Source organism: Collinsella sp. AF11-11 (genome assembly GCF_003465485.1).
In the GTDB taxonomy this organism is placed as follows: domain Bacteria; phylum Actinomycetota; class Coriobacteriia; order Coriobacteriales; family Coriobacteriaceae; genus Collinsella.
Genome location: NZ_QSAS01000002.1, coordinates 115343 through 230685 on the forward strand (window position 1 = coordinate 115343; position 115343 = coordinate 230685).

General features: G+C 59.3%; 100 protein-coding genes and 1 riboswitch (2 of these 101 running past the window's edge). Of the genes, 51 read left to right on the top strand and 49 right to left on the bottom strand.

What is annotated here, in order from left to right; genetic code table 11:
- Positions 1–137, top strand: partial view of a TetR/AcrR family transcriptional regulator gene (locus DWV58_RS01975; RefSeq protein ID WP_117636933.1) — the end only. 424 nt of this gene lie to the left of the window's left edge; the window shows 137 of its 561 coding nt (coding positions 425–561); its start codon lies off the left edge, out of view; the stop codon is at positions 135–137.
- Positions 138–220: 83 nt separating this feature from the next.
- Here the strand turns inward: DWV58_RS01975 and DWV58_RS01980 are convergent, their stop codons facing one another.
- The 3 genes from DWV58_RS01980 to DWV58_RS01990 are packed head-to-tail and all read right to left on the bottom strand — an operon-like array spanning position 221 to position 2724.
- Positions 221–1069 carry an NAD-dependent protein deacetylase, SIR2 family gene (locus DWV58_RS01980; protein WP_117775998.1) on the bottom strand — a complete coding sequence of 283 codons (849 nt, stop codon included), beginning with the start codon at positions 1067–1069 and terminating at the stop codon, positions 221–223.
- Positions 1057–1755 carry a hypothetical protein gene (locus DWV58_RS01985; RefSeq protein WP_117775999.1) on the bottom strand — a complete coding sequence of 233 codons (699 nt, stop codon included), beginning with the start codon at positions 1753–1755 and terminating at the stop codon, positions 1057–1059. The genes DWV58_RS01980 and DWV58_RS01985 overlap by 13 nt, the downstream gene beginning before the upstream one ends.
- Before the next feature lie 3 nt (positions 1756–1758).
- Positions 1759–2724 (bottom strand): hypothetical protein, encoded by a 966-nt coding sequence (locus DWV58_RS01990; protein ID WP_199585961.1) that lies wholly within the window; start codon positions 2722–2724, stop codon positions 1759–1761.
- A gap of 143 nt (positions 2725–2867) precedes the next feature.
- On the opposite strand from DWV58_RS01990, the gene DWV58_RS01995 reads away from it, so the two are divergent.
- A complete protein-coding gene (locus tag DWV58_RS01995) occupies positions 2868–3428 on the top strand; it encodes a TetR/AcrR family transcriptional regulator (protein WP_117776000.1) in 561 nt (186 codons plus the stop codon).
- 225 nt (positions 3429–3653) lie between these two features.
- Here the strand turns inward: DWV58_RS01995 and DWV58_RS02000 are convergent, their stop codons facing one another.
- Positions 3654–3998 carry a DUF6508 domain-containing protein gene (locus tag DWV58_RS02000; RefSeq protein ID WP_117776001.1) on the bottom strand — a complete coding sequence of 115 codons (345 nt, stop codon included), beginning with the start codon at positions 3996–3998 and terminating at the stop codon, positions 3654–3656.
- A gap of 9 nt (positions 3999–4007) precedes the next feature.
- Complete coding sequence (locus DWV58_RS02005) at positions 4008–5741, bottom strand: DUF262 domain-containing protein (RefSeq protein WP_117776002.1); 1734 nt, start codon at positions 5739–5741, stop codon at positions 4008–4010.
- A 289-nt stretch (positions 5742–6030) separates the two neighbouring features.
- Here DWV58_RS02005 and DWV58_RS02010 point away from each other — a divergent pair, with 289 nt between their 5' ends.
- Both DWV58_RS02010 and DWV58_RS02015 read left to right on the top strand, forming a co-directional pair.
- Complete coding sequence (locus DWV58_RS02010) at positions 6031–6561, top strand: flavodoxin family protein (protein ID WP_055252412.1); 531 nt, start codon at positions 6031–6033, stop codon at positions 6559–6561.
- Positions 6562–6741: 180 nt separating this feature from the next.
- Complete coding sequence (locus DWV58_RS02015; RefSeq protein ID WP_117776003.1) at positions 6742–8031, top strand: ATP-binding protein; 1290 nt, start codon at positions 6742–6744, stop codon at positions 8029–8031.
- Positions 8032–8130: 99 nt separating this feature from the next.
- On the opposite strand, the gene DWV58_RS02020 is transcribed toward DWV58_RS02015, so the two are convergent.
- Both DWV58_RS02020 and DWV58_RS02025 read right to left on the bottom strand, forming a co-directional pair.
- A complete protein-coding gene (locus DWV58_RS02020; protein WP_117776004.1) occupies positions 8131–10371 on the bottom strand; it encodes a DNA gyrase subunit A in 2241 nt (746 codons plus the stop codon).
- A gap of 45 nt (positions 10372–10416) precedes the next feature.
- The gene (locus DWV58_RS02025; protein WP_117776005.1) at positions 10417–12414 is read right to left on the bottom strand and encodes a type IIA DNA topoisomerase subunit B; all 1998 of its coding nucleotides are present in this window, start codon (positions 12412–12414) and stop codon (positions 10417–10419) included.
- A 451-nt stretch (positions 12415–12865) separates the two neighbouring features.
- Between DWV58_RS02025 and DWV58_RS02030 the strand changes: the two genes are divergently transcribed.
- Positions 12866–13096, top strand: coding sequence for a helix-turn-helix transcriptional regulator (locus DWV58_RS02030; RefSeq protein ID WP_117776006.1), 231 nt, complete (start codon positions 12866–12868; stop codon positions 13094–13096).
- Between the two features lie 9 nt (positions 13097–13105).
- The gene (locus DWV58_RS02035; RefSeq protein ID WP_117776007.1) at positions 13106–13690 is read left to right on the top strand and encodes a hypothetical protein; all 585 of its coding nucleotides are present in this window, start codon (positions 13106–13108) and stop codon (positions 13688–13690) included.
- A gap of 83 nt (positions 13691–13773) precedes the next feature.
- Here DWV58_RS02035 and DWV58_RS02040 read toward each other — a convergent pair whose 3' ends face one another.
- The 3 genes from DWV58_RS02040 to DWV58_RS09920 form a co-directional block, all read right to left on the bottom strand.
- The gene (locus DWV58_RS02040; protein WP_117776008.1) at positions 13774–14583 is read right to left on the bottom strand and encodes a hypothetical protein; all 810 of its coding nucleotides are present in this window, start codon (positions 14581–14583) and stop codon (positions 13774–13776) included.
- Positions 14547–18167 carry a hypothetical protein gene (locus tag DWV58_RS02045; RefSeq protein ID WP_117776009.1) on the bottom strand — a complete coding sequence of 1207 codons (3621 nt, stop codon included), beginning with the start codon at positions 18165–18167 and terminating at the stop codon, positions 14547–14549. Before DWV58_RS02045 ends, DWV58_RS02040 begins: the two co-directional genes overlap by 37 nt.
- Before the next feature lie 155 nt (positions 18168–18322).
- Positions 18323–19327 (bottom strand): helix-turn-helix transcriptional regulator, encoded by a 1005-nt coding sequence (locus tag DWV58_RS09920; protein ID WP_199407862.1) that lies wholly within the window; start codon positions 19325–19327, stop codon positions 18323–18325.
- Between the two features lie 297 nt (positions 19328–19624).
- Here DWV58_RS09920 and guaA point away from each other — a divergent pair, with 297 nt between their 5' ends.
- Positions 19625–20605, top strand: coding sequence for a glutamine-hydrolyzing GMP synthase (gene guaA / locus DWV58_RS02055; RefSeq protein ID WP_117640855.1), 981 nt, complete (start codon positions 19625–19627; stop codon positions 20603–20605).
- A gap of 116 nt (positions 20606–20721) precedes the next feature.
- Here guaA and DWV58_RS02060 read toward each other — a convergent pair whose 3' ends face one another.
- Together DWV58_RS02060 and DWV58_RS02065 are read right to left on the bottom strand one after the other, a co-directional pair.
- Positions 20722–21870: a HAMP domain-containing sensor histidine kinase gene (locus DWV58_RS02060; RefSeq protein WP_117776010.1), complete on the bottom strand. Its 1149-nt coding sequence runs from the start codon at positions 21868–21870 to the stop codon at positions 20722–20724.
- Entirely contained in the window at positions 21867–22541 is a 675-nt protein-coding gene (locus DWV58_RS02065; RefSeq protein ID WP_117776011.1) for a response regulator transcription factor, read from the bottom strand. Before DWV58_RS02065 ends, DWV58_RS02060 begins: the two co-directional genes overlap by 4 nt.
- Before the next feature lie 59 nt (positions 22542–22600).
- On the opposite strand from DWV58_RS02065, the gene DWV58_RS10125 reads away from it, so the two are divergent.
- The 5 genes from DWV58_RS10125 (at position 22601) to DWV58_RS02090 (ending at position 30072) form a co-directional block, all read left to right on the top strand.
- Positions 22601–22777 carry a CD1871A family CXXC motif-containing protein gene (locus DWV58_RS10125; protein ID WP_117776012.1) on the top strand — a complete coding sequence of 59 codons (177 nt, stop codon included), beginning with the start codon at positions 22601–22603 and terminating at the stop codon, positions 22775–22777.
- The gene (locus DWV58_RS02075) at positions 22770–23681 is read left to right on the top strand and encodes a 4Fe-4S binding protein (RefSeq protein ID WP_233540478.1); all 912 of its coding nucleotides are present in this window, start codon (positions 22770–22772) and stop codon (positions 23679–23681) included. Before DWV58_RS10125 ends, DWV58_RS02075 begins: the two co-directional genes overlap by 8 nt.
- Before the next feature lie 34 nt (positions 23682–23715).
- Positions 23716–24678, top strand: coding sequence for a TlpA disulfide reductase family protein (locus DWV58_RS02080; protein ID WP_117776014.1), 963 nt, complete (start codon positions 23716–23718; stop codon positions 24676–24678).
- A gap of 226 nt (positions 24679–24904) precedes the next feature.
- Positions 24905–26596 carry an FAD-dependent oxidoreductase gene (locus tag DWV58_RS02085; protein WP_117655536.1) on the top strand — a complete coding sequence of 564 codons (1692 nt, stop codon included), beginning with the start codon at positions 24905–24907 and terminating at the stop codon, positions 26594–26596.
- 221 nt (positions 26597–26817) lie between these two features.
- Positions 26818–30072 (top strand): ABC transporter ATP-binding protein/permease, encoded by a 3255-nt coding sequence (locus tag DWV58_RS02090; protein ID WP_117776015.1) that lies wholly within the window; start codon positions 26818–26820, stop codon positions 30070–30072.
- A 37-nt stretch (positions 30073–30109) separates the two neighbouring features.
- On the opposite strand, the gene DWV58_RS02095 is transcribed toward DWV58_RS02090, so the two are convergent.
- Together DWV58_RS02095 and DWV58_RS02100 are read right to left on the bottom strand one after the other, a co-directional pair.
- Positions 30110–31243: a hypothetical protein gene (locus tag DWV58_RS02095; protein ID WP_117776016.1), complete on the bottom strand. Its 1134-nt coding sequence runs from the start codon at positions 31241–31243 to the stop codon at positions 30110–30112.
- 63 nt (positions 31244–31306) lie between these two features.
- Positions 31307–31834, bottom strand: coding sequence for a DUF3592 domain-containing protein (locus tag DWV58_RS02100; protein WP_117640863.1), 528 nt, complete (start codon positions 31832–31834; stop codon positions 31307–31309).
- Between the two features lie 123 nt (positions 31835–31957).
- Between DWV58_RS02100 and DWV58_RS02105 the strand changes: the two genes are divergently transcribed.
- On the top strand, positions 31958–32911 hold the full coding sequence (locus tag DWV58_RS02105) for a tRNA-dihydrouridine synthase (RefSeq protein WP_117640864.1): 954 nt from the start codon (positions 31958–31960) through the stop codon (positions 32909–32911).
- A gap of 131 nt (positions 32912–33042) precedes the next feature.
- Here the strand turns inward: DWV58_RS02105 and DWV58_RS02110 are convergent, their stop codons facing one another.
- From DWV58_RS02110 to DWV58_RS02120, 3 genes are all read right to left on the bottom strand, one after another.
- A complete protein-coding gene (locus DWV58_RS02110; RefSeq protein ID WP_055252530.1) occupies positions 33043–33309 on the bottom strand; it encodes a ribbon-helix-helix protein, CopG family in 267 nt (88 codons plus the stop codon).
- A 315-nt stretch (positions 33310–33624) separates the two neighbouring features.
- Positions 33625–33870, bottom strand: a complete 246-nt coding sequence (locus tag DWV58_RS02115; protein ID WP_117635838.1) for a glutaredoxin — start codon at positions 33868–33870, stop codon at positions 33625–33627.
- A gap of 51 nt (positions 33871–33921) precedes the next feature.
- Positions 33922–34749 carry a TipAS antibiotic-recognition domain-containing protein gene (locus DWV58_RS02120; protein ID WP_117776017.1) on the bottom strand — a complete coding sequence of 276 codons (828 nt, stop codon included), beginning with the start codon at positions 34747–34749 and terminating at the stop codon, positions 33922–33924.
- 142 nt (positions 34750–34891) lie between these two features.
- On the opposite strand from DWV58_RS02120, the gene DWV58_RS02125 reads away from it, so the two are divergent.
- The gene (locus DWV58_RS02125; protein WP_233540479.1) at positions 34892–35629 is read left to right on the top strand and encodes a tRNA (N6-threonylcarbamoyladenosine(37)-N6)-methyltransferase TrmO; all 738 of its coding nucleotides are present in this window, start codon (positions 34892–34894) and stop codon (positions 35627–35629) included.
- A gap of 112 nt (positions 35630–35741) precedes the next feature.
- Complete coding sequence (locus tag DWV58_RS02130; protein WP_055252526.1) at positions 35742–36953, top strand: MalY/PatB family protein; 1212 nt, start codon at positions 35742–35744, stop codon at positions 36951–36953.
- A 96-nt stretch (positions 36954–37049) separates the two neighbouring features.
- Here the strand turns inward: DWV58_RS02130 and DWV58_RS02135 are convergent, their stop codons facing one another.
- Together DWV58_RS02135 and DWV58_RS02140 are read right to left on the bottom strand one after the other, a co-directional pair.
- Positions 37050–37529: a pyridoxamine 5'-phosphate oxidase family protein gene (locus DWV58_RS02135; protein WP_055252525.1), complete on the bottom strand. Its 480-nt coding sequence runs from the start codon at positions 37527–37529 to the stop codon at positions 37050–37052.
- Between the two features lie 41 nt (positions 37530–37570).
- On the bottom strand, positions 37571–40375 hold the full coding sequence (locus tag DWV58_RS02140) for a transporter substrate-binding domain-containing protein (protein WP_158564505.1): 2805 nt from the start codon (positions 40373–40375) through the stop codon (positions 37571–37573).
- Between the two features lie 213 nt (positions 40376–40588).
- Here DWV58_RS02140 and DWV58_RS02145 point away from each other — a divergent pair, with 213 nt between their 5' ends.
- The 3 genes from DWV58_RS02145 to DWV58_RS02155 all read left to right on the top strand — a co-directional run bounded on the left by DWV58_RS02145 (position 40589) and on the right by DWV58_RS02155 (position 43008).
- Complete coding sequence (locus DWV58_RS02145) at positions 40589–41014, top strand: potassium channel family protein (RefSeq protein WP_055252221.1); 426 nt, start codon at positions 40589–40591, stop codon at positions 41012–41014.
- A gap of 36 nt (positions 41015–41050) precedes the next feature.
- Positions 41051–41584 carry a TIGR00730 family Rossman fold protein gene (locus DWV58_RS02150; RefSeq protein ID WP_117635830.1) on the top strand — a complete coding sequence of 178 codons (534 nt, stop codon included), beginning with the start codon at positions 41051–41053 and terminating at the stop codon, positions 41582–41584.
- Between the two features lie 125 nt (positions 41585–41709).
- Positions 41710–43008, top strand: coding sequence for a chloride channel protein (locus DWV58_RS02155; protein ID WP_117776020.1), 1299 nt, complete (start codon positions 41710–41712; stop codon positions 43006–43008).
- Between the two features lie 95 nt (positions 43009–43103).
- Here the strand turns inward: DWV58_RS02155 and DWV58_RS02160 are convergent, their stop codons facing one another.
- Genes DWV58_RS02160 through DWV58_RS02170 form a run of 3 tightly spaced genes read right to left on the bottom strand, consistent with a single transcriptional unit; the run spans position 43104 to position 45084 of the window.
- Entirely contained in the window at positions 43104–43802 is a 699-nt protein-coding gene (locus tag DWV58_RS02160; RefSeq protein WP_117776021.1) for an ABC-2 transporter permease, read from the bottom strand.
- On the bottom strand, positions 43799–44680 hold the full coding sequence (locus DWV58_RS02165) for an ABC transporter ATP-binding protein (RefSeq protein WP_117776022.1): 882 nt from the start codon (positions 44678–44680) through the stop codon (positions 43799–43801). The genes DWV58_RS02160 and DWV58_RS02165 overlap by 4 nt, the downstream gene beginning before the upstream one ends.
- Before the next feature lie 23 nt (positions 44681–44703).
- Positions 44704–45084 (bottom strand): GntR family transcriptional regulator, encoded by a 381-nt coding sequence (locus DWV58_RS02170; RefSeq protein ID WP_117776023.1) that lies wholly within the window; start codon positions 45082–45084, stop codon positions 44704–44706.
- Positions 45085–45299: 215 nt separating this feature from the next.
- Here DWV58_RS02170 and DWV58_RS02175 point away from each other — a divergent pair, with 215 nt between their 5' ends.
- The 3 genes from DWV58_RS02175 (at position 45300) to DWV58_RS02185 (ending at position 48482) form a co-directional block, all read left to right on the top strand.
- Entirely contained in the window at positions 45300–46913 is a 1614-nt protein-coding gene (locus DWV58_RS02175; protein WP_117776024.1) for a peptide chain release factor 3, read from the top strand.
- A gap of 156 nt (positions 46914–47069) precedes the next feature.
- On the top strand, positions 47070–47792 hold the full coding sequence (locus DWV58_RS02180; protein WP_226812554.1) for a VUT family protein: 723 nt from the start codon (positions 47070–47072) through the stop codon (positions 47790–47792).
- A 9-nt stretch (positions 47793–47801) separates the two neighbouring features.
- The gene (locus DWV58_RS02185) at positions 47802–48482 is read left to right on the top strand and encodes an SDR family NAD(P)-dependent oxidoreductase (protein ID WP_117776025.1); all 681 of its coding nucleotides are present in this window, start codon (positions 47802–47804) and stop codon (positions 48480–48482) included.
- A 50-nt stretch (positions 48483–48532) separates the two neighbouring features.
- Here DWV58_RS02185 and DWV58_RS02190 read toward each other — a convergent pair whose 3' ends face one another.
- Together DWV58_RS02190 and DWV58_RS02195 are read right to left on the bottom strand one after the other, a co-directional pair.
- Entirely contained in the window at positions 48533–49258 is a 726-nt protein-coding gene (locus tag DWV58_RS02190; protein ID WP_117582841.1) for a uracil-DNA glycosylase, read from the bottom strand.
- An 88-nt stretch (positions 49259–49346) separates the two neighbouring features.
- Entirely contained in the window at positions 49347–50249 is a 903-nt protein-coding gene (locus DWV58_RS02195) for a DMT family transporter (protein ID WP_117635822.1), read from the bottom strand.
- 158 nt (positions 50250–50407) lie between these two features.
- Between DWV58_RS02195 and DWV58_RS02200 the strand changes: the two genes are divergently transcribed.
- Positions 50408–51274, top strand: a complete 867-nt coding sequence (locus DWV58_RS02200) for a LysR family transcriptional regulator (protein WP_117776026.1) — start codon at positions 50408–50410, stop codon at positions 51272–51274.
- A 27-nt stretch (positions 51275–51301) separates the two neighbouring features.
- Here the strand turns inward: DWV58_RS02200 and DWV58_RS02205 are convergent, their stop codons facing one another.
- Positions 51302–52684 (bottom strand): MATE family efflux transporter, encoded by a 1383-nt coding sequence (locus DWV58_RS02205; RefSeq protein WP_117776027.1) that lies wholly within the window; start codon positions 52682–52684, stop codon positions 51302–51304.
- A gap of 191 nt (positions 52685–52875) precedes the next feature.
- Here DWV58_RS02205 and DWV58_RS02210 point away from each other — a divergent pair, with 191 nt between their 5' ends.
- Entirely contained in the window at positions 52876–53688 is an 813-nt protein-coding gene (locus DWV58_RS02210; RefSeq protein WP_117776028.1) for a putative RNA methyltransferase, read from the top strand.
- 126 nt (positions 53689–53814) lie between these two features.
- On the opposite strand, the gene DWV58_RS02215 is transcribed toward DWV58_RS02210, so the two are convergent.
- Entirely contained in the window at positions 53815–54216 is a 402-nt protein-coding gene (locus DWV58_RS02215) for a hypothetical protein (RefSeq protein WP_117629601.1), read from the bottom strand.
- A gap of 436 nt (positions 54217–54652) precedes the next feature.
- Here DWV58_RS02215 and DWV58_RS02220 point away from each other — a divergent pair, with 436 nt between their 5' ends.
- Positions 54653–55357, top strand: a complete 705-nt coding sequence (locus DWV58_RS02220; RefSeq protein WP_117776029.1) for a class I SAM-dependent methyltransferase — start codon at positions 54653–54655, stop codon at positions 55355–55357.
- A 48-nt stretch (positions 55358–55405) separates the two neighbouring features.
- Here DWV58_RS02220 and DWV58_RS02225 read toward each other — a convergent pair whose 3' ends face one another.
- On the bottom strand, positions 55406–55702 hold the full coding sequence (locus tag DWV58_RS02225) for a hypothetical protein (RefSeq protein ID WP_117776030.1): 297 nt from the start codon (positions 55700–55702) through the stop codon (positions 55406–55408).
- Positions 55703–55779: 77 nt separating this feature from the next.
- Between DWV58_RS02225 and DWV58_RS02230 the strand changes: the two genes are divergently transcribed.
- From DWV58_RS02230 to DWV58_RS02245, 4 genes are all read left to right on the top strand, one after another.
- Positions 55780–56268: a GNAT family N-acetyltransferase gene (locus DWV58_RS02230; RefSeq protein WP_117582849.1), complete on the top strand. Its 489-nt coding sequence runs from the start codon at positions 55780–55782 to the stop codon at positions 56266–56268.
- A 306-nt stretch (positions 56269–56574) separates the two neighbouring features.
- Complete coding sequence (locus tag DWV58_RS02235; RefSeq protein ID WP_117776031.1) at positions 56575–58578, top strand: translation factor GTPase family protein; 2004 nt, start codon at positions 56575–56577, stop codon at positions 58576–58578.
- A 93-nt stretch (positions 58579–58671) separates the two neighbouring features.
- Positions 58672–59790: an AAA family ATPase gene (locus tag DWV58_RS02240; protein ID WP_117776032.1), complete on the top strand. Its 1119-nt coding sequence runs from the start codon at positions 58672–58674 to the stop codon at positions 59788–59790.
- Between the two features lie 65 nt (positions 59791–59855).
- Complete coding sequence (locus DWV58_RS02245; protein WP_117776033.1) at positions 59856–62348, top strand: excinuclease ABC subunit UvrA; 2493 nt, start codon at positions 59856–59858, stop codon at positions 62346–62348.
- Between the two features lie 42 nt (positions 62349–62390).
- Here DWV58_RS02245 and DWV58_RS02250 read toward each other — a convergent pair whose 3' ends face one another.
- The 7 genes from DWV58_RS02250 to DWV58_RS02280 all read right to left on the bottom strand — a co-directional run bounded on the left by DWV58_RS02250 (position 62391) and on the right by DWV58_RS02280 (position 70981).
- Positions 62391–63491 (bottom strand): AAA family ATPase, encoded by a 1101-nt coding sequence (locus DWV58_RS02250; protein ID WP_117776034.1) that lies wholly within the window; start codon positions 63489–63491, stop codon positions 62391–62393.
- A gap of 111 nt (positions 63492–63602) precedes the next feature.
- Complete coding sequence (locus DWV58_RS02255) at positions 63603–64202, bottom strand: tRNA (cytidine(34)-2'-O)-methyltransferase (RefSeq protein ID WP_117776035.1); 600 nt, start codon at positions 64200–64202, stop codon at positions 63603–63605.
- Positions 64203–64300: 98 nt separating this feature from the next.
- Positions 64301–65431 carry a GTP-binding protein gene (locus tag DWV58_RS02260; RefSeq protein WP_117776036.1) on the bottom strand — a complete coding sequence of 377 codons (1131 nt, stop codon included), beginning with the start codon at positions 65429–65431 and terminating at the stop codon, positions 64301–64303.
- A gap of 86 nt (positions 65432–65517) precedes the next feature.
- Positions 65518–65859 carry an arsenate reductase family protein gene (locus DWV58_RS02265; RefSeq protein WP_117776037.1) on the bottom strand — a complete coding sequence of 114 codons (342 nt, stop codon included), beginning with the start codon at positions 65857–65859 and terminating at the stop codon, positions 65518–65520.
- A gap of 12 nt (positions 65860–65871) precedes the next feature.
- Complete coding sequence (locus DWV58_RS02270) at positions 65872–66495, bottom strand: flavodoxin family protein (RefSeq protein ID WP_117776038.1); 624 nt, start codon at positions 66493–66495, stop codon at positions 65872–65874.
- A gap of 111 nt (positions 66496–66606) precedes the next feature.
- Positions 66607–68139 carry a diguanylate cyclase domain-containing protein gene (locus DWV58_RS02275; RefSeq protein ID WP_117776039.1) on the bottom strand — a complete coding sequence of 511 codons (1533 nt, stop codon included), beginning with the start codon at positions 68137–68139 and terminating at the stop codon, positions 66607–66609.
- A 124-nt stretch (positions 68140–68263) separates the two neighbouring features.
- Positions 68264–70981: an EAL domain-containing protein gene (locus DWV58_RS02280; protein WP_117776040.1), complete on the bottom strand. Its 2718-nt coding sequence runs from the start codon at positions 70979–70981 to the stop codon at positions 68264–68266.
- 324 nt (positions 70982–71305) lie between these two features.
- Between DWV58_RS02280 and DWV58_RS02285 the strand changes: the two genes are divergently transcribed.
- The gene (locus DWV58_RS02285) at positions 71306–72175 is read left to right on the top strand and encodes a patatin family protein (RefSeq protein ID WP_117776041.1); all 870 of its coding nucleotides are present in this window, start codon (positions 71306–71308) and stop codon (positions 72173–72175) included.
- A 101-nt stretch (positions 72176–72276) separates the two neighbouring features.
- Here DWV58_RS02285 and DWV58_RS02290 read toward each other — a convergent pair whose 3' ends face one another.
- Genes DWV58_RS02290 through thiM form a run of 3 tightly spaced genes read right to left on the bottom strand, consistent with a single transcriptional unit; the run spans position 72277 to position 74153 of the window.
- Positions 72277–72972 (bottom strand): thiamine phosphate synthase, encoded by a 696-nt coding sequence (locus tag DWV58_RS02290; protein ID WP_022093951.1) that lies wholly within the window; start codon positions 72970–72972, stop codon positions 72277–72279.
- On the bottom strand, positions 72969–73310 hold the full coding sequence (locus DWV58_RS02295; RefSeq protein WP_233540480.1) for a thiamine-binding protein: 342 nt from the start codon (positions 73308–73310) through the stop codon (positions 72969–72971). Before DWV58_RS02295 ends, DWV58_RS02290 begins: the two co-directional genes overlap by 4 nt.
- A 3-nt stretch (positions 73311–73313) precedes the next feature.
- Positions 73314–74153, bottom strand: a complete 840-nt coding sequence (gene thiM, locus DWV58_RS02300; protein ID WP_117776042.1) for a hydroxyethylthiazole kinase — start codon at positions 74151–74153, stop codon at positions 73314–73316.
- 51 nt (positions 74154–74204) lie between these two features.
- A riboswitch (TPP riboswitch) is annotated at positions 74205–74315 on the bottom strand.
- A 162-nt stretch (positions 74316–74477) separates the two neighbouring features.
- Between thiM and DWV58_RS02305 the strand changes: the two genes are divergently transcribed.
- The 4 genes from DWV58_RS02305 to DWV58_RS02320 all read left to right on the top strand — a co-directional run bounded on the left by DWV58_RS02305 (position 74478) and on the right by DWV58_RS02320 (position 79039).
- Entirely contained in the window at positions 74478–75386 is a 909-nt protein-coding gene (locus tag DWV58_RS02305; protein ID WP_117776043.1) for an HAD-IIB family hydrolase, read from the top strand.
- 10 nt (positions 75387–75396) lie between these two features.
- Positions 75397–76293, top strand: coding sequence for a LysR family transcriptional regulator (locus DWV58_RS02310; protein WP_117776044.1), 897 nt, complete (start codon positions 75397–75399; stop codon positions 76291–76293).
- 155 nt (positions 76294–76448) lie between these two features.
- Complete coding sequence (locus DWV58_RS02315) at positions 76449–77582, top strand: 5-methyltetrahydropteroyltriglutamate--homocysteine S-methyltransferase (RefSeq protein ID WP_233504005.1); 1134 nt, start codon at positions 76449–76451, stop codon at positions 77580–77582.
- A 122-nt stretch (positions 77583–77704) separates the two neighbouring features.
- Positions 77705–79039 (top strand): uracil-xanthine permease family protein, encoded by a 1335-nt coding sequence (locus DWV58_RS02320; protein ID WP_117776046.1) that lies wholly within the window; start codon positions 77705–77707, stop codon positions 79037–79039.
- A 60-nt stretch (positions 79040–79099) separates the two neighbouring features.
- Here DWV58_RS02320 and DWV58_RS02325 read toward each other — a convergent pair whose 3' ends face one another.
- From DWV58_RS02325 to DWV58_RS02340, 4 genes are all read right to left on the bottom strand, one after another.
- Complete coding sequence (locus tag DWV58_RS02325; protein WP_117776047.1) at positions 79100–79765, bottom strand: alpha/beta hydrolase; 666 nt, start codon at positions 79763–79765, stop codon at positions 79100–79102.
- A gap of 207 nt (positions 79766–79972) precedes the next feature.
- Positions 79973–81763: a carbohydrate-binding domain-containing protein gene (locus DWV58_RS02330; RefSeq protein ID WP_158558693.1), complete on the bottom strand. Its 1791-nt coding sequence runs from the start codon at positions 81761–81763 to the stop codon at positions 79973–79975.
- A 271-nt stretch (positions 81764–82034) separates the two neighbouring features.
- Positions 82035–83810, bottom strand: coding sequence for a carbohydrate-binding domain-containing protein (locus tag DWV58_RS02335; protein ID WP_158564506.1), 1776 nt, complete (start codon positions 83808–83810; stop codon positions 82035–82037).
- Between the two features lie 207 nt (positions 83811–84017).
- The gene (locus tag DWV58_RS02340; protein WP_117776049.1) at positions 84018–85331 is read right to left on the bottom strand and encodes an NCS2 family permease; all 1314 of its coding nucleotides are present in this window, start codon (positions 85329–85331) and stop codon (positions 84018–84020) included.
- Between the two features lie 193 nt (positions 85332–85524).
- On the opposite strand from DWV58_RS02340, the gene DWV58_RS02345 reads away from it, so the two are divergent.
- Positions 85525–85944: a peptide deformylase gene (locus tag DWV58_RS02345; protein WP_117582872.1), complete on the top strand. Its 420-nt coding sequence runs from the start codon at positions 85525–85527 to the stop codon at positions 85942–85944.
- Between the two features lie 131 nt (positions 85945–86075).
- Positions 86076–87041, top strand: a complete 966-nt coding sequence (gene bsh, locus DWV58_RS02350) for a choloylglycine hydrolase (protein ID WP_117582873.1) — start codon at positions 86076–86078, stop codon at positions 87039–87041.
- Between the two features lie 102 nt (positions 87042–87143).
- On the opposite strand, the gene DWV58_RS02355 is transcribed toward bsh, so the two are convergent.
- Positions 87144–88055, bottom strand: a complete 912-nt coding sequence (locus DWV58_RS02355; protein WP_117582874.1) for a DMT family transporter — start codon at positions 88053–88055, stop codon at positions 87144–87146.
- A 118-nt stretch (positions 88056–88173) separates the two neighbouring features.
- Here DWV58_RS02355 and DWV58_RS02360 point away from each other — a divergent pair, with 118 nt between their 5' ends.
- The 6 genes from DWV58_RS02360 to DWV58_RS02385 all read left to right on the top strand — a co-directional run bounded on the left by DWV58_RS02360 (position 88174) and on the right by DWV58_RS02385 (position 96022).
- Entirely contained in the window at positions 88174–89031 is an 858-nt protein-coding gene (locus DWV58_RS02360) for a LysR family transcriptional regulator (RefSeq protein WP_233540481.1), read from the top strand.
- A gap of 201 nt (positions 89032–89232) precedes the next feature.
- Positions 89233–90714 carry an aminotransferase class I/II-fold pyridoxal phosphate-dependent enzyme gene (locus DWV58_RS02365; protein ID WP_117776122.1) on the top strand — a complete coding sequence of 494 codons (1482 nt, stop codon included), beginning with the start codon at positions 89233–89235 and terminating at the stop codon, positions 90712–90714.
- Between the two features lie 227 nt (positions 90715–90941).
- On the top strand, positions 90942–91976 hold the full coding sequence (locus DWV58_RS02370; RefSeq protein ID WP_117776051.1) for an amidohydrolase family protein: 1035 nt from the start codon (positions 90942–90944) through the stop codon (positions 91974–91976).
- A gap of 26 nt (positions 91977–92002) precedes the next feature.
- Positions 92003–93271: a hypothetical protein gene (locus tag DWV58_RS02375; RefSeq protein WP_117776052.1), complete on the top strand. Its 1269-nt coding sequence runs from the start codon at positions 92003–92005 to the stop codon at positions 93269–93271.
- Positions 93268–94386: a neutral/alkaline non-lysosomal ceramidase N-terminal domain-containing protein gene (locus tag DWV58_RS02380; protein WP_117776053.1), complete on the top strand. Its 1119-nt coding sequence runs from the start codon at positions 93268–93270 to the stop codon at positions 94384–94386. The genes DWV58_RS02375 and DWV58_RS02380 overlap by 4 nt, the downstream gene beginning before the upstream one ends.
- A gap of 193 nt (positions 94387–94579) precedes the next feature.
- Complete coding sequence (locus DWV58_RS02385; RefSeq protein WP_117776054.1) at positions 94580–96022, top strand: PTS transporter subunit EIIC; 1443 nt, start codon at positions 94580–94582, stop codon at positions 96020–96022.
- A 123-nt stretch (positions 96023–96145) separates the two neighbouring features.
- Here DWV58_RS02385 and DWV58_RS02390 read toward each other — a convergent pair whose 3' ends face one another.
- Positions 96146–97069 (bottom strand): LysR family transcriptional regulator, encoded by a 924-nt coding sequence (locus DWV58_RS02390; RefSeq protein WP_117776055.1) that lies wholly within the window; start codon positions 97067–97069, stop codon positions 96146–96148.
- A 36-nt stretch (positions 97070–97105) separates the two neighbouring features.
- On the bottom strand, positions 97106–97516 hold the full coding sequence (locus tag DWV58_RS02395) for a peptide deformylase (protein WP_117776056.1): 411 nt from the start codon (positions 97514–97516) through the stop codon (positions 97106–97108).
- A 204-nt stretch (positions 97517–97720) separates the two neighbouring features.
- On the opposite strand from DWV58_RS02395, the gene DWV58_RS02400 reads away from it, so the two are divergent.
- Positions 97721–99136: an MFS transporter gene (locus DWV58_RS02400; protein WP_117776057.1), complete on the top strand. Its 1416-nt coding sequence runs from the start codon at positions 97721–97723 to the stop codon at positions 99134–99136.
- Positions 99137–99288: 152 nt separating this feature from the next.
- Complete coding sequence (locus tag DWV58_RS02405) at positions 99289–100200, top strand: hypothetical protein (protein WP_117776058.1); 912 nt, start codon at positions 99289–99291, stop codon at positions 100198–100200.
- Between the two features lie 402 nt (positions 100201–100602).
- On the opposite strand, the gene pdxT is transcribed toward DWV58_RS02405, so the two are convergent.
- Together pdxT and pdxS are read right to left on the bottom strand one after the other, a co-directional pair.
- Positions 100603–101190, bottom strand: coding sequence for a pyridoxal 5'-phosphate synthase glutaminase subunit PdxT (gene pdxT, locus DWV58_RS02410; RefSeq protein WP_117765938.1), 588 nt, complete (start codon positions 101188–101190; stop codon positions 100603–100605).
- Positions 101191–101210: 20 nt separating this feature from the next.
- A complete protein-coding gene (gene pdxS, locus DWV58_RS02415; protein WP_117776059.1) occupies positions 101211–102101 on the bottom strand; it encodes a pyridoxal 5'-phosphate synthase lyase subunit PdxS in 891 nt (296 codons plus the stop codon).
- 145 nt (positions 102102–102246) lie between these two features.
- On the opposite strand from pdxS, the gene DWV58_RS02420 reads away from it, so the two are divergent.
- Both DWV58_RS02420 and DWV58_RS02425 read left to right on the top strand, forming a co-directional pair.
- Entirely contained in the window at positions 102247–103683 is a 1437-nt protein-coding gene (locus DWV58_RS02420) for a PLP-dependent aminotransferase family protein (RefSeq protein ID WP_117776060.1), read from the top strand.
- 541 nt (positions 103684–104224) lie between these two features.
- Complete coding sequence (locus tag DWV58_RS02425) at positions 104225–105106, top strand: hypothetical protein (protein WP_117776061.1); 882 nt, start codon at positions 104225–104227, stop codon at positions 105104–105106.
- 242 nt (positions 105107–105348) lie between these two features.
- Here DWV58_RS02425 and DWV58_RS02430 read toward each other — a convergent pair whose 3' ends face one another.
- Complete coding sequence (locus DWV58_RS02430; RefSeq protein WP_070097113.1) at positions 105349–105912, bottom strand: ferritin family protein; 564 nt, start codon at positions 105910–105912, stop codon at positions 105349–105351.
- A gap of 253 nt (positions 105913–106165) precedes the next feature.
- Between DWV58_RS02430 and DWV58_RS02435 the strand changes: the two genes are divergently transcribed.
- The 6 genes from DWV58_RS02435 to DWV58_RS02460 all read left to right on the top strand — a co-directional run bounded on the left by DWV58_RS02435 (position 106166) and on the right by DWV58_RS02460 (position 112231).
- Positions 106166–107386 (top strand): iron-containing alcohol dehydrogenase, encoded by a 1221-nt coding sequence (locus tag DWV58_RS02435; protein WP_117582882.1) that lies wholly within the window; start codon positions 106166–106168, stop codon positions 107384–107386.
- Between the two features lie 8 nt (positions 107387–107394).
- Positions 107395–108774, top strand: a complete 1380-nt coding sequence (locus DWV58_RS02440; protein ID WP_117776062.1) for an aldehyde dehydrogenase — start codon at positions 107395–107397, stop codon at positions 108772–108774.
- A gap of 422 nt (positions 108775–109196) precedes the next feature.
- Positions 109197–109523, top strand: coding sequence for an HIRAN domain-containing protein (locus tag DWV58_RS02445; protein WP_117776063.1), 327 nt, complete (start codon positions 109197–109199; stop codon positions 109521–109523).
- An 18-nt stretch (positions 109524–109541) separates the two neighbouring features.
- Entirely contained in the window at positions 109542–109721 is a 180-nt protein-coding gene (locus DWV58_RS02450) for a hypothetical protein (protein WP_117655200.1), read from the top strand.
- A gap of 66 nt (positions 109722–109787) precedes the next feature.
- Positions 109788–110333: a metallophosphoesterase gene (locus tag DWV58_RS02455; protein ID WP_233540482.1), complete on the top strand. Its 546-nt coding sequence runs from the start codon at positions 109788–109790 to the stop codon at positions 110331–110333.
- 140 nt (positions 110334–110473) lie between these two features.
- Complete coding sequence (locus tag DWV58_RS02460; RefSeq protein ID WP_117776064.1) at positions 110474–112231, top strand: DUF2130 domain-containing protein; 1758 nt, start codon at positions 110474–110476, stop codon at positions 112229–112231.
- Positions 112232–112310: 79 nt separating this feature from the next.
- On the opposite strand, the gene DWV58_RS02465 is transcribed toward DWV58_RS02460, so the two are convergent.
- A complete protein-coding gene (locus DWV58_RS02465; RefSeq protein ID WP_117776065.1) occupies positions 112311–114992 on the bottom strand; it encodes an RNA helicase in 2682 nt (893 codons plus the stop codon).
- A 309-nt stretch (positions 114993–115301) separates the two neighbouring features.
- On the bottom strand, positions 115302–115343 hold the end of the coding sequence (locus tag DWV58_RS02470; RefSeq protein WP_117776066.1) for a tRNA (guanosine(46)-N(7))-methyltransferase TrmB. 798 nt of this gene lie beyond the right edge of the window; 42 of the gene's 840 nt are visible here — the last part of the coding sequence; its start codon lies beyond the right edge, outside the window; the stop codon is at positions 115302–115304.

Sequence of the window (115343 nt, forward strand, 5' to 3'; positions counted from 1 at the left end):
GCAATCTGGCCGTCAACCGCCTGCTCGGCTGGAGACGAGGCCCCGAGTTCGCCCATGCCCAGGAGCTGCTCAACGCCTATTCCGAAGGGGGCTTGCTGGCGGTATCCGCTCTTCGCGATTCCGATAACCCATCGTGACCTGCGATTCAGGAATACCAGCCTCCGAGCCCTCTCGTTCGGAGACTGCGGCTAAAACCTCATTGCGCGTCTACCGCTCCGCGTTACTCGCCACCTGCCCGCGCCACCGAGAGCAGGGCGCCCAAATCGGCCTGGATCGCCCCTGCCTTGCTTCCAAGCTGCAACGGAGCCGAGCCGCCCGAGATGTTTATGCTCAAAAGGTGCGCATCCGGCAGCTTCGCGGTCATGCTCCAGAACGGGAGCGTGATGATGCCGGGGGTCATCTCGCCCACGCCGAGCTCCAGCAACAGCACGCGGCGATCGCTGCGCTCGCGCACGAAGCGCTCGTATCGTCCGAGGCTCTCGCGCCATACCGCACCCTGCAGAAACGTGTCGTCGCGCACCCACGGCACAAGCTGCCAGCCGCAGTGCGGGCATCGGGGGACATCCTCGCTGCGGATCTCGAACCCCGCCATGCCCGCGAGCATGCGCTCGACGTAGGGGCTCGCCTCGAAGAGCTCGTCGCAGCATGGCTGCTTGCATTGAAGGTGCGCGAAGCTTCCCTGATAGTTGCAGATCCTCTCGGTGGGAAACGTCTTCTCGACTTGGGTGTCTACATTGGTGCTCAGGATGAAGTAGTCCTTATGGCCGATGAGGGACCGTAGGTCGAGATAGGGCTGCGAGGTCGGCTCGCGCAGCATGAAATCGATATATCGCGCGTAGTAGGCCCATTGCTGCTCGAGGCTGGGGTAGAGGTGGTAGAAGCCGTCGAAAAGGCTCTTGAAGCCAAAGGCTTGCTGCCAGTCCGCCATTCCTGCGCGCGCCATGCCCGCGCGGTTGTAATGGTTGAACCCGGCGGCGCTCGACATGCCCGAGCCGATGCCGACGATGATGGCGTCGGCATCGTCGATAAGGCTTCGAAGCCTACGCGCTTCTCTTTCTAGGGGTGGCATCGGGCGATCTCCTCGAAAGCCGGGGCCATATCGCCGTCAACGAGAATCGTCTCGCACGAAGCGTCGGGCGCCATGGCCTGGCCGTAGTTGAACACGATGTAGGTGGCGTGCTCGCAGGCGTTCGCGATCTGGGCGAGCATGCGCTTTATGACGCCGTTGTGCAGTCCCACGCCAAGTTCGAGGATGGCGACCCTGCCGTTGCGATGGGCTTGCACAAGACGCGCGAGCTCGTCGAGCTGGGTCATGGCGAGGGCGTCTGGATGGGCGAGGCGCCGCTCGTCAACCGACGTGCGCGTGCCCCCCTCAGTCTCGAGCACGCGCTCCTCGTCGAACCCGGCGCGCGCGAAGTGCCCGTCGATGTTGCATGTGACCACGAAGGTGTCGGCGTGCTCCGTAAGACGCCGCAGCCCGTTCATGAGCGAGCCGGGCTCATATTCGAGATACTCCTTTTGATGGAACCGCTCGGCCCATCGGCGTCGCACGCTGGCATCCGGGGAAGCGAGCCCCTGCAGTATGCAGCCGATGCCGTCTGCCTGGGCGAGGTCCCCGTACGCCTCTTGGAAATGAGCATCGGCGCAGAAAAGGTTGAGCCCCTCCGCCATGTCGAGTCCGTTGCTAGCGCCGATGATGACAAGATCCGCCTCGGCAAGTGCCTGGCCGATACGAACCGCTTTTACCGTTTCCATGTGCTACCTCCCCAGCGTCTTGCGCACGTCGGCGAGCACGTCGGCGATGTCGGCGCGAACGGCGAGCCCCCGATCCTCGATCGCGCGGGGGAGAAACTGCGTCTTGTTGTTTACGGCGATGTAGCTGGCCTGCGGCAACTGCGCCGTGAGGGCCCAGAACGGCTCCTGGATAAACGCGGGTGTCATGCGGCCCACGCCCAGCTCAAGGAATAGAATCTTCTGCCGCGCGTGCGCGTCAATCCAGTCGGATACCTTGCGGTACTGCTCCTCGTAGAGCTCGCCCTGCAGGAAGTTGCCGTAGCCGCGAACCCAAGGAAACGCCTCTGCCCCGCAGTGCGGGCAGTGCGGCACGAGCTCTGCCGGAACCTCAAGGCCGTCTCCCATGGCCTCTACCATGCGGGAGACCGGCTCGACCGCGTCCCATACGTCATCGGTGCAGCAGCGGGAACATTGGAAAAAGCGGTGGTCGCCTTGAATCTCGGCCACCTTCTCCCAGGGGTAGATCTTCACAAACTGCGTGTCTTGGTTGGTGGTGAGCACGAAAAAGTCCTTCTCGGCAAGAATGGCGTCGAGGTCCTTGTAGGGCTGGCGCGGCGGGGCGTTGAGTGTGGTGTCGAGGAAGGTGGCAAGATAACCCCAGCGTGCCTCGGCGGTGGGCCAGCGGTAGGTCGACCCCTCAAACGCGCCCTTGAAACCGTAGCGCTCGGCGAATTTGCCGAAATGCCTGCGATAGGTCGCGTTGTCCTCGTAGTAGAAGTCGCCGCCGCCCGCCGCGGAGAGCCCGGAGGCCCCGCCCACCAGCACGCAATCGGCTTCCTCAATCATGCGGGCGAAGTCCTTGATTTGCTGGTCGTAGGGCTCGGGCTCGCGGTCACTCAGCTCATAGGGCGTGCCGCCGCTGCGGTAGGCGGCCTGAAGGGAAAACGATCGGTTGGTGAGCTCGACAACGAGCTGCTCGTATAGAGTCACTGGATACCTTCTTTCAGCTATTATGAACAGGTGTTGATAAAAAGTATCCATGTCGATTTGCTTAAGAGCAATGAACAGCTTCGGCCTGCTGTCGATAAACGAGCGTTTGCTGGGCATTGTCGAGCGTTGCAATTGGAGGGGTAATGGAAGCGGGGAAGATGGACCGTCGCCGACGCTATACGCTCTCGGTCATACGGGAGGCGTTCTTTGCGCTGCTGGCCGAGGTTGGCTTCGCGAAGATGACGGTAGCGGATATCTGCCGCCGCGCCGATATCAACCGCGGCACGTTTTATTTGCACTACGAGGACAAGTTCGCGCTGCTCGACGCACTTATCGACGAGGCCCTGGCGGCGGCGCCCCCACTCGAGGGAACGGAGGCGGGGGCCCTCTGCCAGCGCCCGCCGGCAAACGATGACTATTATCTGCTCTACTCGGATGACGACGCGTACGCCCGGGTGGCACAGCGCGTCGTCGAGCGCGGCGCCGAGCAAATGGTTCCTTCGATCATGGAGAAGACTGGGCTTTCGCGCGAGGACGCCTATCTGCTCTTCGTCCACAACGTCCAGGGAAATCTCGCGGTCAACCGCCTGCTTGGTTGGAGGCGGGGACCTGAGTTCGCTCACGCCCAGGGGCTGCTCAGTGCCTATTCCGAAGGAGGTATGCGGGCGGTATCCGCCCGCTATGATTCTCGTAGTTCATCTTGACCACGGGTTCATTTCAGGTAAGCAGTGCAGCTATGAGCTGAGGATAAAGCGCCATCGTGTGCCCCGCGCTCTCGACTTCCCGGCAGAAACGTGAGTCCTTTGGTTAACGCATCTCAAGATTGAGCGTTGGTTCCGCTTTTGATTTGGTGACATGACGGAGTGCGACGGCATGGCATTGTCGCATCGCTGTGCTGTCGCAGCGCCAGACGTCTTCGTGGCCGCCGTTCAGCCCTCGTCGAGCTCCTTCAGCCGGGAGAGGCAGCGGTCCAGAAACCCGCTCCTGGCTTGCGCGGCAAGGAGTCCGTCGCAGAAGCGGTCGCCACGAACGCACCACGTGATGCATGCACGTATCAGGTCAATGTCCCCATGGTCGATGTCGCAACTGTCTATGCCTTCCGAGGTGTCGATGCCATGGCGTTCAAGCGTCTCGAAGTAGCTGGTGTCCGCGAACCCGTCCAGTTCATAGAAATCGTCGACGAAATCCTCGAGTCCGAGCGTCCCACCCCCAAGCTCGACATTCATGTTTCTGTCCGCCAGCTTGCCAGCGTACTTGGTTAGCCTTTCGAACATGTTCGCTCCTTAGCTCAAAAGTCCGTTGTCGCCCAGGTAGTCCACGAAGGCATCGATGATCCGTGCCGTGCGAGTCGCGATGTCTATTTCGGTGAAGTCTCCCATGACTTGTGTCAGGCGCTTGAGTTCCGCGATCTTTGTTCCGGCTTTGCGCTTGCCATTGCTGTCGGTGTATCCCTCATAGTACTTGCGTTTATCGCAGAATCTGTAGTCGGCCGCGCGGATGTTTACACGCTTCTCGAGCAGCGCCTTGTTACCCAGCGCCTCCAGGTTGGATTGGTCGACGAGCGGGTCTACCTCGTTGCGCTTCTTGGCATAGATGTGCTCAATTTCGAGCGTGGTGTCTAGGTCCATGAGTGGTTGATCTGGGTCTGCGTACGCCCACCAAGTGAGCATGGACTTCGTTACAGGCCTGCCGTTGGTGAACACGTAGGTTCGGAATCGCTCAGCAATATTTGCGCGATTGAAGTGGTGGTTAGGAAACTCCACCGGGCGGTGCTCCACGATGTTGATCATCTCGGGATACACTGGCGAACGCAGCGCATTCACGCCGGGACGCTCAATGGCGTAGGCGAGAACGAATGCCGTGATCTTGTTTAGAAAGCCGTAGAGTGCCTCGTCATCGAGAGCACTTTTGCTGTCGCGGTTGGCGAGGAACCAGACGCTTAGCAGATAGGTCCACATGCCGTTGGGGGCGTAGTTCAGCACGAAGAGCCTGCGGAGCACGCGCTCGCTGAACCCTTCCTGCGCGTCGACGCGTTTCCAGAAGCCGAGCAGCGCCTCGAGATCGTCGAGCGTGGCGTCCTCCTTGAGCATGGCGTAGCCATCGGCACCGAAGAAGTCGCGCAACGATGCGGTGGTCGTGTCGCGGATGCCTTTCTTCGCGCGGCGGTAGTACATATAGCGCGTAAATAGCTCATCGGTTGGTGTACCGCGCATGGGCCGGAAGATGGCGTTCGCTCCCTCCTCGAGCCCCTTCCAGCGACGGATGAACTCATCCTTGCGCCCCGTGTCGGAATAATGCTTGTAGAACTGGCTCTTGAAGATGTCGGCATCCGAGAGAGGCAGCCCTCGGTCGTTTAGAGTCGAGAAGATGCGTAGCGCGGTGTCCTGCGACTCCGCTTCAATGGGCAACAGTATCACATTGTTGATGACGCGTGTGGCCATGTAGACGGTGTAGGTGGGCCACTCGCTCACCAGTTGCTCAATTTTCCTCTGGAAGAAAGCGAAGTTGCGGGCATAGGCGCTCTTCCAGCCATCGCCTACATTGCCCTCTCGTATAATCTCGAGGAATTCATTCTTGTCGTTGTCCGATGCAACCTCGGAGTCGATCTTGAGACGCTCCATGTCGGGCTCGTCGAACTCGTCGGTTTTCCATACACAACGGGCGATTGCCTCGCGCATCTTCACAGACTGCTTATCCTTCATGTTGGTGAACTTGTCGTAGAACGCGCGGAGCAGCAGCATGATGGTGGTGAGGCGCTGCTGGCCATCAATGATCTCAAGTTGGCCAGAGAGGTTCTTAAAGGTGACGATGGGTCCTAGAAAGTATTCGTCGTTCTCGCTGTCGAAACGCTCGTAGTCATCGTCTGGAAAAGCGAACGAGAACAGGTCATCCCACAGCGTTGCGCATTCATCCTCGCCCCAGGCGTAGGGCCTCTGGTAGTCGGGGATGAGGAAGTCCGATCGCTTATCGGTGAGAAGATCGCGAATCGATCGCTGGTCGATGTTGAGCTTGGACATGAGCTGTACCTTCCGCGCGGGAACAATCAAGATGACACGGATTATATCGCCGAAGTCGTCATTCGCTCTATTGCTGCGAGCTACTGAATCTGGCAACCTCTGGCCAACCCTTACGGTTTCATGTCGTGATCCATATCGGCGCTGATTAATGTCCGTGATGCTTCTGCTTGCACCTTCTTTGGAGAGCGCGAGCGAGAGATGCGATCTACAGACGTCTGAATAGCTCCATCCGTTTTGGTTACAACAAAATGTGTGCCGCGCGCCTGCGGCATGAAGAAGGGAGATTCTTGTGAATATCGTTGTATTGAGCGGTAGCCCGCGTAAGGGCGCCAATACAGATACCATGGTCGAGGCGTTTGCCGAGACCGCGCGTGAGGGCGGCCATACGGTCGAGGTCATCCGCGTTGCCAGCAAGAAGATCGCCGGCTGCTTGGGATGCCAGTACTGCTTCGCCCATGAGGGCGTCTGCGTGCAGAAGGATGACATGGCCAACGTGATTGAGTCGCTGAAAGACACCGACATGGTTGTCTTCGCTTCGCCTATCTACTGGTTTGATATCACTGCGCAGGAAAAGACCGCCATCGACCGCCTGTACGCCTTCGGTGCCACGGGATTCCCGTTCACCAAGACGGCCCTTTTACTCGATAGCCACAGCGAGGGTGTCTATGATGCGGCGATCGCTATGTACAAGTCAACCTGCGCGTACTGCAAGTGGGAGGACCAGGGCATTGTCACCATCAGCGGTATGACCGAGCGCGACAGCATGGCATCCTCGCCCAAGTTGAAAGAGGTGCGAGAGCTCGCTCGCAAGCTTGCCTAAGGACAAGAAGAACGCATGGCAATCAGCGTTGGTGGAAATGCTTGCTGTCCTTACCGAGAGATAGGGGCGAATTCCCTCAAGTGCCGTATAGAACAATTTTTAAACGCAGAAAAATAACTGAAAACAAATTAATCCGCGTTAAAATATTGTCAAACAGAAGTTCATGAGGGAAGGTTGCGTATGCGTCGCAAGGCAGACGAGCTCCTTAGGGAATGGCGAGACAGGGCTGATAGAAAACCTTTGCTGGTCAAAGGCGTGCGCCAGTGTGGCAAGACCTATCTGCTCAGAACGTACGCTCAGGATCTTTTCGAATCGGTTGTCTACGTTAATCTTGAGAACGACCGGTCGGCGCGAGCGGATTTTTCGGGCGGTCTTGACCCTCATTCGATCGTACGCGCGATTGAGGCTCGTACGGGACAGCGTATCGTGCCTGGCAAAACCTTACTGTTCATTGACGAGATCCAGGCATGTGAGGAAGCGCTCACTTCCCTTAAATACTTTTGCGAAGATGCTCCCGAGTATTACGTTGCGGCTGCTGGGTCGCTTCTTGGGGTTGCCATTAACCATCAGTCGTATTCGTTCCCCGTCGGAAAGACCGACTTGATTGAGATGACTCCACTCGATTTCGAGGAGTTTCTCTGGGCGATGGGGCACGATCAGCTGGTCGACGAGATACGCTCATCATTCGAGTTTATGGGTCCTCTCGCGCCAAGCCTTCATGAAAAGGCGCTTGGGCTCTATCGGCAGTATCTTGTTGTTGGCGGAATGCCCGAGGCGGTCCAAACGTACATCGATGATCAGTCAATCATTGATGTGGCCGAAAAGCATCGGATTATTCTCGACGGATACTCCGCCGACACTAATAAATATGCTGATGAGCGCTTGAGCGCAAAGACGCGTGCGTGCTTCGATTCCATTCCACAGCAGCTTGCCAAAGAGAATCGTAAATTTCAATACAAGGTAGTGCGAGCGGGGGGCAATGCGTCTCTCTTTGGAGATGCTCTCGACTGGCTTGTATTGTCGGGTACGGTGGCGCGCTGCAGCCTAGTCGGGCAGATCGAAAGCCCCTTAGAGGCCTTCGTTAACCCTTCTGCTTTTAAAATCTATCAGGCGGATACAGGGCTGCTGGTCTCCAAGGCCGGTGCTCAACGCGCCGATATTCTTGCCGGTATCGGCGGCACATTCATGGGTGCACTTACCGAAAACTACGTTGCCCAACAGCTTTCAGCCATGGGTTATCCACTGCATTATTGGGCGCGAGATAATCGTGCGGAAATCGACTTTGTAGTAGAGAAGCAGGGATGCTTGTCTGCGATTGAAGTCAAGGCGGGGGAGAACACAAGATCTCGAAGTCTGTCCTCACTTAAAAAGACCCATCCGGGCGTGCGCCTTATCAGGCTATCGACTAAGCCCTTTGGAATGAATGATGGGCTTATGTCTGTTCCGCTTTATGCGGCATTTTGTCTATAGGGATGATGCTGGTGTAATGCATGGGGCCCGGGGCGCAGCGTTTACTGCGCTCCGGGCCCCGCTGCTTTGTAAAACCATGACGGTTTAGTCGCCGTTGTTTTAGTCAAACAAACTCGGCATGTCATTTTCCTTCATGAGGGCGCCGGCGGAGGGCAGGCTCTGCGCGGTGAACTTTTCGGCCGAGACGCCGGCGCCAAGAATCTCCTCGGTCGTGCCGACGGTGGTGACCGAGCGGCCCTTCTTGGTCGTAAAGGCCTGGACGCCCTGCGTGTTGGTGGTCGTCTTGGTCTTGAGCAGCGACGTGTTGAAGTTCATCAGGCGGTAGTCGCTCGAGACCAGCGCGAGGTCGCGGTCTTCCTTGAGCACCTGCGCATACAGCAGCTTGCTGCCGCCGTAGATGGCGTTCTTGAGGCGCTTGCGGTTGGTCTTGGTGACGTATCCAGAAAGCGCGACGCGCACCACGCGGCCGTTCTCAAAGACGAACAGCACATCGGCCTTGTAATCCTCGGGGTCGATGACCCAGATGACACTCTCGTCGGGTTCCATCTCAAGATCGGTCGGCAGGTACGAGCCCAGTTGGGCCGACTTGGTGTCCTCAAACGCCGAAACCTTGCACTTGTATACCTGGCTCTTATTGGTAAAGACCAGCAGCTCGTGGGTGTTGGAGGACGGGAACTCGATAAAGGGTTTGTCGCCGTCCTTGTACTTGAGCGTGGTCGCCTTCTTGAGCACGCGGTCCGTCATCTTCTTAAGATAGCCATCGCGCGAGAGCATGATGGTGACCGGGTACTCCTCGACCTCGGGCTCCAAGCTTACCTCGATAACCTCATGGGGCTCGATCCTGCCCGTGCGGCGCGGCATCACGTACTTCTTATTGACCGCGGCCAGCTCGTCGCTGATGACCTTCTTGATGTTCTCCTCGCTGGAGAGGATCTCCTCGAGCTCGGCAATCTCGCCCTCGAGCTTGGCGATGTCCTTGGTGCGGTTGAGGATGTACTCCTCGTTGATGTTGCGGAGCTTGAGCTCGGCGACAAACTCGGCCTGAGTCTCGTCGATGTCGAAGCCGCGCATGAGGTTGGGCACGACCTCGGCCTCGAGCTTGGTGCCGCGGATGATGACGATGGCCTTGTCGATGTCGAGCAGGATCGCTTCAAGGCCGTGCAGCAGGTGCAGGCGCTCGGACTTTTTGCCCAGGTCAAAGTTGATGCGGCGACGCGTGGACTCAATACGCCACTTGACCCACTCGTGCAGGATCTGGCGCACGCCCATAACGCGAGGGTAACCATCGACCAGTACGTTGAAGTTGCACGAGAACGAATCCTGCAGCGTGGTCGAGCGATAGAGCTTCGCCATGAGCTTGTCGGGGTCGACGCCGCGCTTAAGGTCGATGGCAATGCGCAAGCCCGAAAGGTCGGTCTCGTCGCGGATATCGGCGATTTCCTTGACCTTGCCCTCCTTGGAGAGCTTGACGATGCGCTCGATGATGACATCGGTCTTGGTGGTGTAGGGAATCTCGTAGACCTCGATGATGCGCTCTTCGGGGATCCAACGCCAACGGGAGCGAATCTGGAAACTACCAAGGCCGGTCTCGATGATCTTCTCCATCTCCTCGCGGCGGTAGATAATCTCGCCGCCGGTCGAGAAGTCGGGCATGGGCATGTACTCGAGCAGGTCGCAGCCGGGATCCTGCAGGTAATGCATGGTGGCAGTGCAGACCTCGTTGAGGTTGAAGCCGCAGATGTCGGACGCCATGGCGACGCCGATGCCCTTGTTGGCCGAGACGAGGATATTTGGGAACGTGGTGGGCAGCAGGCGTGGCTCCTTCATGGCGCCGTCGTAGCTGTCGACGAAGTCGACCGGGTCCTTGTCGATGTCCTTGAAGATTTCGGCGCTGATGGGGGAGAGCTTGGCCTCGGTATAACGCGAGGCGGCGTAGCTCAGGTCGCCCGAATAGTACTTGCCAAAGTTGCCCTTCGACTCCACGAAGGGGGCAAGCAGCGCCTCGTTGCCCGTCGCCAGGCGCACCATCGTCTCGTAGATCGCGGCATCGCCGTGCGGGTTGAGCTTCATGGTCTGGCCCACGATGTTGGCGCTCTTCTGGCGCTCGCCCTTGAGCAGACCCATCTTGTACATGGTGTAGAGCAGCTTGCGATGCGAGGGCTTAAAGCCGTCGATCTCGGGGAATGCACGCGAGACGTTGACGCTCATGGCGTAGGGCATGTAGTTGACCTCGAGCGTCTGCGTGATCGGCTGATCGGTGACCTCGGAGTGCAGGCCGATGACGCTCTCGGCGTTGACCTGTTTTTTCTTTGGCTGGTTCTTCGTCTTCTTCTTTGCCACGATTTCCTCTTGAACTATTTGTGGGCCGTCGTTATCGATTTGCTGCTATTGCAGGTCCAGCTGGTCCAGGTATTCCTTGCCGTGCTCGGAGATATGGCGCTTGCGGCCCGCCTCGTCGTTGCCCAGCAACAGGTTGAACATGGTTTCCATCTTGGTGACGTCCTCGGGCTCCACCTTGATCAGACGGCGCGTCTCGGGGTTCATGGTGGTGAGCCACATCATGTCCGGATCGTTCTCACCAAGACCCTTGGAGCGGTTGATGGAGCACTTCTGGTCGCCGATCTCCTTGAGGATGCCGTTCTTCTCGAGCTCGGTGTAGGCAAAGTAGGTCTTCTCTTTGCAGTTGATCTCGTAGAGCGGCGACTCGGCGATATACACGTAGCCCTCGTCGATAAGTGTGGGCACCAGGCGGTAGAGCATGGTGAGCACGAGCGTGCGGATGTGGTAGCCGTCGACGTCGGCATCCGTACAGATGATGACCTTGTTCCAGTTGAGGTTGTCCAGGTCAAAGGCACCGAGGTTCTTGATGCGCTTGTCCTTAATCTCCACGCCGCAGCCCAGCACGCGCATAAGGTCCATGATGATGTCGGACTTAAAGATGCGCGGATAGTCCTCCTTCAGGCAATTGAGGATCTTGCCGCGGACGGGCATAACACCCTGGAACTCGGCATCGCGCGAGGTGCGAATGGCGCCTGCTGCCGAGTCGCCCTCTACGATGTAGATCTCACGACGGTTCTTGTCCTTGGAGCGGCAATCGATGAACTTTTGCACGCGGTTGGCCATGTCGGTCTTTTGCTGCAGGTTGGTCTTGATGCTCTGACGCGTCTTCTCGGCGTTCTCGCGCGAGCGCTTGTTGATGAGCACCTGCTCCATGATCTTGTTGGCGGCGTCTTTGTTCTCGATCAGGTAGGTCGAGAGGCGCTCCTTAAAGAATGCCGTCATAGCCTGCTGGATAAAGCGGTTATTGATGGCCTTCTTGGTCTGGTTTTCGTAGGACGTCTGGGTGGAGAAACAGTTGGTCACCAACACCAGACAGTCCTGGACGTCTTGCCACTTAATGCCGCTCTCGTTTTTGTTGTACTTGCCCTGGCTCTTGATGTAGGCATCGATGGCGCTGGTCAGGGCGCTGCGGGCCGCCTTCTCCGGCGAGCCACCGTTCTCGAGCCATGATGAGTTGTGGTAGTACTCCTGCATTGTGAGGGTGCGCGAGAAGCACATGCACGCGGTGATCTTTACGTTGTAGTCGGGCAGGTCCTCGCGGTCGCGACCGCGACGGTCGGCCTCGATGAAGAAGGGCTCGGTGAGGTAGTCGGCACCGACCTTCTCGAGCACGTAGTCCTCGATGCCCTTGGGGTAGCAGAAGTCCTCTTCGGAAAACTCGCCATCGTCGCCTTCGATGCGCAGGCGGAAGGTCACGTTGGCGTTGACCACGGCCTGGCGGCGCATGGTCTCGCGATACCAGTCGTGGGGAATGCTGATCGAGGTAAAGACCTCAAGATCGGGGCGCCACTTGATGGTGGTGCCGGTGCGGTCCTCGTCGCTGGGCTCAATCTCAAGCGCTTTCTTTTTGGCGCCGACGACCTTGCCCTTCTTAAAGTGCAGGGAGTACTTGTTGCCGTCACGCCAAACCGTGACGTCCATGTATTCGGAGGCGTACTGGGTCGCGCAGGAGCCCAGGCCGTTGGTGCCGAGCGAGAAGTCGTAGTCGCCACCCTGGTTGTTGTTATACTTGCCGCCGGCGTAGAGCTCGCAGAAGACGAGCTCCCAGTTAAAGCGCTTCTCGGAAGGGTTCCAGTCGAGCGGGCAGCCACGGCCGTTATCCTCTACCTGAATGGAGCCATCGCGAAAGGCGGTAAGGGTGATAAGTTTGCCGTAGCCCTGGCGTGCCTCGTCAACGGCGTTGGACAGGATCTCGAAGGCGGCATGCGCGCAGCCATCGAGTCCGTCCGAGCCAAAGATGACGGCGGGGCGTAGACGTACGCGTTCCTCGTCCTTGAGCTGGCGGATGCTGTCGTTACCATAGTTTGCGGTGTTTTTTGCCATACTCGCTCTCTCGGTGCTCCTTTGCTGCGTTTAAGTCATATAGATAGTCAAGGTAGCATAGCCCAGCCCATAGGCGATTCCACCCAACACGAAATCCATCGAACAATCGTTCGGATTAACGGGTATAGTGTTTAGTGGTAACGCGGCATTGTTAAACAAATTTGGATACAAACGAATTTTATTTAATAGGGACCTAGTTTTACTAAACAAAATCGAATGATGCTGATTGCACGAGCGGGCACAGCGATCGACTATCAATCACATTTACTCGGACAAAACCGAGTCGGTTCTGTCCGAGTAAGTTTGAATAGCGAATCGAAATTGTTATGTCCGCATGGCGATGGCGAACATGGTTTCCATAATGACAGATATAGTTGACATCAATTAGTCGATGCAATATATTTCTGTCATGTTGCGACGGATATCTGTCCACATTTACGAAAGGAACTCCATGCCGGGCAAAAAGAACCTACGCATGAAGGCGGCACGCGCGGCGGCTGGCCTTTCGCAAGCTGACTTAGCCCAAGCCGTGGGCGTTGCGCGCCAAACCATCGGCCTTATCGAGGCGGGCGGCTACAACCCCACGCTCAATTTGTGCGTGGCAATCTGTAAGGCGCTGCGCGTTACGTTGAACGACTTGTTTTGGGAAGACGAAACCGACGTCGACCCTAATACTCTTTAGGAGTTCACTATGAAATATGAAGATCTGAAAATCGTGCAAAAGTGGCGTGAATATGCCGGCCCAAAGGATGAACGCCTGGAGGCTGAGAACGCGAAGATCTACAAGATTGGTTTCGTGCTGCTTTCGTTTGGCATGTTGATGATCTTTTTCTACCAGTTTATAGCTCGACAGGTTGCGTGGGTTCACAGCGACGCCAGTGAAATGCCGCATGGCTTTGCAACGCCATTCGAGGCAGCCATGTATTTGTGGCTCGTTCTCGTGATGTTGATTTGCGCAGGACTGCAAACGCGGAAGGGCTATGTCGATACCAATCGTTTTGGGCAAACCGAGCATCTTCCTGTTGGATATTTCCTGCTTGTCAGCGGCCTTAGCGGTGCCGCGTTCGCGCTTGTTATTGCTGCAATGCGTTGTATCGCTGAGGCGCAGATCGTACCGCTCGAAAGCGTCTTTTGGTTGGCGAACCTGGCCACGGGCGTGTTCTGCGGTGCGACGATTTTCGCGGCCACGTTTGCTGTCCTGTGCGCAACGTTTTTCACGGCGAAAAGACGCCGTGCCAAGCTCGAGGCAGAACTCGACTCCTCAGACGACATTTAATGCGCAATGGGCTGGCTCTGGGTATTCAGAACCAGCCCATTTTGATGTTCGATGAGCCGAGTCGGCGTTTCTCACAAAAGTAACTAGGAGCTGCGAGGCTTATCAGAATTGACCTCATTGGCGGTGTCGGTTTCGAGCGCCGTGCGGCGGGCGCTGTAGGCGACGAGGCCGGCGCCTGCCGCGGCGAGTGCTGCAGCGGCTGCCGTAAGGGGAGCATTGACATCGCCCGTGCCTGCAAGCGCGCCCGCTTTTCCGGAGCGCTTGTTATTGCCGTGGTCCTTGCCACTGCCGGAGCTGCTTCCGCCGGAGCCGCCGTCCTCATCGGTACCGCCGCCACTCGAGCCACAATCGCCGTCTGCTGTCATCGGGGCGTCGTGAAGTCCTGTCGTATCCGCGCTGTCGCATACGCCGACCTGAACTTCCGAGCGTTCGCATGCCGCGTCGGGCACATGAAGCTCGTGCAATACGGCACCCAGCGCCGAGTTTGCGCCCGGTCGAATTTCCTTGAGCGTTACGGGATCGAGCGCCACCAGGTCACGCGCCTTCGCATACAGTGTGACGCGTTTGCCCACCTCGTCGCTCCAGCTCTCGGGGATGGCGAAGCTCATACGGAACTGTGCCGTGCAACCCGGTGCCAGCACGGCGTTGCCGTTGTCGGCTACCAGCGGGTGCGTCGCAAAATGTTCGCCCAGCGTCTCGAGCGCGTACTTCACGTGTGCTATGTCGTTGGCCGAAGCGTCCTCGGCAAGCTCTGGATCGTAGATCGAAGCCATGCGTGCGTTCGCTCCGAATCCGATGGATGCGCTGGAGAACGGCTGGCTGGAGCCCTCTCGGTACAGATCGATCGTGCCGGCGGTCAGCAAGGTGTTGCCGTCGTTTCGCACCGTGACCATGAAGGATTCGCCTGCTGCTCCGGGAACCACTGCCCCGAGGTAGCGACCGCGCCCGTCGGAGTGGCACACGCCACCAAGGGCACTTCGATGCCGTGCAGCTCTGCCTCGCTCTTCTCCGCGCTCACAATGTGCGTGGCGAGCGCGGAGAGCATGCCTCCCGACGTCAAAAATGTCGTTATCTGATCGACGGGATGGTCCAGCTCGCACATCACGAACGGTTCCGTGAAAAGATCGAACGGTTCCGTGAAAAGATCGCCTGCCAAGGTGCTGGCGAAGATGCGGAAGTGCTTGCCCATCACTGCTACCGGGTTGCCTTCTTCGTCGTAGGTTTGTCCCACCTTGCCGTCGGTGTTCTCTACATAGAGCACGCATCTGCCGTTGTTGCTTACGCTAAACGATGCCGGGCCACAGCCTGCGGCACCCACAGGCTGCGTTGCAAATGCCGATGCGCCTCGCGTCCAAGTAATATGCTGCAGTTGCTCGTTGACGGTTGCCAAAAAGCCCGAATGTTGTGGCCACGGCACCGCACGGGGTACCGTGGCGTCTGGTGACATAACGCCCCAGCCTGCAATGGACTGGCCGATCACGGCGTACGATGCGCAGCCGCAACCGTCTGCGGTCTCGTACGCAACGGGCACCACCATTTTGCCGTTGATATTCTCGGGCTCGCCCAGCTCGATACTCGACGGTGCTTGCGGAAAGCGGAGGACCTGACGGAACGTCAGGCTGTCGCCCGAAACGTCCGACCACAGGGTAAAGCACTCCAGCGCAACCTCAGCCTCGCTGCCGAGCGCCTTTTCTGCGGTGGTTCCGCGACGGTGGAGGTAGGCACCCGACAGACGTCCGTCGACAAGTGTCTTGCCCACCGTGATGCGTGGGCACTGCAGACAATGGTGGCCATCCTCCTGAAGGCGGCCGCGCGAGATGCTGCGCCACGACGTGTGCGACATCACGCGAACTCCGTCGTTGCTTATGCGCAGGCGCACAACGGACAGTATGCCGGCTGTGCTTGCCGTATCGAAAAGGGTGTTGTCGCCGTCGGGGCGCTCGCCCGAGACCAGCAGCACGTAGGCGTCCTGGTTTCCTCTTCCGTCCGTATATTCCACCACGTCGAAGTCGTAATCGTATATGCCGTCGCGCTCCACGTCGCCCTCGCCAAAGCCAAGGGGGAAGTCCACGGGCGTGGGGGCAGACCACGCGCCGTTTGCCTTTGTGTGCACCACCAGGCGCGAGCGGCCATTGTCGCCGTAGCGCACCGAGGCGATACGGAACAGGCATTCTACGCCGGCGATAATCGCCAGCTTCATGTGGGCTTCGCTGAGCACGCCAGTAAACAGCACGTTGTCGCTCGAGGGCTTGATGCCGCCACGCTCGTCCTCCGATACACCAGCAGAATTGGCGTTGGGGTCCGCAACGGCGTCCTTCGCCTGCCCGATATGGGTGTACGCATACATCGGCGCGGCGTTTTCGTCGTTCTCTATCAGTGCATGGACGAAATGCTCGATCTGTCCCGTGTCGTCGCTTTCTGCATCCGCCTTGAGCTCAATGCACGTGACCGCTTGATCCCAATCGCGCACGACAGGCGCGACGTTTACGGCGGTGGCCTTAACCTCGGCGCGTGCGAGTAGCTCGGCGTTGGTGACGATGGTGGCCGATGCGATAAATTGCGGCACGCCGCCCGCCTCGATGTTGCCGGCCGAGCCGAAGCAGGCATCCAGCGTGTAAGGCGTATCCCCACCCAATGCGAGCTCGGAACGCTGGAGCACATACTGGTCGCCATTGTTCACCGACATATTCCACGAATCGATGAGTGTGGGCCACGACCCCGACCAAGCCTTGGTGGTCCACTTGAACATTACGAACTGGAGTATCACGTCGACATCGACGTCTGCACCTACGCGCAGCCGCGGAAGCTGGTGTCCATCTGCCTTCTCGTACCCAATGAACAGCGTGAGGGATGCGGCGCCGCGCACGGCAGACGAAGCGACGCCTGCAACGCCGGCGCCAAAGGTGACGGCAAGTCCGATCTGGATGGTGAACGAGCCCGACGTGTTGGAATAGTCGAGCGAAATGTTTTTAAAAAACGCCGCGCCGCTGCCGTGCGTGTGGGCGCCCACGGCGAGCGCCAGCTTCGCCAGCACCCAGGGGTTGACGTTTAGGAAAAACGGCACCGGTCCTAGGGTAAACTGCTCGGTCCAATTGAGGTCGGTTCTTACCTGGAAGAGGGCCTTAATATTGCCGTATGCGGGGTCGTTGTTGTTACCCCAGGTTTTGCCCACCCAATCGTAGGCGAGCGAGCCGTACAGCTGTGTGGCGATATCCATCGTGAACAGCGGCGTGCAATGGTGGCGAAGGAGCTTGGTGTTTCTTGGATCGGTGCCCGAACCGGCACTCATACTCTTGTACTGATTCCACTTCCCCTCCATCTCGTCGAGATAGCGGTTTGCCTGCTTGGCGCCCGACTCGCGCGGCGATTTCTTCCAGTATTCCGGATCAGGGTTGCCCGAATCGTTCATATAGCTGGCTGGTTTGTATCCTCCGCCAAACAGCACGTATCCAGCAAACGAGAAATCGAAGAGGATCGGAAATGTGGGCATCCAACACGTGAACTTATTGCCGCCGATGCCGGGAAACGCCGCGGGGAAATCAAACGGAGTGACCTCTTGGTCCATGGTAGTGGGGACGATAGTGGTCGAGCCCGATTCTGCCTTTGCGGCCGGCGCAGTGACAACGGCCATGGGGGAGGAGAGCGTGTAGGTTTTGCCCTGATAGTCGAGAACAAAGCGCAGCTTGCACCCTTCCTCCAGAAGGCCCGATGCCGCGTCGAGAAACTTGTCTTCGAGTGTGAACGTCGCCAGATTATCCGCGCCTGATGCGCTGGCCTTGATCTGGCCAATCTGCGTGACGGTTTCGGTTGAGCTGCCCGCAGCGGGCATCACTTTATTGATATGCAATGTTGCCTGCCCGCCCTGCGGCAGATGAGTCTGCACGGTAAAGGCGTGCGTATCGGGCTGCTCGTTTGCCGTGTCGTCCTTCGGCAATGCCATGAACGTGGCTTCAGCGTACTGGATGTCCCATTCGTCGAATGTGAGCTGTCGAAAGTACGGCTCGCCATCGGAGAGCGGACGTGTGGGTGCGGTAATGGCGGTGCCGCCCTGGATACGCGCAAGGGGAATCTCGACATCACGGTAGCCCGCCATGCTAATGGAGATGCCGCCGTTAAAGTCGTACGCGTCGAGAAGCGTTGCCTCGTCCACGTAGCCTTCCGAAAGAGGGGCGACCTCAAAGATGGCCGTGCCTTCTTCATCGGTCGTGGCGGCGAGCTGCTTGCCTGCGACGTAGCGCGACGTGAGCGTGACCTGCGCTCCCTTGATGGGCATATTCTTGTTGGCGACGTCGACCACGACCACACCAAACATGGTGCGCGAGAGAACGAGCACCCTGAAGGGATCTTTTTCGTCGGCATAGGCTTCGGTGGGCGCGAACGGCAGCAGGAAGGCATTTTCGCTTCCCGGCACGCGAGGCAACATGATGCTCGCTAGCGAGGACGCTCCGGCAACAAGTAACGAACGGCGATCAAGCATCTTGGGCTCCCATCCCGCAAATATCGGTGGAAATAATCCAATTGTGCGAGAAGGCGCCCCGTGGCGGTAGTGCCGTTCAAGGGTCAAAATGTCCAAATTGATCGAGCGAAGCGTCGGGCTCCGGAACGCGTTCGATGCGCTTGGCAGCCCGGTCGCTAACGCAACATATGCGCGACCAGCTCGGCGCGTGTGCCGATGCCAAGCTTTGCGTATACGCCGGATAGGCGGTTTTTGACGGTGCCCGGCGATACTCCCATATGGCGTGCGATTTCGGCGTTGGTCCACCCACGACAGGCGAGCATGGCCATGGTGAATTCCGTGGTCGTTAAATCGTCAGCAACGTCCTCGCCCGAATCGGGGTTGTGGATGCGCCGCCAGCCGTAGCTGAAGCGGTACGTGATCTCGATGATGTGCGCGAAGTCGTCAGGGTATTGCGTTTTTAGGCACGCCTCGATAAGCCCCTGCAAAAGGCCGTGGTGCTCGCCGATGAGCTCGATAAGGCCGTCGGGGCGCGCAATGTCCCAAGCGGCTCCAAAATGCGCTTTTGCGGCGTCGATGTCCTTGAGGCTCATGCATGCCATGGAAGCTGCCAGGTGCAGGAACAGTTCCGAGATGGGATAGCTTCCCTGTTTCATAATTAGGGCGTTTTCCGCCATGCCCAGGCTGCGGCCGTATTCGCCGCGCAGATACAAGGCGTGCGCCATCACGTAGCTGGCGAACAGTCGCAGGCCTTCGGGTAGGTGCGCCGCAAGTGGATAAAACTCTTCGGCAGAATACGGGGAAGGCAAGTGCAGCAGGACGCTCGCGGCCGAGGCGAACAGGATATGCGTGGCGTGGACGGCGGGCGATTCCTCGTCGGCCGGCGTATCGAGGATGCCCGCAAGGCACCGGCGGGCGTCGGCGATACGGTTGAGCGACAGACTGGCGTATCCGCAGATAAAGCATGCGGAATAGCGCAGCGCGGGATCGGTGACGTCAAGATAGGGGCGCGCCGTCTTGGCAGCGAGGGTGGCCTGTCCGCGAAAGTACAGCGCTTCTGCCGTGGCAATGGCGCGCGAATCGGGGTCGGAAATGCCTGCAACCGCAGCGTCAATCTGCCCCGGCACAAAGGCAGTGCACATCAACGGCATGGGAACGCATGGGTAGCCATCGCAGTCCATCTTCCATCTCCCAACAGCTGACAACAATAGCTGCAATTGTACTCCTGTTGCCCGGAACTGGAATTTGTGGGTATCGCCTGCGATTATGCCGAACGTATAAAGGAAGAGTCTATTGGCGATGCTCCCAAGGTGGCTACCGAAGCCTAGCTGACCTCGACATTAGGAAAAATTGCCACCCTTGCAAAAAGCTCTGTCGCAGCGATGGGAAACGCATCTCGTTCTGCATATAATGAGGTCATATGACGGTGCGTCTGCATACGCGCGGCGCATTTCCATCGAACCGAAAAGGAGCTCTGCATGGATCCCAACAAGCGTCCCGACGACATGGTGCGTATCACCACTCCCGAACTTGCCCAGGCGTTCATCGAAGAGCAGGTCGCTGCAATCCGCGAGCAGATCGGCGACAAGAAGGTCCTGCTGGCCCTTTCGGGCGGCGTTGACAGCTCGGTTGTCGCGGCCTTGCTCATCAAGGCCATCGGCAAGCAACTCATCTGCGTGCACGTGAACCACGGCCTGATGCGCAAGGGCGAGAGCGAGCAGGTCGTCGACGTCTTCAAGAACCAGATGGACGCCAACCTGGTCTATGTTGACGCGACTGATCGCTTCCTGGATAAGCTCGTGGACGTCGAGGAGCCCGAGGCCAAGCGTAAGATTATCGGCGCCGAGTTCATTCGCGTGTTCGAGGAGGAGGCCCGCAAGGTCGGTGACGAGGTCAGTTTCCTCGCCCAGGGCACCATCTACCCCGACATTCTGGAGTCCCAGGACGGCGTGAAGGCTCACCACAACGTGGGTGGTCTACCCGAGGACCTGCAGTTTGAGCTCTGCGAGCCCGTTAAGCTGCTGTACAAGGACGAGGTGCGCGTCGTGGGTCGCGAGCTCGGCCTGCCCGAGAACATGGTTGAGCGCCAACCGTTCCCCGGCCCCGGCTTGGGCGTTCGCTGCCTTGGCGCCATCACCCGCGACCGTCTTGAGGCGCTGCGCGAAGCCGACGCCATCGTGCGCGAGGAGATTGACAAGGCAGGTCTGACAATCTGGCAGTATTTTGCCGTCGTGCCCGACTTCCGCGCCACCGGCGTGCGCGAGGGTAAGCGCGCCTACGACTGGCCCTGCATCATCCGCTGCATCAACACCGTTGACGTCATGACCGCCGAGGTGCCCGAGCTCGACTGGGCGCTGCTCAAGCGCATTACCGCCCGCGTCACCGCCGAGGTCCCCGGTATCTGCCGCGTGTGCTACGACCTCACGCCGAAGCCTGTCGGCACGGTCGAGTGGGAGTAAGCTAACTCAGCTGGTAGGCGACGAGAACTAGCAGATGTGACAAAGGGACAGTCCCTTTGTCACATCCTCGATATTATGTGCGGGATGGTACGCCACGCGGCGTGCCATCCCGTTCGTTATTTTAATGAGCCGAGTGCGCGAGTGGGAAGAGTCACGAGCATGGTCGTTCCGCATGGCGAGCTTTCTTCGACCTCGATGGAGCCGCCGTGGAGTGCGGCAATCTCCCAGACCAGTGCAAGCCCCAGCCCCACGCCGCCATATGCCCTGCTGCGCGATTTGTCGACGCGAAAGAAGGGCTGGAAGATGCTCGTCTGGTATTGCTCGGGAATGCCCGGCCCCTGGTCGCGCACGCGTAGCAGCGCGCGGTCGCCTTCGGCGCAGGCGTTGATTTGCACGGTCGAGTTGGGCGCGCTGTAACGTATGGCGTTTTCGGCCAAGTTGAACAGCAGCCGATAGATTAGCGTATCGCTGCCGATCGTTTGCGCGTCGCCCTCACTTGTAAGCGTGATGTCTTTTTGCTCGGCAAGGGGCGCCAGGTCCGTGAGTACTTCTTCGATCATCGGCGCCAGGTCAATCGCATCGTTGCAAGGGACACTGCGCAGCTCGCTCATCTCGAGCAGGGTCTTTGTCATGTGCGTCATCCGCTCGGTCTGCTCCTGCAGCAGCCCGAGCAGGCTCGCTGTATCGGCGTCGACGTCGGGGTGCTCGGCGCAAAACAGCTCAACCTGGGCCTGCATGAGCGCAAGTGGCGTGCGCAGCTCGTGCGCCGCATTGCCCGTAAACTGTCTTTGTGCGGAAAATCCCTCGTCAAGGCGGGCAATCATGTCGTTAAACGACGCGCTGCAGCGCCTGAGTTCAGAGGGCACGTCCTCGCTGATTTTTGTGTCGGCGAGGTTGTCGGGCCGCACGCTCTCGACTTGTGCCGCAAAGGAGCGCAACGGCTGCAACGCATGCCCGCTCACAAAGTAGGCCAGGACGCCTCCGAGCAGCGTCACCGCCGCAGTTATATACCAGCTCGTCGCGCCAAACGATTCTTGGGCGTCGTTCACGACGATGGTCAGCGCATCGTCGAGCTCTTTGTTTGTCGGGTCAAATGAGCTGGGCGAGGCCGCCTCCACCTTGCTGTGCGCCGACGCTTCTGCACCAATCGAGTCCATGTAGCGCATGCCGGAGTAGCCAACCAGACAATTCATAAGTACGCAGGTCGAGCATACCAGCAGGGCCGTCATCAACGTGATGCGCCACTGCAGAGACAGCCGCTTCATTTGCCGTCCTCCATAACGTAGCCTTCGCCGATTCGGTTGCGGATGGGGTCGTGCCCCAACGCACCGCGCAGCTTTTTGCGCAGCGACGAGATGTGCACGCGGGTCGCGTTGCTAAAGCTGTTGACGCTGCTGTCCCATACATGCTCGATAAGCTCTTCCTGGCTCACCGGCCGCCTCTGGTTAAGCATCAGGTATTCCAAGATGCCGGTCTCCTTGCGCGTGAGGCATAGGGTCTCGCCGCCCACGGAGGCGACGCGCGCCTTGGTGTCAAAGTTCAGCGATCCGCAGGTCAGGACAACGTCGCTTTGCGTAAAGCGTCTGAGCGTGAGGCTACGGATACGTGCTGCCAGCTCGTCAAGATGGAACGGCTTGGTGAGGTAGTCGTTGGCGCCCGCATCGAGCCCTGCTACCTTGTCGGTGACCTCGCCGCGTGCCGAGAGCACGAGCACCTTGGTCTCGCAATCGGTAATTCTGAGTTGCCTGAGCACGGTCATGCCGTCGACATGGGGGAGATTGAGGTCGAGCACGACAAGATCAAAGGTCTCGATATCGAGCAGGTCGAGGGCCTGCTGCCCGTCGTAGCAGCAGTCGACGCTATAGGCCAAGTTGCGCAGGCTGCGTGCGATCGCATCGCACAGCGCCCGCTCGTCCTCGACGACCAAGATGCGCATAACGTTCTCCTTGCATAGTCATTCACGCTTAACACGGATTTTATAGTCGGTATGGTCCAATGGGTCGCGAAACGAAAGGAGTGGTCAGATTGTTCAAAGCGATTAAGCCTGTGGCGCAGGTGGCTTTGCTGATCGTTGGGGTAGCCATGGTGTGCTTTGGAATTATGCGCGGCGAGGCAGATGCCGTGCTGGCCAAGGCAATCAGGCTGTGCTTGGAGTGTATCGGAATTGGATAAAAGAAAAAACACTGCATCGCATCTTTTGGCGAGATTCCGCGGATTGATTCAGGCGGCGGCGACGCTTGCGACCAATATTCACCTGCCTAACTTTGCAAAGGGCGGTATCTACCAGGGAGCGGGCAAAGCCGTCTGCGTGCCGGGCCTCAACTGCTACTCGTGTCCGGCGGCCTCGGGTGCGTGCCCCATCGGGTCGTTTCAGTCGGTGGTGGGCTCGTCTAAGTTTAGCTTTTCGTATTACGTCACCGGAACGCTCATTCTAATCGGCGTGCTGCTGGGACGTTTTGTATGCGGCTTTTTGTGCCCGTTTGGATGGCTGCAAGAGCTTTTGCATAAGATTCCCAGCAAAAAGCTCTCCACGAAAAAGCTCAAGCCGCTCACGTACATCAAGTATGCCGTGCTGCTGTTTGCCGTGGTGCTGCTGCCCGTCTTGGTGGTCAACGATGTGGGTATGGGCGACCCGTTCTTTTGCAAGTACATCTGCCCGCAGGGCGTGCTCGAGGGCGCGATTCCGCTGTCCATCATGAACATGGGAATCCGCTCTGCGCTGGGAAAGCTCTTTACCTGGAAGCTCGCGATCCTCATTGTGGTTGCGGTGCTGAGCGTGCTGTTCTACCGCCCCTTCTGTAAATGGATTTGCCCCCTCGGCGCATTTTATGCGCTCATGAACAAGGTGTCATTGCTGGGGATTCGGGTTGATCATTGTAAATGCGTCTCGTGCGGCAAGTGCGCCAGGGTGTGTCAGATGGACGTGGACGTTACGCGTACGCCCGACCATGCCGAGTGTATTCGTTGCGGCAAATGCGTGGGCGCGTGCCCCGTCGATGCTATTAGCTTTCGCTACGGGCTGGGTGTGACGGGCGACAAGCCCGCACAGCCCGCGCAAGCCTGCGAAAACAAATAGGTACCTATATAAGCTTCGATATAACGGAGGAACCATGAAACTGTCAAAATTTGCGGCCCTGTTGATGCTGCCCGTGCTGGCGCTGACTCTCGCGGCGTGCTCTGTCCCCAAGGGCGACGCGAAGGATACCGCGAGCGGCGATGCGCAGATTGCCGAGCTTGTGGCGCAAAAGCCGTCGAGCGCCGAGGAGGCGGCCGAGCTGTACCAGCAGCTGCTGCAAAAGGAAAATGAGATCTTTGCGAGCGATAACGCCCTATGGGAAAAGGTGTTCCTTGCGGCCAACAAAGACACTCCCATGATTGAGGACGGCAAGAACTACGGCGACTTTTTGCTTGATACTATCGAGGGCGCCAAGGACCAGTTTACGGCTGACGAGCTCAAGACGCTAAAGGCCGGCGCGCAGCAGGTCAAGGAGATCGAGGATAAGCTCATGGCGCTGGAGAAGAAGTTCCCCGGATGCGGCAGTACGCCCGGCGAGGGGGAGAGCGTTGATGCTTCGGCCGCAGGGATGACCAACGGCGAGAGCAAGGAGACGAAGTTCCCCAGCTTTAAGGGCAAGGACCTGGACGGCAACGATGTAAACAGCGACGAGCTGTTCTCCAAGAACAAGGTCACCGTCATGAACTTCTGGTTTACCACCTGCAAACCGTGCGTGGGAGAGCTGAGCGATCTGGAGAAGCTCAACAAGGAGCTTGCCGAGAAGGGCGGCCAGGTCGTGGGCGTTAATTCCTTTACGCTCGATGGCAACAAAGACGAGGTGGCTGATGCCAAGGACGTGCTTTCCAAGAAGGGCGTGACGTATAAGAACATCTGGTTTAAGTCGGACAGCGAGGCCGGAAAGTTCACCTCCAACCTGTACTCGTTCCCGACCACCTACGTGATCGACCAGAACGGTAACATTGTGGGAGAGCCGATCATGGGCGGCATCAACTCCGCTGAGCAGCGCGAGGCGCTCAACAAACTGATCGATCAGGCACTCGCGAAGAGCGAACAGTAAGTCCGTGGGACAGACAACTGAAGGGGAGTCGCTGGAAACAGCGACTCTTTTTTCTGCTTCGGGGTAGCATCATGGGTATACGTCGAAAGGGCACGCAGCTTTTCGTGCATTGCCCGAGCGGTGCGCGAAGCAACCAAGCTGTGAGTTTTCTTAAGCGGTCTGGGTATGGCAGTGTCAAGAATATCGGCGGCATAAGCGGCTACACGGGAAAGGTGGTGCGTTGGCTATGAAGGTGGTTATCGTTGGAGGCGTCGCGGGCGGCGCATCGGCGGCGGCACGTTTGCGCAGACTCGACGAACAGGCCCAAATTGTCATCTTTGAGCGCACGGGTTTTGTATCGTATGCCAACTGTGGGCTTCCGTACTACATTGGCGGCGTGATAGAAGAAGAGAGCGCATTGACGCTGCAGTCTCCCAAGGGCTTTTGGGATCGCTTTCGCATTGCGGTCAAGACGAGTCACGAGGTGTTTGCCATCCATCCCGATTCGCATACGGTCGAGGTTCGCAATATGCTGACGGGCGAGGAATTTGTCGAGACGTATGACAAGCTCATCCTGTCGCCGGGTGCAAAGCCGATTCGCCCTGCGTTGCCGGGCATCGACTCGGATAAAATCTTTAGCCTACGCACCGTTGAGGACACGCTGCGTATTCACAGCTATGTTCGAGAGCGGCGACCGAGCAGTGCCGTCGTGATCGGCGGCGGCTTCATTGGCGTCGAGACGGCGGAGAATCTGTGTGAGCTGGGGCTCCAGGTGACCCTTCTGCAGCGTCCCGTCCAGCTTATGAACAACCTGGATTACGACATGGCGACCCTTTTGCATACCGAGGTGCGTGAGCACGGTATCGATCTGCGCCTCAAGGCCGATGTGACAGGTTTTGAGGAAGTTGATGGCCGCGTTGTCACCCATGTTGCGGGCGATGACCCTATCGGAGCCGATATGGTGCTGCTTGCCATTGGCGTGGCACCTGAGAGCCATCTGGCGCAAGAGGCGGGGCTCGAACTGGGCATCAAGGGGGCTATTGTGGTCAACGACCGCATGGAGACCTCTGCTGCCGACGTGTATGCCGTGGGCGATGCCGTGCAGGTCACGCATCAGGTGACCGGCGAGGACGCGGTCATTTCGCTCGCCGGCCCCGCCAACAAGCAGGGGCGTGTCGTCGCCGATGTCATAGCCGGCATGGACAGCTGCTACCGCGGATCGTTGGGCTCATCGGTTATCAAGGTATTCGACTTGACGGCGGCAAGCACGGGACTATCCGAAAAGGCAGCACACGCGGCGGGAATTGACTGCGACAGCGTGGTCCTGTCGCCCGGTTCGCATGCGGGTTATTATCCGGGTGCAACGCCCATGACCATGAAGGTTGTCTTCGAGAAGCAGGGATTGCGCCTGCTGGGTGCGCAAATCGTGGGCATCGATGGTGTGGACAAGCGTATCGACGTTCTGGCGACTGCCATCCAGGCAGGCATGTGCGGCGATAGACTTAAGGATTTGGACCTAGCATACGCGCCGCCGTATTCATCGGCAAAGGATCCCGTCAATATGGCGGGCTTTATGATCGAGAACCTCAATCGCGGCATACTGGCGCAGTGGCATTGGGAGGATGAGCCCAACTTGCCACGCGATGGCAGCGTGCAGCTGCTCGATGTTCGTACGGAAGGGGAGTACGAGCGCGGGCATATCGATGGTTTCGTAAACATTCCCGTCGATGATCTGCGCAATCGCCTGGGCGAGCTCGACCGGGCCAAGCCGGTCTACGTGATTTGCCAGAGCGGCATTCGCAGCTACATTGCTTGCCGCATTTTGGCGCAGTATGGCTTTGAGTGTTTTAACTTCTCGGGCGGCTATCGCTTCTTTGCAGCCGTGACTGTGGCTCGCCGCGGCAGCGCTAACGTTATGCCGTGCGGGCTCGAAAAGTAGCGCGCATTGGAATGTGACAAAGTGACAGCCTCTTTGTCGCATCGGGGATGTTATATGCGGGATGGTGCGCCATGCGGCGTGCTGTCCCGTTCGTTTTTTGGCGCGGTTCGTTACACTTCTCACTGGTATCGGCCAAAAATGAGGATAGAGTAGGACAAACGCGCCGAACGTGAACGGCGGGGGAGCGGGCGAGCGCGCCCGCGCGAGAGAGGTTGCCGTCCATGCTGGATCTCAGAGTTATTTGCAAAAGGTACGTTACGCAGTCGTTTACGCAGGTAGCGCTCGACAGCGTAAGCCTGTCTTTTCGCGATAACGAGTTCGTAGCCATTCTGGGTCCCTCGGGTTCGGGTAAAACTACGATGCTCAACGTCATCGGTGGACTCGATCATTTCGATTCGGGCGATCTGCTGATCGACGGCATCTCGACCAAGGACTTCAACGACCGCGATTGGGATGCCTATCGCAATAATCGCATCGGCTTTGTGTTCCAGAGCTATAACCTCATTCCGCATCAGAGCATTTTGGAAAACGTGGAGTTGGCGCTTACGCTCACGGGCGTGGGGCATGCCGAGCGCCGCCAACGTGCGCGCAAGGCGCTCGAGGCAGTCGGTCTGGGCGAGCACGTTGACAAGCGCCCGAGCCAGCTTTCGGGCGGGCAGATGCAGCGCGTGGCCATTGCCCGCGCCCTGATCAATGACCCCGAGATTGTGCTGGCTGACGAGCCGACCGGCGCCTTGGATTCAACGACGTCCGTGCAGGTTATGGATTTGCTCAAGGACGTTGCGCGCGATCGTCTGGTCATCATGGTCACGCACAATCCCGAGCTGGCGTACCAGTACGCCACGCGCATCGTCAGCCTGGCGGACGGCAAGGTCACCGACGATTCCGACCCCTTTGATGTGGCCACGGTCGCACATCGCGAGGCAAAACCCACGCGCAAAACCTCGATGAGCTTTATGACGGCGCTGGGGCTTTCTGCCCGAAACCTCATGACCAAGAAGGGCCGTACGGCCATGACTGCCTTTGCAGGTTCGATTGGCATTATTGGCATCGCGGCGATTCTGGCGCTCTCCAACGGCGTAAACGGCTACATCAAAAAGGTCGAGGAGGACACGCTCTCAAGCTACCCGCTTACGATTTCCAAACAAGATTACGACCTGTCGTCTATGATGGGCGGACAGGGGGGCACGGATGAGGAGGCGTCCAAGGGCGAGGACTCGTCCGATGGCGCTACCGGCGGCAAGGCTCAGGGGACCGATAAGATCCCTGTGGTCACGGCCGTAAAGGACATGTTCGCAAGTGTTAAATCTAACGATATGACGAGCTTTAAGGCATGGCTTGACGACGGCGGCAACGGTATCGACAAAGAGGTCAACGCTATTCAGTATGGTTACGGCGTGACGCCGGTTGTCTATCGTTCGAGTAAGGGCGACGAGAAGCCCGTTCGCCTTGTTCCCAACGCTATGACCGAGGCCATGAGCGGAGGCGCGAGCTCGGCGGCAACGGTGAGCATGGATTCCATGGGAACGTCGGTCTTTAACGAGATGATTGACGACCAGAGCCTGCTCGACAGCCAGTACGATGTCGTTGCCGGCCATTGGCCTACGTCCGCCAACGAGGCCGTGATGGTGCTTTCGAGCCGCGGAACGGTGGGCGACTACACGCTCTACAGCATCGGCGCGCTGGATATCGATGAGCTCAACGACCTGGTTAACAGTGCCATGACGGCCGACGGCAAGGTCAAGACGCCCAAGACCGGCAGCGACTTTACCTACGACGATGCACTGTCCACGACGTTTAAGGTGTTGTCGCCGGCCGATGCCTATCGCAAAAACGAAGAGACCGGCATGTGGACTGACATGTCTGGCGACGCCGACTTTATGAAAGCCAAGGTTGCCGACGGTATTGACGTGCGCATTGTGGGCGTGGTGCGACCCAACGAGACGGCAAACGCGAGCGCATTGTCCCCGGGCATTGTCTATACGCATGCGCTGACTCGCCAGCTTATGGAGCGTGCTGCCGATTCGCAGATTGTGCAGGAGCAGCTTGCCCACCCCGAGACGGATGTCTTTACGGGTAAAACCTTCGACGAGCTGCAGGGCGAAGCCAAGCAGGGCGTGGATTTGGGCAGTATGTTCAGCGTAGACGAGGCGGCACTGAAGAGCGCGTTCTCGTTCGATGCATCTGCGCTCTCGGGCGCAGCCGGCGGTATGGACCTTTCTGGTCTCGACTTGTCCGGGCTGGACATTGACCTTTCGGGTGTTGGGAGGGACATCGACTTTAGTGACATCATGGCCAAAGCGCCGGCCCCAGATTTCTCGGGCATCTTTGATGGTCTTGAGCTCACGCCTGAGCAAATGCAGCAGGTGGGAGCACTTGCCAACCAGCTGTTTGAGGGCTTTATGCGCTCTGATCAGTTTAAGGCGCTGTCACCCGAAGATCTTAAGGACGCGTCAAAGCTCGCTGCCGCATTCTCAGCGTACCTTGAGAATGATGTCGCAGCCCAGCAATACCTGGCTCAGCTCAGGGCGCTCGGCGGCGATGCCCTGGCCGAGCGTCTGCAGCAGGTGATGGGCGACTATGTGCAAAAGCAGCTGGCTCCGTATTTGCAGCAGTCTATGGATCAGGTGATGAAGGCGGTCAGCGAGCAGATTGCCACGACGGTATCAGCTCAGCTCAAGGCGGGCGCGGCAGGGCTTATGGACCAGATGGCGACGCAGATGTCTTCGAGTTTTGCCAACCTGGCGAGCGCCATGCGCGTGGATGCGAACGCCTTTGCTCGCGCTATCCACTTTAACATGGACGCTGAGGACCTGAGTTCGCTCATGATGAGCTATGCCAAGGCGTCGAAGCTCACCTACGACAACAATCTGACCACGTTGGGCTATGCGGACGAGGCGGACCCCATTTCGGTCAAGATTTTCCCGCGCGACTTTGAGGCCAAGGAGCGCGTGCTCGATTACATCGATGCGTACAACAAGCAGGTCAAAGCTGCTGGCCACGATGAGCAGGCAATCTCGTATACCGACTACATGGGCATCATCATGGGCTCGGTGACCGACATCGTGAATACTATCAGCTTGGTGCTCATCGCATTCGTGAGTATCAGTTTGGTGGTGAGCTCCATCATGATCGGCATCATCACCTACATCAGCGTGCTGGAGCGCAAAAAGGAGATTGGCATCCTGCGCGCGATCGGCGCGTCAAAGCGCAACGTGGCCAACGTATTTAATGCCGAGACCTTTATCGAAGGCCTCATTGCCGGCGTCTTTGCCATTGTCGTCGTGGTGGCCGTGAGCTTTCCGGTTAATGCCTGGGCGCTTGCGGCCAAGCAGGTGCCCAACCTGATGAGCCTGCCCGTTCAAGACGCGCTGATGCTCATTGTAATTTCGGTGCTGCTGACGGTCGTTGCCGGCCTGCTGCCGGCTCGCAGCGCATCCAAGAAAGACCCTGTGGAAGCCCTGCGTTCCGAATAATGTGACAAAGGGACGGTCCCTTTTTCACATTGGGTGGCTAGCTCGTTTTGCCCACCAACGTGATACGGATGCTTGGATGGGTGTACTCATCAAACTCGTCCTCGGACTCCGTGTCAAACGAATAGTACGTTTTGATGGGGTTGTCACTCGTCCTGATGGAGATTCTCTCGTAGAGCGAACCGTTCAAAAAAGCCTGCCTAAACTCTTCGGGGAGCTTCTGCGGTGCTAGGAGCTCGGGCCTCACGGTCTTGACGTCTATGGTTTGGACAACAGAGGAAAGCTCATCCAGATCGAGCTCGACGCGGGCGAGGTTGTCCTCAAGGCTCGCGTCGGGGTCGATCTCTGCGATGTAGCTCACTTCCTTGAGCGTCCCCTTGTTGTCAAAGTCCAGATACGTATAGGTCTTCTGGGCGTCGGAGTCGCCTTCGTGCAGATAGCCGCGGACATGATAGCCGTAATCTTGATATCGCTCGTAGGGGTCATCGGCGGACACGTACTCGCATGCGGGCTCTAATGCCTTGCGGGCGATGGCGATCTGCTCGGCCGCGGCCGCGGCGTTCTGTTGCATCTCGATGTTTCCCTGCGCCAGCTGCGGGATATAGGCACCGCACACGATTGCGAGGGGCAGTGCCACAAGCGCGACGATCCACTTTTTTGCACGGGGGATAGGCACGCCACAGGCCTCTGACATGGCTTTTGCGTTGGCAAAGCTTTCGGCAAGCACGTCTGCCGCGGTGGCGACGGCGCCTACGGCAGCGGCGACTTCTGCCGCGCCGCCCAGGTTGCGTGCGGTCTCGTTGTCGCTGTTCTTGAGCAGGCGCGCGGCGGCCTGCGTGCCAACAACGCCTGCAATTTGTGCCGAGCGGTCTTTTTCGCTCTGCTCGACGGCGAGCCGGTGCTGCATTTCCCTCCACTGCTTGCCGCGCATGCCAAAGCGCGGCGCGAGAGTGCAGTAGCAGAAGATGACGAGCTCAATGCCGGCGAGCACCAAGGCGGTCATCATGCCTGTCTCCTGGAAGCTTTCATGATGGAAGACGATATCGTCAATCATTTCGAAGGGAATGATCAAAAAAGGCAGCACAAACGCCATGGCAAGCGCTGTGCCGGCAATCTTGGGATAGATGCAGTATCGCTGGATACGCTTGCGTTCTTGTTCGGAAAGTGTTGCCATGGCTGATCCTTGGTGTCGTAACGGTCGTTGCGGCGCATGGGGCGCGGGGCGCATCAGTTTGAGCTAGCGCTGGATAAGAACATAGAGCAAGATGCTCATCGCGATGAGCAAGAAGCCTGCGATGTTAAACATCAGTGTGGCAAAGTTGCCCACGATGGGGCGTTCGACATAGCTTTTGTCTGGGTTGCTGGGGTTGTAGTACACGGTCATTTGGCTACCGAGGGGCCAAAGCTGCTCCGCGAGGGTGCCTAGGCGGGCGATGGGACCTGTCTGCACGTGCAGCCAGCCCTTGGCGTCTTCGTAGGCGGTGGCTTGCGTGCGGATGGGGAGTTCCGACAAGCTTTTGGTCTTTATGCCACGGAATTGTTTTTTCGCGCGGTATTGCGTGCCGCCGACGGCGTATTCCAAAACGGGATACATCCTGCCTTCGCCCATAAAGCGATGGTCGATGACCGTTCCCATGGTCACGGCGGTACAGGCCTTGGCTTTCTTGCGAGCGGCGGCTTTCATGAGCGCGCTCACTCCGATAAGCAGGATGCCGATGCCCCCAACCAAGATGAGCGCGAGCAGGGATATCTGCGACGTGGTCACGGCGTTCTCCTTTGGCGCGATACCGTCATATGTGACTCAGTATAGAGAACCCCCGCCCTCGGTGGGCGTATTATGTGACAAAGGGACAGTCCCTTTGTCACATTGATTTGAGAATGGATGTTGATGTATTTATCGCTGGCTCCTATGGAGGGGATTACCGGGCATGTGTTCCGTCGCGTGCATGCGGAGTGCTTCGGCGCGCTCGATTGTTATTACACGCCGTTTTTGCCGCCGCCGCGGGTGGGCAATCGCTTTGGCGGCAAGGCGTTTAAAGAGGTCGATCCTGCCAACAACCAGGGACTTAACGTGGTGCCCCAGCTGATGTCCAAGAATGCGGACGAGTTTGTGTGGGCGGCGCAGGTGCTTGCCGATATGGGTTACCGCGAGGTCAACCTCAACCTTGGCTGCCCTTCGGGTACGGTGGTCGCGAAGGGCAAGGGTTCGGGCTTTCTGCGCAATTTGGATGAGCTCGAGGTGTTCTTGAGCGACGTGTGCGAACGCTCGCCCTTGCCGGTGTCGGTCAAGACCAGACTGGGGCTCGAATGCGATGACGAGTACGAGCGCGTGCTCGACCTCTATTGCCGAATGCCGCTGGCGGAGTTGATCGTGCATCCGCGCGTGCAAAAGGACCGTTATACGGGCTCACCGCGCAAAGAGTTTTACGGCGAGACGCTGGAACGGGCGCCGTTCCCCGTGGCCTATAACGGCGACATCTTTGATCTTGAGGACATGGATGCGCTGGTGAAGGCCTATCCCGGAACACGCCACGTAATGTTGGGGCGCGGCTTGCTTGCGAATCCCGCGCTGGCTCGCATGGTTAAGGGCGACCCTGCCGCTACCGCCGCTGAGCTGCAACGCTTCCATGACATGCTGTTTGCGGCCTATGCGGACGAGATTGGGGGCAACGCGGTCTTTCGCATGAAGGAGTGGTGGTTCTACGCCAAATGCGCCTTCGCCGATCCCGCGACCGTTCACAAACTCGTACGCAAGACCAAAAAGGTCGATGAATACCGTGCCGCTGTCGACCGTGTCTTTCGCGAGCAGCAGCTTGCGCCCATCGCCCGCTTTTGTGGCTAAATGATCCCTTGGGGACGGAGAAGAACGGATCGCCTGTGCCGGACCCATGCAAAAAACTGTACGCCAGCATCCAAGGATGTCGAAAAATATCGTTTTTGGATGCTGACGTACATGTTTGGTTCGGCAGGGGACTAGGCAATCATTGCATCGAGTGTAATGAGTTCCCTGAGTCGCTCCGTGCGCGTTTGCCCATGGCGCTTTGCCTTTGCGTCAAATGCTTCAAGAACCGATTCGCCCACACGTGCCGATAAAACAACGCTTGGTTCATCGGAAATCGGCGGCCTTCCCAACTTGACGGTGTGGCCCTTCGGCCACTCATCTTTTTCGTATGCCGCTGCGGCTTTTTCTAGCTCACCGGGAGCAAACCCCATCATCTTTTCGAGCTGTTTAGCGTCCATAGCGCCTCCTATCGATCGATTCCGATTTCCCTGAGCACCTTGCGCGTAGGAGGGACAAGGGCGTGGTAAATGATGTAACCATCCCGATCGGGGCAACATCGAGCGATGAGCTCCATGAGGCGGCTTCTCTTTTTGTATACAATTTTGTAGACAAAAATACAAGTAACTAGTCATTTAAGAACGTCCCCAACGACTGCCCACAAATAGCTGTACGTCAGCATCCAAAGATGTCGAAAAATATCGACTTTGGATGCTGACGTACATGTTTGTGCCGTATGGGTTTGTGCGTTGGGGCCGGCCGACCGCAATAGAACGCTAGAGCAGGTTCTTCTGTATCCACGCGATGATGTCGCCCGACTCGTAGAGTGGCGTGCCGTCAATGAACAGGCAGGGAACTTGGCGCTTTCCGCCGACGGCGATGAGCGTCTGCTCGGCATCGGAATCGGTCGAGATATTACGCTCGGGGATGGTCACGCCGTTATCGGCCAGGAAACGCTTGACCTTTATGCAATACGGGCAGCCGGTCATAACGTAGAGCGCGAGCTCGTGATCAGTAGCCATAGGTCTCCAATCGGTTGAGGTTTCGATTGAAATACCCAAAGCCGCTGCGGTCTATGCGTGAGCCGACGACGACTCGATCGTCTGGACTAGAAACGCCGTGGCGCCGGTGCCGCAGGGCTTGTCGTAGTAGTCAACAAAGCGCTGGTCGGCAAGATAGCCGTGGGCGAGGCCCAAGTACGCCTCGTCTTGGGGCTCGCATCCCCAGTTGAGAGCAATCCAGCGACGATGCATCGCGACAAGCTTGCGAGCCTCGCTTCCATCCGGTTCGCCGTCGCTCATGGCAATCGAGAGCTGGCCCAGAATAGCGCGTTCAAGTTCCTTCATGTCGTTCCATGTCTGAGGATCCATATCCAGTAACGTTTCGTTTGCTGCATCGATAGCCTCATCGCCATAGCGCGCCCGCGCTTCGGCGCCGTAGCGCTCCTCGTTTTCTTGCACGGCGCGCCAGCGTTCCAGTTGCGGCAGCACGGCGCCCATGAGCGAGACAGCTTCGTCGAGCGACATACCGGTGTTTTGTGCCAGGCGCGGGGCACAATCCTCGATCATTGCCTCCATCGTAGTGTCGTAGGTGTACTTGCCGTGGTCGTAGCACCACTTGCAGTAATGATCGGTCGCGGTGCCCGCAGCATCGGTGCCGCAGTCGTCGGGTGTGAGTATCATGCCGCAGCTCTGACAATAGTACTCGGGCATTTCGAGCAGATGAGACAGTGGCTCGCCGGTCACGGCGGCAATGAGCTTCATCATGTCGATGCCCGGTGTGACCTCGCCGCGCTCCCAACGACTGACGGCTTGGCGTGTGACGAAGAGCCTGGCGGCGAGCTGCTCCTGAGTTAGGTGATAGGCGCGACGGACAGCAATGAGCTTTTCTGCGAAGGCCATAGCGGCTCCTTTCTGCTGGTTGATGGCTTTAAGCATACGCGGCGGCAGACGCCCTTCCAAGCAACCGTTGGTTGCACGACGGGGGACCGCGACAAAGAATTGCGCACGACGCCTCACACCTTCATGCCGTACAATGACCGGCATGGAACCGATTGCACACATACATACCGATCTGCCGCAGAAGTTCGGCATCCCGCGCAACAGCTTTTTGGCGCCCCATCTGCAGGGGCGCATCATCTTTGAGCCGGAATTTGCCTCCAATGCAGCGGTTGAGGGCCTGGACTCTTTCTCTCACCTATGGCTGCTGTGGCGTTTTGAAAACGGAACGCCCGGCGGCACGGCGGAAGACATCGCCGTCGATGCCAAAACGCAGGACAGGTCCGGTGCCAACGCCAAGTGGTCGAAGACCGTGCGTCCGCCGCGTCTGGGCGGAGCCGAGCGCGTGGGCGTGTTTGCCACGCGCAGTCCGTTTCGCCCCAATCCCATCGGCCTCACCTGCGTCAAGCTCGACCGTGTTGAGCTTACCGACGATGGTCCCATCATCCATGTGCTGGGGGCCGATCTGCGCGACGGCACGCCCATCTATGACATTAAGCCCTACATTCCGTTTGCCGACTGTCACCCGGATGCGACGGGCGGCTGGATCGAGGATGCGCCGTGGCAAGAGCTCGACGTCGAGTTTCCGCAGGCGCTGCAGGATATGGTCCCGCCTACAAAGCTTTCTGGCTTGGTTGAGGTTCTTCGCCAAGATCCGCGCCGCGCGGGTAGCAAGCACGAGCCAAACCGTGTTTATCACTTGGCATATGCCGGACTCGACGTGTCTTTTGCCGTTGACGGAACCAGGCTGATGGTAACCGCTATCAACGACGCGCAAGACTAACCAGCCATTCGTCCGCACCCGTCAAATTAAGCGCCAAACCCCATGTCAAAACCGCCCACGCTGGTGGACAATAACGCCTATCGAAACAGTCATCTTTGCACGGGAGCCCAGCATGAAATACGACTTTAGCTCGCTTATCGACCGCCACGGCATGGATGCCATCGCCGTTGACTCCTGGGGCGAGATCCCCGGTATGGCTCCGAACGCACCCGACGAGGGCTTCGACTGCATTCCCATGTGGGTGGCGGACATGAACTTCGCCACGGTGCCCACGGTCCAGGAGTACATCATTCAGCGTGCCCAGCACCCCATGTTCGGCTATTTCGATCCGCGCGACGAGTACTTCGAGCGCATCATCGAATGGCAGACCCGCCGTAATGGCGTCGAAGGCCTGCTCCCGGAGCATATCGGCTACGAGAACGGTGTCCTGGGCGGTGTCGTGTCGACCCTGCGCGCGTATGTCCAGCCGGGCGATGCGGTGCTGGTCCATAGCCCTACCTACATCGGCTTTACCAAGTCCATCGAAGCCGCGGGCTATCGCATTGTCCACAGCCCGCTTAAGCTCGACGACCAGGGCGTGTGGCGCATGGATTTTGAGGACATGGAGCGCAAGCTCGCCCAAAACCATATCCATGCCGCGGTGTTCTGCTCGCCGCACAATCCCTGCGGCCGCGTATGGGAGCGCGACGAGATCGAGCGCGCCATGGACATCTATCGCCAGCATGATTGCGTGGTGGTCTCGGACGAGATTTGGTCCGATATCATCCTGCCGGGTCACAAGCATATCCCGACGCAGTCGGTGAGCGAGGATGCCCGCATGCGCACGGTTGCCCTCTACGCGCCCAGCAAGACGTTCAACCTGGCGGGCCTGGTCGGCAGCTACCACATCATCTATAACGAGACGCTGCGCGACCGCGTGTGCGCCGTGTCCAACAAGACTCACTACAACGAGATGAACGTCCTTTCGATGCACGCGCTTATCGGCGCCTACCAGCCGCAGGGCTACGAGTGGGTCGATGAGCTCAATCAGGTCATCCAGGGCAACATTGACTACTTCTGCGATTACGTGGACGAGCATTTTGAGGGCGTGGGCTATTCGCGTCCGCAGGGCACGTACATGGTGTTTCTGGACTGCACCGAGTGGTGCCTCGAGCATGGCCGCGATATTCAGTGGCTGCTCGACGAGGGGGCGCGCGTGGGCGTGGGGTATCAGGACGGCCGCCCGTTCCACGGGCCCTGTCACATCCGCGTGAATCTGGCACTGCCGCTTTCGCGGGTAAAGGAGGCGTGTGAGCGCCTGGACCGCTACGTTTTTGGGGTATAGGGGGCGCTCGATTCGAGTGCTGCCCCATGTGCCCACGCCGTCAAAATGCGTGGGCACATGGGGTGCAGAGGGTAGCGAGCGCGTTTTCCGCATTCGCTACTTTTCATGAATCTGCTTTCCGCAAAGATGTTCAATCGAAATCTCGTAGAGTTGGACGCCCTTTATGTCTTTGGCGATCTCCTCCTCGACTTCTTCGGCAGAAGGGTAGTACTTAAGCGCGAGCTGACGGACTTTGTCCTCGATAAACGCGGGCGCTTCATCTACCAGGCGACAACGACCAAAGACAACGGTACTCATAACGTAGGGAGCCCAGTCGCCGTCCTTGTACCACTCGTTGCCGTAAACGGTAAAGCAGACTTTATCATCATGCTTGAGTGAATCGACCTTGTGGCCAGCCTTGGCGCCATGGAAATAAATCTTGTCGTGCTCGGCGTCAAAGAAGTAGTTGACGGGAATGGCATAGGGGTAGCCATCATCGCCGTTGACGGCAAAGACGCCGCGCTTGCAGGTAGCGAGCAGTTCGCGCGCTTTCTCGTCGGTGATGGCGCGTTTCTTTCGACGTAAGGGCCTAAACATCGTTGGCTTCCTTTCTACTGCGCATGGTGGTTGAGCACAAACTATAGCGAAACAGCCCCGTTTTTCTTGATACAGGCGAGTATGTTTTTGAGCTTGCTAAAGTCGAGCGGTTTGGGCAGATGGGCGTTCATGCCGGCGTCGTGTGCCGCCTTGGCGTCTTCGGCAAAGGCGTTGGCGGTGAGCGCGATGATGGGGATGTCGGCCGCATCGGCCTTTTCGCTCAGGCGGATCGCCCGGGTTGCCTCGTAGCCGTCCATGCCCGGCATCATGATGTCCATCAGGATTGCATCGAAGCTGCCGGCGGGACGGCTAACGTATAGGTCGACTGTCTCGTTGCCGTCGGCGGCGCGAGTCACGACGATGCCTTCGCTTTCGAGCAGAGCTTGGGCAATCTCGGCATTGAGTTCGTTATCTTCTGCCAAAAGAACGTTCATGCCGGCAAGCGAGCAGCTGATCGCCTGCTCGTCCGCACCTTCTCTTGCCTGAGGGTTCTTGTCGATATCGAGCGGTATCTGGACGTTAAACGTACTTCCCACGCCAACCTCACTCGAAATCTCAATCGTGCCGCCCATCATATCGATGAGCGATTTGACGATCGGCATGCCCATGCCAGTTCCCTGAAATTTACTGCGGGCATCGTTGCCCTCTTGGGCAAACGGTTCGTAGATGTGCTTAAGAAACTCGGGCGACATGCCGATGCCGGTATCCGAGACGCTAAAGCAAAACACGGCGTGCTCGTCGTCGACCGGTTTGATGGTCGATGAGAACGTGACGGTGCCTCCGTGCTTGTTGTACTTGATGCTGTTGTCGAGCAGGTTGACAAGGATCTGCCGAATATGGGTGGGGCTGCCGATCATATATTGGTCGACAGCGTAGGGCTCGCTGGTGTCGAGCATGGTTATGCCGCGGTCCGATGCGCGGAGCTTGCACAGTACGAGCGCATTGTCGCACAGCTCTTTAAGGTTGAATGATTCGTGCTCGAGCGTCACTTTGCGCTCCTCGATCCTGCCCATCTCGAGGATGTCGTTAATCAGTGACAGAAGGTGATTGGCGGCAACGCGCGCCTTGGCGCGGCTTTCGCGGGCGACCTGCATGTCGCCTTCTCTCAATTCCTCAATTTCGATAAGGCCCAGGATGCCGTTGAGCGGCGTGCGGATGTCGTGGCTCATGCGCGTGAGGAAAGCGGTTTTGGCGGCGTTGGCGGCATCGGCTTTCTGCCGTTCCTCCTGTGCGCGGTAAAGCGACCAGACAAGGATGACGATGCCGGTGAGCAAAATGCAGATGACGACTGCCGCAATGACGATGCGGTTGCGGTAGAGAAGTCGGAACGCATCCGATTCTTGCGCCGAGTACGATGTGGGGAAATAGCTGTTTGCAGAGAGCGATTCACCTGCATTGACGATGCCCTTATTGATGATTCCCAGCAGCTCGGGCTTGCCGCGCGAAATTAAACACGATAGTTGCGCCGTGTTGGTGAGTTCCTGTGTTTCGAAATCCTCGATGTCGTAGATGTCGCGGAGAGTTTCCAGGCGCGTGCTGGGGACAATGATGCAACGTGCCTTCCCCTCATTGAGGGCTTTGAGCACCTCGCCGTCATTCGAATACTCGGTTACCGTTGCGTTCGGAAAGAGACTTTCGAGCTCAAAACGGTTAACGATTGTGCTCTTTGTACAAGCGATGTTCTTAAGGTCGCTGTTCAGGTTTTTGCCACTGTGAATGGCGGTCAGCGAAACCGTTCCCATCGAGTTTGACTGGATGACCCCTGTCTGCTCGGCGAGCCAGTAGTCGCGAAACAACGGTAGGGCGACATCGATGGTTCCGTTGGAAAGGGCTTTGATCATTTGCTTGTTGTTCGAGAGTGCGATTGTTTTGACCGTAATGTCAAACTTGTCGTGCAACGTCGTTGCAAGCGAGGCGAGCGACCCTTCCATCTCGCCGTCGTCATTTTGCGTACAGTAGGGAAGTTGGTTTTTAAGATAGCCGAGCGTGATGGTATTGCCGTTTTCTTTGAGCCAGGTGGTCTCGGTGCCGGTGAGCGATGACGAGCCACTGTTTTGGGTCGAGTAACTCGATTTGACTTCCTCGTTATAGCGCGGATTATCGCGGGCGATGGTCGTCATGGCGGCGTTGATGTCGTTCATCAGGTCAGGGCGGCTTTTAGGAACGGCAAAATAGTAGTCGCTCGAGCCTACGTAGAACATGGGTGACGCATCGGGCGACGAAATGGTGTCGTTCATGATGACGGCGTCGACCTCGCCGTCTGCAAGCGCCTCAAAGAGGGCGCTGCCGGTGTCGATTTCTTTATAGGTGCAGGTAACGTCTTCGTTGGCGAGCCACTGCTGGCCGACGATAGTTTGCATAACGCCAGAGTTGCAGCCGATGGTGAGGCCTTGGAGCGCCTGAGGGTCACCCTTGGCCAGATCGTCGCGGTCGGGCCTGGCGTAGATATAGTAGCGCTCGGTGCCCTCGGGATTTGAGGAAAAGAGCAGCTTCTGCTCGCGTTCTGCCGAATACGAGATGTTGGGCATGAGGTCGATTTCGCCTGCCTCGAGCATGTCCATAAGCTCGGAGAAGGTGCCGCTAACGTATTCGTATTGCCAGCCCTTTGTGTAATACGAGAGGGTCTGGAGGTACTCGTAGCCCCATCCCGAGAGGCGCTCGCCCGGCGTGCCTTCCTGGAAGCCTTTGTTGTTGACGAGCCAGCCAACGCGGACCGTCTTGACCTGCTGGTCGGAGTCGGCGGCAAAGGCGGGGGCAGGCATGACGGCGCTCAGCACGGTGAGTGCGGCAAGCGCGACAGCCAGGGTGCGGCGTAGGGCTAAGCGAAGGACGGCGGAAGGTTTCACATGAAATCCTATCGAGTTGAGACAGTTTCGCATAAGGATACCAGCTCAGCCTGCCCATTCAGCCGCCGCACCGCTAAACGGTTAGGTAGTCATTGGGGACGTTCTTAACTGACTAGTCGTTTAAGAACGTCCCCAATGACTAGTTCCGTTTGCGGGGGAGGCGTGGGACAATACCGAGCGAATGTGATTGGGCGTCTGGGAAAAGGGGTCGCGATGAACAAGTTGAGGACGCTTGCCGACGTGTTGCGCCAGGCTGGCTTTGCGCGCATCACGGGCCTGTTTCTCGTCTTCTATCTGCTGTGCTCGACGGCCGTCTGGCTGTCCGAGCCCACGACCCTTACGTTTGGCGACGGCCTCTGGTTTAGCTTTGAGACCGTATCGACGATCGGCTTCGGTGATATCCCGGCCGAGACGCCGGTTGCCCGCGCTATCACCGTCGTTTTGAGCGTCATCAGCATCTTCTACATCGCCATGCTCACGGGCGTGGCGGTGAACTACTGCAACACGCTCATCAAGATGCGCCAAAAGGACACCATGGCGCGCTTTATGGATGATCTGGAGCATTTGGAAGAGCTCGATCGTGACGAGCTTGCCGACCTATCGCGCCGTGTGCGCGAATATCGCCGACGCCAACGCTAGAACGGGCGCCGCGCGTCACGACGAGGGGGACTGAATATGAATATCACGGTATACCTGGGTGCCAGCGTCGGCAATGACCCGGCGTTTCTGCCCGCGGTGCAGGAGCTGGGCGACTGGATTGGCGCTAACGGACACGCGTTGGTATACGGCGGGTCCAAGTCGGGTCTGATGGGTGCGCTCGCCGATAGCGTACTCGAGGCAGGTGGACACGTGACGGGTGTTGAACCGAGCTTTTTTATCGAGGCCGAGTTTCAACATGACGGTATCGACGACCTCATCGTGACGAGTGACATGGCCGAACGCAAGGCCAAGATGATTGAGCTCGGTGACGCGTTCATCGCCTTTCCCGGTGGGACGGGTACGCTCGAGGAGATTGCCGAGGTCATGTCCGCCGTGTCGTTGGGGCATCTCGATGCGCCGTGCATTCTGTACAACCTTGGGGGCTACTACAACGATCTTAAGGCGTTGCTCGAGCACATGATTGATAAAGGGCTTTCGAGCCCGAGGCGCCAGCACGGCATCTACTTTGCCGACGATTTGCGCGAGATTGCCTCGATTATCAACGGATAAGTCTTGAGCCTGCCCCACTATGACTCCCAATGGTGCCGTTTGCGGCGCAGACGGTTGGCTCGTTCGGGTAACGCTCGCTCTACAATAAAACGTATCTTTGCCGAATTTGACCACGGGAGGTCCCGATGGATAGTCTTGCAAAACCCAAAAACCGTGCGCTGTTTTTAGTTAGCGTTGCCGTGACCGGTGCGTTCGCAGGCGCCGCGGTCTGGCTGTTCTTTTTTGCGATGGAGCACGGTGTCGACTATCTATGGACCGAGATTCCGCACGCGCTGGGCGTCGCTTCGCCTGAGCTCGCGAGCGGCCCGTTCGGTTTTCTGCCGTACCCGTTTTTTGTCTGCTTGCTGGGCGGCCTGCTGATCGGTCTGTACGAAAAGATTACGGGCAACAAGACCGATGACCTCAACCAGGTGATGGCCAAGGTTAAACAAGACGGTCGCTACCCGTACGACAACCTCGGCAAGCTTTCGCTTGCGGCATTGCTGCCGCTGCTGTTTGGCGGAAGTATTGGACCGGAGGCCGGCCTGACCGGAGTTATCGCGGGTCTGTGCAGCTGGGTCGGCGACCGCATGCGTCGCTTTGGCGCCGAGTTTAGGGAGCTCACGCTGCTGGGCACCCAGGCTGCCCTGACGGCGCTCTTTACCGCGCCCGTGTTTGGCTTTGTGGCGCCGCTCGCCGGTAGCGCCGACGGCCAGGGCGCTGGCGAGGACTCCGCGTCCGATGAGATCACCATCAAGCTGCCCAAGGCGCAAAAGACCGTGGTCTACGGCATCGCGATTGCCGGCGGTCTGGGCACCTATCTGCTGCTCGGCCAGCTTATGGGCGGCGGCATGGGCATGCCCAGGTTCGAGGCCGCCCAGGTGGGTAACCTGGAACTTGTCTGGTTCATTCCGCTGGCGTTGGTCGGCACCGTATGCGGTTGGCTGTACTTTGTCTCTGAGCATGCAAGCGAGGCACTGTCCCATGCAATAGGGGAGCGCCCGGTCGTCAAGGCCATGCTGGCCGGCCTGGCGCTCGCCATCTGTGGCACGGTCCTGCCCTACACCATGTTTGCCGGCGAGACCCAGGCCGATGTGCTCATGGAAACCTATCTGACCATTCCCGCTGGCGTGCTTATCGCGACCGGTCTTGTTAAGGCCATGCTGACGCCCGCCCTCATCAACCTTGGTTGGCGCGGCGGCCACTTCTTCCCGGTTATCTTCTCGGGTGTGAGCCTGGGCTATGGCCTTGCCATCCTCACCGGCGCAGATCCGGTCTTTTGCGTCGCCGTCTGCACCGCCTCGACGATGGGCGCCGTCATGCGTCAGCCCGTCATGGTCGTGGGCCTGCTGCTCATGTGCTTCCCGCTCAAGGGCATCGTCTGCATGATCATCGCCGCTGTTATCGCCGCCGGCATTCCGCTTCCCAAGCCGCTGCGCAAGTAGTACGGTGGCGCACGCCGGGGACATGCCGTTTGCCATGGATTTGCGGATGGGCGATTGCGACCGATTGCGGCCCGCGTGGGTCGAGATTTGCTTGCCTACAGGTCGCGTGCCCGATAGACCTTGGTGCTGACGGTGCAGCTGATTGCACATAGCGTGAGGGCCAGTACGGCAATTCCTGCGCACAGGCAGCCGAGGACGGCGGGATCGGGATTCGCCCCAGCAATCGACATGAGCCAGTTGCTGATGGGGTTGGAGGAGCTCAGCGTGGCCATGGCAAGGCATCCGAGCAGGGCAAACAGGCCGACGGAAAGGCGCAGCGCCTCCATGTGTCCAAATCGAAAGAACAGCGGCTGTGCCAGAAACACCATCATGAGGGAGATGAGCATCGATGCGGCGGAGGCTATTGTGGTCTCAAAGACGATCTGTCCCGTCGAGGGCATGCCCGTGTGATCGAAGAACGGAAGAGTGATGGTGCTCAAAAGCACGGTCGCGCACGCCATGATGGCCGAGAAGGCAACAATGCAGAGGTAACGTGCGCAGATGATGTCTTTGCGCGAGAGGGGCAGCGTTGCCCGATAGCGCTCCCATCCGTTTTGATTGTCGTAGCCGGCCAGCGAGCTCATGACCACGATGGGCGACATGGCACTGACCGCGCAGGCGCCGGCGCTCATACTGGCATCGCCATCCGATGCGTTGGCGAGGGTTAGTACGACGAAGATGAACAGGCCGACGCCCGCGATGCTCGGGACAAGCGTGCGGACGATGGCGAGCTCAGACATAAAGGCGCGTTTCATTTCGAAGCCCCTTTCAGTATGAGGCGAAGATAGTCATCAATGGTTGCCCGGTCGCAGGGAATCTCGGGGAAGGCCTCGAGCGCCTCGCGACGGTTGGGTACGAGCACGTCCACGCTATAGGCGTGGTGGGCGGCACGGGCACCTTCGACGCAAGCCATAAGCTCTGCGGCCTGTGCTTGGGTGCAGTGGGCGATGCCGGCTCGGTCGGTAATGTCCTCGCGCGGCAGGTCAAACACAATCGAGCCGTTATCGATGCAGATGACGCGGTCGGCAGTGCGATCGAGGTCGGATGTAATGTGGCTCGAGAGCAGCACGCTGTGCTGGCCGTCGGCGACAAAGGTAAGCAACTCGTCGAGCAGTTCCTCGCGCGCCATGGGATCGAGGCCCGCGGTGGCTTCGTCCAAAACGAGCAGCTTGGCATTGTGGCTGAGCGCACAGGCGAGCTGCAGCTTCATGCCCATGCCGCGGGAGAGGTCCTTGACCTTCGTCTTGGGATCGAGGCCAAATCGGTCGATGAATCCGGCGAACGTTTCGCAGCTCCACGTGGGGTATGCCGGGCCTACGAGCTTCTCGACCTGGCCCACCTTGAGCGTGGAGGGGAAGGGACACGTGTCCAGGACAAGCCCGATGCGGGAGCGCAGGTGGCGCTGCGTCTCGTCGGGCGCGTTGGCGTCGCAGCGCTGTCCAAGCAGATGTACCTCGCCGGCATCGGGCTTTATAAGCCCAAGCGCGGCGCGAATGGTCGTCGTCTTGCCGGCGCCATTTGCGCCCACAAAGCCAACGATCTGGCCGGGCTCCACGGCAAGCGTGACGTCGCGCAGTGAAAAGCGGTCGCTCACGCGGCGCGATACACCTTTGAGTTCTAGCAACTTTTGCATGGTATAGCCTTTCTTGCAGATGGCTACTGCATGGTTTCGGGGGCTACGAGGTCGAGCATCTCGTGCAGCTTGTCGCGCGTGACGCCCAAGGCTTCGGCTTGGCTCGCCGCTTTCGCAAGCAGCTCTTCGATATGGCAGAGCTGATTTTCGCGCAAGAGTTCTTGGTTGCCCTCGGCGACAAAACAGCCCTTGCCCTGCACGGTGCAGATAAAGCCGAGTTGCTCCAGGTCGGCGTAGGCGCGCTTGGTGGTGATGACACTCACGCCAAGATCGCTCGCGAGTGCACGGATGCTGGGGAGTTTGGCTCCCGCAGCGAGCGCGCCCGAAAGGATCTGAGCTTTGACTTGCGAGACTATTTGCTCGTAGATGGGCTTGTCGCTCGAATTGGATAGGATGATGTCCACAGCGGCTCCTTAGCTGTTGGGCTACACGTGTATATAACCGGTAAGCACAGTATATATACACTATGTACAGTTACGCAAGAGACAAATTCGGATTGGGCCGGCTACCCAGGCCCCAACTGATGAATTTGTCCTGATAGGCGCCCTAGAGCGGGATTTCGCGGCTACAATAGTGCGGTTACATCGACGTAATGCACTCAATGCAAGAAAGGATCCGCATGGCAAGCCTGTCGGATGAAATCTCGTCGCGCCGCACATTCGCGATCATCAGCCACCCGGACGCCGGTAAGACCACGCTTACCGAGAAGCTGCTGCTCTATACCGGCAGCATCCAGACTGCCGGTTCGGTCAAGGGCAAGAGCTCGGCCAAGCACGCCGTCTCGGACTGGATGGACATCGAGAAGGAGCGCGGCATTTCCGTTACCTCCTCGGTGCTGCAGTTCACCTATAATGGCGCCTGCGTCAACATCCTCGATACCCCCGGCCACCAGGACTTCTCGGAGGATACCTACCGTACCCTTATGGCCGCCGACGCCGCAGTCATGGTCATCGACGGCGCTAAGGGCGTCGAGGCCCAGACCAAAAAGCTCTTTAAGGTCTGTACGCTGCGCCATATTCCCATCTTCACCTTTGTGAATAAGCTCGACCACGAGGCCCGCGACCCCTTTGAGCTCATGGAAGAGATCGAGAACGTCCTGGGCATCAATACGTATCCCATGAACTGGCCGATCGGCAGCGGTCGCAACTTCCGCGGCGTGTTCGACCGTCAGACCCGTCGCGTCATCGCCTTTGAGGGCGACGGTCACGCCAACGCCACCAAGAAGGTCGCCGAGGTCGAGGCCGAGCTGGGCGATCCCGCCATGGATGAGCTTATTGGCGAGGAGAACCACAAGAACCTGATGGACGACATCGAGCTGCTCGATGGCGCCGGCGACGAGCTCGACCTGGATGCCGTGGCCTGCGGCAAGCTGAGCCCGGCGTTCTTCGGCTCGGCGCTCACCAACTTTGGCGTGGAGCCCTTCCTTAAAGAGTTCCTGCGTCTGGCCCCGACGCCGCGTGCCTATACCGATACGCTCACCAGCGAGCCGGTCGCGCCCGCCGAGAACGACTTTAGCGGCTTCGTGTTTAAGATCCAGGCCAACATGGACAAGAACCACCGCGACCGCATCGCCTTTGTGCGCATTTGCTCGGGCAAGTTCGAGCGCGGCATGGACGCCTTCCACATGCAGGGCAACCGTAAACTCAAGCTGGCCACGGGCACGTCGATGATGGCCGATGACCGCGCCATTGTGGACGAGGCGTACGCGGGCGATATCGTGGGCCTGTTCGATCCGGGTATCTTTAGCATCGGCGACACCGTGTGCTCCGGTAAGCGCCACGTGCAGTATCCGCAGATCCCGACGTTCGCCCCCGAGATGTTCGCTCGCATTACGCAGGTCGACACGCTCAAGCGCAAGCAGTTTGTGAAGGGTATGGAGGAGCTTGCCCAGGAGGGTGCCATCCAGATCTTCCGCGAGCTGGGTGCCGGCATGGAGAGCGTCATCGTGGGCGTGGTCGGCGTGCTGCAGTTTGAGGTGCTCGAGCGCCGTCTTAAGGCCGAGTACCGTGTTGAGGTTCGTCGCCAGCCGCTGCCCTATACGGACATCCGCTGGATCCAGAACGACCCCGATACCATCGATATCCCGGCCCTTTCGCTCACGCGCGACACCCTGCGCGTCGAGGACATGCGCGGCGGCAAGCTGCTGCTGTTCACGAGCCCGTGGAACGTTGACTGGGCGACCGACCACAACCCCGACCTTGTCCTGTCGGAGTTTGGCAACGTAACGTTTTAGTGCGCCGGCGCGGTGGTCCTGCGGGGCTGCCGCGCCTTTTGCTTGCCTGCCGCCGCGTGAGCGGCTATCATACCCACCGTCGCCTCAAGACCGTGGCGGCCGAGCAGTTCGGGTCCGATATCCTGCTCGTTAAACCTAAAACCAAAGGAGTACATAATGATCAAGAAGGTCATGGAGGACTATAAGGTCCTGTTGCGGAGCATTCCCGCGGCAACGGTTTCGCTGTTTTTCGTGAGCGTCATCATGATGAACTTGCTGGCCAACAAAGAGCTTATCAGCCTGCCATATCTGGCGCTCGACTGCGGCTTTGTGGTGAGCTGGGTTTCGTTTTTGTGCCAGGACATGATCTGCAAGCGCTTTGGCGCCAAGGCATCCATCAAAATCTCTATCCTCGCGCTGCTGGTCAACCTGGCCGTGAGCCTGTGCTTTTGGGCATGCTCGCTCACGCCTGGCATGTGGGGCGCCTACTACGACACCGGCATGATCGAGGTCAACACTGCCCTTAACGCCACCATCGGTGGCACCTGGTACGTGGTGCTGGGCTCTTCGCTGGCAATGCTCGTTTCTGCCGTGGTTAACTCCACGCTCAACCAGTCGCTCGGCCGTATGCTCAAAAAGAATAACTTTGCGAGCTTCGCCTTCCGCTCCTATGTGTCCACGGGTGTTGGCCAGTTTATCGACAACCTGGTCTTTGCCATTGTGGTGAGCCACACGTTCTTTGGCTGGACCTGGGTGCAGGTCCTTATGTGCTCGCTGACCGGCGCTGTTGCCGAGCTGCTGTGTGAGGTCTTCCTGAGCCCCGTGGGCTACAAGGTCGTGCGTGGCTGGGAGCGCGAGAATGTGGGCGCCGAGTACCTCGAGCGTCACGCAACCGCCTAAGGAGCAAGTATGCGGGTTTTGATCACGGGTGCCTCGGGCGGTATCGGAGCCGCGTGCGTGCAGCGTTTTTTGGACGAGGGCCACGAGGTCGTGGGCTTTGATCTGCTGCCGGCGGCGATCGAACACGAGCGCTACCGCCATCTGATCGTCGATGTCCGCGAGCCGGACTCGTTTCCAGGCGAGCTTGAACCCCAGGTGATCGTAAACGTTGCCGGTACGCAGGATTCGGCCAACGATATTGCCGCCAACCTGTGCGGCACCATCAACGTAACCGAGCGCTACGCCTTTGTGGGGGAGGGGCTTGCCGCCAAGCCGGCGCCGGCCATTACATCCGTGGTCAATGTGGGGTCGGCGAGTGGGCATACGGGATCGGAGTTTCCCGCCTATGCCGCCAGCAAGGGCGGCGTTATCGCCTACACCAAGAACCTTGCAAACCGCCTGGCGCCGCAGGCCATCGCCAACAGCGTGGACCCGGGTGGCGTTATCACGTCGCTCAACCGTTGCGTGATGGAAGACGAACGCCTGTGGAACCAGATTATGGAGCTCACGCCGCTTAAACGCTGGGCCACCGCCCAAGAGATCGCCGAGTGGATCTACTTTGTGGGCGTGACCAACCGGTTTATGACCGGGCAGAGCCTGCTGATCGATGGCGGCGAGGCCGGCCGCACACAATTTATTTGGCCCGAATAGGAAACGCGCCCGATGGAAAGCCGTCGGGCGCGTTTTTGATGTATCGGTTTTTAGCCGAGGCAAGTCCAGTTGACGGGGGTCGAGCCGTGCTGTTCGAGTAGCCGATTGGCAGCGGAGAAGGGGCGCGACCCTATAAAGGCGGGGAGTTCTGCCGTGGCACGGTTGGCCGAAAGCGGCGAGGGGTGCGTAGAGGCCAGGCAGAACTTGCCGGTTGCCTTGCCCGCGCCGATCGCGTCGAGCTTGCCCTCAACCATTTGCTGGGCAAAGCGTCCCCATGCCAAAAAGACGACCGGCTGGGGCAGCTGGCAGCAGCGTTCGATAACGTAGTCGGTGAGTGTGCTCCAGCCCAGCTTGGCGTGCGAATTCGCGGCATGCTCACGCACGGTGAGCGTAGTGTTGAGGAGCAAGACGCCCTGCTGTGCCCATGGGGTTAGGTCTCCCGTGGCGGGAATGGGGCAGCCCAGATCGGCGTTGAGTTCCTTATAGATGTTGCGCAGGCTCGGCGGTAACTTGGTTTGCGACGCGGGGACCGAGAACGACAGCCCCATGGCCTGGTTGGGTCCGTGATAGGGGTCCTGACCCAAGATGACAACCTTGACCTGGTCGGCCGGCGTGTAGGCGAGGGCATTGAGGATGTCGTCTTGTGCCGGGTAGATGGTCTGCTCGGCACGCAAAAGGGCGATGCGCTCGAGCAGCTGGTTCGTCGTGTCGCGTACCGGCTGCGGCGCATCGCCCAACCAAGTTGCTATGTTGCGGTCGCGGGTCGCGGCGTCCATGGGGCTCCTTTACGTCTGATGCTCTGTTGGCATCTATTATAAAGGCGCACCGGTTGCCTTTATGCCGCGGCTGTATAAGGAGTGGGGTCTACGAGACGCGCTCGGGCGCTCCTGCCATGCGAGCGTGCCCGTGTGCACGAAGACGCGGGAGCTCGACGGTTGCCACCATGACGCCGGTGAGGATGAGGGCGGCGCCAAAGAAGGCGATGGGGCTCAGGACCTCGCCGACCAGGAAGAACGAGAAGACAGCGGAGCAGACCGGCTCGAGCGAGAAGGCAAAGCCTGTGGTCTCGGCGGGCACGTGGGGCTGCGCGAGCGTTTGGGTGATAAAGCCGTAGGCAGAGCAGATGAGCGCGAGTGCGACGACGACCACGACCTCGCTCGGCGTGCTGGGAAGCGTGAAGCCGCCAAAGGTAAATGCGGCGATACCCGAGAACAAGCCGCCGAAGCCCAGCTGCCAAATGCCCAGAGCCAGCGGATCGACTTCTTCGACAAAGCGCTTGGCGATGATAATGTGGCCGGCATAGATAAAGGCCGAGAGCAGCATGATGATCGCGCCGGGATTCAGGCTAGTAAAGTCGGCGCCCGAGAGCAGCAACATGCCGCAGGTGACGATGGCGGTGCCGATGAGCACCTTGCGCTCGGGGGCGCGACGCAGCAGTGCCGCGTTGGCAAACGGCACGATTACGACCGTCAGGCTCTGCAAAAAGCCGGCGGTGGAGGCGGAAGTGAGGCTAGAGCCCAGGCACATGCAGGTGATCTCGGTTGCCATGATGGCGCCGATGATGGCGGCGCGGACCATCAGGTCACGGTTGATGCGCACCGCGTGCTTGTGGAAGAGCAGCAGGCAGGCCGCAAAGGCGATGATGCAGCGCAGCGCGACGATGCTCGTGGCGTTCATGCTGTCCATGCCGATCTTCATGAGGGGGTACGAAAAGCCCCATGCGACGGGAACGGAAAATGAGAGCGCGATTGCTTTTTTGCGATCCATGGGACTCCTTTTGTTACAGAACGGTTTCGCAAAAAGGATTCTGCTCCCAGATATGGATGTAGTAAAGCGAATGTATCTTCAGTATGATTAAGAAATACTAATGCTAGTAGAAAAAGCCCTGGCAAAACGTTTTACGGCTACATCGATGTGGAGGCACGATGGCATCGCGGTATCAGATTGTTTGTATGGTGGTCGATTGCGGCAGTCTTAAGGGCGCGGCCGACGAACTGGGCTATACGCAAAGTGCGGTGAGCCAGGCCGTCAAAGCGCTCGAGCGCGAGCTGGGTACCACGCTTATCGAGCGCGGTAAGCAGGGCGTTTCGCTTACGCGCGACGGTAAACAATATCTGCCGTTCCTGCGCCAGATTGTGACCGCTGAGGCCGAGCTCGAGGGCAAGCGCCAGGAGCTGCTGGGGTTCTCCTCGACTGATATTCGCATTGCGACATTTACCAACGTGAGTCGTACCGTGTTGCCACGCGTGATCCGCGACTTTGGTGCGCTGCACCCGGGCGTACGCTTTACCCTCAAGCAGGGCGATTACACGCGCAACGCTCAATGGGTACACGATGGCGTGGTTGATTTTTGTTTTACGGCGCGCGGATTTACCGCTGGGCTCGAGAAGCGCGTGGTCTATCACGACGAGTTGGTAGCATTGTTGCCGGCCGCGCATCCGCTGACGGCAAAGGAAAAGGTGACACTCGCCGACCTGGCGTCCGAACCGTTTGTGTTACTGGATGAGGGCGAGCAGAGCCTGGTGCTCGATGCATTCGCGGCGCACGGGCTGTCGCCGCACGTGACGAGTGAGGTCACCGACGACTACACCATCATGGCGATGGTGGAGGAGGGCCTAGGCGTAAGTATGCTGTATCGCCGTACCGTCGAGGGCATGCGGGCCGATATCCGCGTACGTCCCATCGTGCATGCTCCCTCGCGCGACGTGGTGGCAGCTTGGCGCAGCTGGGACACCATGCCTATCGCCACGAGGCGTTTTATCGACTATATGAGCTCGCATATTGTCAATTAATGACTGGCGTGACGTTGAGTGCGGTGTTTAGCGGGCTGTCGCTTTGGCTTGGGCGGTGTGATAGGTGCGTGCCGGGTGGCAGAGCAATACCGCCACGACCATAAAGAATGCCGTGGTGCCCAGGCTGATGGGGTAGACCATCATGATGTTCGCAAAGGTACGGAAGTGCGGGAACACGCAGAATACCCAATAGAAGCGAATGCCGCAGACGCAGATCATGGTGATGAGGGCGGGCATGAGCGAGATGCCAAAGCCGCGCAGGTAGCCGGACATGTTTTCGTAAAACATGCTAAAGGCGTATGCCGGGAAGATCGAACACACGCGGATGTAGCCGATCGAGACGATGTTGGGGTCGCTGTTAAAGAGCGATAGGATCTCGCGCCCCAGACCGACGATAACGATAATCGTGGTGAGTGCAACGATACCGCCTTCGATCAGGCAGACCTTGAGCGTCTTGGTGCAGCGGTCGATCTGGCGAGCGCCGTGGTTTTGTCCCACAAAGGTGGTGCAAGCCTGGCTAAAGCTGTTGAGCAGGTTGTAGCACACGTACTCCAAGCTCATGGCGGCGCTTGATGCCGCCATGACCTCGGTGCCCAAGCTGTTGATGGCGGACTGGATGATGATGTTGGCGACGGCAAAGACAGCGCTTTGGATGCCGGCGGGCAGGCCGATCTTGACGATGCGCTTGAGGGCGACGGGGTCTAAGCCTAAGTCGCGTGGGGTGACGCGGACGACGGAGTCGGTCTTGAGCAGGTGGACAAAGAGTGTGGCGGCGCTGACGGTGTAGGCGATGGCGGTGGCGATGGCGACGCCCGTGACGCCCCAGTGGAGCACGGGGACAAAGATGAGGTCCAGGCCAATGTTGAGGACGGTGGACACGGCGAGCGCCTGCAGCGGCATGCGGGTGATGCCGACGGAGCGGAAGATCGCGGCCTCAAAGTTGTAGAGCAAGATCGAGGGCATGCTGAGCAAAAAGACGCGCAGGTAGAGCGAGGCGAGCGGCATGGTCTCGGCAGGCACGTTGAGCGCAGCGAGCATGGGCTCGGCAAAGATCTCGCCCAGTGCGATGACGACAAAGCCCACGAGCGCCATTAAAATCGAGGTATGGACGGCGCGTTTGACCATGTTCTGATCGTTGCGGCCGATAGCGTTGGCGATGACCACGTTGGAGCCAAGCGACATGCCAATAAAAAGGTTGAGCATAAGACTGGTAAGCGGAACATTGGAGCCGACCGCCGCCATGGCGAGGGTTCCCTGGTCGCCCGAGAAGTTACCGATGATGACCGTGGCGATGAGGTTCGACAGCTGCTCCAAGATGCTCGTGGCGGCCACGGGGAAGGCGAACAGGGGAATATTGCGCCATAGCGAGCCGGTGGTCATGTCAATGTGCTTAGATGCGGTGCCTGCCATACGCTCTCAATCTCTAATATGCTCTTTCGTGCTTATTTGCGCAGACGATGATACTCCTAATGCAGCCAGCCGGCACTTAGGGACGTTCCTTTTCTGTCGGCAGCTGGGGACACTCCTTGTCTCTTCTATGACTAGGTGGGGAAGGCGTGCGACAATGGTGGGCGTTGTGTTGTTCGCGCTAAGGAGTTGCCATGTTGTTGTGTCCCGTTTGCCATGAGCCGTTGGTGGACGACGAGCGCGGTGCTGCATGTGCGGGCGGACACCGGTTTGACCGTGCGCGCGAGGGCTATCTGTATCTGCTGCGCTCGTCCAAGAGCGGCGACTCCATGGGCGATCCCAAGTCGCAGGCGCGCAGCCGTCGCGACTTTCTTAACCGCGGTTACTACGCGCCGTTGCGCGATGCGATGGTCGAGCTGGTGTGCGAGCGGGTGTCTGGGCGTGCCGCGTCTGCGAACTGCCCTATGACGTTGCTCGATATTTGCTGTGGCGAGGGCTATTACACGAGTGCCATGGGTGCGGTGCCGGGCGTGGATGCTTACGGTTTCGACCTGGGCAAAGAGATGGTGCGCCTGGCCGCCAAGCGCGGCGATGCGACCTACTTCGTGGCCAACATGAAGGACATCCCCGTGGCTGATGGCGCCTTTGATATGGTGACCGAACTCTTTGCTCCCTTTAACGAGCGTGAGTTTTCTCGCGTGCTGGCGCCCGAGGGCTCGCTCTACACCGTGGTGCCGGGTGCCCGTCATCTGTTTGGGCTCAAAGAGGTGCTCTACGACACGCCATATCTCAATGACGAGAAGCTGCCGAAGACTACCGAGCTCGAGTTGGTCGGAACGCAGCGGGTATCTGCGAATATTACGCTCCAGACCCAGGCCGACATCGAGGCGGTGTTCCAGATGACACCGTACTACTACCGCACGCGCCCCGCCGACAAAGAGCGCCTGGCAAACCTGGACACCCTTCAAACCGACATCGACTTCATCATCGCCGAGTACCGCCACTAACCTACCAAAAAGGGACAGGTTTATTTTGGCAGGTTTTATCTGGGCAAACGTAAAGGGCCGACCGCGGAGATGCGCGATCGGCCCTTTTTAGTTGCTTGGATGTAGGGGTCAGTGGAAGGCAAGTGCCTACAGGCGATCCTTGTTCTCGGCTTTAACGGCGTGAGCCTGCTGAACAAAGAACAGGTCGTACACCACGATGACAAAGGCGCCAAAGTTGATGGCGTCGCCGCCAAACGCGGGAAGCGTGAGCACGGCCTGCGCAATCGTGGCGATTGCGGCGACGATGCCGAGCTTAAACGCGCCATCCACCTGCGAAGGCTTGTTGGCGCCCTTGATGCCCGCAACACCTGCGGCAAGATCGACAAGACCCTTGATGACAAGTACGGCCGCGGCGAGCATGGCGTTCGGCCCGTACGTGGAATCGAGACTGCCTCGGGCGATGCCGACGCCGGCGATGACGAGGCTGGCGATGCCCAAAACAAAGTAAATGAGGGCAAGGATTTTGAGTGTCTTGCGAGCGTAGCTCATGGCTGGATCCTTTCGATACGAGTACGGCCGATCTGGCGTACCCCCTGTGCTGCACATATGGTGAAGCACATTGTAGTTCAACGCGGCGGCGCATGCGTCTGAAAGCGCTTTAGGCCTGCGCACCTCAACCTTTCAAAAAGGAAAGCTGGACGTAAGTCAAATCGATGGCAGCTCATGTGCGGCGCTGCGATGATGAGGATGTAACAAGGAGTTGGTCTAAGGAGGAGCCATGATGTACGGAACAGGGCAGGCGCGCGAGCCGCAATCGTTGGGAAGGCGCATGAGCGATTCTGTGATCGCTGCCGTGTGCACGGGATTGATGGCGGTGCTTTGCATTGGGATGCTGTGGGCCATGTCGCATGTGGGACAATAGCGGACGATTGGGTGCCGACACATGCGGCGCTCACGTATCCGCTTTGCTTGCTAAGGAGTACCCATGGGCGTCGTCGATCCCTTTTCTGTTGCTCGGGCCGCGGGGCTTGAGCTGATCGGGAAGCCCGAGGGCCTCACGCTCACCGACGGTGCGATGGAGCTGCGTGCCGATTTTGCCCGTATGCTCCCACGGCTCAAGCAGGGTCGTCTGCAGCAAGAGCTGTTGGTGAAGGCTGCACGCACAAAAGGTATCGAGAACCCCTGGGCGATTGACGCCACGGCAGGCTTTGGCGAGGACTCGCTGCTGCTGGCGGCCGCGGGCTTTACCGTCGATCTGTATGAACAGGATTGCGTGATCGCGGCGCTCCTCAAGGATGCCTTGGATCGCGCGGCAGATGATCCGGCGCTTGCGACTGCCGTGGCGCGCATGCGCTTACATGCGGGCGAGGACAGTATTGTCGGCCTTCGCCATACAGCTGAGCTGATCGGGCAGGGCGAGCTCACCGCTCCCGACGTGGTGTATCTGGACCCCATGTTTCCCGAGCGTACCAAGAGTGCGGCGGTCAAAAAGAAGTTCCAACTCCTGCACCATTTGGAGCAGCCGTGCGCCGATGAGGAGACGCTGGTCGAAGCCGCGCTTGCGGTGCACCCGCGCAAGGTCGTTATCAAGCGGCCGGTGAAGGGGCCGCTGCTTGCCGGCGTTAAGCCGAGCTATCAACTTGCGGGCAAGGCCGTTCGCTACGATGTTTTGGTGCCGCCGCGCCCGTAGCTTGTGCACGATGGCTGGCGCTTCGCCAGCGCCGTGCCGATGCGGGGTCTATTTCCAAGGGTGCGACGTCAGGTGCCAGCCGCCGCAGTATTCGCATTTGTAGCAGGCCAAACCACGCCGTCCGCGGTTTTCGCAGTCGGCCATAACGGCCTCGGCTTCGGCGCGTGTGTCGTAGCGGTTTTTGCGCTCGCACGACTTATAGCGCCAAGCCTCGTCGCGCTCGGCGTCCAGGGCGTCGCGGCGCTCGTCCTCGCGCACAAACAGGTCGCTCATATCGCCGCCGGTGGCAGCGCCCAAAAACTCGCTTTTGGCTTTTGACCAGGCGGCTCGCTTTTTGCTCCCCATCTGCTTCGCGCTCCTCTCCAAACGTTGGTATCATTGCTCAATCAAAGTGATACCAATAAACGTGAGGTCGCCGCGTGATGATCAGAAAAACCCTCGATACCGACATTCCCGCCGTCATGGCTATCTATGACGCGGCCCGCGCCTTTATGCGCGCGCATGGCAACGCCACGCAGTGGCCCGAGGGCACGCCTTCGGCCGAGCAGCTGGCTGCCGATATTGCCGCTGGTGGCAGTTACGTGTGCGAAGTCGACGGCCGCGTGGTGGCGACGTTTGCCTTTTTACCGGGTCCGGACGAGTGCTATGACGTGATTGAGGACGGTCAATGGCGCAGCGACACTCCGTATGCCGTGCTGCATCGCGTGGCATCCGACGGCACCGTGCACGGTATCGCGGCGGCGATGTTTGCCTTTGCCAAGGAATGCGCCGACCATCTGCGTATTGACACGCACGAGGACAACTTGCCCATGCAGGGCGCCATCGCCAAGGCGGGGTTCGAGCGTGTCGGTATCGTCTATGTGTCCGACGGCACGGCGCGTGTCGCGTTTGATTGGCTGCGCGAGGCGTAGGAGCCAAGGCACGTATCATCACCCAGCTCAAATAAAAAATGGCCCCGAGTGGGGCCATTTTTGGTAAAACGCGTCGTTGTGGGACTCGCATTGTTACCGCCCCAGATGAACCCGGGCAGACAAAAAGGGGAGGTGCCGGCTTTCGCAAGGCGCGAACCTACGAAAATCGCCGCGCGGCAACGCGGGGCGATGAGCTCGGTCGGGGGATAGGGCCCGCTTCGCCCACCGGCCCGTAAATTGTATCATCCAGTGTGGAGCGTGAACGCCCGTTGCCGCGTGCGATGGGCTTGCAATAAGAGGAGAGCCATGTCGAAGCAAGCGGTCGTTGGAATCTTGGCGCATGTCGATGCCGGCAAGACCACGTTGGCCGAGGCCATGCTGTTCAACGCGGGCCGCATTCGCAAGCGTGGCCGCGTGGACGATGGCGATTCGCATCTGGACACTAACACGATCGAGCGCGAGCGCGGCATCACGATTTTCTCGTCGCAGGCCGTGCTCGACCACGGCGATACCCACGTCATGCTCGTGGATGCTCCCGGCCATGTCGATTTTTCTGCCGAGGCGGAGCGCACACTGCGTGCCCTGGACTACGCGATTCTGGTGGTGGGCGCCAACGATGGCGTGCAGGGGCACACCGAAACCCTGTGGCGCCTGCTTGCACGCTATGACATCCCGACGTTCATCTTCATCAACAAGATCGATTTGGAGAATCCCGGCCGCGATGTTTTGCTGGCACAACTCGAGCAGCGTCTTTCCGAGGGCTGCCTGGATGCCAACGAGCTGCTGGCGGGCGGCGCCGTTCAGGAGGACGCTGCTGCGTTGGACGAAGCGGCGCTCGAGGAGTTTCTTGAAGCGGGTGAGCTTTCTGTCGCAACGCTGTCGCGCATGGTTGCCGAGCGCAGGCTCTTTCCCTGCTTTGCCGGCTCGGCGCTCAAGGACCAGGGCGTGGGCGAGCTGCTGGATGGCATGTGCACGCTGATGCGTGAACAAGCGTGGGCCCCGGAGTTCACCGCGCGCGTCTATCGCGTCAGCCGAGGTGTTCGTGGCGAGCGCTTGGCTTGGGTTAAAGTGACCGGCGGCACGCTGCGCGCAAAACAGATGATCAGCGGGCATTCCAGTGCCGAGGCGTGGGAACAGAAGGTCGATCAGGTGCGCATCTATAACGGCGAGAAGTATGAGCTTGCCCAAGAAGTTGCTGCTGGCGGTATTTGCGCCGTGACGGGTCTTGCGCACGTTCGCCTAGGGGACGCCCTGGGCACGGAGCCCGCGGGCGATGCGCCCGTCATCGCTCCGGTCCTCACCTATACGGTGCTGCCGGGCGAACACGACGTTCATGCGGTGTTTAAAGCGCTGAGTGAGTTGGCGGACGAAGATCCCATGCTCGGCGTAAGCTGGAATACGCATCTTGAGCAGATCCGTTTGCAGTTGATGGGCGCCGTGCAACTCGAGGTCGTGCAGCGGGTGTTGGCCGATCGCTTTGGCCTTTCGGTTGCGTTTGAGCCCGGCGGCATTCTCTATAAGGAGACTATTTCGCGGCCGGTCGAGGGCGTGGGCCACTTTGAGCCGCTGCGTCACTATGCCGAGGTGCATCTGCGCCTGGAGCCGTTGCCGGCGGGTTCGGGTGTGCAGTTTGGCACCGTGACCTCGACCGACGAGCTCGATCTTAACTGGCAGCGTTTGGCACTCACCAACGCTATGGAGCGCGACCACCTGGGCGTGCTGACGGGCTCGCCCATCACCGATGTGCGCATTACGCTCACGGGCGGCCGCGCGCATGCCAAACACACCGAGGGCGACGATTTTCGCCAGGCCACGTACCGCGCGATTCGCCAGGGTTTGATGCAGGCGCGCGAGGCGGGCGCGGCGGTGCTGCTGGAGCCGTGGTATCGCTTTGAGCTCGAGGTGCCGGGGGAGTGCGTGGGCCGGGCGCTCTCGGATGCCACGCGCATGGGTGCCGAGTACGAGCCGCCGACGATGGCGGGCGACCGGGCGAAGCTTGTGGGTCGCGTGCCGGCATCCGAGGTGCAGGATTATGCGCTGGAGGTGGCTGCCTACACGAGCGGTCGCGGGCATCTGTACCTGGAGTTCGCCGGTTATGCGGCCTGTCATGATGCCGAGCGCGTCATCGAGGCGGCCGCCTATGAGCCCGAGGCCGATCTGCCCAACACGCCCGACTCGGTCTTTTGCTCTCACGGCGCCGGCTACACGGTCAAATGGTATGACGTGCCCGCCGCAGCGCACGTAAAGATCGATCCCGCCACCTTCCGTCCCTGGCGAGCAGCAGACGCCGAGTTTTTCGGCCACATGTGACAAAGGGACAGCCCCTTTGTCACATGCTATTGGTATAACTCAGTATAAGTTGGTATAACTGTTACCAGGGTTTGCCAATCCGAGGAGGCCGATATGAATCCAAATCCCTTTAAGCCCACAGCTGGTAAGCGGCCTCCGATACTCATCGGTCGCGAGTCGGTCATCGAAGATTTTGAGGAAGGGCTCGACAACGGCGCCGGAGCGCCGGGCAGGCTCATGCTCATTACGGGAAACCGCGGCTGTGGCAAAACGGTTCTCCTGCGGGAGCTGCAACGTCTAGCCAGCGAGCGCGGATGGGCGGTTGTCTCCGATTCCGCTTCGCTTGGTTTGTGCGACCGCTTGGCCGACGCGCTTCGCTCGAATAAACCCGTTGTGACGTCAATGGAGTTTGGGCCGTCGTTTGGCCGGATGTCGGTCGAGGCGGCGCGGGCAAAAGGCGAGACATTGCGAGGGCTGGTCAACGAGCGTCTCAAGAAGCTCGGTCCAGGTAAGGGCATCCTGTTTGCGATTGACGAGGCTCAATCTGCGTCTATCGAGGAACTGGCGGCTCTCGCCGTTCTCTATCAGCAGGTGCTCGGAGATCAGGATGCTACGGACTTGCCCGATAGCGACCAGCGAGGTCTTGCGTTGGTCTTTGCCGGCTTGCCCAGTATGGTTGACGATCTGCTCGAAGAGCCGAGCGTGACGTTTTTGCGGCGTGCCCAGCAGCGTACGTTGGGGGCGATTTCTTTGCCCCAGGTGCGTGATTCATATATCCAGACGGTCGAATGTGCTGGCCTTTGCGTTGATGCAGGGACGGCGGGCCTTGCAGCGCACACGAGCATGGGGCATCCCTATATGGTACAGCTGGTGGGATATTACATGTGGCGGTCTGCTGCCCGGCGTAGCTCGCAGGTCATTGAAGAGTGCGATGTCGAGGATGGCCATGCGGATGCCGTCTCCGAGTTCTACGAAGCGGTTGACGCACCTCTGTATTACGGGCTGCGCAGTCCGCAGCGCCTCTTTATCGAGGCCATGGCGGTAGACGAGGGCAAGCCGACGCGCATGGCGGATATCATTGAGCGCTGCGACCGTACCCAGAGCTGGGCGAGTAAATATCGCGCAAGCTTAATTCGCGAGCGCGTCATCGAGGCCGCCGGATACGGTCTCGTCCGGTTTAGCGTGCCTATGCTGGGCAAGTACATTCGCGATCGTGTTTTATGGCACGAGTGATGTGACAAAGGGACTGTCCCTTTGTCACATTCCTTTGTCACATTCGATTAACAGGAAGGGGAGCGATGACGGTGTCGCAACAACCAAGTGCTATCGAGGTGCGCGGTGCGCGCGTCCATAACCTCAAGGACATCGATATCGATATTCCGCTGGGAAGGCTCGTGGGCATTGCCGGCGTGTCGGGGTCGGGCAAGAGTTCGCTGGCGCTGGGCGTTCTTTACGCCGAGGGCTCGCGTCGCTACTTGGAGGCGCTCAGCACCTATACCCGCCGCCGTCTGACGCAGGCCGAGCACGCCCAGGTGGACGAGGTGCTGCACGTGCCGGCGGCGCTCGCGTTGCATCAGCGTCCTAGTGTGCCAGGCGTGCGCTCGACCTTTGGCACCATGACCGAGCTCAACAACAGCCTGCGCCTGCTCTTTAGCCGCTGCGCCCATCACGTGTGCCCGCATTGCGGGACGCGTGTGGAGCCGAGCCTTAACGTGGCCGCGGGCCTGTCGCTCACGTGCCCCGCGTGCGGCCGCGAGTTCTATGCGCCGGGGGCCGAGGACCTTGCCTTTAACAGTGGCGGCGCGTGTTCTACCTGCGGCGGCACCGGCGTCATGCGCGAGGTGGACGAGGCGAGCCTGGTGCCCGACGAGTCAAAGACCATCAACGAGGGCGCGGTGCTTCCCTGGGGCACGCTCATGTGGGACCTGATGAAGCAGGTGGCCGGCGAGATGGGCGTGCGTACCGACGTGCCGTTTAACCAGCTCACGCCTGAAGAGCGCGATATCGTGTTCCATGGCCCGGCAGTTAAGAAGCACATTCTCTACGTTCCCAAAAATGGCGAGGGCGCCACGCCGCTCGACTTTACCTATTACAACGCCGTCTATACCGTCGAGAATGCGCTCGCCAAGGTTAAGGACGATAAGGGGCTCAAGCGCGTTGCGCGCTTTTTGCGCGAGGGACCGTGCCGCGATTGCGGCGGCACGCGTCTTTCCGACGCCGCGCGCCAGCCCCAGGTGCGCGGTATCAATCTGGCGCAGGCGGCAGCCATGACGCTTGGCGATGCGATTGAGTGGGTGCGCGGGGTGCCCGCATCCTTGTCGGCCGAGATGCAGCCCATGGCGACGGATATCTGCGATTCGTTTTTGGGCGCGGCCCGTCGTCTGGTCGACCTGGGCCTCGATTACCTTTCACTCGATCGCGCAGGTGCCACGCTCTCCACGGGTGAGCGCCAGCGCGTGCAGCTCGCCCGCGTGGTGCGCAACCGATCGACGGGCGTGCTCTATGTGCTGGACGAGCCCTCGATCGGCTTGCATCCTGCCAATGTCGACGGCCTGGTGGGCGTAATGCGCGATCTGGTGGATGACGGCAACACCGTGGTCGTTGTCGACCACGACACGCGCGTATTGGCGGAAGCCGATTATCTGGTCGAGATGGGCCCCGTTGCCGGAGCGGGCGGCGGTAATGTGATCGCCGCCGGTACGGTGGATGAGGTCGAGCAATCGCAGGACAGCCGCATCGCCCCGTTTTTGCGCTCGGAGCCCAAGCGCTTGCGGCCGCAGGTGGCTGATGACGAAATGTTCGACCGGGGCCATATCCGCATGGCGACCGATGCCATCCATACCGTCAAACCGCTCGAAGTCGATATCCCGCGCGGTCGCTTGGTCGCGGTGACGGGCGTTTCGGGTTCGGGTAAGACGACGTTGGTGCTCGAGACGCTCATCCCGGCGCTCAAGGCTCAGGCAACTGGTGAGCGCCTGCCAAGCCATGTGCGCTGGATCGACGCCGAGGGCATCGCACGCGCCAACCTGATTGACGCCACGCCCATCGGCGCCAACGTGCGCTCGACGGTGGCGACTTATGCCGACATCCATGACGAGCTGCGTCGCGCCTTCGCCCGTACGCCCGAGGCCAAGGCAGCCGGCTACAAGGCGGGCGCATTTAGCTACAACACCGGCGCCTTGCGCTGCCCTACGTGCGATGGCACGGGTTCGATATCGCTCGACGTGCAGTTTTTGCCCGATGTCGAGATCGTCTGCCCGTCATGTCGCGGCTCACGCTATGCAGACGCGGCCTCGCATATCCATCGCGAGGGCAAGGACGGGAGCCTGCTTACGTTGCCGCAGCTCATGGACATGAGTGTGGACGAGGCCATCGACGCCACGGTGGGGCTCAAGAAAGTTCAGGCGCGCTTACAGACCCTGCACGACCTGGGCTTGGGTTATCTCACGCTCGGCGAGCCCACGCCGGCGCTTTCGGGCGGCGAGGCGCAGCGTCTTAAGCTCGCGAGCGAGATGGGCCGCGTGCAGGATGATGCCGTATTCGTGTTCGACGAACCCACAATTGGCCTGCACCCGCTCGATGTTCAGGTGCTGCTGAGTGTGTTCGACGGCCTCGTTGCCAAGGGTGCCACAGTCGTCGTGATCGAGCACGACCTCGACCTTATCCGTAACGCCGATTACGTAATCGACATGGGCCCAGGTGGTGGCGAAGCAGGCGGGCAAATCGTCTGCTTCGGCACGCCAGCCGATATCGCGGCCTGCCCCAAGAGCATTACCGGCCGTTACCTCTAACCGAATGTGACAAAGGGACAGTCCCTTTGTCACATCCGATGCCTATTTCACGCATTGAACGGCGAGATAGTCGCGGAAGAACGGTAATTCAAAAGCGACGATTCCGCGCCCGCGTTCTCCAATGATGCCGGCGTCTATCATGCGGCGTCGGTAGCGGGAGACCTGTTGCGGCGAACGCTTAAGGCGCTCGACAAGGTCAGCGGTGGTGGACTCTTCCTCGTCATCGAGCATGGCGATGAGAAATCGCTTGTCCTCTGCAGTGAGTTCCCGATAGGTCGCCGCGAGGATCCGGTCGTCCATTTCATCGCGTGCGATTTTGATTCCCTGGTCAAAGTCGCGAGATGATATTTCCCTCGAGTTGCTCGTGAGATCCCAGGCGCGGTAACCCACAAGCTGCAAAAGGAAGGGAAAGCCAGAAATCGAGCGAACGGCCTTATCGATTCCCTCGGCATCTGCCAAGCGGTCGTTTTCCTGGATCGTTCGGATCAAGGCCTCACGCACATCGTAGTCGGCGATACGCCCCAGATGATATTGCTGGGCGCGGCGAAGGAACGAGACCGTCTTGTGGTTCAGCAACGTCGAGACGTTGTTGGGAAGTCCCGCCATGAGTAGGGCGACGCGTTTCCCATCGGTCACAAAGTGCTGATACGTGGCTGCGAGCTGGATCATCTCGTCGAGCGTCGGGTCGACCTCATCAACCGTGACGAGCAGACCGGTGCCCGTTTCGTTGAGCTGGTCGATGATGTCGCTCATGCGATACCGCCAAGTCGAGGCATCGTGAACGCGATTGACCTCGATACTGCCGAGCGGCGCGATTCCGAGACCGGTGACTTCGAAGTTGTTAGACGGGTCGATGAGATGGCCTGCAGCACGTTTCGCCCCGAGCTCGATTTCCTCAAGCATTCCCGAGAGCGCGGTCGTCTTTACCGCTATCCATCCGTGGGATTCCGCTCTTGTCGCGAGCGATGACATGAGTGCGGTTTTACCGGTTCCACGCGCGCCTGAGAAGATCGAGGTCAATTCCGGGCGTCTGCGCTGGCTCAAGAAGGCACGGTCCAAATCCCGAATAATCTGTTGTCTGCCGGCGAGATGGGCAGGAACCTCACCAAAACTGGGGGTAAACGGGTTCTCGAGATATTCCACAAGGCTCTCCTTTCACATCGCCGTTTAACTTCATTTTATTCTAGTAAATTCTGATTAAAAACGATGGCTCATTATTTGGTGCATCAATGTGACAAAGGGACTGTCCCTTTGTCACATTGATGGAAAGCCTGTCTGGCGCAGGGCCTCGTAGAGGACGATGGCGGCGCTGTTGGAGAGGTTGAGGGCGCTGATGCGGTAGTCGTCCGGGTCGACGAAGTTGCCGCAGATATCCTGCTGAAGGATGGCCTCGTGGCCGCTCTCGCTATGCCCGAGCGCCTCCTCGTGGGCTTCCCAGGCCTCGGCGTTATCGAGCGAGTCGCAGTCGCGCAGCATGGGGATGCGCTCGCAGCGCGCAGGCGCTGCGGCGAGCAGCTCTTCGGGAATCCCCGAGCTCTCGCTGCCAAAGACCAGATAGTCACCGTCGCGGTAGGTGCTTTGCGCATAGGTGCGGCGCGCCTTTTTGGTCAGCAGATGCAGGCGTTCATCGGCGGGGGAGAGGCCGTTGCACGTAAGGAAATCCTCCCAGCCGGCATAGGTCGTCACGTCCAAGTTTTGCCAGTAGCCCAGGCCGGCGCGACGCACCGTCTTGTCGTCGAGCGAAAAGCCCAACGGCTCCACCAGGTGCAGGCGGGTACCGGTGACCACGCAGGTACGGCCGATATTGCCCGTATTGGCCGGAATCTCGGGCGCATACAGCACGATATTGAACATGAATCTCCTTGGCTCAGAATGAAAAACCACCACGAAGGGGACAGGCACCTTCGTGGTGGTTTGGCGGTTACGTGGCAGAAAATGCTCGCTTCGATAGCCTAGGCGCGGTGCCAGTCGGTCAGGCAGGCATCGAGGGCGGCGATGAGCGCATCCTTGTCCATGTGACGGCCGATGATGCACAGGCTCGTCATGCGGTCGCCCGTCTCGTCGTCCCAAATCTGCATGATCTCGGGGTTCTCGTCGATAATCTTCTGCTTCTCGCCCTCGGGCGCAGAGTCGACAAACAGACCGTTCTCCATCAGACGCATCTGGTGGCCGGCCTGCTCAAACATGTAGCACATGTCCGGATCGCCGGTCTGCCACAGCGGGCCCTTGACGCGAATGACCTCGTCGGGCCACTCCTGCTCAACAAAATCGGTGAACTTCTGCAGGTCAAACGGCTTGCGGCGGGAGTACACAAAGGTCTCGATGTCGTACTCGAGCACCTCGGGGTCGTCGTGCTCCTCGGGATGCTCCATGGCCTCGATCCAGGCGGCGGAGTTGTAGGCGCGCATAAAGTCGAAGCGGTCGGTGTCGAGCAGCTCCTCCATGGGGACCTCGCCGTTTTGGGCCTCGACAATCACGGCGTCCTTCTGCAGGCTGCGCACGATGGCCTTGAGCTCGGCAATCTGCTCAGGCGTGACGGTATCGGTCTTGTTGAGGATCAGCGTGGAGCAAAACTCGATCTGCTGAATAAGCAGGCTCTCGATGTCGTCCTCATCGATATCCTCGGCGAGCAGGTCGCGACCGCCGTTGAACTCGTCGTACATGCGGGCGCAGTCGACCACGGCCACGATGTTGTCGAGCGCGAGCTTGGGCTCGCCGCCCACCTTGGCCTCGTCGCAGAAGCTCGAGATGGTGTAGGCGATGGGGATGGGCTCGCAAATACCCGAGGCCTCGATGATGATGTAGTCGAAGTTGCCCGAATCGGCGATGCCCTGCAGCTGGTTGGCCAGGTCGTCCGAAAGCGTGCAGCAGATGCAGCCGTTGGTGAGCGGGATGAGGTCGTCGGTCTCGGAAAGGCCGCCGTCGGCGATGAGGCTGGCGTCGACGTTGATCTCGCCGATATCGTTGACGATTACGGCGGCGCGGATGCCGCCGTCGTTAGCGAGGATGTGGTTGAGCAGCGTGGTCTTGCCGGCACCGAGGTATCCGGTAAGCATGATGATCTTCACGGGTTTGTTGGGCATGTGCCCTCCTTTGTTAGACATGGCTTACAGTTGAATCTTATGCCAAACACCTGCTCTTATACCCACGCGCCGACAAATAACACAGGCTACTCCCGGGCTCCCCATACGTCGGGACAATAGCCGACGGTGGCCTTCTTGCCGTTGCGCACGATGGGCTCGGCAAGAACCTGCTGATTCTCGAGCAGCTTATCGAAGCGCTGGCTGGGGGTGAGGTGCTGGATGAGCGCGAGCGTTTCCTCGTCCTTTGCTTTGGGGTTGAGCAGCTTATCGATGCCGCCGACCGCCTGCATCACGCTCGTAAGCTCGCCCTTGCTCATCTCCTTTTCCTTCAAGTCGATAAACTGCACCTTAATGCGGCGCTCCTTAAAGAAGCGCTGTGCTTTCTTGGTGTCGAAGGACTTCTTAGTCCCGAAGATTTGAATATTCATGGCCCCGCCGTTCTAACGAATGAAGTTGGTGCGCTCGCGATCGGCTTCGGGGGCTTCGATGCCGGCGGCCTGGCCTGCTTCGATACAATGCAGAAGCCAGGCCATGTTTTTGCCGATGTTTCGCATGGTGGCAAGGCCTTCGGCGTCCTGGGTGGCCTCGCCCGGCATGGCGCCAAAGACGTTGTTCCAGTATGTGGAGGCCACCACGGGCATCTGGTTGATGGTGAAGTACTTGTTGAGCACGTCGAAGGTGGTCGACGTGCCGCCGCGGCGGGCAACGGCCACAGCGGCACCCGGCTTGTGCGCAAAGGCCTTGTTGCCTGCATAGAATGCGCGGTCGAGTGCCGAGAGGATGCGTCCGCTGGGGTGCGCGTAGTAGACGGGGGAGCCAAAGACAAAGCCGTCTGCCTGCTCGGCGGCGGCAATCAGCTCGTTGACCACATCGTCGTCAAAGGTGCAGCGGCAATCGAGCTTTCCGCACTGGCCGCAACCGATGCAATCGCGGATGGGCTTGGCGCCCAGTTGAAACGTCTCGGTATCGATGCCCTCGGCCCTAAGTTGCTCGGCGACCTCGGCGAGTGCGCGGGCGGTGTTGCCGTTTGCCTTGGGGCTGCCATTGACCAAAAGAACCTTCATCACAAACTCCCTCTGCTGTCGGTGACTTCTGCGGAGGATTATCGCACGAGAGGGCAGATGGCGCGGGGCGCGATGCGAAACGGCTTGTGTTTCACATCGCGCCCTACGTCGCTAGTCCAGCTTGGTGCCCGGTACCTGCGGCGCCTCTTTAATCAGCGCATTGAGTTCGTTCAAAATGGAAACGGGCTGTCGGTCGACGGCGTCCAGATGAAGCGTGGCCACGCGAAGGGGCGGCTGATATTCAAATGAGCCAAGGAGCACGGGCGATCCCAAGAACCGTTCGATTTCGTCTGCAACCGCGTCGGTCTCTTCGGGATCAAGCTCGTCAAAGAGCGCCACGAACATCGGTCCGGTCGAGCGGAACAGACGACCCTTGCCGCGCGAGCAATCCATGAGGCAGGCGGCGCTTTCTGCCAAAACGCGGTCGCCTGCATCAAAGCCAAAGCGGGCATTGACCTTGGCGATGTCGTCGATTTTAATGGCGACCAAGCCCGCGTTTCGTGCCACGCGACGCATCTCGCCAATGGCGTTGACCAGGGCGTGGATATCGCCCAGGCCGGTCACGGAATCGGTCGTATCTGCCAAGCTTCGGTTGGTAACAATGCCCACATACATGTTGGGCTCGGTATCGGTGCCGTCCAGGCGGTAGCCCGTGCAGTCGCAAAGCGCGTATTTTCCGGCGGTATTCATGACGCGATACTGCATGCAGTGGAAGTGCCACGTGCCGTTTACCACCATATCGAGCTCGGCGCGTACGTTGTCGCGGTCCTCGGGGTGAACACGGGCAAGCCATATATCGAGCGAGTTGTAGGGATGCTGGGAGGGTAGGTCAAAATCGCGCACGGCATTAACCGACCATTGCGATTCGCCGGTGTCGAGGTTAATGATGAACGGATAGCGCGTCTCGGAGCTCATGGAGATCGCTTGGAACACTCGGTCGTTGCAGGGGGGGGGTTGTTCGGTGACCGGGCGTTGCGGCGCATCGCCTTCTTCCGGTTGTTGCACACGGTACATGAGCTTGTAGCGATACATTTTGCGGTCGGCGTCCTTTGTCATCTGGCGACGCGTATCGCCTGCAAGCGGGTCGACGCGCGAGCAGCCAAAACTAAAGCTGGCGATCATGGGCGCCTTGCCGTCCGATGTTGCCTCGATAAGATTGGCACGCGTCCGCTCCAGGCGCTGCTCGAGCTCGGCTTCGTCTGTCGTGGGGGATATAAGTACAAATTCGTCTCCACCGATACGGAACAGCAACTCATCGGGCTCCATTGTCTCGGTGAGTGCACGGCAGATGTTCAGGATGTAGCGATTACCCTCGGTGTGGCCAAACTTATCGTTGCAATGCTTAAGGCGGTCGATATCGATATAGGCGCAGGTGAAGGGGGTGCCTTTGCGCCAGAGCTGATCGACGTGGCGGTCGAGTCCGCCACGGTTGCCAAGATTGGTGAGCGAGTCGATATAGGCGCCGCGCTCAAGCAGCTCGCGTTCTTGCTGCAGGATGGCAAATGTCTTCTGTAGCTGCTCGCCGATGGCGCACAGCTCCGGGGGCAGCGCGGCAACATCGAGCTCGGTGGTTGAGGCCCCGTTCGCAAGCCGCTGAAGATGAGCGATGATTGATTGCTCGCCCAGGCGATACGACTCGTTCATGATGGATGACCTCCTTGAATGGAACAATGGTTTGTATCTTACTCCCAATTCGGTTTAGATTGGGGTATTAGTTAGCTCATGGGAACAAACGCTCCCTCGACGGTGGCGTTTGCGCACGAGCGTATTAGTTGTTGTCGCCACCATCGAGTAACGCCTCAAAATCCTTTGCCGGCATGGGGCGGTAGTAGAGAAAGCCCTGAGCGTAGCGGGCGCCCATTTGGCGCAGCACGTTCGCCTGCTCATCGGTCTCGACGCCTTCGATCACAACGGGCAGATGGAGCGACTGCGCCATCTCGAGCATTGATGAAACGATTTGCGCGCTACGGCCTTGATCGCCGTCGGCGGGTACAAACGTGCGATCGAGCTTGATGACGTCGACGTTGACGTTCTTGAGCATCGCGAGCGTGGACTGGCCGGTGCCAAAATCGTCCATATAGGTCGAGAAGCCGCGGGTGTGCAGGTCGGCCGTTAGTTTATTCACGGCCTCGGACTCTCCCGTATAAGCTGTCTCGGTAATCTCGATGCGCATGAGCTCGGGCGGCAGGTTGTATTGGGCGGCGAGCGCCCCCATATGCTCGGCAACGTCGCAGGCAAGGATATCCACGCGCGACACATTAAGCGAGATCGGAACCACGCGAAGCCCCCGATTGATGCGCTCGCGCAGCCACAAGGCAACGCCCTGCCAAACGTATTTGTCGAGCGTCACCACAAAACCGCTTTCCTCGAGAGTGGGGATAAAGGTGGCGGGCGAAATGAGGGAGCCATCCTTGTCGATCCAGCGCGTGAGCGCTTCGGCGCCAATGATCTCGCCGGTTTCCATGTCGACCTGGGGCTGCAGGTAGTAGGTAATACGGCCGTTGGAGAGCGCATATTGGAATTCGGTCAGCATGCGGTGGAACGCGATTTCGCGCTCGTACTCCTCGGGGCGGAAAATGGCAATACGCTCCTTAAAGTCGTTTTTTGCGCGCCGATTGGTAAACATGGCCTTGGCCTGCGCATCGATGGTGATTTTCTCGTTGGAGTCGATGGGGTAGACGCCCATGGACGGCCAGAATCCCACGCCGTCATCATACTTGGCCACGGCCTGGCGAACGCGGCTATAGATCTGATGGACGGTGTCGTGTTCAAAGGGGATGAGTATGCAAAAGTCGTCTTGGCCCCAGTACCCTGCGACGCCCATGTCGGCATTCTCGATGTCTTTGAGGACCGTGCCCACATCGGCGAGCATGCGGTCGCCCTCGGCCTGTCCGTGCCATTCGTTGAACAGTCGCATGTGTCCCATATCGACGGTGGCGATACACCAGGCGCCGTTGCGCCTTGTCTCGAGAAATTCGTTGGCGCGGCGCATAAACTCGCTGGGTCGATAGAGACCCGTGAGCGGATCGATGCGTTCGGCGATGGCGCTTTTGCGCTCCACCTCGGGTATGGGGAGGCTGTCGTTGGGAACAAGCCCGCCGGCCGTGCGAATGCGACGGTCGAGTTCGCCTAAAACGGCGGCCGTTTGATTGGTCAGGTGCTCGTAAAAGGCCGGAACGACAAGACAGACGGGGGTAATGGTGTCGTCCGCGATTCGAACGGGAGCGAAAACGGCCTCTTTGAGATGTTGGATCAGTTGCTCGAATGCTTCGTGATCCAAATTGTTGCTAAGCACGACGAACTGGGCGTTGCGTGAGCGGAAGACGCGACTCCTGCCGCGAGTAATCGACAGCATGCGGCCTGCGTATTCGGCGAGCATGTTGTCGACGGCCTCGGCCCCGTAGAGCTCGTTGAGCTTGGCCGTGCCGCGAACGCGCACTGCTATAAGCCCCGTCTCGCAACGGTCGCGACGGCAGGCATCGATAGCGTTGATCAGCGTGCGCTGCGTTCCGAGACCCGTGGCGGCGTCGACGGTCTCGGCAAGCGAGTGGTTGACGAGCTCGCCGACATAGAGCGAGGGGACATTTCCGTCGCCGTCGATACGAAACCCGCGAGCACGGCCGAGGATGTAGTCGCCGGCGGCATTGCGCACGCGGTACTGCATGACGTGGCGATGTTTGGAGCCGTCATAGATTTGGTCGATGTCGTTGGTATAGGCCTCAAGGTCATCGGGATGGACACGCGTTTTCCAGTAATCGTGGCAGTTGTCTATATGCTCCGAAGGAAGGCCAAGATCGCGCAAGGCGCCTTGTGACCAAAGGGTTCGATGTTTGTCCAAGTTCTCGATAAAGAAATATCGGCCTTCGTTGAGCATCGAAAGGGCGTCGAAAATGCGATCGCTTATTTCGAAGTCGTCGGTGTGGGCTTGTGCGATATTGCGTCGATCAAGGTGCACGGCATGACGTAGCTTGTAGTCGTACATGCGATGGTCGGCATCGTTCGTCAAGCGATTGGGGGCTTCGCCCAGGGCGGGGTCGGCGTGTGCCACTCCGTAGCTAAACGAGTGAGGCATCTTGGAAGCGTTGTTTTCGAGCAGTACCGTTCGGCAGTGTTCCAGACGTTCGGCAAGGTCGTCCTCGGTCGCAATCGTAGATAGGATGGCGAACTCGTCGCCCCCCAGACGAAATGCCGCCTCGTCCACCTTCATATACAGCTTGAGATAGAGGCTTACCTGCAAAATATAGCGGTTGCCCTCGTCATGGCCAAAGACGTCGTTGCAGTGCTTGAGATTGTCGATATCGATGTACGCCATGGTAACGGGGGTGTCCTGCTCCCAGAGCTCCTCGAGGGAACGGGCAAAGCCGCCGCGGTTGCCAAGCCCGGTAAGCTGGTCGGTAAAGGCGGTCCTGACCAGATCCTCCTGACGCTTGAGAAGGTCGCGGACGGTCTTTTCGAGCGTTTCAGTGTAATTGCTGGGGGTATCCATGCTGTAGGCGGCTTTCTGGGGTCGGGGCGGATTGCGTCGGGCGAGCTCGTTGTGCACACGCGTTGTCGCTCAACGCTTTGCGTGTATCCATGCTCCCGCCTTGTTGCGCCGCTGGGTCAATTTGTCGGCTCGTGTTCGCTGCTGATAATTACTGAGTAATGTAAACAACAGCACAAAATTATATAGGGGTGCACATGCTGTGGGCGGCTATTATTCGACAAACGGTAGCGCGACGATGCGATGTTCGATGAAAATGCGACTGGGGCGGTATATGTTGACGGGTATACTTGTTCCGTTTAAATTTGCGGGGATGGAGATGGTCGCATGGCACAGCCAGATACGACGCCCACGGCGGGGCTTGCGCTCGAGGGAGGCGGCTACCGCGGTATGTATACGGCGGGCGTGCTCGACGTATGGATGGAGTGCGGCCTGACCTGTGACCATATGGTGGGCGTCTCGGCGGGCGCGGCGTTTGGCTACAACTTTAAATCGCGCCAGATTGGTCGTGCCATTCGCTACAACAAGGCCTATTGCGCCGATAAGCGCTATGCGGGTGTAGCAAGCTGGCTGCGAACCGGCGATATGTTCAATGCAGATTTTGCCTATCACGAGGTGCCCATCGAGCGCGATCCCATCGACCTGGAGACATATCGTGCCTGCCCCATGCGGTTTACGTGCGTGTGTACCGATATCGAGACGGGCAAGGCCGTCTATCACGATCTGCCGTATGGCGACGAGCGCGATATCGAGTGGATTCGGGCGTCGTCTGCTATTCCCGTGGCAACGCGTCCTGTCGCCATTGAGGGGCATAAATATCTGGATGGCGGCGTGGCCGATTCCATTCCCAGTGCTTGGCTGTTTGCGCAGGGGTATGACCGCAATATTGTGGTACTCACGCAGCCGGCGGGCTTTGTGAAGCAGCCCAACAGCGTGATGCCCATGCTGCGGCGCGTGTTCCGTCACTACCCGGAGTTTGTGGCGGCGCTTGAGCATCGGCATGAGGCCTACAATGCCACGCTTGATGACCTGGCACGTCGCGAGGCTGCCGGCGAGGTCTTTGTGGTGCGGCCGAGCGAATCGGTAAAGGTGCCGTCGCTGTGCCGCGAGCCCGATGAGCTTGAGCGTATCTATCAGATTGGCCGCCACGATGCAGAGGCGACTTTGCCGGCGTTGGAAGCGTATCTGGCGGGGTAAGGGTCGCATACGGAAAGCGCATCCCGGAATGGAGGCCCAAACTGGGATGCGCTTTTCATTGCTGAAGATATGAGGCTGCGAATCAGCTGTTCGGCCTATGCCTATGCCTGCTGCCAGGTGTCGACAAGCTCCTTGGCTGCGGCATGGGGGTCGTCGGCGCTGCAGACGGCGCTTACCACAAAGAAGCCGTCGACGCCGGTGGCCTTAAGCTGCGGCAAGTCGGCCGTCTTAACGCCGCCGCCCACCACGATGGGCACGGGGCTTGCCGCGTGGAGTGCGGCAAGGTCCTCAAAGCTCTTGGTGATGATAGAGCCGTCGGCCGCGCGTCCGCAGTCGCGCTTGGTCTCGGTCTCGTGGAGCGGGCCGATGCCCAGGTAGTCGACCAGGCTCATGTCGGCGGTCTTGACGTACTCGAGCATCTCCTCGCAACGGGCCGAAAGGCCCACAATGGCATCGGGGCCCAGCAGCTTGCGGCAGACCTCGACGGGAATGTCGCTCTGGCCTACGTGCACGCCATCGACGGCAATGCCCTGCTCGCGTGCGGCAAGTACGCAGTCAAGGCGGTCGTCGATCAGCAGCGCGACCTGCCCGGTTTTGCCGGCCTGAGCGATGGCCTGCGCGGCATCGCCCGTCAGTGCGATGATCTCGCGGGCGCTTGCCACCTTGGAACGCACCTGAATGCAGGTAAAGCCGGCGTCGAGCGCCTGGGCCACCACATCGCCCACGGGGCGTCCGAGGGTGTTTTCGGGGCCGAGTACCAGATAGGCCGAGATATCAAGGTTGTCGCGGATGCTCACTGTGCTTCCTCCTGCTTTTTGATCTGCGCTTCCATGCGCTCGAGCTTGCCAGTCATGGTGTCGGTAAATCCGGGTCGAATATCGGCCTTGAGCACGACTTCGGTGCGGATGCCCTTGCTCGCCAACACAAAGGTTGCGTCGCGCACGACCTGCATGACTTCGTCCCAGTCACCCTCGATCTCGGTGAACATCGAGGTGGTGCGGTTGGGAAGGCCGCTCTCGCGAATGACGCGCACGACCTCGGCGACCTCGGCGGACAGCTCGTCGCCGGTGCCGCACGGGGCGATGGCTACGGCGACGAGTGTGTTCATGCCGGCATCGGTTGCGGGCTCGGACATGGCTTATGCCTCCTCGAGCTCGAGTCGGTTATCGGCAATGTCCTGGGCGGTCGCGCGGTAGAGCTCGTCGATAAAGGTGACCTTAAAGCTTGCCGGGGCATCGGCGACAGCGGCGGCACGCGTGCCGGCAACGTTGTAGACGGCGGCACCGCAGACGGCTGCCGTAAACGGATCGGCGGCGCAGGCATACACGGCCAGCACGCCGCCCTGCGAGCAGCCGCAACCGGTGATCTTGGACATGAGCGGGCTGCCGCCGTGGGACTTGGCCACGGTTGTGCCGTCGGTAATCAGGTCGACTTCGCCCGAGACCACAACGGCGCCGCCGGTGTAGCGGGCGAGCGCCACGGCGGCATCGCGGGCAGCGTCTACCGTGTCGGTGGTATCGACACCGCGTACGCGGCTCAGGTCGGCCGCCTCGCCCTCAAGGCCCCACAGGCCGGCGAGTGCGATGATCTCGGAGGCGTTGCCGCGCACGATGGCGGGCTTGTACTGCTTGAGTTCGCCTACCAGCTGGGTGCGCAGGCTGCCGATGCCCAGGCCCACCGGATCGAGCACCCAGGGCTTGCCGGCGTCGTGTGCCGCCTTGGCCGTGCGGGGAATCGTCTGCTCGTAGATGGGGAAGAGCGTACCCATATTGAGATAGATGGCGCCGCCGCCGGCAACGAGTGCCTCGCCCTCGTCGGGCAGATAGACCATGGCGGCCGATCCGCCCACGGCGAGCTGTGCGTTGGCGACAAAGTCAATCGTCACCGTGTTGGTGATGGAGCCTGCCATCGGATTGGTGGCGCGAATCTCCCCCACGGCCTTGACCACATTTTGCTTAAGCTGTTTCGAATCGATCACTGCACATGCCTCCTTGGCATAGAAAAGGGGCGCTGTGCATAGACAGCGCCCCTAAAAAGGCGGCATGCTCCCTACGCCAGCATTAACTGACAGGTTCAAAGGATTGGGCCCCATGCCCTCTCAGCCTTGTGGTTTGCACCGCCGGCACTCCCGCATCGAATCTGTTGACCCTATACTAGCGCACCTGCCAAAAAGGGACAGGTTTATTTTGGCAGGTAACAACTGGGGCTTTGCGTTTCCCCAGATAAAACCTGCCAAAATAAACCTGTCCCTTTTTGGCAGGTCGGTACAATAGACGGGATAAAGAATGACCGAGGGGGCCTTATGATCAAACTTGTGCTGACCGATATGGACGATACGCTGATTCCGGCCGGGCATGACGGCGCCAGCGACTATGCCATCGAGGGCATTCATGCCATGCAGGCGGCGGGTCTGCACTTTGGTCCGGTTTCGGGTCGTCAGCCGTCTGCGATGGGCTGGATGTTTAAAAATCGTTCCGAGTGCTATTCGACCGGCGCATTCTGTAACGGCCAGGTCATGTTTGTCGACGGCGAGGCGGTCGCCTCGCGTGCGACCGATAGCGACGCACTAATGCGTTTAGCCGCCTATCTGGAAGAAGAAACCGACGATACCTATCTGAAGGTCTACAGCTTAGGTGATGACTTTTGGGATAACGATGCCTATTGCGTGACACGTGATGCCGAGCGTGTGCGTCGCGCTATGGAATCGGGCGGCAATGCGTGGCTCAAGGGCGAAGAGGCCCCGTGCCGCCCTGTCGTCGATGATGCGCCGGTGTTCAAGGCGAATATCTGGAGCGCCCGTTCGCGTGAGGAGCTCGCGGAGCTACGCGAGCGCGTTGCCGCCGAGGTGCCGGAGCTCTCGCTTGTGTTTCCCAACAACCGTGTGCGCCTGTTCGACATCCTTCCGGCTGGTTGGGACAAGGGCTGCGCTGCGCTGGAGCTGGCGCGCGCTTTGGGCCTAACGCCCGACGAGGTGGCCGTATTTGGCGATTCCGATAACGACCTGCCCATGATCGATGCCGTTCCCAACTCCGTTGCGGTCGCCAATGCCAACGAGGCCGTCACGGTTGCCGCACGCTGGCATATCGGCGCTGCGGCAGACGATGCGGTTGCCGCAGCGCTGCATCAGATTGCCGCCTGCGCCGCGACGGGGGAGATGCCGTCGTTTATGCGTCAGGCAGATGCGGCGGGTTCGGGTATCGCGGACGTCTAGGGAGGCCATCATGAAGCTCCAGCAGCTCAGATATGTCGTTAAAGTTGCCGAATGCGGCAGCATCACCGAGGCCTCGCGCCGGCTCTTTGTGTCGCAGCCTTCGATTACCGCGTCGATCCGCGATCTCGAAAACGAGATGGGTGTGCACATCTTTGAGCGCACCAACAAGGGCGTCATTGTGTCCGAGGAGGGCGAGACCTTCTTGGGCTATGCGCGCCAGGTACTCGACCAGGCCGACCTGCTCGAGGGCAAGTACAAAGGCACGTCCGAGCAGGTGCCGCACTTTAGTGTGAGCTGCCAGCATTATTCCTTTGCCGTTAATGCGTTTGTCGATGTAATCCGCGAGTTCGATGCCGCGCGCTACGACTTTACCCTACGCGAGGAGCAGACCCACGAGATTATCGAGGATGTCGCGCACATGAAAAGCGAGCTGGGCATCCTATATCTGTCCGAGCACAACCGCGAGGTCATCGAGCGCATGCTGGCGGCCAACGAGCTCGTGTTCGAAGGGCTCTTCTGTGCCACGCCGCATGTCTTCGTCTGCGCCGACCATCCGTTGGCGGACCGCTCCAGCGTGACGCTCGAGGATCTGGAAGACTACCCGTTCCTGTCCTATGAGCAGGGCAGCTATAACTCGTTTTATTATTCCGAGGAACTGACCTCGACCTTTGAGCGTCGCAAGAATATCCGCGTGCGCGACCGTGCGACGTTGTTCAATCTGGCCATGGGCCTTAACGGTTACACGGTTTGTTCGGGCGTGATCAGCCATGAACTTAACGGCCCCGGCATTATCTCCATTCCGCTCGATGTAGACGAGTACATGGAGATCGGCATCATCACGCGCAAGAACACGACACTTACGCGCTACGGGCAGGCCTATATCGAAGCGATTCGTCAGCACATCTAGATTGCTGCGTTCTGCACGGGTCAAATCTCTTTATGGCAGTCCAAACTGATATAGGAAGCATCTATATCAAACTGTTATAAACATATATTTTACGATGTCCATATGAGCGCTCATACTCTGTCCCAGTAAAGCAACCAATGCAAAGGGAGATATCTATGAGCACTTCGATTCAACCGAACGCGCCGTTTCGTGCCGATATCGTCGGCAGTTTTCTTCGTCCGCAGGCTGTAAAGGACGCCCGTGCCGCCTATGTCGCGGGTAAACTCGACGCTTCCGGCCTTAAGGCCGTCGAGGACGAGGCCATCCGCGACTTAGTGGCCAAGCAGAAGGCTGCCGGCCTGCAGGTGATTACCGATGGCGAGTTCCGCCGCAGCTACTGGCACCTCGATTTTATGTGGGGCCTCAACGGCATTGAGCGCCGCGCCTCGCGCACGGGCTACATGTTCCACGATGAGGAGACTACCGCCGACACCGCCGTGGTAACCGGTCCCATTAGCGGCGAGAATCATCCGTTCGTCGAGCACTTCAAATTTATCAAGTCGCTCGAGGGAGAGGGCCAGGTCGCGCGCCAGACCATTCCGGCGCCGATCCAGACGTTCTCCGAAGTCACACTCGACCGCTGCGATGGCCAGCAGGAGAGTCTGCACGCCGTCTACAAGACCGACGAAGAGCTCGTCGATGCCATTGCCGCAGCATACCGCACCGTGATTGCTGACCTGTATGCCGCGGGCTGCCGCAACATCCAGTTTGATGACTGCACCTGGGGCATCTACTGCGATACCGATTTTGTTGCCAAAACCGGCATGAGCCCGGTCGACCTGCAAAAGGTAAGCGAGCTGGGCGTGGCGCTCAACAATGTCGCCATCGAGGGCAAGCCCGACGATCTGGTTATCAACACGCATGTATGCCGCGGCAACTACCACTCCACCTACGCTTTTGAGGGCGGCTACGACCCCATCGCGCCGTACCTGTTTGCGCATGAGGACGTTGACGCGTTCTATCTGGAGTTCGACACGCCCCGCGCCGGTGGTTTTGAGCCGCTCAAGTACGTTGCTCCCGGCAAGAAGGTCGTGCTGGGCTTGGTGACCACCAAGGCGGCAGAGCTCGAGAACGAGGATGCTATCGTCGAGCGCATCCGCGAGGCGGCAAAGTACGTGCCGCTCGAGAACCTGTATCTGTCTCCGCAGTGTGGCTTTGCCAGCTGCGAGATTGGCAATAAGCTGACCGAGGACGAGCAGTGGGCAAAGATTGCGCTGGTCAGGCGTATTGCCGAGCGCGTTTGGAAATAGCGCTAGCGTTTGCAGGTGGCGGCGCGTGCGAGGTACTGCATATCGCGTACAATGGTTCGGATCGTATCGTTCGGGCAGGTTATCCGATATGCCTGATCGCCCTTCCATTCGAAAGGACTTCCATGTCCCAGTCTTCGACGCCCGCCGTCACCGATGCCATCTACGATGCATCGTCGCTCGGCCGCCCGCGCATGTTTGTGTTGGGTTTGCAACACATGTTTGCGATGTTCGGAGCCACGGTGCTCGTGCCCGTGCTCACCGGCCTTTCCGTTTCGGCGACGCTTCTGTTCGCCGGCATCGGCACGCTGCTGTTTCATTTTCTATCGCGCGGTAAGGTGCCCGCGTTCCTGGGCTCGTCGTTTGCCTTTATCGCGGGTTATGTCGCCATTGCACCCAACGGCGAGGCCGAGCTTTTGCCCTACGCTTGTCTGGGCGTTGCCTGCGCCGGCCTGCTCTATCCGGTGCTGGCAACGCTGTTCCGCGCCTTTGGCGCCAAGCGCGTCATGCGCTTCTTCCCGCCGGTGGTGACCGGTCCCATCGTCATTTCCATCGGCCTGATCTTGGCAAGCTCTGCTATCGCCAACTGCCAGACCAATTGGCTTGTTGCCGTTGTCGCTGTGGCCGTGATCGTCATCTGCAATATTTGGGGGCGCGGCATGGTCAAGATCGTGCCGATTTTGCTGGGCGTTGTGGTGAGCTATGCCGTTGCGGCCGCGCTGGGCGAGGTCGACTTCTCTGGCGTCGCAGCCGCCCCCTGGGTTGGCTTGCCCGTCGTGTGGGACAACACCGTGTTTGCGCTCTTTGGACCGCAGTTCGATAGCGGTCTTGCCACGACGGCCATCATCACCATCATGCCGCTGGCCTTTGCAACTATGATCGAGCATATCGGCGATATCTCCGCCATTGGCTCTACCTGCGAACGCAATTACATTGCCGATCCCGGTCTGCACCGTACCCTGCTCGGCGATGGCCTGGCGACCATCTTGGCATCGCTCTTTGGCGCCCCCGCCAATACGACGTATGGCGAGAATACCGGCGTGCTTGCCTTGACGCGTGTGTTCGACCCACGTGTGATTCGCATTGCCGCCTGCTGCGCCATTGTGCTTTCGTTCTGCCCCAAGTTTGCTGCGGTGATTGCCGCCATGCCGGCATGCGTTATCGGCGGTGTGTCGCTCGTGCTCTACGGCATGATCAGCGCCGTTGGTGTACGTAACCTCATCGAGAACCAGGTTGATTTCCAGAACAACCGCAACGTGCTGGTGGCGGCTCTGGTGCTCGTGCTTTCGCTCGGCATTGCCTACAGTACCGCCGGTGCCATCGTGCTGGAGCTGGGCGGCGTGACGATTTCGCTTTCGGGCCTTGCCGTGGGCTCGCTGGTGGGCATTGTGCTCAACGCCATCCTGCCCGGTAACGACTTTGAGTTCGATACTTCCGAGCTTGAGGAGACTGCTGAATAGCAGCTGCGTTCAGCCAAATTAAAAATGGCGTCCATGCGTATGTACGCGTGGATGCCATTTTTAATGCGTCAGTATCCAGTGGATGCCGCGTGCCATGCGCAGGTCAGTTTGGGTAAAGTGATTGCCGGGGTTGAGCTCCAGCGTTGTTGGAATGTCACGCTCGATAAACAGCTCTTCCATCGCGCGCGTATCGTCGAGTACGTGCCGCATCATGCGGTTGGGCGTCTTGGTTTCCTTTTTGCCGAGTGACAGATAGACGGCGTCGGGCGTAGCTGTCATCGTGCGCTCGCGCGCGTAGTCGATAAAGCCGGGGAACCACAGCGACCCCGATGCACTCGCCGCGCGCTCAAAGACATCTGTTTGCCAAAGTGCCCACAGTGCAAAAAGACCCGCCAACGAGTAGCCGGCAACGCCGCGCCAGGTGGGCGGTTGCGGGAGCGATGATTCGGCCTCTGGGATTATCTGCTTCAACAACTCGTCAAGAAAACCAGCGGCCTGTCCACCAAAGGGCTCGGCATCGCGCACGGTACCGTCGCATACCCAGGGGCTCAGCTCGCGATTCCAGTTGAGGCTGCCAATGCCGACAAGCGTGAAGGGCGGGCAGTTGAGCTCTCGGCAGCGTTCATAAACCTCCGTGCCGTCGCCCATGACCACGGGAAGATAGATGACTGGTGCGCTTTCGGCATGCTGTGCATGAACGGTTATCTGCTTTTGATGCGCTTCCATGACGGGCTTCTCTCGGCGTTGTGATATCGACGGCCCCCATTGTCGCACGCCGGCTCATGCAGGTTGGGCTAGACCAAAGACAATCTCGTGCATACCCTGCGGACGCATATGGAAAACGCCACCGCCGGAGGGGAGCTCGGCGGTGGCGTTGTTAAACGGTGCTGGGACTCGGGGCCTTCGCGGGAGCTGCCATGTGCGCAGAGGCGTCTAAGAGCGCTTGCGGCTCGCCATGGTGCCTGCGGCGATAGCGGCTGTTCCCGCAAGGACGGTTGCCACGATGGCCGCACCCGAGGTGTCGCCGGTTGCCGCGAGCACGCCGGTAGTCTTGGCTTTCGTGATTGAAGCCGCAACGGCCTTGGTCGGCTTTGAGCACTCAGGCTTGGGGTTCTGCTTGGACTCCGCGGGCTTGCTTTCTGCGGGCTTGGTCTCGTCGGGCTTGGGGTCTTCCGGCTTGGCTACCTCGGGAGGTGCGATGACCATGCTCTTGGCGACAGCTTCGTTATAGGGGGAGTCGATCACAGCGTCGCCCGTGCCGATGGCTTGGCCTGCCTCGTAGATGCCGTCACGGAGCTTGCGATAGTCAATGACCTTGCCGCCTTCGGGCGTCTGGATGGCGGCGTTCTCAATCTTGATGGTGCCGATTGTCTTGCCGTCAGCGCTCATGGCACGGGCAAAGATTGCCGCTGTATCTCCTTCGGCCGTTACCTTGCTGCGGATGATCGAGATGACTGCGGGTGTGACGCCCTCGCTGGTCTGGGCGATGATGCCGATGTTCTCGCCTTGGGGCTCGGGGCTCGTCTCACCATCTTGGTTTTCGCTGTAGGGGATGGGGCCGTCGCCGTTCTCGACATAGCGGGCTATGGCCTTGACAACGGAGTCGCTGATGTAGATGTGGCCACCCTCCTCGTTGGGTCGATCGTTTCTGGTGGAGAATGCAGCCGAAACCTCGCCTTCCGCAAACGCGTCCACGGTGGAGCCGTTCTTGACGACGATATCGTCTTGGTAGGTGAAGAGGGCAATGGCGTCACCGTATCTGCCTTTACTTGCGCGGACTGTCACGTTTGCATGATCGAGTGTGATGCCCTTGTGGGCATAGACGCCATATTCAACACCGTTTGCGTTGAGGGAGGCGTTTGTGGCTGCGAGGCTGCCCTTGGCCTCGACGGCGGCGTCTTTCTCGGAGCTCGCCTTGACCTGGCTGCCGTCCGAGATATTGATGTTGCCGCCGCTCCAAATGGCCTCACCATCGGCTGAGCTTGCCTCGACTGTGCCGCCACCCTTGATGGTGAGGTTCTTGTCGGTTCCGATACCCTTGTCCTTGGTAGCCCTGGCGGTGACGGCCCCGCTGTCGTCAATCGTGATATTGCCGTTTGCCCTGATGCCATCCGATACGCCCGTGGCGTTGACGTTGCCCGAACCTTTGATAGCGAGATCGCCCTCGGCGTCGATGGCATCAAACCCAGCGCTCGTGGCGTTGACGGATCCGGCTCCGTCGATGTTGATATTACCCGTGGAGAGGATAGCGTCCTCAGTAGATGTCACGCTGAGCGTGCTGCCCGCGTCGCCTTGGATATTGAGCTCGGCGTTCTCATTCTTGCCATGAGAAGCCTTGATGCCTTCGATCCAGTCGGCAGTGACGATGTTGTTTCCCGAGTAATTCACGTTGAGCTTGCCTGCGGCCTGGATCTCGCCGCCGTTATAGTTGTTGAGCTTCAAGTCGTCGGCGCCGTCCCACGACCAGGTGCCGGTCTCGTCGCCCGCCGCAGTGCCGGCGTTGTATTTGGTTTCGCCGACCTTGACCCATTCCGCCGCGAGCGAGACGCTCGGCATGAGCAGCGAGCTCACCGTGAGCGCGCACACGGCGCCTACGACGATGCGGCGCGTCACGCGGCGCCAGCTGCCGTGCGCGAGTCCTATGCGACGGCGAACGTCGGGTTCGGCAACATGGGTTCCGGCGGTAGTGTCATTGCGTTTGGGGGTCGTGAACAAGGCTGCCATGGTTGCTCCCGTTCTCATAGGGCCTATACGGCTAGGTTCAGCGTATCTGCTGGATGTTGCCGGCGGTAGTGCCGTTTGGAGGGCAAAATGGCCAAAATGGGGGAGAAATAGGCCGCACGCCGGCGCAGGGACCGACGCTAAAAGAAAAGCGCGGGGCCGCATGGCGACTCCGCGCTTTATTGTTCAGCTTTTGCAGCCTTGCCCTTACGCTACGAAGAAGTAGACGGGGAAGGCAAGGGCTGCGATCCACCCGTCCTGTGCGAAAAAGTGTTTACGAACGTTTGCGACTCGCCAGGGCGCCTGCGGCGATGGCGGCTGTTCCCGCAAGGGCGGCTGCCACGATGGCTGCGTTCGAGGTGTCGCCGGTTGCCGCGAGCTTGCCGACGGTCTTGGCTCCCTTGGCTGCAACTGCAACGGTCTTGGTTGTCTTCGTGCCCTCGGACTTGGAACCCTCGGGCTTGGTCTTGCCGTGCTTTTCCTCGGGCTTGGTCTCCTCGGGAGGCACGATGACCGTGCTCTTGGCGACAGCGGCGTCATAGGGGGAGTCAATCGTGGCATCGCCCGTGCCAATGGTCTGCCCCGCCTCGTAGACGATGCCGTCGCTGAGCTCTTCCTTGTTGCGATAGTCAATGACTTTGCCGCCTGCAGGCGTCTGGATGATGGCGTCCTTGATTTCGATGGTGCCGATCGCCTTGCCGTCCGCGCTCATGGCAAGGGCGAAGATAGCCGCCGTGTCTCCCTCGGCCGTGACCTTGCTGCGGACGATCGAGATGGTCGCGGGCGTGATGCCCTTCTCGGTCTGCGCGAAGATGCCGATGTTCAGGCCCTCGGACTCAGGGATGATTTCGTCGTTTTGGTCTCCACTGTAGTGGTCGGGGCCGTCGCCGCCGGTCTCGGCATAGCGGGCTATGGCCTTGACAACGGAGTCGCTGATGTAGATATGGCCACCCGCTTCGCCGGAGTAGAAATTACTGGTGGAGATTGCAACCGAGAACCTGCCTTCTGCGAGCGCATCCACAGTCGAGCCGTTCTTGATGACGATGTCGTCCTCATCGGTGAAGAGTGCGCTGACTTCCCCGCCATCTGAGCTTGCGCGGACCGTCACGGTCGCGCCATCGAGCGTGATGCCCTTGTAGACATAGATGCCATACCCAACGCCACCTGCGTTGAGGGAAGCGTTCGTGACCGTGAGGCTGTTTTTACCGTCGATGGCGGCGTCTTCCTCGGAGCTTGCCTTGACCTGGCTGCCACCCGAGATCTCGATACTGCCGTCGGCCCAAATCGCATTGTCCTCGATAGAGCTTGCCTCTACCTTGCCGCCGCCCTTTATGATGAGGTTCTCGTTAGCATCGATACCCTGATCCTCGGTGGCCTTGGCGGTGACGGTTCCGCTGTTGTCGATCGTGATGTTGCCGTCGGCCCTGATGCCATCCGAATCGCCCGTGGCGTTAACGTTTCCCGAGCTCTTGATGGTGACATCGCCCCCGGCATCGATGGCATCGTGCTCGGTGCTCGTGGCGTTGACAGTGCCAGCGCCGTCGATGTTGATGTTGCCGACGGAAGTGATGGCGTCACGAGAAGATGTCACGTTGAGCGTGCTAGACGCGTCGCCCTGAATATTAAGCTCGGCGTTCTCGTTCGCGCCATCCTTAACCTTGATGCCGCGGCCGTCGTCGTTAGTGACGGTGTTGTTGCCCTCGTAGCTCACGTTGAGCTTGCCCGCTGCCTCGATCGCGCCGCCGTTATAGCCGTTGAGCTTCATGTCATCGGCGCCATCCCATGACCAGGTACCGGCGGCGTCTCCCGTGGGGCCCGCGGCCGCTTCGTGGCGGACGCCGCCAACGTCCACCCACTCGGCTGCGAGCGAGATGCTCGGCATGAGCAGCGAGCTTACCGTAAGCGCGCATACGGCGCCTACAACGATGCGGCGCGTCACGCGGCGCCAGCTGCCGTGTGCGAGCAGCGTGCAACGGCGCAGGTCGGGCTCGACAAAATGGGCTCCAGAGGTTTTGTCATTGCGCTTGGGGGTCGTGAACAAGACGGCCATGGTTACTCCCATCCTCATAGGGCCTATGCGGTTATATCCAGCATATCTGCAGGATGTAGCCGCCGGTAGTGCCGTTTGGAGAGCAAAACGTCCAAAACTTGCGAAGCAATACATCGCGCGTCCGTGTGGTGCCTGGCTTTAAAAGCAAAGCGCGGAGCCGCTCGATGCGACTCCGCGCTTTGCTGTTTGGTATTGCGAATCTTGCGCCTACGCTACAAAGAAGTAGACGAGGAAGGCGAGGGCTGCGATCCACATGAGCGGCTTGATCTTGGAGGCCTCGCCCTTAAAGAGCGCGACGATCACGTAGGCGATAAAGCCCAGGCCAATGCCGGCAGAGATGGAGTAAGTGAAGGGCACGCCGGCGACAATCATGAACGCCGGGAAACCCTGCGACACGTCGGACCAGTCGATCTCGGAGGCCTCGCTCATCATGAGGTAACCGACGTAGACCAGAGCACCGCAGGTGGCGGCGCTGGAAACGATGGTGACGATGGGGGAGAAGAACGCGGCGAGAATGAACAGCACGCCGGTGGTGACAGAGGTGAGGCCCGTGCGGCCACCGTCGGCAGCGCCAGAGGTGGACTCGACGAAGGTAGTGATGGAGGAGACGCCCATAAAGCCACCGGCAGCAGCGGCCACGGAGTCGACGACCAGGATGGGACGGATGTCCTCGACATTGCCGTCCTCGGTCAAGAACTCGCCCTGCTTGGCGACGGCCATCACGGTGCCCATGGTGTCGAAGAAGTCACTCATGAGCAGCGAGAAGGCAACGACGAGCAGCATCGGGTCGGTCAGAACCTTCACGATGGCCATGTTGCCATCGGCGGTGCTGGCAAACGGGGCGCCAAAGGTCGAGAAGTCGAGCGGTGCGATGAGGCCCTCGGGCGCATGGGTGACGCCCAGCGGGATACCGGCGATAACGGCAACGATGATGCCGATGAGCAGCGAGCCCGGCACGTTGCGGGAAGCCAGGGCAACCGTCACGACGATGGAGATGATGCCGACGATAAAGGTGGGGGAGGTGATGTCGCCCAAGCCGACGAGCGTACCGGCGCCAGCGGTGATGATGCCGGCGTCGCACAGGCCGATCATGGCGATAAACAGGCCCAGACCCACCGAGATGGCGTGGCGCAGGACCACGGGGATGGCATCCATGATGGCCTCGCGCAGGCCGCAAAGGACGAGCAGCAAGATGACGATACCTTCGAGGAAGATAACGCTCATGGCAACGTGCCAGTCACCGCCGCACATGGTGGTGGTGATGCCCGCGATCATGGCGTTGATGCCCAGGCCCGACGCGCAGGCGAGCGGGCGGTTGGCGAAGATGCCCATGCAGATGGTCATGATGCCGGCGCCCAGGCAGGTGGCGCAGGCGAGCGCTCCCGCATCGATGCCAGCGCCCGAGAGCACTGCGGGGTTGACGGCGATGATGTAGGCCATCGCCAGGAATGTTGTCAGTCCAGCGCGAAGTTCGGTCCCGATTGTGGACTTGCGCTCACTGACGTGAAATAGTTCGTCCATGCATACCCTTTCCTTGTTCGGCCCCGAGTTTAGGCCGATTGACACGAACTCACCTACTATATCGCCTTTGAAAGGTTGATGTTCCTCGCGTGTTGAAGTTCGGCGCTTTGTAGCAGACGGACGGTATTATTCGCATGAAAATGTGTAGGTACCGTATACTTAAGCGGTTACAACGACCCCTATGGAGGAACGTATGATTAAAGAGCTCTGCCACGACGAGGCTATCCTGTCCCAGCGTTGCGAGGTTGCGACCGTCGAGGACGAGTCGGTTGCTCAGGACCTGATCGATACCATCAAGTCGCTCGACGATGCCGGCTGCCTTGCCGCCAACCAGATCGGCGTTACCAAGAAGGTCTGCGTCTACCTGGACGACGCCGGCGAGCCCCACGTGCTCTACAACCCTCGTCTGGTGTTTGGCCTGGGCGCCAGCAAGATGGAGGAGAGCTGCCTGACGCACGACGAGATCACCAAGTCCACGCGCTACATCAAGTGCAAGGTTGCCTTTGACCAGATCGTCGACGGCAAGATGAAGGAGTGCCGCCGCGATTACGCAGGCTTTGAGGCGCAAATGATCCAGCACATGATTGATCACTGTCTTGGAAAGTTGGTCTAAGGGGACCAAAGCACCGCACCTCGTCGTTTTTAGTCCGGGTATGACATTGTTGTCATGTCCGGACTTTTTTGTTTAGCGCTCCTTTGTTTGGTGACAATGACCTTAGTAAGAATATTGAGCTAGGAGGCGCTATGTGCACGAGCATTCGATTTACCGATAATTCTGGCCACATGTATCTGGGCCGTAACCTCGACTGGAGCTTTGACTACGGCCAACAGGTTCGCGTGATGCCGCGCGGGTTTCACATTCCGTATTCGTTTATCGACGACGCGACAGCGGCACACGCGGTGATCGGCATGTGCATCGATTACAAGAACTACCCCATGTTCTTCGACTGCGGCAACGATGCGGGCCTCGCCGTGGCGGGTCTCAATTTCCCGGGTTATGCCAAGTATGCCGAGGACCCTGTCGACGGCAAGACCAATATCGCGGCCTATGAGTTTCCCCTGTGGGTGGCAGCGACGTTCTCGACGGTCGACGAGGTCGAGGCTGCGTTGCACGATACGGTGATTGTCGCCAAATCTGCCGGAGAGGGGCTGGGCGTGTCGCTGCTCCATTGGATTATCGGCGACAGGCAGCGTAGCATCGTGGTCGAGATGATGGCTGACGGCCTGCACGTATACGACGATCCGGTCGACACCCTTGCCAACCAGCCGACCTTCCCGTGGCATATGGAAAATCTACGCACCTATATCACCGCCACAAGCGATTTTCCGCAGACGGCGACGTGGCGTGGCGCCGAGCTTAAGCCTTATGGTGCGGGTGCCGGCATGCGCGGTATTCCGGGTGACTGCTATTCGCCGAGCCGTTTTGTAAAGGCGGCCTATCTCAATGCCAATTACCCGCAAAAGGAGAGCGAGGCCGAAAACGTCGTCCGCATGTTCCGCTCGCTCGAGGGCGTGGCGATGATCGAGGGGGCGTCCAAGATGGGCGATGGCAAGTTCGAGAAGACGATCTACACCGGATGCTTTAGCGCTCGCACGGGCAATTATTACTATGCGACCTACGACGACCCGTCGATTCGCTACGTGAGCTTGATGGATGCCGAGGGTGCGAGCCCCGATAGGCTCGTGGTTCCCGAGCCGCGTCGCTCGTAGCCGATAGCTTCACTGCAATGCAAAGCGCCCCTGCGTCTCCTGTGAGGTGCAGGGGCGCTGCGACCTGGGCTTTATCCCGCATGCGCCCCGAGAAAATGTCCCTTAAGCGCGTGCCGCCTGGGCGACACCGGCCTTGGCGTTTGCGCGTTTGCCGGCGAGTTCGCAAAAAATCGCGCCGCCGATGATAAGTGCGGCGCCCATCAGGCGGACCGGTGTTATGGCTTCGCCTAAAAGGACGGCGGAGAACACGACGGCCGAAAGCGGCTCGAGGTAGCCAACGACCGCGACGGTCTGGACGGGCAGCTTGGCGACGGCACTAAAGTAGAGTAGGCAACCGATGCCGGTGTTGACGACGCCGAGCATGACGACGGCGCGCCAATCAATACTGGCGGCGACGCCGGCGGACAGGAATGAGGGAGCGCCCTGCGTGATGAGCGTGAGGACCAGCGCGGTCACAAAGGCGGCACTCACCTGGAGCGCGGAGTTCTCGAGGCCTTCGATGTGTGGTGCACCCTTGCTAGCGATGACCATCAGCGCATAGCAAAATGCCGAGGCGATGCCGCAGACGATACCCGCAATGGGCATATTGCCGCCTAGACCTTGCGCTGCAATGAGAAAAGCACCGCAAGCAACGGCGATAAAGCCGGCGATTTTGCCGCCGGTCAGCTTTTCGCCAAAGATGAGCGGGGAGAGCGCCATAACGATGATGGGGCCGCAGTAGTACAGCAGCGAGGATACGCCGACGCCTATCGTCTGATACGCGCGGAACAGAAAAATCCAGCTGGCGCCCAGTGCGGCTCCCGAAAGGATCAGGGCTGCGGCTTCTCGGGGGCGAGATGGTGCTTGCAACGTATGGCGTTGGGTGATGGCGAGGATGGTGACAAGCGAGAAGGCTCCCAGAAAGGTGCGCAGCAGCACGATATCGGAGCTCGGCAGCGCGATAGCCGCGGCGATGATGCCGTTAGAACCAAACAACAACAATGCTGCTAAATACGTAAACAGTCCGTTGTTCATGCGCTGCCATCCCCTCTATATCCGAACATGTTCACTATGGGTGAACTGGCTTTAGAAGAAAAGCGAATATAATGCATGGAAAACATAACAAAAACTCATGCAAGGGTGGGGACGTGCTGTGGAGACCAATATCCAAAAGATGCAAGTGCTGCTCGAGACGGTGCGTGCCGGCAGCTTTACGCGTGCTGCAGAGCGGCTGAGCTACTCGCAGTCGGGCGTGAGCCGCATGGTGGGCGACCTTGAGGCAGACTGGGGTTTTAAGGTGCTCGACCGCAGCCGCGAGGGCGTGGTGCTTTCTGCCGACGGGCGGCAGGTCATGCCGGCAGTCGAGGCGTTATGCGAAGAGTTTGGCCGCCTGCAGCGACGCGTGGACGAGATGCGAGGGCTCATGCGTGGCAAGATCTGTATCGGTACGTTTTCGAGTGTGGCGACCCATGTACTGCCGCCGGTGATTGCGCGCTTTCGCGCCGATCATCCGGATGTCGATTACGAGCTGCTGATGGGTGATTACTCCGAGATTGAGCAATGGGTGGCGGAAGGCCGCTGTGACCTGGGCTTTATTCCGCGCGAGCCACGCGGCGCCGGCATGGCGTCGCGACCGTTGGTGCAAGACGAGTTGATGGCCGTGGTGCCAGCGGACTCCTCGCTTGCCACGGCGGAGGTCGTTTCTCTTGCCGATTTAGCCAACGAGCAGTTTATTCTGCTAGAACGCGGCACCGATGACGAGATTACGCCGCTGTTCCGTCGGGCGGGACTGACGGTGTGCTCCAAGCTGTCGACCTGGGATGACTATGCGATTATGGCCATGGTCGAGGACGGCCTGGGCGTGAGCATTCTTCCCGCGCTCATCTTGCGCCGCTGTCAGTTCGATGTTGCCGTGCGTTCGCTCGAGGGACATCCCCATCGGCAGATCAATGCGATATATCGCATGGCTGACGTTTCGCTTGCCGCCGCTCGATTCCTTGAATACCTCTAAACGCGTACACGCCATTGTCCGCTTTGGGCAAATCTCGGAGTCCGGTACGTTTTCTTATGAAATTGAACTTTCGAATGAGGTGCCGCGTTATACTGCTTGCTAAATTGAACCATGGTTCAATTCGTGTTCTATAAATTGAACTTTGCCAGCAAGGAGGTTCCTGTGGCCCAAGAGACGTTTAGCGATCGCCTGCGACAGACTATGTCCGATCGCGACGTTCGCCAGTCGGACGTGATCCGCGCATCGGAGATGCTCGGCAAAAAACTCGGCAAGAGTCAGATGAGCCAATATGTGAGCGGCAAGACGATTCCGCGGCGCGATGTGGCTGAGCTGCTCGCCCGTATTTTGGAGGTCGATGTTACCTGGCTGCTTGCCGGCGACGCCGATCAAGGCGAGGCATCATCACCCCGCAACGATTCCAAGCCCGAACCCCATCCCTCAGCTCAAATTCCAAGGAGCACCACCATGCGTACTTTTTCTAAATCCGCCAAACTCGAGAACGTCCTGTATGACGTGCGCGGCCCCGTCGTCGACGAGGCTGCCCGTATGGAGGACGAAGGCGAGCGCATCCTCAAGCTCAACATCGGTAATCCGGCACCCTTTGGTTTCCGCACGCCCGATGAGGTCATCAAGGACATGCGCCAGCAGCTGCCCGACTGCGAAGGCTATTCCAACTCGCGCGGCCTGTTCTCTGCGCGCAAGGCAATCATGCAGTACTCGCAGATCAAGGGCCTGCCCAATGTTCAGATGGAGCACATCTACACGGGCAACGGCGTGTCCGAACTCATTCAGCTTTCGATGAACGCGCTGCTCGACAATGGCGACGAGATTCTGATCCCCAGCCCCGACTATCCGCTCTGGACGGCGTGCGCAACCCTTGCCGGCGGTCATCCCGTTCACTATCTGTGCGATGAGCAGGCGGATTGGTATCCCGACTTGGAGGATATGGAGTCCAAGATCACGAGCGCGACCAAAGCCCTCGTTATCATCAACCCCAACAACCCCACGGGCTCGGTCTACCCGCGCGAGGTGCTCGAGGGCATCGTCGAGGTTGCACGCAGGCATCAGCTGATGATCTTTGCCGATGAGATCTACGACCGCCTGTGCATGGACGGTTACGAGCACGTCTCGATTGCCTCGCTCGCTCCTGATCTGCCCTGCGTCACCTTTAGCGGCCTTTCCAAGTCGCACATGATCGCGGGCTATCGTATTGGCTGGATGGTGCTTTCGGGCAACCAGCGCTGCATGAGCGACTTCATCATGGGCATTAACATGCTCTCCAACATGCGCCTGTGCTCCAACGTGCCGGCTCAGTCGATCGTTCAGACGGCACTCGGTGGTCATCAGTCCGTCAACGACTACATCCGTCCCGGCGGCCGCGTCTACGAGCAACGCAACTTTGTGTATGAGGCGCTCAACAAGATTGACGGCATCTCGGTGGTCAAGCCGCGCGCGGCGTTCTACATCTTCCCCAAGATGGATGTGAAGAAGTTCAACATCACCGATGACGAGCAGTTCGCCCTTGACCTGCTGCACGAGAAGAAGATTCTGATCACGCGCGGCGGCGGCTTCAACTGGGCCGAGCCCGATCACTTCCGCATCGTGTACCTGCCGCGCATGGAAGTACTCAAAGAGTCCCTCGAAGACCTCGCCGACTTCTTCGATCACTACCGTCAATCATAACGACAGAGATAGTCTGTCATTTAACGGGCGGCCCGTAACAGATTCGGGTCGCCCGTTTTCTGTTAAAGCTCGCGTTGCCGGCGTCTCGATCGTTTGGGTGAGTGGGGTTCGCGTGTGAACGGAAAACTGTATTCCAAAATGGAATACAGTGTGCTTCAACTGGAATTGATGTCCGTGTGTCCGCTTTTTTAGAATGTTCTCGACAAGATGAAAGGCGGTCCCCACCAATGATTATCGATGCAAATTCCTACTGGTTTGACGAGCGCATCTTCCATGACGAGACACTCTGTGAACAGTTTTTGGCCGAGGTGCCCCGCGCTTACGACACCGAGGGCTATCTGACCGTAAGCCCCACGGGCAAGCGACAGATTGTGATCGAAAAGCCCGCTGGCTTCCCGGGCCTTAACTATATCGAGGGAGACTACACCCTTGAGAAGCGTCTGGCAGACATGGACGAGGCGGGGGTCGATAAAGCGATTCTCAAACTCCCCGGCTGCCATGAGTGGATGTCACTCGAGATGTGCCGGCGCTTCAACGACGGTATGGCCGCTGACGCAAAAGCGTCGAACGGTCGCTTGATACCGCTTGTCGCCGTGCCTCCCTTTGGCACCGAGGCGAACCTTGAGGAACTCGATCGCAGGCTCGACGAGGGTTTCGCGGGCGTGCAACTCTGCGCCCACTACGGCAAGCGCTATCTTGACGATCCGATCTTTTCGGGCTTTTTTGAGCGACTGAACGAACGCAGCGTCACCGTTTACGTGCACCATGTGCCCGTACCGGTCGAGCATACGTCGCTGCTCGCATACGACAACCTGCGTCGCTCCTACGGCCGTTGCGTCGACCAGACCACGGTGATCGGTCGTGAAATCTTCAGCGACTTCTTCGAGCGTTATCCCAACGTCAAGATGGTCCACTCCATGCTCGGTGGCGCTTATTTTGCGTTTAAGGAGATGCTGCTGCCGCACGGTCCCAAGCGTCCAGATGCCTCGGGTCGCTTCCAGACCGATACCGAGACGGTCTCCAAGCGTCTTGAGAACAACGTTTATTTCGACATGTCCCATGCTCAGCCCTGGGGCGAGACGCTTCTTGCCTGTGCGGTTGAAGTCCTTGGTGCAGACCATATTGTCTTTGGTACGAGTTATCCCGTTAAACGCGAGTGGCTAACAGAGGGTGTCGCCTGCGTCCGCGCTACAGATTTAAGTGATACGGACAAGGACCTTATGCTTGGCGGCACGGCACGGCGCCTGTACGGCATCGAGTGAGCGACAGATAAAGGAGGGCGTTCGCCATGGATAAGGGAGAGATGAAGGCCGGAGCCGCCCGGGTGGCCATTAACTTAGAGGACGTATTGCCGTTCGACGGTTTCGACGCACTCCGTCATGAAATCTTTGTCCGTGCCTTCGTGGTCGAAGGGATGGGGCGGCGCGCTTGCATCCTTTCACTTGAGGTTACCTCGATCGCTCCGGCCCTACTCGCCGATCTGCGTGAGGTTGTCAAGGATGTCTCCAATTGCGACGGCGCCTTTTCTTGGGTGGTCCCGACCCACACGTTTTCTGCGCCTCACGTGCGCACCCCTGGGCATCTGGCCGACACCGATGCCCGCGATCGAAATGAGCGCTATCGTGCCGCGCTCATCGCCGCGACACGCGCGGCTGTTGAGCAGGCGGTTGCGGGCATTCGCTCTGTCACGCTCGCCTCGGCGGAGGGCCACTGTCCTGTGAACGTTAACCGCGACATTGAGACGCCGGCCGGCTGGTGGCTGGGAGTAGACCCCAAGGGGTTTGCCGACCACGCGATGCCCGTACTTGTCGCGAGGGATGCTGAGGGTGGGCTCGTTGCCATGCTTGCGACGGCTGATGTCCAGTCTTCCGTGCTCGACGGATCGCACGATTCTCAAGGGAAGCGCGTGGTGAGCGGGGACCTCTTTGGCTTTGCCGCCATGGCTCTCGAGCGCGAATTGGGCGGAGTTGTGTTGCTGCTGCCCGGTGCCGCGGGGGATCAGAGTCCGGCGGAGCGCGCCGTGACCGTTGCGTTTGATTCGACCGGGGCGAAGCAAACGTTAGATGCTCACGAGAGTGGATATCGCATGCTGCATCGACAGGGTCGCGTTCTGAGCGATGCGTTGATTGAGGCCGTCCGTGCGGCGCGTGAGGACGATGCCATCGGCGTCGATGCTCGCACGGTCGACGTCCTTTTGCCCGCCCAGACGCGCGCCGACTTCTGCTCATTGGCCCCGCATCGAACTTATGAGTTTCATGCGGCGGGCGAACAGCGTACGAGGGTCTATTTACTTCGGCTGGGAAATGCCGAGTTCGTTGGTATCCAGCCCGAGGTTTCGAGCTCGTTTGGCGCCGCCGTGCGCGCCGCCCGATTCTGCCCCGTGCTCTTCGCCACGCTTGTCAACGGAGGGCAGAAGTATCTGCCGGCCCCCGATGCGTACGAGAAAATCACCTATGAGGCCATGAACTCCGGCTTTGCCGCCGGTTCCCATGAGCGCCTCCTCCAAACCATCCTTGCCGCTTTAAACGCGGCGCGACAAAAAGGAGAACTTGCATGAATATCGGACATGCACGCCGCAAGATTACCCCGCAAGGCGACATCTATCTAATCGGATACCGTAACCTCCCCAACCGTCTGGAGCCTGCGACAGGCGTCCATGACGACGTCTTCGCCAACGCGATTCTTTTCCAACAGGACGACCGCGAAGTTTTTCTCTTCAACGCCGATGTTCTCGAGTTTGAGGAGAGCATGGCCGAGGAGGTTAAGACGATGCTCGCCGAGCGCTACGGAATCGACCGTGATTGCGTTCTGCTCTCCGCGACGCACGACCACACTTCGATCGTCGCCTACCATCGCAGCTGGTGGACGGGAAAATTCAACGAGGACTACTATCGCTGGTTCCTCGATACCATCTGTCAATGCTTCGAAGAGTGCCGCGCCAACGTGCGACCTGCGACCTGCCGCATGGGCAAAAAAGTCATCACCGGTTTCTACGACAACCGCATCATTCCCGGAGAGCTTGCCGACAATGAGGTTATCGTGGTGTCGTTCTTCGATGAGGAAGGCAAATCGTTTGCGGGCTTTGTGAACTGGGCGGTGCATTCTGCCTGTGTCGGACCCGACTGCACGGAGCTCACGAGCGAACTCGCCGGTCTTACCGGCAAAAAGCTCGCTCAGAGTCTTGGTTACTATCCGGCCATGGTCGTCGGTGCTGCTGGCGACTGTAGCGACCGCAATTTTCGCCAGGGACGCGGCATTCCCGAGGTTGAGCGTGTTTCGACCGGTCTTGCCGAGGCGATTTCCCAGATCAAGCTCGATCGCGAGGTCGTTATTGACCGCATCGAGCCTCAGACGTTCTATCACACCGTTGCCCATGACGACTTTTCGCTCACGCTTAAGTGTGCCGTCATCAGTTTGGGCGGCCTGCATCTCTTTGTGTTCCCGAGTGAGCTCGGCAGCGACCTGGGTATTCGCATGAAGCGCGAATGTCCGGTCGAGGGAATAGTTTGCGGTTACACCAACGGCTATTTCGAGTATTTCCTTCCGGCACGCGAGTACGGCCTCTCCTTTGAGACCGAGCGTACTCAGATTCCCCAGGGCGAACCGGAACGTCTGTGTGACAAGTTCTGCCAGACGACGAGACTTCTCGGCGCAGCAGATTCGCGTCTGTAGACCTGATTGCGTGACATGGGCTAATGAGGTTCGCTGCCATGTGATCGGCATCTTCCATCTTCTCTGCCGTTTCCTATCCCGGGCGTACGTGCGTCCGCGGATTTCAAAGGGGGAAGCGGGTTCCTTGCCCTCCCACGTCGACTACGGAGGCCTGAAATCTACGCTATGCCCCGCTCAGAAAAAGGAGAATTCCATGAAATACCAGAAGCTTTGCGATGAAATCATCACAAAGGTCGGTGGTCGAGACAATGTGTTAGACGTGAGCCACTGCATTACGCGTCTCCGCTTCCACCTCAAGGATGAATCGCTCGCCCAGACCAATGAACTTAAGGCGACGAAAGGCGTCGTTGACGTCATCCAGGCCGGCGGACAGTATCAGGTCGTGATAGGTGCCACTGTCGAGGCCGTCTACAACGACCTTGTTCAGATTGGCGGGTTCGACTCCAAACCCGCACTCGATATCGATGAGGGCGACGACGTCAAAAAGGGCGATCCATTCTCGCGTCTGCTCGCCATCATTTCCGAGATTCTGCAGCCGGTTCTTGGCGTGCTTATGGCCGGTGGCTTTATCAAATCGATGCTCGCGCTCTGCACGGTTGCCGGTTGGCTTGCCAAGGACAGCAATACGTATGTGACGCTCTCGGCAATCGGAGATTCGGTCTTCTATTACTTTCCGCTAATCATTGGCTGGACGTCGGCCAAGAAGTTCGGACTTAAGCCCGTTATGGGAATGGCGCTCGGTGGTATCCTCGTCTACCCGACGCTCGTTGCCCTTATGGGCGGAGATCCGCTCTACACGCTCGGCGCCGGCACGGTCTTCGAGTCCAATGTCTATGGTGATATTTTTGGCATCCCGCTGATCATGCAGAATTACTCATCGACGATTCTGCCTGCGATCTTTATCGTCTGGATTGCCTCCAAGGTGCACAAGGCCCTTTCTAACGCGCTGCCCGCGCTTGTGAGTTCGTTCTTCTCCAACATCCTGACGCTCCTCATTTGCGGCATCCTTGGCCTGCTTGTGGTCGGTCCGGTCATGACGGTCCTCTCCAATATCGTTGCCCAGATCATCTTGATGCTCATCAACTTCCAGCCCGCCATCGCCGGCTTCGTCATCGGCACGTTCTGGAGCCTGCTCGTCATGTTCGGCCTGCACTGGGGTATCATCCCGCTGTGGTTTCTCGATGTCGCAACCTACGGCTATGACCTCATTAACCCGCTCGTGTATGCAGGCGGTTGTGCCATCGCCGGTGCTGTGCTTGGCATGGTCATCCGAACCAAGGATTCCGAGGAAAATGCTGCCGTCAACATTCCCGCCCTTGTCTCTTCGATTTTCGGTGTCAACGAGCCTGCGCTTTACGCCATCTTGCTGCCGCGTAAGCGCCTTATGTGGGCAACCTTTATTTCCGCTGGTGTAGGCGGCGCCATCGCCGGCCTCATGGGTGCCAAACTCTATGCCTTCGGTGCCTCCGGCCCGCTCGGTTTCCCGAGCTTTATTAACCCTGCCGGCATCGACACGGGCTTTATCGGCCTTGTCATCTCCGGTGTGGTCGCTTTCGTTCTGGCTCTTGTCGCCGCTATGGTGATCGGTACCAGGAAGGACGAGGGCGGTAAGGCGCTCAACATCTCGGTGGACTAGTCTGTCTGCGCACTTTAACTAAATTTGCCTCGGACGGTGACGTGCCGCCCGAGGCATATTTGTGTTTTGTGCCGTTGTCAGCGTGTTTGCGGACACAAGCCTGCGGTTGTGGAGCAACGGGGATTATGACGGTCGTGCCGCGGTGGAAGACGCACGGTCGCCCTGCAGGAGCTGACGGTAGGGGAGGAAGCCGATGAACGAGACGACCGCCTGCGAGTGCGCGGCGTTCCGCTTGAGGTAGAGCCTGACCTCGGAGGTCGTCGCGGGCTCAAGCGGCACCAGGGCTACCTTTCCGCTGGCAAGCGATTCCGCCGGCTTGCGCATGAGGAATGAGACACCGGCGCCGCGTGCGACAAGAGAGATGATGTTCTCGGCTCGTTTGCCGGTGAACGTAACACGTGGGCCAAATCCAGCTTTGCGACAAAGGGAAAGGACGAGCTCGCTTACGAACGAGCCTTGGGGAAGCATGAGGAAATTCTCGTCGATAAGGTCGTCTATCTCGACGGTGTCACGTTCGGCGAGTGGATGGTCGAGCGAAAGGACGGCCACGAGCCGGTCGGTCGTAAAGGGAATCTTTTTGAACTCCGGCTCGATGGCGCCGCTGTCGCGGATGAAGGCCAGGTCAATGTCCTCGTGCAGGAGCATGCGCTTGAGTGTGTCGCCCTCGCCTTCGATGAGCTCGACAGAATATGAGGGGTTCGCCTGCTGAAAATCGATGACGGCGTCCGTAATCCCATAAGGGGTCATAATGGGGATAGAACCGACGGTGAGGTGCTCGAGCGGCTCATCTGCACCTATTTGAATGGCGGCAAGATAGCGATGCTGAAGCGTCGCAATTTTTTGCGCATAGGGGAGGAGCGCTTCACCTTGCGCGGTGAGTGTTACGTGGCGCTTGCTTCGATCGATGAGCTTGCAGCCGAGTTCGTGCTCCATTGCCATGATGTGCTTGGAGAGGGTTGATTGCGACATGAAAAGCAGTTCCGCCGCATCAAGAAACGTGCGTGACTGCGCTAAGATGGCGAATTCGCCGAAGCGGCTGATATCCATAGGGAGGCCTCCGGTACCCTCATTTTGGCAGGTGGCCTAAACCACGACGCCGTTGCAGTGGTCGATTTCGTGCTGGATGATTTCGGCGGTGTAGCCCGAGAAGTTTTTGATGCGGTGAACGAAGTTCTCGTCCAAATACTCCACCTTAATGCGACGGTAGCGGGTGCAGGGGCGCTCACCGATCAGCGAGAGACATCCTTCGCTCGTTTGATAGGCATTGACCTGCTCAAGAATTTGCGGGTTGTACATCAACAGCGCCCTGTTGCCATCTTTTACGCAGATGATGCGTTTGCGCACACCGATCATGTTGGCGGCAAGGCCCACGCACTCGTGCTCGTGCTCGTGGAGCGTATCCAGGAGGTCCTGTCCGGTCGCGGCGTCTTCGGGTCCCGCGTCTTCGGAAGGCAGGCGCAAAAAGAACTCGGATTTCATGATGGGCTTGATCATGGCGGGCTCCTCATGTCTCATGCTTTCGTGGACTTTTAATAATAGCGCGGAAGGAAAGCCGCGCGTCCGCGTTACAATCTTTCGACGTTGGACCATGTTGTCAGATTCGTCGCGTATGGCGTCTGGCGTAAGTCTAGGGCTCATGTTCGCCCTGGACTGTTCCTCTGGGGCGATGCAACTGTCGTTCCAAGAGGAAGGAAATGCATGGGGAGTAAATCTCAGCAACAAGTTCAAGTAGCGCCATCGGGCACTTCGGCTTTTCTTGCCGTAATGTATATCGCGGCCTTTGTTGCCGCGTTTAACGAGAACATCATTAACGTGGCGCTGCACGACATCATGGCGGCTTTTTCGGTGAGTGCCACCACGGCGCAGTGGCTTGTTTCGGGCTACATGATCGTGACGTCGATCTTTACGGCCATCATGGCCTTTCTATCCGGGCGCTTCTCGACACGCAAGCTGCTGTTCTTTGCATGCGGCTGCATGGTTGCCGGCGAGATTCTGTGCCTGTTGGCGCCGTCGTTTGCCGTGTTGCTGCCGAGCCGTATTCTGCAGGCCGCGGGCTCGGGCATCCTGTTTCCGCTCATGATGAATGTGGTGCTATCTTGCGCTCCGCGCGAGAAGCTCGGTCTGTATCTGAGCCTAGGCGGTGCTTGCATTACGCTGGGGCCGGCGTTTGGCCCTGTGATCAGTGGTCTTATGTGCACCCTGTTTGGCTGGAGGGCGGTGTTTATCGTCCCGCTGGTGGGCGGTGTTGTGGTCGCTGTGGCGGGCGCAAAGCTCGTTCGAAATGTCGGAGAGCGCTCGAACGCCACCCTTGATGTCCTGTCGGTTATTTTGCTTGCCGCCGGCATTACGGCGTTTGTGTATTCCGTCGGTGAGTTCTCGACCAATGTAATGACCGGTGTCGTGACGCTTTTCGTCGCCGCTGTGCTGCTCGGCCTGTTCGCGGCCCGCCAGCTCAAGCTTGACCATCCAGTGCTCAACGTACATCCCATGGCGAGCGCTCGTTTTTGGCCGGCGTGCCTGCTTGTGGTGGTGTCGATGATGACGACGTTCTCGATGAGCGTTTTGTTGCCGCTCTATTTTGAGGGTGCATATGGCATGACCGCGCTTGTTGCGGGCTTGCTCATTTTGCCGGCGATTGCCTGCAACGCCGTGACCTCGATTGTGGGCGGGCGTGTGATGGATACCCATGGCGCATGGCCGCTGCTGCCGGTAGGCTTTGCCCTGATTGCCGTGGGGCAGACTGCAATCTCGATGACTGCGGCAAGCATGAACATCGGCGTTGTCGTGGCACTGACCGTTGTGGTGTATGCCGGTGTCGGTTTGGTGCTGAGTCCCTCGCAGACGGCCGGCTTGGAGACGCTGCCTGCCGCTGAGCATCCTCACGGAACGGCATTGCTCAACACGTGGAACATGATCGCCGCGTCGTTTGGCCCGTCGCTGTTTATTGGCCTGCTCTCGAGTTCTGCGGCGGCTGCCGGAACCTCTGGAGTTGCGACGGACGTTGCCCAGGCGATTGGATTTGCAGCTGCCGTGCGCGTGGCGGCCGTGATTGCCGTGGTCGGGTTCGCGGTGTCGGTTGTGTACGCTCGCCGCGAGTCGCACATGTCGCATTAATGTGTGCACATAGATTCTGCAGCTAGATTGGACGGCGACACCATAAACTAATGGACGTTTTGCCGAGAGGCATGAATGTTTAAAGCGCAAAGAGTGCGCGACGGGCCCCGCGAATGGGGCGATGATGCCCGAGAGGGCCAAGAAGGAGTCTCATGTCCGAGAACGAAGAGATCATGAACGAGACCGAGAACGAGACCATGGCTGCCGAGGTTGAGGCAGTCGAGACCGTGGAGACCGAAGCTGCCGAGGTTGAGGCTGCTGACGAGGTTTCCGCCGAGGAGGAGGCCGAGGTTGTCGAGGCCGCCGCTGATTACGATGACGAAGAGCTGATGGACAAGATGCAGAAGGCCGCCCGCCTGCTGCGCAGCCGTCGCTTTGCTATTTCCAAGGAGGAGGAGGCCAAGGCCGAGCGCATGGCGAACATCGAGCGCGCCATCAAGCTTCTTGACCTCAAGCCCAAGATGGAGCAGAAGGAGATGTCCGACCTGCTGGGCATGCGCCTTCGTGAGCTCGATGGCCTGATGGCCGAGGCCGAGGCTGCCGATCTGGTCGGCCGCATCGACGACGCCGAGGGCGATATGCGCAAGATCGTCGTCTTCGCTGCCGAGGATGCTGCCGAGGGCCTGGTCGAGCTTGCCAACAAGAAGGAGAAGCTCCTGCCCGAGCTTTCTTACGAGGAGGCCACCGAGCTGATGGTCGCTCTCGATAAGGTTATCGCTCCGCTCGTCGCCATGGGCCTGGACGAGGACCGCGGTCCTCGCGGTGGCCGTGACGATCGCGGTGGCCGTGGCGGCGACCGTGGTGGCCGCGGTGGCTTTGGCGATCGCGGTGGCCGCGGCGGTGACCGTGGCGGTCGCGGTGGCGATCGTGGCGGCCGTGGCGGCTTTGGTGACCGTGGCGGCGACCGTGGCGGTCGCGGCGGCTTTGGCGGCAACCGTGGTGGCTATGGCGACCGCGGTGGCAACCGTGGCGGCTTCGGCGGCAACCGTGGTAACGACCGCGGCGGTCGCGGCGGCGATCGCGGCGGCCGCAACGGTGGCGGCTTCCGCGGCAACCGCTTTTAGGGGTTACGCGGTTCTACGAACCGCGTAACTAGTTGACGCTGCGCGCCACCCAGGGCGACAATTTGTCATTCAAAAGGCAAGGCATGACCAGAAGGTCTATGCCTTGCCTTTTTCATGCCAACTTGTTCGCCCTGGGCGGCGCTCGCTGGCGTTGCCAAAACATCGGCGTTGCCTTGATCAAAACCTGCCAAAAAGGGGCAGGTTTATTTTGGTCGGTTTTATCTGAGCAAACGTGGTTGTCTATCGCAATGTAGTCGTTGGGAACGTTCTTGTTTGAGTAGTCGTTTAAGAGCGACCCCAATGACTACATAGCATGAGAGTGGATAATCTCCCGGTTTGAGCCTGCATTCAAGCTTGAAGTGGGAGATTATCCGCTCTCGTTTCGTTTGTTGATTTCGATGCCTACATTTGTAGGAACAGTTCGTGGAGGCGGGTGTCTTCGTCGAGTTCGGGGTGGAAGGTTACGCCGAGCTGATTGTCTTGGCGGGCAGCGACGATGCGGCCATCGACTTCGGCCAGGGCCTTGGCGTCGCCGTGGACCTCGACGATGCGGGGCGCGCGGATAAACGTCAGCGGCGCTTCGCCGTCGATGCCGGCTACTTGCCCCTTGGTTCGAAAGCTGCCGAGCTGCCTGCCGTAGGCATTGCGCTCGACAAGTACATCCATGGTTGCCAAACGCGGCGTGCCTTTATCGTCATGGGCGGCAAGGTCGTGAGCCAGTAGAATCAAGCCGGCGCAGGTGCCCAGGACGGGCATGCCTTCAGCGATACGGGCGCGAAGCTCCTCGAGCATGCCCAGCTCATCAAGCAGCTTCCCTTGAACGGTGGACTCGCCGCCGGGAAGTACCAGACGGTCAAAGTCCTGCATCAAATCAGCCGCCTGCCTCAGCTCAATACAACGTGCGCCCAGCTCGGATAGTCTTGTCTCGTGCTCGGCAAAAGCGCCTTGGACCGCCAGCACGGCGACCGTCTGGCCTGCATAATCGCTCATGTGCGATCCTTTCTGCTGGACTAGCGTCCGCGCTCCTCCATGATGATCTCGATCTCGTCAGCGTTGATACCGACCATGGCCTCGCCCAGGTCCTCAGAAAGCTCGGCAATGAGCTTGGCGTCGGTGAAGTTTGCCACAGCCTTAACGATGGCGGCGGCGCGTTTGGCGGGGTCGCCGCTCTTAAAGATGCCCGAGCCGACAAAGACGCCCTCGGCACCCAGCTGCATCATCAGCGCGGCGTCCGCGGGGGTTGCTACACCGCCGGCGGCAAAGTTCACCACGGGAAGCTTGCCCGTGGCATGGACCTCGCGCACAAGCTCGACTGGAACTTGCAGTTGCTTAGCTGCCTCAAAGAGCTCGTCATCGCGCAGAGCAGCAACGTCGCGGATTTGCTTTTGAATCTTGCGCATGTGGCGCACGGCTTGGACGACGTCGCCCGTGCCCGGCTCGCCCTTGGTGCGAATCATTGTGGCGCCCTCGGCAACACGGCGCAACGCTTCGCCCAGATCGCGGGCACCGCAGACAAACGGGACGTCAAACTGGGTCTTATCGATGTGGTAGACATCGTCGGCGGGGGAGAGAACCTCGGACTCATCGATGTAGTCGATCTCGATGGCCTGAAGGACCTGCGCCTCGACGATGTGACCGATGCGGCACTTGGCCATGACGGGGATGGAGACGGCCTCTTGAATGCCCTTGATCATCTTGGGGTCACTCATGCGCGACACGCCGCCGGCGGCGCGGATGTCGGCCGGGATGCGCTCGAGAGCCATGACGGCGCAGGCGCCTGCCTCCTCGGCGATACGTGCCTGCTCGGGCGTGGTGACGTCCATGATGACGCCGCCCTTGAGCATCTGCGCGAGCTCGCGATTGAGTTTGACGCGATCTGCCTTGCTGGTCTGTTCTGCCATGGTTGCTCCCTTGGTTGGCATGTGCATTGCTTGACGGAACATCCTATCGGGGAGCTGGGCATGGCAAAATACTCAGTTTTCGAGATAATAATAAGGTCAGCTTAATACCAGATTGAACAGCTCGATAAGGTCAGGTGATAAACTCATGCTTGACTACAATTTGGAAAAACGCGGCGAAGCATCGCTCTATGAGTATGTTTACCAGCAAATCCGAGATGATATCGTAGCTGGACGCATTACGGCGGGGGAGCATCTGCCGTCCAAGCGCGCCTTTGCCAGTCATCTGGGAATCAGTGTTATTACCATCGAGAATGCATATAGCCAGTTGCTTGCCGAGGGCTATATTTGCTCAAAGCCGCGCCGTGGTTACTACGCGTGCGAGCTTCCCGATGCACCGGTTTTGTCTTTGGCCGCGGGGGATATCGACCGAGATGCTGTCTCTGTTGGCCCCAGCGCGCATGATGCCACGGGGCAGGTCGAGCGATTCGACGCACTTTCTCCTTCCGCCTTGGAAGCGGCGCGGCTTTGGCAGGCCGCCCTACGGGCGACGCTGACGTCCGAAGACGAACGTGAAATCTTTTCGCCCGCACCGGCGCAGGGCACCGCTCGACTGCGACGTGCGATTGCGCACCATCTGCGCGGGACAAGGGGCATGAATGTCAATCCCGACAATATCGTTATCGGTGCGGGCGCCCAGCTGCTCGATACCATGTTGGTTCAGTTGCTTGGCGCGGACAAGGTGTATGCCGTCGAGGATCCAGGCTATTTGCGCTTGACGCGCATCTATCAGGCCATGGGTTGCGAAGTACGGCATGTCCCGTTGGATGCTGAGGGCGTGGACTTGAGCGCGCTGCAGAAAATCGGGACCGATGTCCTTCATCTGATGCCGTCTCATCAGTATCCGACCGGTCTTGTGACGAGCATTGCACGTCGCTATGCGTTGCTGAGCTGGGCCGCCGAGCGGCCAGGTCGGTATCTCATCGAAGACGACTTTGATTGTGAGTTTCGCCTTGCCGGCAAGCCGATTCCCGCGCTCGCGTCGATCGATGCCGCCCAGTCGGTTATCTACACCAACACGTTTTCGAAGAGCCTTTCATCGGCGTTACGTTTGGCGTACATGGTGCTGCCCGATGAACTAATGGAGAGGTTTAAACGCAACCTTGGTTTCTACGCCTCGTCGGTAAGTTCTGTTGACCAGGTCGCTTTAGCGCGCTTGCTGGAATCGGGTGATTACGAGCGGCATGTGAACCGCGTGCGCGTGCGTGCTCGCGAGGCACGCGATGGCCTGGCAGCGCTTGTACGGAAAGCGTTTCCGGCAGGGGAGGTCTCGATCGAGCATGCAGACGCGGGCCTTTACTGTATCGTGGTTGCGGAGCGTGGAATGGGCGGAAGCACTTTTGCACGGCCCCTCACGCGCTCGAGCATCCCTTTTATCGATATCGGTGACTGTTTTTGGTGTGCCGATGGCGCATCTGTCCCTGAAAACTCAACTCAAATTCTTGTTCAGTATGACGATCTGAGTCCAAAAGTACTAACTATCTTGGAATTGCAGCTAATGGGGGGCACTCTGCAACCTAAGTGAGTAGACTTTTAGCACTTTGGCGACCAGGCAGTTTTGTAACAAGCTATCTACCTGCGGTTTTGAAAAGCAGGATGACCGGCCTGATCGGGATGTTCAAAAAAGTCTACTCACTTGCCGCGCAAAGCTCCTGCATGAGAAAAAATGGGGTTTTCAACAGGGCTTCGTCCAGCTCTTGGCAAGCTTTTGGCCAGTTGGGGAGGGCTGTTGAAAACTCGGCAGTCCGTTCGGCGCCATTTTTGGTGCGTTCGCGCCAATGCGTGACTGACTGGGTTGAAATCCGTGTTTTCCTGTGCCTATGAAGGATCTACTTTGTGACATATCGGCTTTTAGGTACTGGCGTTTGCCTCCTCAAGCCCTCGCTTTGTGTCCGCCACTTCCACGACCGGAAGAAGACCGGCAGCGATATGGCCTCGCCCGTAACCCGACGGCTGCGGTTGCGCTCGGCTTGCCGTTGCATACATTGGTTGGGACGAGAAATAAGCGGACTTGTCCTGCCAGCGTTAGGCAACGGCTGTTCCTTGGTGAGCTTCCCAGGGAATCCGTGCTGGAAACGGAACATGGGTTTTTGGTCACATCTCCTTTGCTGACGGCATTCATCATGTCGCGGCATCTGACGGATCTCCAGCTGCTTTTGGTATTGGCGGAGATGTGCGGCTTGTTTACGGTTTGTGCCTTGCCAGCAGCACTCGAGGCAGAGCTTTCGCGTGCAATTGAGTCGGGCGCGATTCCGGCAACCTTTGGTTGGGCACGTTGCCCGTCCGAGGACGGTGCCGCCTCAAATTTGTGGCGGCGCGACGCTTTGGTTTTGGACGGAGATCTTGACCGTTTTTGTTCAGATGTTTGTGGGATGCGTTACGGCAAGCGATTTGTCGCGGTATCGCATCTCGTTCCACTGGGTGCCGCATCGCCTTTTGAGGTTGAGACGTATTTGTTGCTTGGGTTGCCACGATCATTGGGAGGCGAAGGTTTTTGCGGCATAGAGCTCAATGTCGAAGTGGCGCTAAGCGCAAGTGCTCGGGCGATTGTAGGCAAGTCCCGCGTATACATTGACCTACTTCTGTCTTCGCCGGACGGAGAGCGACAGGTGGCCATTGAATGCCAAGGAAAGGGCTCACACGGGCGAGCCGGGGATGGCTTGCGTGACGCCGACCGCATGACGGCGCTTCAGGCCATGGGCTACGATGTATTTCTCCTGACACACGGACAGATATCCGATGAGGATAGATTCCACGCGATTGTTAAGGCCGTGTGCAGGTTGCTCGATGTTGAATATCGCGATAAAAGCTTGGAGGAGCAAGGGGCCGAGGCATTACTTCGGTCTGAGCTATTCGTTGACTGGTCAAAACTGGGAGAAATCGACAAAAAGATGCCCGTTAGACACAAAAAGGCCCGATCATGGACGGTTGCAAATCTAAGTGAGTAGACTTTTAGCGTGATGGCGACCAGATTGTTTTGCGGCAAGCTATCTACCTGCGGTTTTATAAATCAATACGGATGGTCTGCTCGACAAGTTCCCAAAAGGCTACTCACTTAGTTTTTGACGCGAAGCCGATGTCAAAGGTGGTCCTATTTTTGGGGCGTTAACTGGTTTGCAAGACACGAAAAAGGCCCGAACCATGCGGTCCGGGCCTTATAAAGCTAGAGAATGTCTCTCAGGCGTTTGGCTTAGCCGAAGTAGCGCTTTAGCAGGCCGGCGAAAGCCTTGCCGTGGCGAGCCTCGTCGCGAGCCATCTCGTGCACGGTGTCGTGGATGGCATCGAGACCAGCGGCCTTGGCGCGCTTGGCAAGATCGGTCTTGCCGGCGGTGGCGCCATTCTCGGCCTCAACGCGCATCTCGAGGTTCTTCTTGGTGGAGTCGGTCACGACCTCGCCCAGGAGCTCGGCGAACTTGGCGGCGTGCTCGGCCTCCTCGTGGGCAGCCTTCTCCCAGTACAGGCCGATCTCGGGATAACCCTCGCGATGAGCAACGCGAGCCATGGCCAGGTACATACCGACCTCGGAGCACTCGCCCTCAAAGTTGGCGCGCAGGTCAGCAACGATGTCCTCGGAGACGCCCTCCATCTTGGCGACGCCCACAACGTGCTCGGCAGCCCACTCGAGCTGACCCTCCTCCTGCTTTAGGAAGCGAGAGCCGGGAACGCCGCACTGGGGGCACTTGAAATCCTCGGGCAGCTGGTCGCCGTCGAACTCTTCCACATAACCGCAAACGGGGCAAACAAACTTCATAATTCGATCCTTTCGATCGATGGCGATGGCGCGCTCGTCCGGTCCCGTAAGGGCCCTCTCCGGACGTGCGTCTTGACGAGTTCTATTATCCATAAATGCAACCGAATGTGAAGCCTATTAGGAATGATTTTTAATAAAAAATTTTAGGCATGTGAAGATGTTGATTGATTAACGATTTGCAAGCCATATGCGGACGCCGATGAGTACAATCGGTCGAACAAATGTTGACCTATCAACAAATGAAGGAGTTTCCTTTATGCATCTAGCCCGCCGCGCCTGGTGCCGAACATATCAGACGGTTTTTCGCATCGCATTGCCGATCCTGCCCTATACCGAGCCGCGCATTTTGGAGCATGCCGAGGATGTGCCCGCAGTGCTTCAAAAGCGCTCGATCCAGAAGGTCCTTATCGTGACAGACCCTGGTATTGCTCGTTTGGGACTCACGGCATCACTCGAGCGTGCGCTTACGGCTCAGGGGATTGGCGTTACGGTCTATGCCGAAACGCGTGCGAATCCCACGGTCTCAAACGTGGAGGAAGCGGCGTCCCTGTATCGCGAGAGCGCCTGCCAGGCCATTATCGGCTTTGGTGGCGGTTCGGCCATGGACTGCGCCAAGGGTGTGGGCGCACGCATCGCACAGCCAAATAAGCCCATCAACAAGATGCGTGGCCTGTTGCGCGTCCACCGTCTCCTGCCGCTGCTTATTGCGGTTCCCACTACCGCCGGTACGGGAAGCGAAGTCACACTCGCGGCGGTTATCACCGATGACGAGACGCACTACAAGTACCCCATTAACGACTTTGTGCTGATCCCGCGCTTTGCGGTGCACGACCCCGAGTTTACGCGCGGCCTGCCCGCCTCCATTACGGGGCAAACGGGCATGGACGCCCTGACGCATGCCGTCGAGGCCTTTATCGGGCGCAGCACCACGCCCTATACGCGCAAGATGGCGCGCCAGGCGGTGCAGCTCATCCACGACAATTTGCTCGAGGCCTATGAGTGCGGTGGCAACATGTGTGCGCGCCGCAATATGCTTTCGGCGGCGTATAAAGCGGGCGTTGCCTTTACGCGCTCTTATGTTGGATACGTCCATGCCATCGCGCACAGCCTGGGCGGGCGTTACGGGATTCCCCACGGCTTGGCCAACGCCATCATCCTGCCGCACATGCTTCGCGCCTATGGCGAAGCTGCTGCTCCCAAGCTCGCCGATCTCGCCCGCATGGCCGGCATTGCGCCGGCTAATGCGCTGGACAACGTGGCTGCTGAGGCCTTTATCGATTGGGTCGACCGCATGAATGCCGCCTTGGGCATTCCCAAATATGTGACGGGCATTCGCCGCTCCGATATTCCGCAAATGGCGGCCCATGCCGATGCCGAGGCCAATCCGCTATACCCCGTTCCACTTTTGATGGACCGTTTGGAGCTCGAGCGTATGTACGAGGTCGTCGCGGGTGGTATGTTTGAGGATGAGAACTAGGAGGGCCCATGAACACCGAGGAAATCGCGCGCATTGTCGGCGAACAGCGCGCCTACTTTAAGACGCGCGCCACGTTTGATGTCGATGCTCGCCGTCGCGCGCTCGTGAGTTTGCGCAATGCAGTACGGGCGCACGAGACCGATATTGCCCATGCGCTCAAGACCGATTTGGGAAAGTCGCATGACGAGGCCTATATGTGTGAGATCGGCACCTCGCTTTCCGAGATTCGTCATCAGATTGCGCGTGTGGCTCGATGGAGCCGTCCGCGCCTGCGTCCGTGTGACCTCGCCAACGCCGTGAGTGTGTGCAAAACGCAAGCCGTGCCCTATGGCGTCACGCTCATTATGGCGCCCTGGAACTACCCGTTTTTGCTAACGCTCGAGCCGCTTGCCGGCGCCCTTGCCGCGGGCAATACCGTGGTCATCAAGCCGAGTGCCTATGCTCCGGCATCGAGCGCGGTGCTCAGGCAGATTTGCGAGGAAGCATTTGATCCGCGCCTGGTGACGGTCGTCGAAGGCGGGCGTGCCGAGAATGAGGCGCTGCTCGACGAGAGCTGGGACAAGATTTTCTTTACCGGTAGCGTTCCGGTCGGCAAGCTCGTCATGGAGCGCGCAAGTAAAAACCTGACGCCCGTGACGCTTGAGCTGGGCGGAAAGAGCCCCTGCATTGTGGATGCCACGGCAAACTTAAAAGTCGCGGCACGGCGCATCGCCTTTGGTAAATGGCTCAACGTGGGGCAGACCTGCGTGGCGCCCGACTACCTGCTGGTCGATACGCGCGTACACGATGAGCTGTTGGGCCTCATCAGGGAGGAGACCCGTCGCATGTTTGGCGAGCATCCGCTCGACAACGAGGATTACGGTCATATCGTCAACGCCAAGCATTTTGCGCGCGTGCGCGGGCTGATCGACCCCGACAAGGTTGTGCTGGGAGGCACGGCGCGCGAGTCGTCGCTCAAGATTGAGCCGACGATCCTAGACGGCGTGGCGCCTGAGGACGCCGTGATGCAGGAAGAGATTTTCGGTCCCATCTTGCCGGTGCTGACGTTTGAGAGCCTGGATGAGGCCGAGGCGTTTATTGCAGATCGTCCGACGCCGCTGGCCCTGTATATCTTTAGCCAGGATCGCGCAGTTCAGGAGCGCTTTGTGCGCTACGTGCCCTTTGGCGGCGGCTGCGTTAACGACACGATCATGCACTTGGCTACGAGTCATATGGGCTTCGGCGGCATGGGTGCGAGCGGTATGGGCCAGTACCATGGCCGCGAGAGCTTCGATACGTTTAGCCACAAGAAGAGCATCGTGAACAAGGCAACGTGGCTGGACGTGCCGTTCCGCTACGCCCCTTATGAGAGCTGGAAGCACAAGTTCGTGCGCATATTCGTGCATTAGAAAATGGCAGGTAATACGAACAAATGTTCCTATTACCTGCCATTTACGTTAGACTACTGCTATGGGGTACGGATGGGCCAACTCCCTTTAGAAGGGAATTGGTATGAACGTAAGCGATGTTATTTCGTTACTGGCGTTGTTAATCGCGGCTATCGAACTCGGCCTGTTTATCGGCCGAATGAAATAGCCGCCCCCGCGTAAGCGAAGACGGCCACTTCTCACGATGTAAACGTGCACTGGAGTTGGCAAGACCCGCTGCAACGGGTGCCATCCGTGCCTCTATCTTATCTGCAAGCGCTCTGTCTCGCAAGCGTTGCGGCAAATGGGCGAAAGGTGCGAGCGGGTGAAATTTTGTCCGCACGGGCCCGTAAGCTTCTCAGTAAGGTTAAGTGCCGGTTTATTCGGTCGTTAGAGGAGTTGCCATGTACGAGCCTTCACGTGTTCTTTTGTCGTTTCATATTGCAGGATTTCAGTATGCCGATGGCGCCTTGGTCTTGGGCGATCTTAAAGCGGGCGTTAAACTGACGCTGTGTGCCGAGCGCGATAACCCCCATGATCCCGAGGCGGTTGCGATCTACTACGGCAACACCAAGCTTGGGTATGTTCCGGGAAACGAGGTCGGCCCGCTGTCCTTGATGATGTATTACGGCCACGAGGACGTATTTGAGGCTCGCGTGCAACAGGTTGCTCCCGAGCGCAGCCCGTGGCATCAGGTGCGCGTTGGTCTCTATGTGGTGGATGCTCGCTAATCGGCAATGGAGGCGGTCATGTTTGATGACGATGACCTGTTCGATCTGACGGACGACCCGTTTGAGTGGGATATGCTGATCGACGATGATGAGCTGGAGCAGGACCGGAAGAAGCGGCAGGACAAGAACGCCCAGGGCGACGCTTCGAAAAAGCAAGACAAGCGCCGCCGAGGATTGTTCGGCGGGCTCTTTGGCTAACCGCCGCATCGCTGTGTCTGTATACTTAGCACGAGTTTGATGCGTTGCGAAATGAGGACAGAGACGATGATGTGGTTTACCGCCGACCTGCACCTGGGCGATACGAATATCTTGCACGACATGGATCGGCCGTTTGATTCGGTCGAGGAGATGAACCGCAAGGTCATCGATGCCATCAATGAGTGCGTGGCTGTGGACGACCGCCTCTATATCTTGGGAGACTTTACCTATCGTTTGCCCCTGGCAGAGGCGGTGCGCCTGCGCGAGCGTATCGAATGCAAGAATGTGACGCTCGTCCGTGGTAACCATGACGGCGACTGGGAAGATCCCGACGTACCGCAGATTTGGGAAGACGTGCGCGATTACCTGGAGATTGCTCCCGGCTATGCCAAGGGGCATCGTCTGGTTATGAGCCACTACCCCATGCTCAGCTGGAATGGTAAGGCGCGTGGCGCCATCATGCTACACGGGCATATCCACAGCAGAGGAGACCGCACCAACGCTCGCAACCGCGATCGCGAGCGCCCTATCTTTCGCTACGATGTCGGTCTCGATGCCAACGAGTACAAGCCCGTAAGCCGCGATCAGATTCTTAGCTTCTTTGGGTTATAGGGCGCCAGAGCCACCACAAAGGGGACAGGCACCTTTGTGGTGGCTCTGGCGCCGTTGCCATTATGACAGCGGCGCCTTTTTTGTCCGCGCGGCGCGGTAGAGTGTAGGCGGTTGAAATTTGCGTCCATCGAGGAGCTGCCATGAACGAGATCAAGTGCCCGCATTGCGGCGAAGTTTTTAAGGTCGATGCGTCCGGTTATGCGGATATCGTCAAGCAGGTGCGCGATGCCGAGTTCTCGCGCGACCTGGACGAGCGTGTGAAGGCAGTCCAGCGCGAGGGCGAGCAGGCGTTGGAGCTTGAACGCTCACGCTCGACGGCTGCTTTGCAAAGGGCAGAGTCTCAGCGCGATGCTCAGCTTGTCGAGCAGAAGAACGCCGCAGCTCAACAGCTGGCGCAAGAGCTCGCCAAGCGCGATGCGGAGCTTGCCGAGCTGCACGCCAAGCTCGAGGGCGCTGCCGCAGAGCGCGAGAGCGCAAGCCAGCGCGCGGCGGTTGAGGCCCGTGCCGACGCTCAAAAGGAGAACGCCGAGCTCCAGCGCGAAATCGACAACTTGCGTGCGCAGCTGGGGCGCAAGGATGACGAAGCCAAGCTTGCCGAGTCGGCGGCGCGCAATGCTGCTCAAAACGATGTAGCTGCACGAGATGCCCAGATTGCCGAGTTGCAGGCCAAGCTTGCCGCGGCGGACAAGGCCCAGGAGATGGCGCTTGCCGCTGCCGCGGCCGAGTCTCAGCGTGAGCTCGATGTCGCTCGCAGCGAGGCCGAGCGCGCGCTTGCTGACTATCGCGTGAAGGTGCAAGAGAAGTTTTCTGCCGCAAAGGCACAGTCCGAGCAAGAGGCCGAGGGTCTGCGTGCCCAGTTGCGCGAGCAGGAACTGATGGCAAAAATGAACCTGTCAGAGGCGGTCGCCGCGGCGGAGCGAGAGCGCGATGAGGCACGTGCCAAGCTGACGAGCGAGCTGGCGGTGCGCGATTCTCGCGAGGAGCAAGCCAAGGCGGCACACGAGCTCGAGCTTGCGCAGGCCAAGCGCGCGAGCGATGACCTGATTCGCTACAAGGATGAAGAGATTGAGCGCCTTAAGGACATGAAGGTCCGCCTGTCCACCAAGATGGTGGGCGAGTCGCTCGAGCATCACTGCGAGACCGAGTTCAACCGTCTGCGCATGACGGCGTTTCCCAACGCGTACTTCGAGAAAGATAACGATGCGTCCGAGGGTACCAAGGGCGACTTTATCTTCCGCGAGTGCGACGCGAGCGGTAACGAGGTCATTTCGATTATGTTCGAGATGAAAAACGAGAACGACGAGACCACGACCAAGCATAAAAACGAGGACTTCTTTAAGAAACTCGACCACGATCGCCGCCAAAAAGGCTGTGAGTACGCGGTGCTCTGCACGCTACTCGAGCCCGAGAGCGAGCTCTATAACGCAGGGATAGTCGACGTGAGCTATCGCTACGAGAAGATGTACGTGATTCGCCCACAGTTTTTCATTCCCATGATTACGCTTCTTCGCAACGCCGCCATGGGTTCGCTGCGCTATAAGCAGGAGCTGGCGGAGTACAAACAGCAGAATATCGACGTCACGAACTTCGAAGCCAAGATGGAAAAGTTCAAGAATGATTTCGGTCGCAACTACGAGATCGCGAGCCGCAAGTTCCAAACGGCGATTGATGAGATCGACAAGACGATTAGCCATCTGCAGAAAACCAAGGAGGCGTTGCTGTCCTCCGAGAACAATCTGCGCCTAGCCAACAAGAAAGCCGACGATCTTACCATTCGCAAGCTCACATGGGGCAACAAGACCATGAAGGCGGCGTTTGACGAGGCGCGCGGGGCTGCGCCAGAGACAAACGATGAGCCCGCCGAGGCAGATTCGTATGAGGTCGAAGATGCCGAGTAAGGCATAGCAGATAGTGCAAAAGCGGGGCCGCTGGCGATATTGCCAACGGCCCCGCTTTGTTTCGTTCCAGTATGTTCGGCTAGTCCTCGAGCAGGTCCTCGATAAAGCCGACGCGGTAGTTTTTGAAGATGACCTCGCCGCCGTCTTGCGTGGCGTCCAGATCGACATCGCCCATGATGCCAAAGTCGTGGTCGCCATCCTCGTCGGCAAAGATCTGGTGCACGTGCCATACGTGCGCGGTCTTCTCGTCGGACTCATCGATGGAGAACATCGCGGCGCTGCGGGCATCTCCGTCGGTGAGGATTTCTTCGTGCTGCTCATGGTAGGCATCGAGCGCCTTTTGCCAGCGAATCTCGCTCATGCCCCAGTCGTCGTCGAGTTCGCCCAGGTCGCGAACGTGCTCGCGGGCGGCAAGGGTCACGCGGCGGAAGAGCGCATTGCGCACCAGCAGCGTGCAGCCGCGGCGGTCCGCCACGACCTCGTCGATGCCCTGTGGCGGCGCGGCATCGAGGGCTGCCGGGTTGCCGGCGTTCTCCCACTCGTCCACCAGGCTCGAGTCGACCGAGCGCACCACAAAGCCCAGCCACGAGATAATGTCGCGCAGGCGCTCGTCGCGCTTCTCGATGGGTACGGTGCGGTCGAGAGAACGGTAAGCCTCTGCCAGGTAGCGCAGCAAAATGCCCTCGGAGCGGGCGATGCCGAGCTTTTGAATGTAGCCCTTAAAATCGCTCGCGCTTTCCAACATATCGCGCAGGACGCTCTTGGGGGAGAGCTGGTAGTCGTTTGCCCAGGGCACTTCCTGGCAGTACTTGTCAAAGGCGGCATCGAGCAGGTCCTCGAGCGGCTTTTCGTACGTGACGTCCTGAATGCGCTCCAGGCGCTCCTCGTATTCGACGCCGTCGGCCTTCATCTCGGCCATGGCGCGGTCGCGCGCGGCGCGCTCCTGTGCGCGCAATACCTGCTTGGGATCCTCGAGCGTTGCCTCGACCATCGAGATCAGATCCATGGTATAGGTCTCGCTCTCGGGATCGAGCAGCTCCAACGCGGCAAGCAAAAACGGCGAGAGCGGCTGGTCGAGCGCAAAGTCCTCGGGCAGGTCGACCGTCAGCGCGTAGTCGATGTCCGGCGCGGCATCAGCCGGAGCGTCGGGTGCGGGCGGTACCTCGGTGCGCACGACGACGCCGGAGTCGATGAGCGTGGCGAAGATCTCGTCGGCACGAACCTCGAGCTTAGCCTTTTCCTCAGGGGTCTGCAGGCTCGTCTCGATGAGGTCGTGTACGCGGGCTCGGGCATCGCCACCCTGCTCGACCACGCTAATCACCATGGAGTGCGTGATGCACAGGCGCGGCTTGAGTGTCTCGGGCTGCGTCTCGATCAGGCGCTCGAACGTCTGCTTGTTCCAGGTGACAAAGCCCTCGGGGGCCTTCTTCTTTTTAATCTTGCGGAGCTTTTTGGGGTCGTCGCCCGCCTTGGCCATAAGCTTGGCATTCTCGATCTCGTGCTCGGGTGCCTCGGCGATGACCATGCCCTCGGTATCGAAGCCCGAGCGGCCGGCACGACCGGCAATCTGATGGAACTCGCGGGCGCGCAGACGACGCATCTTATAGCCATCGAACTTGGTGAGCGCGGTGAGCACCACGGTGTGGATGGGCACGTTGATACCGACGCCGAGCGTATCGGTGCCGCAGATGACGGGCAGCAGGCCCTGCTGCGCCAAGCGCTCGACCAGCAGGCGATAGCGCGGCAACATGCCAGCATGATGCACGCCGACGCCGCATCCAAGCAGGCGCTTGAGAATCTTGCCAAAAGCCGTCGAGAAGCTCGTGCCTTTGGCAGCTTCCTTAATGGCCTCGCGCTGCTCCTTACTAGCGATGCCAAAATTGGCGAGCGACTGTGCCGTCGCAAGGGCGGCATCCTGGCTAAAGTGCACGATATAGAGCGGGGCCTCGCCGCGGCGCATGGCGAGCTCGACCGTGCCCTCGAGGGAGGTCGTCACATAGTCGTAGCTCAGCGGAACAGGACGCGGGGCATCGATGACCAAGTCGCAAGCAGCGCCGGTGTGCTCCTCGAGTGAGGCGGCGATGGCAGTGACATCGCCGAGCGTGGCGCTCATGAGCATAAACTGCGTGTGGGGCAGGGTGAGCAGCGGTACCTGCCAGGCCCAGCCGCGGTCGGGGTCGGCAAAGTAGTGGAACTCGTCCATGGCGACGCAGCCCACATCGGCATCTTCGCCCTCGCGCAGTGCGTCGTTGGCAAGGATCTCTGCCGTGCAGCAGATGACGGGCGCCTTGGTGTTGATATGCGTGTCGCCGGTGATCATACCGACGTTATCGCGGCCGAGCACCTGTACCAGATCGAAGAACTTTTCGCTGACCAGGGCCTTGATAGGGGCCGTGTAATAACAGCGCTTGCCCTGCGCCATGCCCATAAAGAGCATGCCCAGCGCGACGAGCGATTTACCCGATCCGGTCGGCGTGCCCAAAATGACGTGATCTCCGGCGGCCAGGTCCATGAGAGCCTCTTCTTGGTGATCCCACAGCTCAATGCCGCGATCGCTCGTCCATTCAAAGAAGCGCTCGAAGGCCTGGTCGGGCGTGAGCCACGGTTCGGGCTCGCTGCCGTCCTCGGGCTCCCACCAGGTGGGGGAGAGCGCACCGAGTGAGCCGAATTCGGCTTCGGTTCCCGTGCCGCCCGAGAATGAACTGGCGGCTCCGGCGCCGGAGACGGTGCTGGCGGCGATATCTGTCGTGGTCTGTGCCATGTGGTTGCTTTCTCTCGCGATTGTCCGCCAACTATTATGGCGTAGCGGCGGCGCGGGGTGCCAGCGCGAAAGAAAATGCAGGAAATGGGCGTTCTGCTCAGCCGTTTGGTGCGGCCGCGAGCTAAGTGAGTAGACTTTTTGCGATTTCGCCAGCACATGGCTTTTGCGTAAGGGATTTACCTGCGGTTTTACTTGTTCCTATGCGGGTTGTGCTTGGCTATTGCTAAAAAGTCTACTCACTTAGGCTTGAGGGTCGTTCGTCGGTGCCTATTTGCGCTTGCTCGCTGGCGACGTGACTGTCAGAAGCCCCTATGACTCCTGCGGAAGGCGCTTCTTGCCTTTGCGGGCGCG

Excerpts from the sequence above, each read along its gene's own strand:
- DWV58_RS10125 (WP_117776012.1), top strand. The coding sequence starts at position 22,601 with ATGGGTCGCGAAACGAAAGGAGTGGTCAGATTGTTCAAAGCGATTAAG.
- DWV58_RS02035 (WP_117776007.1), top strand. The coding sequence starts at position 13,106 with ATGAAATATGAAGATCTGAAAATCGTGCAAAAGTGGCGTGAATATGCC.
- DWV58_RS02365 (WP_117776122.1), top strand. The coding sequence starts at position 89,233 with ATGTCCGATCGCGACGTTCGCCAGTCGGACGTGATCCGCGCATCGGAG.
- DWV58_RS02155 (WP_117776020.1), top strand. The coding sequence starts at position 41,710 with ATGGATAGTCTTGCAAAACCCAAAAACCGTGCGCTGTTTTTAGTTAGC.
- DWV58_RS02230 (WP_117582849.1), top strand. The coding sequence starts at position 55,780 with ATGATCAGAAAAACCCTCGATACCGACATTCCCGCCGTCATGGCTATC.
- DWV58_RS02320 (WP_117776046.1), top strand. The coding sequence starts at position 77,705 with ATGTCCCAGTCTTCGACGCCCGCCGTCACCGATGCCATCTACGATGCA.
- DWV58_RS02340 (WP_117776049.1), bottom strand. The coding sequence starts at position 85,331 with ATGGACGAACTATTTCACGTCAGTGAGCGCAAGTCCACAATCGGGACC.
- DWV58_RS02115 (WP_117635838.1), bottom strand. The coding sequence starts at position 33,870 with ATGGCTACTGATCACGAGCTCGCGCTCTACGTTATGACCGGCTGCCCG.
- DWV58_RS02255 (WP_117776035.1), bottom strand. The coding sequence starts at position 64,202 with ATGTTCAATATCGTGCTGTATGCGCCCGAGATTCCGGCCAATACGGGC.
- DWV58_RS02045 (WP_117776009.1), bottom strand. The coding sequence starts at position 18,167 with ATGCTTGATCGCCGTTCGTTACTTGTTGCCGGAGCGTCCTCGCTAGCG.
- DWV58_RS02395 (WP_117776056.1), bottom strand. The coding sequence starts at position 97,516 with ATGATCAAGCCCATCATGAAATCCGAGTTCTTTTTGCGCCTGCCTTCC.
- DWV58_RS02405 (WP_117776058.1), top strand. The coding sequence starts at position 99,289 with ATGTCCGAGAACGAAGAGATCATGAACGAGACCGAGAACGAGACCATG.
- DWV58_RS02205 (WP_117776027.1), bottom strand. The coding sequence starts at position 52,684 with ATGGCAGGCACCGCATCTAAGCACATTGACATGACCACCGGCTCGCTA.
- DWV58_RS02225 (WP_117776030.1), bottom strand. The coding sequence starts at position 55,702 with ATGGGGAGCAAAAAGCGAGCCGCCTGGTCAAAAGCCAAAAGCGAGTTT.
- DWV58_RS02130 (WP_055252526.1), top strand. The coding sequence starts at position 35,742 with ATGAAATACGACTTTAGCTCGCTTATCGACCGCCACGGCATGGATGCC.
- DWV58_RS09920 (WP_199407862.1), bottom strand. The coding sequence starts at position 19,327 with ATGGACTGCGATGGCTACCCATGCGTTCCCATGCCGTTGATGTGCACT.
- DWV58_RS02085 (WP_117655536.1), top strand. The coding sequence starts at position 24,905 with ATGAAGGTGGTTATCGTTGGAGGCGTCGCGGGCGGCGCATCGGCGGCG.
- DWV58_RS02245 (WP_117776033.1), top strand. The coding sequence starts at position 59,856 with ATGACGGTGTCGCAACAACCAAGTGCTATCGAGGTGCGCGGTGCGCGC.
- DWV58_RS02190 (WP_117582841.1), bottom strand. The coding sequence starts at position 49,258 with ATGGACGCCGCGACCCGCGACCGCAACATAGCAACTTGGTTGGGCGAT.
- DWV58_RS02295 (WP_233540480.1), bottom strand. The coding sequence starts at position 73,310 with ATGTCCGAGCCCGCAACCGATGCCGGCATGAACACACTCGTCGCCGTA.
- DWV58_RS02040 (WP_117776008.1), bottom strand. The coding sequence starts at position 14,583 with ATGGTCACGGTGCGAAACGACGGCAACACCTTGCTGACCGCCGGCACG.
- DWV58_RS02215 (WP_117629601.1), bottom strand. The coding sequence starts at position 54,216 with ATGAGCTACGCTCGCAAGACACTCAAAATCCTTGCCCTCATTTACTTT.
- DWV58_RS02265 (WP_117776037.1), bottom strand. The coding sequence starts at position 65,859 with ATGAATATTCAAATCTTCGGGACTAAGAAGTCCTTCGACACCAAGAAA.
- DWV58_RS02375 (WP_117776052.1), top strand. The coding sequence starts at position 92,003 with ATGGATAAGGGAGAGATGAAGGCCGGAGCCGCCCGGGTGGCCATTAAC.
- DWV58_RS02445 (WP_117776063.1), top strand. The coding sequence starts at position 109,197 with ATGTACGAGCCTTCACGTGTTCTTTTGTCGTTTCATATTGCAGGATTT.
- DWV58_RS02185 (WP_117776025.1), top strand. The coding sequence starts at position 47,802 with ATGCGGGTTTTGATCACGGGTGCCTCGGGCGGTATCGGAGCCGCGTGC.
- DWV58_RS02065 (WP_117776011.1), bottom strand. The coding sequence starts at position 22,541 with ATGCGCATCTTGGTCGTCGAGGACGAGCGGGCGCTGTGCGATGCGATC.
- pdxT (WP_117765938.1), bottom strand. The coding sequence starts at position 101,190 with ATGAGCGATTATGCAGGCCAGACGGTCGCCGTGCTGGCGGTCCAAGGC.
- DWV58_RS02285 (WP_117776041.1), top strand. The coding sequence starts at position 71,306 with ATGGCACAGCCAGATACGACGCCCACGGCGGGGCTTGCGCTCGAGGGA.
- DWV58_RS01980 (WP_117775998.1), bottom strand. The coding sequence starts at position 1,069 with ATGCCACCCCTAGAAAGAGAAGCGCGTAGGCTTCGAAGCCTTATCGAC.
- DWV58_RS02210 (WP_117776028.1), top strand. The coding sequence starts at position 52,876 with ATGTTGTTGTGTCCCGTTTGCCATGAGCCGTTGGTGGACGACGAGCGC.
- DWV58_RS02135 (WP_055252525.1), bottom strand. The coding sequence starts at position 37,529 with ATGTTTAGGCCCTTACGTCGAAAGAAACGCGCCATCACCGACGAGAAA.
- DWV58_RS02095 (WP_117776016.1), bottom strand. The coding sequence starts at position 31,243 with ATGGCAACACTTTCCGAACAAGAACGCAAGCGTATCCAGCGATACTGC.
- DWV58_RS02455 (WP_233540482.1), top strand. The coding sequence starts at position 109,788 with ATGATGTGGTTTACCGCCGACCTGCACCTGGGCGATACGAATATCTTG.
- DWV58_RS02390 (WP_117776055.1), bottom strand. The coding sequence starts at position 97,069 with ATGGATATCAGCCGCTTCGGCGAATTCGCCATCTTAGCGCAGTCACGC.
- DWV58_RS02380 (WP_117776053.1), top strand. The coding sequence starts at position 93,268 with ATGAATATCGGACATGCACGCCGCAAGATTACCCCGCAAGGCGACATC.
- bsh (WP_117582873.1), top strand. The coding sequence starts at position 86,076 with ATGTGCACGAGCATTCGATTTACCGATAATTCTGGCCACATGTATCTG.
- DWV58_RS02000 (WP_117776001.1), bottom strand. The coding sequence starts at position 3,998 with ATGTTCGAAAGGCTAACCAAGTACGCTGGCAAGCTGGCGGACAGAAAC.
- DWV58_RS02260 (WP_117776036.1), bottom strand. The coding sequence starts at position 65,431 with ATGCCCAACAAACCCGTGAAGATCATCATGCTTACCGGATACCTCGGT.
- DWV58_RS02435 (WP_117582882.1), top strand. The coding sequence starts at position 106,166 with ATGCATCTAGCCCGCCGCGCCTGGTGCCGAACATATCAGACGGTTTTT.
- DWV58_RS02325 (WP_117776047.1), bottom strand. The coding sequence starts at position 79,765 with ATGGAAGCGCATCAAAAGCAGATAACCGTTCATGCACAGCATGCCGAA.
- DWV58_RS02270 (WP_117776038.1), bottom strand. The coding sequence starts at position 66,495 with ATGAAGGTTCTTTTGGTCAATGGCAGCCCCAAGGCAAACGGCAACACC.
- DWV58_RS02355 (WP_117582874.1), bottom strand. The coding sequence starts at position 88,055 with ATGAACAACGGACTGTTTACGTATTTAGCAGCATTGTTGTTGTTTGGT.
- DWV58_RS02120 (WP_117776017.1), bottom strand. The coding sequence starts at position 34,749 with ATGGCCTTCGCAGAAAAGCTCATTGCTGTCCGTCGCGCCTATCACCTA.
- DWV58_RS02015 (WP_117776003.1), top strand. The coding sequence starts at position 6,742 with ATGCGTCGCAAGGCAGACGAGCTCCTTAGGGAATGGCGAGACAGGGCT.
- DWV58_RS02005 (WP_117776002.1), bottom strand. The coding sequence starts at position 5,741 with ATGTCCAAGCTCAACATCGACCAGCGATCGATTCGCGATCTTCTCACC.
- DWV58_RS02280 (WP_117776040.1), bottom strand. The coding sequence starts at position 70,981 with ATGGATACCCCCAGCAATTACACTGAAACGCTCGAAAAGACCGTCCGC.
- DWV58_RS02060 (WP_117776010.1), bottom strand. The coding sequence starts at position 21,870 with ATGAAGCGGCTGTCTCTGCAGTGGCGCATCACGTTGATGACGGCCCTG.
- DWV58_RS02335 (WP_158564506.1), bottom strand. The coding sequence starts at position 83,810 with ATGGCCGTCTTGTTCACGACCCCCAAGCGCAATGACAAAACCTCTGGA.
- DWV58_RS02200 (WP_117776026.1), top strand. The coding sequence starts at position 50,408 with ATGGCATCGCGGTATCAGATTGTTTGTATGGTGGTCGATTGCGGCAGT.
- DWV58_RS02150 (WP_117635830.1), top strand. The coding sequence starts at position 41,051 with ATGAATATCACGGTATACCTGGGTGCCAGCGTCGGCAATGACCCGGCG.
- DWV58_RS02305 (WP_117776043.1), top strand. The coding sequence starts at position 74,478 with ATGATCAAACTTGTGCTGACCGATATGGACGATACGCTGATTCCGGCC.
- guaA (WP_117640855.1), top strand. The coding sequence starts at position 19,625 with ATGGATCCCAACAAGCGTCCCGACGACATGGTGCGTATCACCACTCCC.
- DWV58_RS02080 (WP_117776014.1), top strand. The coding sequence starts at position 23,716 with ATGAAACTGTCAAAATTTGCGGCCCTGTTGATGCTGCCCGTGCTGGCG.
- DWV58_RS02125 (WP_233540479.1), top strand. The coding sequence starts at position 34,892 with ATGGAACCGATTGCACACATACATACCGATCTGCCGCAGAAGTTCGGC.
- DWV58_RS01985 (WP_117775999.1), bottom strand. The coding sequence starts at position 1,755 with ATGGAAACGGTAAAAGCGGTTCGTATCGGCCAGGCACTTGCCGAGGCG.
- DWV58_RS02180 (WP_226812554.1), top strand. The coding sequence starts at position 47,070 with ATGATCAAGAAGGTCATGGAGGACTATAAGGTCCTGTTGCGGAGCATT.
- DWV58_RS02195 (WP_117635822.1), bottom strand. The coding sequence starts at position 50,249 with ATGGATCGCAAAAAAGCAATCGCGCTCTCATTTTCCGTTCCCGTCGCA.
- DWV58_RS02025 (WP_117776005.1), bottom strand. The coding sequence starts at position 12,414 with ATGGCAAAAAACACCGCAAACTATGGTAACGACAGCATCCGCCAGCTC.
- DWV58_RS02145 (WP_055252221.1), top strand. The coding sequence starts at position 40,589 with ATGAACAAGTTGAGGACGCTTGCCGACGTGTTGCGCCAGGCTGGCTTT.
- DWV58_RS02235 (WP_117776031.1), top strand. The coding sequence starts at position 56,575 with ATGTCGAAGCAAGCGGTCGTTGGAATCTTGGCGCATGTCGATGCCGGC.
- DWV58_RS01995 (WP_117776000.1), top strand. The coding sequence starts at position 2,868 with ATGGAAGCGGGGAAGATGGACCGTCGCCGACGCTATACGCTCTCGGTC.
- DWV58_RS02370 (WP_117776051.1), top strand. The coding sequence starts at position 90,942 with ATGATTATCGATGCAAATTCCTACTGGTTTGACGAGCGCATCTTCCAT.
- DWV58_RS02160 (WP_117776021.1), bottom strand. The coding sequence starts at position 43,802 with ATGAAACGCGCCTTTATGTCTGAGCTCGCCATCGTCCGCACGCTTGTC.
- DWV58_RS02310 (WP_117776044.1), top strand. The coding sequence starts at position 75,397 with ATGAAGCTCCAGCAGCTCAGATATGTCGTTAAAGTTGCCGAATGCGGC.
- DWV58_RS02175 (WP_117776024.1), top strand. The coding sequence starts at position 45,300 with ATGGCAAGCCTGTCGGATGAAATCTCGTCGCGCCGCACATTCGCGATC.
- DWV58_RS02105 (WP_117640864.1), top strand. The coding sequence starts at position 31,958 with ATGTATTTATCGCTGGCTCCTATGGAGGGGATTACCGGGCATGTGTTC.
- DWV58_RS02110 (WP_055252530.1), bottom strand. The coding sequence starts at position 33,309 with ATGGACGCTAAACAGCTCGAAAAGATGATGGGGTTTGCTCCCGGTGAG.
- DWV58_RS02450 (WP_117655200.1), top strand. The coding sequence starts at position 109,542 with ATGTTTGATGACGATGACCTGTTCGATCTGACGGACGACCCGTTTGAG.
- DWV58_RS02460 (WP_117776064.1), top strand. The coding sequence starts at position 110,474 with ATGAACGAGATCAAGTGCCCGCATTGCGGCGAAGTTTTTAAGGTCGAT.
- DWV58_RS02220 (WP_117776029.1), top strand. The coding sequence starts at position 54,653 with ATGGGCGTCGTCGATCCCTTTTCTGTTGCTCGGGCCGCGGGGCTTGAG.
- DWV58_RS02275 (WP_117776039.1), bottom strand. The coding sequence starts at position 68,139 with ATGAACGAGTCGTATCGCCTGGGCGAGCAATCAATCATCGCTCATCTT.
- DWV58_RS02465 (WP_117776065.1), bottom strand. The coding sequence starts at position 114,992 with ATGGCACAGACCACGACAGATATCGCCGCCAGCACCGTCTCCGGCGCC.
- DWV58_RS02090 (WP_117776015.1), top strand. The coding sequence starts at position 26,818 with ATGCTGGATCTCAGAGTTATTTGCAAAAGGTACGTTACGCAGTCGTTT.
- DWV58_RS02030 (WP_117776006.1), top strand. The coding sequence starts at position 12,866 with ATGCCGGGCAAAAAGAACCTACGCATGAAGGCGGCACGCGCGGCGGCT.
- DWV58_RS02165 (WP_117776022.1), bottom strand. The coding sequence starts at position 44,680 with ATGCAAAAGTTGCTAGAACTCAAAGGTGTATCGCGCCGCGTGAGCGAC.
- DWV58_RS02315 (WP_233504005.1), top strand. The coding sequence starts at position 76,449 with ATGAGCACTTCGATTCAACCGAACGCGCCGTTTCGTGCCGATATCGTC.
- DWV58_RS02240 (WP_117776032.1), top strand. The coding sequence starts at position 58,672 with ATGAATCCAAATCCCTTTAAGCCCACAGCTGGTAAGCGGCCTCCGATA.
- DWV58_RS02385 (WP_117776054.1), top strand. The coding sequence starts at position 94,580 with ATGAAATACCAGAAGCTTTGCGATGAAATCATCACAAAGGTCGGTGGT.
- DWV58_RS02330 (WP_158558693.1), bottom strand. The coding sequence starts at position 81,763 with ATGGCAGCCTTGTTCACGACCCCCAAACGCAATGACACTACCGCCGGA.
- DWV58_RS02345 (WP_117582872.1), top strand. The coding sequence starts at position 85,525 with ATGATTAAAGAGCTCTGCCACGACGAGGCTATCCTGTCCCAGCGTTGC.
- DWV58_RS02440 (WP_117776062.1), top strand. The coding sequence starts at position 107,395 with ATGAACACCGAGGAAATCGCGCGCATTGTCGGCGAACAGCGCGCCTAC.
- pdxS (WP_117776059.1), bottom strand. The coding sequence starts at position 102,101 with ATGGCAGAACAGACCAGCAAGGCAGATCGCGTCAAACTCAATCGCGAG.
- DWV58_RS02400 (WP_117776057.1), top strand. The coding sequence starts at position 97,721 with ATGGGGAGTAAATCTCAGCAACAAGTTCAAGTAGCGCCATCGGGCACT.
- DWV58_RS02420 (WP_117776060.1), top strand. The coding sequence starts at position 102,247 with ATGCTTGACTACAATTTGGAAAAACGCGGCGAAGCATCGCTCTATGAG.